This window comes from Achromobacter sp. 77 (assembly GCF_020541125.1).
GTDB classification, from domain to species: domain Bacteria; phylum Pseudomonadota; class Gammaproteobacteria; order Burkholderiales; family Burkholderiaceae_B; genus Achromobacter; species Achromobacter mucicolens.
On sequence record NZ_CP059848.1, the window covers coordinates 511,604 to 626,946 of the forward strand.

The 115,343-nt window shown below is 66.2% G+C and carries 94 protein-coding genes and 1 pseudogene (2 of these 95 running past the window's edge); 56 read left to right on the forward strand and 39 right to left on the reverse strand.

The annotated features are described in order from the left end of the window. Positions 1 to 797, forward strand: partial view of a helix-turn-helix transcriptional regulator gene (locus tag H4P35_RS02330; protein ID WP_062840236.1) — the 3' portion only. It extends 28 nt beyond the left edge of the window; the window shows 797 of its 825 coding nt (coding positions 29-825); its start codon lies beyond the left edge, outside the window; it ends in the stop codon at positions 795 to 797. A 294-nt stretch (positions 798 to 1,091) separates the two neighbouring features. Here the strand turns inward: H4P35_RS02330 and mutY are convergent, their stop codons facing one another. After that, positions 1,092 to 2,174 (reverse strand): A/G-specific adenine glycosylase, encoded by a 1,083-nt coding sequence (gene mutY, locus H4P35_RS02335; RefSeq protein WP_226847912.1) that lies wholly within the window; start codon positions 2,172 to 2,174, stop codon positions 1,092 to 1,094. Positions 2,175 to 2,400: 226 nt separating this feature from the next. Here mutY and H4P35_RS02340 point away from each other — a divergent pair, with 226 nt between their 5' ends. Continuing rightward, positions 2,401 to 6,015, forward strand: a complete 3,615-nt coding sequence (locus H4P35_RS02340) for an indolepyruvate ferredoxin oxidoreductase family protein (protein ID WP_226847913.1) — start codon at positions 2,401 to 2,403, stop codon at positions 6,013 to 6,015. Positions 6,016 to 6,129: 114 nt separating this feature from the next. Here the strand turns inward: H4P35_RS02340 and H4P35_RS02345 are convergent, their stop codons facing one another. The 7 genes from H4P35_RS02345 to H4P35_RS02375 all read right to left on the reverse strand — a co-directional run bounded on the left by H4P35_RS02345 (position 6,130) and on the right by H4P35_RS02375 (position 16,329). After that, the gene (locus tag H4P35_RS02345) at positions 6,130 to 6,900 is read right to left on the reverse strand and encodes a DUF6708 domain-containing protein (protein WP_226847915.1); all 771 of its coding nucleotides are present in this window, start codon (positions 6,898 to 6,900) and stop codon (positions 6,130 to 6,132) included. A 2-nt stretch (positions 6,901 to 6,902) separates the two neighbouring features. Further along, positions 6,903 to 7,391 (reverse strand): hypothetical protein, encoded by a 489-nt coding sequence (locus H4P35_RS02350; RefSeq protein WP_226847917.1) that lies wholly within the window; start codon positions 7,389 to 7,391, stop codon positions 6,903 to 6,905. A 2-nt stretch (positions 7,392 to 7,393) separates the two neighbouring features. Beyond that, a complete protein-coding gene (locus H4P35_RS02355) occupies positions 7,394 to 10,111 on the reverse strand; it encodes a T6SS effector BTH_I2691 family protein (RefSeq protein WP_226847919.1) in 2,718 nt (905 codons plus the stop codon). Beyond that, complete coding sequence (locus H4P35_RS02360) at positions 10,108 to 11,052, reverse strand: hypothetical protein (protein ID WP_226847921.1); 945 nt, start codon at positions 11,050 to 11,052, stop codon at positions 10,108 to 10,110. Before H4P35_RS02360 ends, H4P35_RS02355 begins: the two co-directional genes overlap by 4 nt. Further along, positions 11,049 to 13,121, reverse strand: a complete 2,073-nt coding sequence (locus H4P35_RS02365) for a type VI secretion system Vgr family protein (protein ID WP_226847923.1) — start codon at positions 13,119 to 13,121, stop codon at positions 11,049 to 11,051. The genes H4P35_RS02360 and H4P35_RS02365 overlap by 4 nt, the downstream gene beginning before the upstream one ends. A gap of 240 nt (positions 13,122 to 13,361) precedes the next feature. Then, positions 13,362 to 14,888 (reverse strand): glycerol kinase GlpK, encoded by a 1,527-nt coding sequence (gene glpK / locus H4P35_RS02370; protein WP_226847925.1) that lies wholly within the window; start codon positions 14,886 to 14,888, stop codon positions 13,362 to 13,364. Continuing rightward, a complete protein-coding gene (locus H4P35_RS02375; RefSeq protein WP_062840234.1) occupies positions 14,875 to 16,329 on the reverse strand; it encodes a DHA2 family efflux MFS transporter permease subunit in 1,455 nt (484 codons plus the stop codon). The genes glpK and H4P35_RS02375 overlap by 14 nt, the downstream gene beginning before the upstream one ends. 98 nt (positions 16,330 to 16,427) lie before the next feature. Between H4P35_RS02375 and H4P35_RS02380 the strand changes: the two genes are divergently transcribed. From H4P35_RS02380 to H4P35_RS27225, 4 genes are all read left to right on the forward strand, one after another. Beyond that, positions 16,428 to 16,616, forward strand: coding sequence for a DUF3460 family protein (locus tag H4P35_RS02380; protein WP_056327507.1), 189 nt, complete (start codon positions 16,428 to 16,430; stop codon positions 16,614 to 16,616). Between the two features lie 16 nt (positions 16,617 to 16,632). Beyond that, positions 16,633 to 17,523, forward strand: a complete 891-nt coding sequence (locus H4P35_RS02385; RefSeq protein WP_056327505.1) for a ScpA family protein — start codon at positions 16,633 to 16,635, stop codon at positions 17,521 to 17,523. A gap of 34 nt (positions 17,524 to 17,557) precedes the next feature. After that, the gene (gene panC, locus H4P35_RS02390; RefSeq protein WP_056327503.1) at positions 17,558 to 18,412 is read left to right on the forward strand and encodes a pantoate--beta-alanine ligase; all 855 of its coding nucleotides are present in this window, start codon (positions 17,558 to 17,560) and stop codon (positions 18,410 to 18,412) included. A 136-nt stretch (positions 18,413 to 18,548) separates the two neighbouring features. Continuing rightward, a complete protein-coding gene (locus H4P35_RS27225) occupies positions 18,549 to 18,911 on the forward strand; it encodes a response regulator transcription factor (RefSeq protein ID WP_276558163.1) in 363 nt (120 codons plus the stop codon). A gap of 245 nt (positions 18,912 to 19,156) precedes the next feature. On the opposite strand, the gene H4P35_RS02400 is transcribed toward H4P35_RS27225, so the two are convergent. Continuing rightward, entirely contained in the window at positions 19,157 to 19,939 is a 783-nt protein-coding gene (locus H4P35_RS02400) for a copper resistance protein NlpE N-terminal domain-containing protein (protein WP_180100397.1), read from the reverse strand. Positions 19,940 to 20,142: 203 nt separating this feature from the next. Here H4P35_RS02400 and H4P35_RS02405 point away from each other — a divergent pair, with 203 nt between their 5' ends. From H4P35_RS02405 to H4P35_RS02435, 7 genes and pseudogenes are all read left to right on the forward strand, one after another. After that, entirely contained in the window at positions 20,143 to 20,994 is an 852-nt protein-coding gene (locus tag H4P35_RS02405; RefSeq protein WP_226847927.1) for an A24 family peptidase, read from the forward strand. 10 nt (positions 20,995 to 21,004) lie between these two features. After that, positions 21,005 to 21,647 (forward strand): annotated as a pseudogene (gene coaE, locus H4P35_RS02410) (dephospho-CoA kinase); the annotation flags it as partial. A gap of 46 nt (positions 21,648 to 21,693) precedes the next feature. After that, on the forward strand, positions 21,694 to 22,446 hold the full coding sequence (zapD, locus tag H4P35_RS02415) for a cell division protein ZapD (protein ID WP_128829849.1): 753 nt from the start codon (positions 21,694 to 21,696) through the stop codon (positions 22,444 to 22,446). 133 nt (positions 22,447 to 22,579) lie between these two features. After that, positions 22,580 to 23,845 carry an MdtA/MuxA family multidrug efflux RND transporter periplasmic adaptor subunit gene (locus H4P35_RS02420; protein ID WP_180100394.1) on the forward strand — a complete coding sequence of 422 codons (1,266 nt, stop codon included), beginning with the start codon at positions 22,580 to 22,582 and terminating at the stop codon, positions 23,843 to 23,845. Between the two features lie 12 nt (positions 23,846 to 23,857). Further along, positions 23,858 to 26,956 carry an MdtB/MuxB family multidrug efflux RND transporter permease subunit gene (locus tag H4P35_RS02425; RefSeq protein WP_217619017.1) on the forward strand — a complete coding sequence of 1,033 codons (3,099 nt, stop codon included), beginning with the start codon at positions 23,858 to 23,860 and terminating at the stop codon, positions 26,954 to 26,956. Further along, positions 26,953 to 30,066, forward strand: coding sequence for a multidrug efflux RND transporter permease subunit (locus tag H4P35_RS02430; RefSeq protein ID WP_226847930.1), 3,114 nt, complete (start codon positions 26,953 to 26,955; stop codon positions 30,064 to 30,066). Before H4P35_RS02425 ends, H4P35_RS02430 begins: the two co-directional genes overlap by 4 nt. Next, entirely contained in the window at positions 30,063 to 31,637 is a 1,575-nt protein-coding gene (locus tag H4P35_RS02435; protein WP_226847932.1) for an efflux transporter outer membrane subunit, read from the forward strand. The genes H4P35_RS02430 and H4P35_RS02435 overlap by 4 nt, the downstream gene beginning before the upstream one ends. An 11-nt stretch (positions 31,638 to 31,648) precedes the next feature. On the opposite strand, the gene H4P35_RS02440 is transcribed toward H4P35_RS02435, so the two are convergent. The 7 genes from H4P35_RS02440 to H4P35_RS02470 all read right to left on the reverse strand — a co-directional run bounded on the left by H4P35_RS02440 (position 31,649) and on the right by H4P35_RS02470 (position 38,955). Beyond that, the gene (locus tag H4P35_RS02440; protein WP_226847934.1) at positions 31,649 to 33,067 is read right to left on the reverse strand and encodes an amidase; all 1,419 of its coding nucleotides are present in this window, start codon (positions 33,065 to 33,067) and stop codon (positions 31,649 to 31,651) included. A gap of 199 nt (positions 33,068 to 33,266) precedes the next feature. Then, positions 33,267 to 34,229, reverse strand: a complete 963-nt coding sequence (locus H4P35_RS02445; RefSeq protein WP_226847935.1) for a Nudix family hydrolase — start codon at positions 34,227 to 34,229, stop codon at positions 33,267 to 33,269. Further along, positions 34,222 to 35,088, reverse strand: a complete 867-nt coding sequence (locus H4P35_RS02450) for an ATP-binding protein (RefSeq protein WP_056327484.1) — start codon at positions 35,086 to 35,088, stop codon at positions 34,222 to 34,224. The genes H4P35_RS02445 and H4P35_RS02450 overlap by 8 nt, the downstream gene beginning before the upstream one ends. A gap of 6 nt (positions 35,089 to 35,094) precedes the next feature. After that, on the reverse strand, positions 35,095 to 36,321 hold the full coding sequence (gene argJ, locus H4P35_RS02455) for a bifunctional glutamate N-acetyltransferase/amino-acid acetyltransferase ArgJ (RefSeq protein ID WP_226847936.1): 1,227 nt from the start codon (positions 36,319 to 36,321) through the stop codon (positions 35,095 to 35,097). A 134-nt stretch (positions 36,322 to 36,455) separates the two neighbouring features. Continuing rightward, positions 36,456 to 37,496 (reverse strand): hypothetical protein, encoded by a 1,041-nt coding sequence (locus H4P35_RS02460; protein WP_226847938.1) that lies wholly within the window; start codon positions 37,494 to 37,496, stop codon positions 36,456 to 36,458. Between the two features lie 50 nt (positions 37,497 to 37,546). After that, the gene (locus tag H4P35_RS02465; protein WP_056327479.1) at positions 37,547 to 38,041 is read right to left on the reverse strand and encodes a MarR family winged helix-turn-helix transcriptional regulator; all 495 of its coding nucleotides are present in this window, start codon (positions 38,039 to 38,041) and stop codon (positions 37,547 to 37,549) included. Between the two features lie 11 nt (positions 38,042 to 38,052). Next, positions 38,053 to 38,955 (reverse strand): alpha/beta hydrolase, encoded by a 903-nt coding sequence (locus H4P35_RS02470; protein WP_226847940.1) that lies wholly within the window; start codon positions 38,953 to 38,955, stop codon positions 38,053 to 38,055. Between the two features lie 236 nt (positions 38,956 to 39,191). On the opposite strand from H4P35_RS02470, the gene H4P35_RS02475 reads away from it, so the two are divergent. The 17 genes from H4P35_RS02475 (at position 39,192) to H4P35_RS02555 (ending at position 59,942) form a co-directional block, all read left to right on the forward strand. Next, positions 39,192 to 40,358, forward strand: a complete 1,167-nt coding sequence (locus tag H4P35_RS02475; protein ID WP_217619012.1) for an ABC transporter substrate-binding protein — start codon at positions 39,192 to 39,194, stop codon at positions 40,356 to 40,358. A gap of 183 nt (positions 40,359 to 40,541) precedes the next feature. Then, a complete protein-coding gene (locus H4P35_RS02480) occupies positions 40,542 to 41,462 on the forward strand; it encodes a branched-chain amino acid ABC transporter permease (protein ID WP_056327617.1) in 921 nt (306 codons plus the stop codon). 2 nt (positions 41,463 to 41,464) lie between these two features. After that, entirely contained in the window at positions 41,465 to 42,427 is a 963-nt protein-coding gene (locus H4P35_RS02485) for a branched-chain amino acid ABC transporter permease (protein WP_056327473.1), read from the forward strand. Continuing rightward, a complete protein-coding gene (locus tag H4P35_RS02490; RefSeq protein WP_226847942.1) occupies positions 42,424 to 43,215 on the forward strand; it encodes an ABC transporter ATP-binding protein in 792 nt (263 codons plus the stop codon). Before H4P35_RS02485 ends, H4P35_RS02490 begins: the two co-directional genes overlap by 4 nt. Next, the gene (locus H4P35_RS02495) at positions 43,215 to 43,919 is read left to right on the forward strand and encodes an ABC transporter ATP-binding protein (protein WP_180100385.1); all 705 of its coding nucleotides are present in this window, start codon (positions 43,215 to 43,217) and stop codon (positions 43,917 to 43,919) included. Before H4P35_RS02490 ends, H4P35_RS02495 begins: the two co-directional genes overlap by 1 nt. Positions 43,920 to 44,241: 322 nt before the next feature. Then, complete coding sequence (gene siaA / locus H4P35_RS02500; RefSeq protein ID WP_217470114.1) at positions 44,242 to 46,227, forward strand: biofilm regulation protein phosphatase SiaA; 1,986 nt, start codon at positions 44,242 to 44,244, stop codon at positions 46,225 to 46,227. 22 nt (positions 46,228 to 46,249) lie between these two features. After that, positions 46,250 to 46,789, forward strand: coding sequence for a biofilm regulation protein kinase SiaB (gene siaB, locus H4P35_RS02505; RefSeq protein ID WP_056327466.1), 540 nt, complete (start codon positions 46,250 to 46,252; stop codon positions 46,787 to 46,789). 36 nt (positions 46,790 to 46,825) lie between these two features. Then, positions 46,826 to 47,203 (forward strand): biofilm regulation phosphoprotein SiaC, encoded by a 378-nt coding sequence (gene siaC, locus H4P35_RS02510; RefSeq protein WP_152383305.1) that lies wholly within the window; start codon positions 46,826 to 46,828, stop codon positions 47,201 to 47,203. Further along, entirely contained in the window at positions 47,200 to 47,997 is a 798-nt protein-coding gene (siaD, locus tag H4P35_RS02515) for a biofilm regulation diguanylate cyclase SiaD (RefSeq protein WP_142051408.1), read from the forward strand. The genes siaC and siaD overlap by 4 nt, the downstream gene beginning before the upstream one ends. A gap of 39 nt (positions 47,998 to 48,036) precedes the next feature. Beyond that, positions 48,037 to 50,613 (forward strand): EAL domain-containing protein, encoded by a 2,577-nt coding sequence (locus H4P35_RS02520; RefSeq protein ID WP_226847944.1) that lies wholly within the window; start codon positions 48,037 to 48,039, stop codon positions 50,611 to 50,613. Positions 50,614 to 52,115: 1,502 nt separating this feature from the next. Further along, the gene (locus H4P35_RS02525; RefSeq protein ID WP_226847950.1) at positions 52,116 to 54,467 is read left to right on the forward strand and encodes a bifunctional salicylyl-CoA 5-hydroxylase/oxidoreductase; all 2,352 of its coding nucleotides are present in this window, start codon (positions 52,116 to 52,118) and stop codon (positions 54,465 to 54,467) included. Then, positions 54,464 to 55,255, forward strand: a complete 792-nt coding sequence (locus H4P35_RS02530) for an SDR family NAD(P)-dependent oxidoreductase (RefSeq protein ID WP_062841619.1) — start codon at positions 54,464 to 54,466, stop codon at positions 55,253 to 55,255. Before H4P35_RS02525 ends, H4P35_RS02530 begins: the two co-directional genes overlap by 4 nt. A gap of 42 nt (positions 55,256 to 55,297) precedes the next feature. Further along, positions 55,298 to 56,155, forward strand: coding sequence for an enoyl-CoA hydratase family protein (locus H4P35_RS02535; protein ID WP_062841618.1), 858 nt, complete (start codon positions 55,298 to 55,300; stop codon positions 56,153 to 56,155). Positions 56,156 to 56,157: 2 nt separating this feature from the next. Further along, positions 56,158 to 57,327 carry an acyl-CoA dehydrogenase family protein gene (locus H4P35_RS02540; RefSeq protein ID WP_226847952.1) on the forward strand — a complete coding sequence of 390 codons (1,170 nt, stop codon included), beginning with the start codon at positions 56,158 to 56,160 and terminating at the stop codon, positions 57,325 to 57,327. A gap of 64 nt (positions 57,328 to 57,391) precedes the next feature. Further along, positions 57,392 to 59,032 (forward strand): AMP-binding protein, encoded by a 1,641-nt coding sequence (locus tag H4P35_RS02545; RefSeq protein ID WP_175157439.1) that lies wholly within the window; start codon positions 57,392 to 57,394, stop codon positions 59,030 to 59,032. A 27-nt stretch (positions 59,033 to 59,059) separates the two neighbouring features. Further along, positions 59,060 to 59,485: a thioesterase family protein gene (locus tag H4P35_RS02550; RefSeq protein ID WP_062841615.1), complete on the forward strand. Its 426-nt coding sequence runs from the start codon at positions 59,060 to 59,062 to the stop codon at positions 59,483 to 59,485. A gap of 49 nt (positions 59,486 to 59,534) precedes the next feature. Continuing rightward, positions 59,535 to 59,942 carry a RidA family protein gene (locus H4P35_RS02555; RefSeq protein ID WP_056327445.1) on the forward strand — a complete coding sequence of 136 codons (408 nt, stop codon included), beginning with the start codon at positions 59,535 to 59,537 and terminating at the stop codon, positions 59,940 to 59,942. A 541-nt stretch (positions 59,943 to 60,483) separates the two neighbouring features. On the opposite strand, the gene H4P35_RS02560 is transcribed toward H4P35_RS02555, so the two are convergent. After that, on the reverse strand, positions 60,484 to 61,470 hold the full coding sequence (locus H4P35_RS02560) for an AraC family transcriptional regulator (protein WP_226847954.1): 987 nt from the start codon (positions 61,468 to 61,470) through the stop codon (positions 60,484 to 60,486). 291 nt (positions 61,471 to 61,761) lie between these two features. Between H4P35_RS02560 and H4P35_RS02565 the strand changes: the two genes are divergently transcribed. From H4P35_RS02565 to H4P35_RS02590, 6 genes are read left to right on the forward strand one after another with little or no spacing between them, the layout of a single operon-like run. After that, positions 61,762 to 62,952 (forward strand): ABC transporter substrate-binding protein, encoded by a 1,191-nt coding sequence (locus H4P35_RS02565; RefSeq protein WP_152383311.1) that lies wholly within the window; start codon positions 61,762 to 61,764, stop codon positions 62,950 to 62,952. Between the two features lie 31 nt (positions 62,953 to 62,983). After that, entirely contained in the window at positions 62,984 to 64,228 is a 1,245-nt protein-coding gene (locus H4P35_RS02570) for a dienelactone hydrolase family protein (RefSeq protein ID WP_226847957.1), read from the forward strand. 9 nt (positions 64,229 to 64,237) lie between these two features. After that, positions 64,238 to 65,587, forward strand: coding sequence for an aromatic ring-hydroxylating dioxygenase subunit alpha (locus H4P35_RS02575; protein WP_128829870.1), 1,350 nt, complete (start codon positions 64,238 to 64,240; stop codon positions 65,585 to 65,587). Further along, positions 65,578 to 66,111, forward strand: coding sequence for an aromatic-ring-hydroxylating dioxygenase subunit beta (locus tag H4P35_RS02580; protein WP_062841610.1), 534 nt, complete (start codon positions 65,578 to 65,580; stop codon positions 66,109 to 66,111). Before H4P35_RS02575 ends, H4P35_RS02580 begins: the two co-directional genes overlap by 10 nt. Next, positions 66,111 to 66,719, forward strand: coding sequence for a cysteine hydrolase family protein (locus H4P35_RS02585; RefSeq protein ID WP_226847959.1), 609 nt, complete (start codon positions 66,111 to 66,113; stop codon positions 66,717 to 66,719). Before H4P35_RS02580 ends, H4P35_RS02585 begins: the two co-directional genes overlap by 1 nt. 12 nt (positions 66,720 to 66,731) lie before the next feature. After that, positions 66,732 to 67,550, forward strand: a complete 819-nt coding sequence (locus H4P35_RS02590) for an SDR family oxidoreductase (RefSeq protein WP_226847961.1) — start codon at positions 66,732 to 66,734, stop codon at positions 67,548 to 67,550. Here the strand turns inward: H4P35_RS02590 and H4P35_RS02595 are convergent. After that, positions 67,547 to 69,295, reverse strand: a complete 1,749-nt coding sequence (locus tag H4P35_RS02595; RefSeq protein WP_226847962.1) for a DUF342 domain-containing protein — start codon at positions 69,293 to 69,295, stop codon at positions 67,547 to 67,549. The two genes, H4P35_RS02590 and H4P35_RS02595, sit on opposite strands and share 4 nt — an antisense overlap. Positions 69,296 to 69,567: 272 nt before the next feature. Here H4P35_RS02595 and H4P35_RS02600 point away from each other — a divergent pair, with 272 nt between their 5' ends. Further along, a complete protein-coding gene (locus H4P35_RS02600) occupies positions 69,568 to 70,311 on the forward strand; it encodes a lytic transglycosylase domain-containing protein (protein ID WP_056327427.1) in 744 nt (247 codons plus the stop codon). 33 nt (positions 70,312 to 70,344) lie between these two features. On the opposite strand, the gene hemL is transcribed toward H4P35_RS02600, so the two are convergent. From hemL to H4P35_RS02615, 3 genes are read right to left on the reverse strand one after another with little or no spacing between them, the layout of a single operon-like run. After that, positions 70,345 to 71,622: a glutamate-1-semialdehyde 2,1-aminomutase gene (gene hemL / locus H4P35_RS02605; RefSeq protein WP_226847964.1), complete on the reverse strand. Its 1,278-nt coding sequence runs from the start codon at positions 71,620 to 71,622 to the stop codon at positions 70,345 to 70,347. Positions 71,623 to 71,627: 5 nt separating this feature from the next. Beyond that, a complete protein-coding gene (thiE, locus tag H4P35_RS02610; protein WP_226847966.1) occupies positions 71,628 to 72,293 on the reverse strand; it encodes a thiamine phosphate synthase in 666 nt (221 codons plus the stop codon). Beyond that, complete coding sequence (locus tag H4P35_RS02615; RefSeq protein ID WP_174245394.1) at positions 72,290 to 73,099, reverse strand: hydroxymethylpyrimidine/phosphomethylpyrimidine kinase; 810 nt, start codon at positions 73,097 to 73,099, stop codon at positions 72,290 to 72,292. Before H4P35_RS02615 ends, thiE begins: the two co-directional genes overlap by 4 nt. A 154-nt stretch (positions 73,100 to 73,253) precedes the next feature. On the opposite strand from H4P35_RS02615, the gene H4P35_RS02620 reads away from it, so the two are divergent. The 6 genes from H4P35_RS02620 to H4P35_RS02645 all read left to right on the forward strand — a co-directional run bounded on the left by H4P35_RS02620 (position 73,254) and on the right by H4P35_RS02645 (position 77,511). Beyond that, on the forward strand, positions 73,254 to 73,418 hold the full coding sequence (locus H4P35_RS02620) for a rubredoxin (RefSeq protein WP_003814980.1): 165 nt from the start codon (positions 73,254 to 73,256) through the stop codon (positions 73,416 to 73,418). A gap of 146 nt (positions 73,419 to 73,564) precedes the next feature. Next, entirely contained in the window at positions 73,565 to 74,152 is a 588-nt protein-coding gene (locus H4P35_RS02625) for a YqgE/AlgH family protein (RefSeq protein WP_056327419.1), read from the forward strand. Then, positions 74,145 to 74,546, forward strand: a complete 402-nt coding sequence (ruvX, locus tag H4P35_RS02630) for a Holliday junction resolvase RuvX (RefSeq protein WP_056327418.1) — start codon at positions 74,145 to 74,147, stop codon at positions 74,544 to 74,546. Before H4P35_RS02625 ends, ruvX begins: the two co-directional genes overlap by 8 nt. Before the next feature lie 21 nt (positions 74,547 to 74,567). Continuing rightward, on the forward strand, positions 74,568 to 75,488 hold the full coding sequence (locus H4P35_RS02635; RefSeq protein ID WP_226847968.1) for an aspartate carbamoyltransferase: 921 nt from the start codon (positions 74,568 to 74,570) through the stop codon (positions 75,486 to 75,488). Beyond that, entirely contained in the window at positions 75,485 to 76,774 is a 1,290-nt protein-coding gene (locus tag H4P35_RS02640) for a dihydroorotase (protein WP_226847970.1), read from the forward strand. Before H4P35_RS02635 ends, H4P35_RS02640 begins: the two co-directional genes overlap by 4 nt. After that, positions 76,771 to 77,511: a 1-acyl-sn-glycerol-3-phosphate acyltransferase gene (locus H4P35_RS02645; RefSeq protein ID WP_226847977.1), complete on the forward strand. Its 741-nt coding sequence runs from the start codon at positions 76,771 to 76,773 to the stop codon at positions 77,509 to 77,511. Before H4P35_RS02640 ends, H4P35_RS02645 begins: the two co-directional genes overlap by 4 nt. A gap of 1,287 nt (positions 77,512 to 78,798) precedes the next feature. Here the strand turns inward: H4P35_RS02645 and H4P35_RS02650 are convergent. The 13 genes from H4P35_RS02650 to mpl form a co-directional block, all read right to left on the reverse strand. Then, positions 78,799 to 79,632 (reverse strand): symmetrical bis(5'-nucleosyl)-tetraphosphatase, encoded by an 834-nt coding sequence (locus H4P35_RS02650; protein ID WP_062841565.1) that lies wholly within the window; start codon positions 79,630 to 79,632, stop codon positions 78,799 to 78,801. Further along, positions 79,629 to 80,807 carry an LPS export ABC transporter permease LptG gene (lptG, locus tag H4P35_RS02655; RefSeq protein ID WP_226847979.1) on the reverse strand — a complete coding sequence of 393 codons (1,179 nt, stop codon included), beginning with the start codon at positions 80,805 to 80,807 and terminating at the stop codon, positions 79,629 to 79,631. The genes H4P35_RS02650 and lptG overlap by 4 nt, the downstream gene beginning before the upstream one ends. 93 nt (positions 80,808 to 80,900) lie before the next feature. After that, complete coding sequence (mtgA, locus tag H4P35_RS02660) at positions 80,901 to 81,635, reverse strand: monofunctional biosynthetic peptidoglycan transglycosylase (RefSeq protein ID WP_175157468.1); 735 nt, start codon at positions 81,633 to 81,635, stop codon at positions 80,901 to 80,903. A 5-nt stretch (positions 81,636 to 81,640) separates the two neighbouring features. Next, on the reverse strand, positions 81,641 to 82,504 hold the full coding sequence (gene aroE, locus H4P35_RS02665) for a shikimate dehydrogenase (protein ID WP_226847981.1): 864 nt from the start codon (positions 82,502 to 82,504) through the stop codon (positions 81,641 to 81,643). Further along, the gene (locus H4P35_RS02670) at positions 82,501 to 83,373 is read right to left on the reverse strand and encodes a TonB family protein (protein WP_056327795.1); all 873 of its coding nucleotides are present in this window, start codon (positions 83,371 to 83,373) and stop codon (positions 82,501 to 82,503) included. Before H4P35_RS02670 ends, aroE begins: the two co-directional genes overlap by 4 nt. A gap of 108 nt (positions 83,374 to 83,481) precedes the next feature. Next, positions 83,482 to 84,570 carry an ABC transporter ATP-binding protein gene (locus tag H4P35_RS02675; RefSeq protein ID WP_175157470.1) on the reverse strand — a complete coding sequence of 363 codons (1,089 nt, stop codon included), beginning with the start codon at positions 84,568 to 84,570 and terminating at the stop codon, positions 83,482 to 83,484. Further along, positions 84,563 to 86,341, reverse strand: coding sequence for an iron ABC transporter permease (locus tag H4P35_RS02680; RefSeq protein ID WP_056327797.1), 1,779 nt, complete (start codon positions 86,339 to 86,341; stop codon positions 84,563 to 84,565). Before H4P35_RS02680 ends, H4P35_RS02675 begins: the two co-directional genes overlap by 8 nt. A 137-nt stretch (positions 86,342 to 86,478) precedes the next feature. Continuing rightward, positions 86,479 to 87,576, reverse strand: a complete 1,098-nt coding sequence (locus H4P35_RS02685) for an ABC transporter substrate-binding protein (RefSeq protein WP_056327798.1) — start codon at positions 87,574 to 87,576, stop codon at positions 86,479 to 86,481. Between the two features lie 149 nt (positions 87,577 to 87,725). Further along, complete coding sequence (locus H4P35_RS02690; RefSeq protein WP_180100368.1) at positions 87,726 to 90,263, reverse strand: extracellular solute-binding protein; 2,538 nt, start codon at positions 90,261 to 90,263, stop codon at positions 87,726 to 87,728. After that, positions 90,250 to 90,921 carry a response regulator transcription factor gene (locus tag H4P35_RS02695; protein ID WP_226847983.1) on the reverse strand — a complete coding sequence of 224 codons (672 nt, stop codon included), beginning with the start codon at positions 90,919 to 90,921 and terminating at the stop codon, positions 90,250 to 90,252. Before H4P35_RS02695 ends, H4P35_RS02690 begins: the two co-directional genes overlap by 14 nt. Before the next feature lie 1,150 nt (positions 90,922 to 92,071). Continuing rightward, on the reverse strand, positions 92,072 to 93,967 hold the full coding sequence (locus H4P35_RS02700; RefSeq protein ID WP_226847985.1) for a ribonuclease catalytic domain-containing protein: 1,896 nt from the start codon (positions 93,965 to 93,967) through the stop codon (positions 92,072 to 92,074). Positions 93,968 to 94,042: 75 nt separating this feature from the next. Further along, positions 94,043 to 94,642, reverse strand: a complete 600-nt coding sequence (locus H4P35_RS02705) for a YqiA/YcfP family alpha/beta fold hydrolase (protein WP_226847987.1) — start codon at positions 94,640 to 94,642, stop codon at positions 94,043 to 94,045. A 110-nt stretch (positions 94,643 to 94,752) separates the two neighbouring features. Next, positions 94,753 to 96,123: a UDP-N-acetylmuramate:L-alanyl-gamma-D-glutamyl-meso-diaminopimelate ligase gene (gene mpl / locus H4P35_RS02710; RefSeq protein WP_226847989.1), complete on the reverse strand. Its 1,371-nt coding sequence runs from the start codon at positions 96,121 to 96,123 to the stop codon at positions 94,753 to 94,755. 97 nt (positions 96,124 to 96,220) lie between these two features. Between mpl and H4P35_RS02715 the strand changes: the two genes are divergently transcribed. The 13 genes from H4P35_RS02715 (at position 96,221) to H4P35_RS02775 (ending at position 107,954) form a co-directional block, all read left to right on the forward strand. Continuing rightward, entirely contained in the window at positions 96,221 to 96,754 is a 534-nt protein-coding gene (locus H4P35_RS02715) for a TlpA disulfide reductase family protein (protein ID WP_180100365.1), read from the forward strand. An 89-nt stretch (positions 96,755 to 96,843) separates the two neighbouring features. Further along, positions 96,844 to 97,278: a type II 3-dehydroquinate dehydratase gene (aroQ, locus tag H4P35_RS02720; protein WP_056327805.1), complete on the forward strand. Its 435-nt coding sequence runs from the start codon at positions 96,844 to 96,846 to the stop codon at positions 97,276 to 97,278. An 88-nt stretch (positions 97,279 to 97,366) separates the two neighbouring features. Next, entirely contained in the window at positions 97,367 to 97,822 is a 456-nt protein-coding gene (gene accB / locus H4P35_RS02725; RefSeq protein WP_056327806.1) for an acetyl-CoA carboxylase biotin carboxyl carrier protein, read from the forward strand. Between the two features lie 9 nt (positions 97,823 to 97,831). After that, positions 97,832 to 99,178 carry an acetyl-CoA carboxylase biotin carboxylase subunit gene (gene accC / locus H4P35_RS02730; protein WP_056327807.1) on the forward strand — a complete coding sequence of 449 codons (1,347 nt, stop codon included), beginning with the start codon at positions 97,832 to 97,834 and terminating at the stop codon, positions 99,176 to 99,178. A gap of 111 nt (positions 99,179 to 99,289) precedes the next feature. Then, the gene (gene prmA / locus H4P35_RS02735) at positions 99,290 to 100,222 is read left to right on the forward strand and encodes a 50S ribosomal protein L11 methyltransferase (RefSeq protein WP_226847991.1); all 933 of its coding nucleotides are present in this window, start codon (positions 99,290 to 99,292) and stop codon (positions 100,220 to 100,222) included. Positions 100,223 to 100,246: 24 nt separating this feature from the next. Continuing rightward, complete coding sequence (locus H4P35_RS02740; RefSeq protein ID WP_226847993.1) at positions 100,247 to 101,710, forward strand: DUF3426 domain-containing protein; 1,464 nt, start codon at positions 100,247 to 100,249, stop codon at positions 101,708 to 101,710. Positions 101,711 to 101,722: 12 nt separating this feature from the next. After that, entirely contained in the window at positions 101,723 to 102,664 is a 942-nt protein-coding gene (locus tag H4P35_RS02745; protein ID WP_175157405.1) for a carbohydrate kinase family protein, read from the forward strand. Positions 102,665 to 102,869: 205 nt separating this feature from the next. Next, positions 102,870 to 103,373, forward strand: coding sequence for a glycine zipper 2TM domain-containing protein (locus H4P35_RS02750; RefSeq protein WP_226847995.1), 504 nt, complete (start codon positions 102,870 to 102,872; stop codon positions 103,371 to 103,373). A gap of 406 nt (positions 103,374 to 103,779) precedes the next feature. After that, positions 103,780 to 104,019 (forward strand): acyl carrier protein, encoded by a 240-nt coding sequence (locus tag H4P35_RS02755; RefSeq protein ID WP_008159625.1) that lies wholly within the window; start codon positions 103,780 to 103,782, stop codon positions 104,017 to 104,019. Then, positions 103,997 to 105,184 carry a D-alanyl-lipoteichoic acid biosynthesis protein DltD gene (locus H4P35_RS02760; RefSeq protein ID WP_056327812.1) on the forward strand — a complete coding sequence of 396 codons (1,188 nt, stop codon included), beginning with the start codon at positions 103,997 to 103,999 and terminating at the stop codon, positions 105,182 to 105,184. The genes H4P35_RS02755 and H4P35_RS02760 overlap by 23 nt, the downstream gene beginning before the upstream one ends. Beyond that, positions 105,181 to 105,354 (forward strand): hypothetical protein, encoded by a 174-nt coding sequence (locus H4P35_RS02765; protein WP_128829895.1) that lies wholly within the window; start codon positions 105,181 to 105,183, stop codon positions 105,352 to 105,354. Before H4P35_RS02760 ends, H4P35_RS02765 begins: the two co-directional genes overlap by 4 nt. Positions 105,355 to 105,361: 7 nt before the next feature. Next, on the forward strand, positions 105,362 to 106,489 hold the full coding sequence (locus tag H4P35_RS02770) for an MBOAT family O-acyltransferase (protein ID WP_226847997.1): 1,128 nt from the start codon (positions 105,362 to 105,364) through the stop codon (positions 106,487 to 106,489). Between the two features lie 16 nt (positions 106,490 to 106,505). Beyond that, positions 106,506 to 107,954, forward strand: coding sequence for a D-alanine--poly(phosphoribitol) ligase (locus H4P35_RS02775; RefSeq protein ID WP_062841583.1), 1,449 nt, complete (start codon positions 106,506 to 106,508; stop codon positions 107,952 to 107,954). Positions 107,955 to 107,958: 4 nt separating this feature from the next. On the opposite strand, the gene H4P35_RS02780 is transcribed toward H4P35_RS02775, so the two are convergent. From H4P35_RS02780 to H4P35_RS02800, 5 genes are all read right to left on the reverse strand, one after another. Next, the gene (locus H4P35_RS02780) at positions 107,959 to 108,519 is read right to left on the reverse strand and encodes a YggT family protein (RefSeq protein WP_056327927.1); all 561 of its coding nucleotides are present in this window, start codon (positions 108,517 to 108,519) and stop codon (positions 107,959 to 107,961) included. Positions 108,520 to 108,707: 188 nt separating this feature from the next. Further along, positions 108,708 to 109,421, reverse strand: a complete 714-nt coding sequence (locus tag H4P35_RS02785; RefSeq protein ID WP_063951937.1) for a histone H1-like DNA-binding protein — start codon at positions 109,419 to 109,421, stop codon at positions 108,708 to 108,710. A gap of 350 nt (positions 109,422 to 109,771) precedes the next feature. Continuing rightward, positions 109,772 to 110,971: a ribonucleotide-diphosphate reductase subunit beta gene (locus H4P35_RS02790; RefSeq protein ID WP_056327816.1), complete on the reverse strand. Its 1,200-nt coding sequence runs from the start codon at positions 110,969 to 110,971 to the stop codon at positions 109,772 to 109,774. 20 nt (positions 110,972 to 110,991) lie between these two features. After that, positions 110,992 to 113,922 carry a ribonucleoside-diphosphate reductase subunit alpha gene (locus H4P35_RS02795; RefSeq protein ID WP_062841585.1) on the reverse strand — a complete coding sequence of 977 codons (2,931 nt, stop codon included), beginning with the start codon at positions 113,920 to 113,922 and terminating at the stop codon, positions 110,992 to 110,994. A 304-nt stretch (positions 113,923 to 114,226) separates the two neighbouring features. Continuing rightward, positions 114,227 to 115,343 carry the end of an indolepyruvate ferredoxin oxidoreductase family protein gene (locus tag H4P35_RS02800; protein WP_226847999.1) on the reverse strand. The gene runs 2,390 nt beyond the window's last position, so the window shows 1,117 of its 3,507 coding nt (coding positions 2,391-3,507); its start codon lies off the right edge, out of view; its stop codon occupies positions 114,227 to 114,229.

Here is a 115,343-nt window from a genome sequence, read left to right on the forward strand (position 1 = left end):
CCGGCCACGAAGGCTCTCATCTGCGCCGCCACGCGCTGGGCGAGTTCGTGCGCAGCGCCCGGTCGCGCATCACGCCGCAGATGGCCGGCCTGCCCGAGGGATCGCGGCGGCGAACGCCGGGGCTGCGGCGCGAAGAGGTGGCGCAGCTTTGCGGCATCAGCGTCACCTGGTACACGTGGATCGAGCAGGGGCGCGAGGTGTCGGTGTCGCCGTCGGTGTGGTCACGCATCGCCGGCGTGCTGCAACTGGCGCGGGCGGAACGCGCCTACCTCTTCGACCTGGCCGATTGCGCCGACCCGCAGCACGCCCGCGACGACGCCGGCGGCGCGCCGGGCCCGCTGCAGGAATGCGTGAACGCGATCAATGCGCCGGCGTATGTGCTGGACCGCGCCTGGAACGTGCTGGCGTGCAATGCGCCGCTGGTCGACCTGTTCGACCACTGGCCCGAACGCGACCCCGCCCCGAACCTGCTGCGATACATCTTCCTGGACCCCGCCGCGCGCGAGCTGGTGGTGGACTGGGACCAGCGCGCCCGCCGCGTGGTGGCTGAGTTCCGCGCCGATGCGGGCGCACATCTGGACGAACCGGCCGTGCTGGCGCTGCTGGACAGCCTGAGCCGCCAGAGCGTGGTCTTCTCACACTGGTGGACCCGCCACGCGGTGGTCGAACGCGAAGGCGGGCTGCGCGAATTCCAGCACCCGCGCCGCGGCAAGCTGGCGTACCAGCAGATCACCTTCCGCCTGGCGACGCATCCGGATCTGAAGCTGGTGATGCTGCTGAGCGGGGCGGGGGTCTGACTCTGGAATGGGACGGCGCCGTAGATTGCCCGGCGTTTTCCGCCAAGGGGCAACGGTGCTGCTGTTTGACCGGTGTCTGACACCCGAGGGAGATGGCCGAGGGCCTGTTGCTGCGCCGCAGGGGTGTCAGACACCTGCGTTGGCGTGCGCGTGACCGATGTTTGACCAAGGCGCGACGGTGCTGCCGCTTGAACGGTGTCTGACACCCTGGAGCGCCGGTCGTGGGTATGGCGCAGTGTTGGCAGGGTGTCTGACACCGCTCAAGCCCACGCCGGCGGCCAACCTCCCCGATCGCTACGCCGCGTTTTCCTCGCCAAACAGGCTGTCTTGCATCCCGGCATCCACCAGCCCTTGCAGCAGCTTCTTTACTGGCGCGGGCAGCGCCATCGTCCCCAGCTTGTCCGCCGGCACCCAGCGCTCGGGTAGCGCCGGTTCGCGCAGGGCGATCGCGCGCACGGGCACGAGCCACGGGCGGATGTGCAGCCGGTAGTGCGTGAACGTGTGGGCGAAAGCGGCAAGTTCGAAGCGCTGCTCGGGCTCCAGCCCCAATGCGCGTGATGCGCTGTCGGGGTCGCCTGCCGCGTCGAATTCGGGCAGGCTCCACAGGCCGCCCCAGATGCCCGGTTCGGGGCGCTGTTGCAGCAGGAAAGCGCCCTGGTGCCGCAGCACCAACATACAGGTCTCGCGTTCGGGGATGGCCTTGCGCACTTTGGGCGTGGGCAACTCGGCCTGGCGGCCTTCGCGGCGCGCGACGCAAGTGTCCGCGACGGGGCATCTGTCGCAGGCGGGCTTGCCGCGTGTGCAGAGCGTGGCGCCCAAGTCCATCAGCCCCTGCGTGTACGCTGCCATGTCCAGTCCGGGCGCGGCGTCCACCTGCGCATGCGCCAGCGCCCAGAGACGCTGCTCGACCTCGCGCTTGGCCGGGTCGCCCGCTATGCCGAAGTGACGGGTGAACACGCGCTTGACGTTGCCGTCCATGATGGGCGAACGTTCGCCGTTCGAAAACGCGGCAATGGCCGCGGCCGTGGACCGGCCGATGCCGGGCAGGGTGGCGATGGCCTCGGCGGTGGGCGGAAAGCGGCCGTCCCAGTCGCGCACGATTTCCTGGGCGCAGCGGTGCAGGTTGCGGGCGCGGGCGTAATAGCCGAGGCCTGCCCAGTACGGCATCACGTCTTCCTGCGACGCGGCGGCCAGCGCCGCGACGTCCGGAAAGCGTTGCAGAAAGCGCTCGTAGTAGGGGATGACGGTGGCTACCTGTGTCTGCTGCAGCATGATTTCGGATAGCCAGATCCGGTAGGGATCCCGGGTGTTCTGCCAGGGGAGATCGTGGCGGCCGTGCTGGCGCTGCCAGGCGACGATGCGAGGGGCGAAGTCCATGGCGGCAATTATCGCATCGCCCTATTGCCCGCCCGTGGGCCAGGGGGTACAACCGAAAGGACTGGCGTCAGCTGGCCCTATTTTTTGGCCAGCCGGCGCGGCAAGCGCGATTCGGCCCGCAGAAGGCGTGAACGCATCAGGACTTCACTTTCACGGCCCTTGCTGGCCCGCGTGCGTTCTGTGGAGCTGCGCGCCGCTTGTTGGGGCATCCGATGTTGGAGTAGACATGAATGCCCCCCTCACGCCCGCCGTCCGCGCGGCGCTCGAATCCGTTCAGCTCGACGACAAATACACCCTGCAATCCGGCCGCGCCTGGATGAGCGGCATCCATGCGCTGGTGCGGCTGCCCATGATGCAGCGCGTGCGCGATGCGCAGGCGGGGTTGAACACGGCGGGATTCGTGTCGGGCTATCGCGGCTCGCCGCTGGGCGGCGTCGATCAGAACATGTGGAAGGCCGCCGCGCATCTGAAGGCGCACCACGTCGAGTTCCAGCCGGGCATCAATGAAGACCTGGCCGCGACGGCGGTGTGGGGCACGCAGCAGGTGAACCTCTTTCCCGGCGCCAAGTACGACGGCGTGTTTGGCATGTGGTACGGCAAGGGGCCGGGCGTGGACCGCTGCGGCGACGTCTTCAAGCATGCCAACGCGGCGGGCACGGCGCGCCACGGCGGCGTGCTGGTGGTGGCGGGCGATGACCATCCCGCCAAGTCGTCGACCCTGCCGCATCAGAGCGACCACATCCTGAAGGCCTGCATGATCCCGGTGCTGTTCCCGTCCAGCGTGCAGGAGGTGCTGGACTACGGCCTGCACGGCTGGGCGATGAGCCGGTACGCGGGGGTGTGGGTCGGCATGAAGTGCATCACCGACATCGTGGAGGTATCGGCGTCGGTGGACGTGGATCCGCACCGGGTGCGCATCGTGCTGCCCGAGGATTTCCAGCTGCCGCCGGACGGCCTGAACATCCGGCTGCCGGACACGCCGTTGCAGCAGGAAGCGCGGCTCTTGGACTACAAGCTGTACGCGGCGCTGGCCTATGCGCGCGCCAACGGATTGAACCGGGAGCTCTGGGAGGTGCCGCAGCAGGCGGCGCGCTTTGGCATCATGACCTCGGGCAAGGCCTATCTGGACACGCGCCAGGCGCTGTCGGACCTGGGGCTGTCCGAAGAGGTGTGCCGGCGCATCGGGGTGCGGCTGTTCAAGGTGGGCATGGTGTGGCCGCTGGAGTCCACGGGCACGCAGCGTTTCGCGGAAGGGCTGGACGAGATCCTGGTCGTGGAGGAAAAGCGCCAGGTGCTGGAGTACCAGCTGAAGGAGGAACTGTTCAGCTGGATCGGCAGCGGCAAGAAGATTCCTCGGGTGGTGGGCAAGTTCGACGACAAGGACGGCGGCGAGTGGTCGGTGCCGCAGGGCAACTGGCTGCTGCCGGCGCATTACGAGTTTTCGCCCGCGATGGTTGCCAAGGCGATCGGGGCGCGCCTGTTGCGTTTCGCGTTGCCGGACGACGTGCGCGCGGGCATCGAGGCGCGGATGGAATTCATCCGTGCGCGCGAAGCGGCGCTGGCGCGTCCGCGCGTGGTCGAGGAGCGCAAGCCCTGGTTCTGTTCGGGCTGTCCGCACAACACGTCGACGCGCCTGCCGGAGGGGTCTCGCGGCATGGCGGGCATCGGTTGCCACTACATGGTGCGTTGGATGGACCGCGGCACGGACGTTTTCACGCAGATGGGCGGCGAGGGCGTGCCGTGGCTGGGGCAGGCGCCCTTTACCGAGGAAAAGCACGTGTTTGCGAACCTGGGCGACGGCACCTACTTTCATTCGGGGTTGCTGGCGATTCGGGCAGCGGTGGCGGCCAAGGCGCCGATCACGTACAAGATCCTGTTCAATGACGCGGTTGCGATGACGGGCGGGCAGCCGGTGGACGGGCCGATCAGCGTGCCGATGATTACGCGCCAAGTGGCAGCCGAGGGCATCGAGAAGATCGTGGTGGTGACGGACGATCCGCGCAAGTACGTGGAGGTGTCGGACTTGGCGCCGGGGGTGCCGGTGCGTCATCGCGACGAGCTGGACGCGGTGATGCGCGAGCTGCGCGAGCATCCGGGCGTATCGGTGCTGATCTACGACCAGACCTGCGCCACGGAAAAGCGCCGCCGCCGCAAGCGCAATGCCTATCCGGATCCGGCGCGCCGCGTGGTCATCAATGAACGGGTGTGTGAGGGGTGCGGCGACTGCTCGGCGAAGTCGAACTGCCTGTCTGTGGAGCCGCTGGAGACCGAGTTCGGACGCAAGCGCAAGATCAACCAGTCAAGCTGCAACAAGGACTTTTCCTGTCTGAAGGGCTTTTGCCCAAGCCTGGTGACGGTGGAAGGCGGCAAGCTGAGAAAGCCGCAGGCGCTGGCGCAGTCGGGCGGCGTGCCGGACGAGGGTGTGCCCTTGCCGCGCCCGCACGGCCTGGATGTGCCTTACGGCGTGTTCATCGCGGGGGTGGGCGGCACGGGCGTGGTGACAATCGGCCAGTTGCTGGGCATGGCGGCGCACCTGGAGGGCAAGGGCTGTTCGGTGCTGGACATGGCGGGGTTGGCGCAGAAGGGCGGCGCGGTGTTTTCCCATGTGGTGCTGGCGGGGTCGCCGGAGCATCTGCTGAATACGCGGGTGGCGATGGGCGAGGCAGACCTGCTGCTGGCGGGCGATCTGGTGGTGGCGACGAGTCCGGAGGCGATGGCCCGGGTGACGCCAGGCCGCACGCATGTGTTGCTCAATAGCGATACGGCGCCGACGGCGGCGTTCGTGTCGAACCCATCGTGGACGCTGCCGGGCGCGAACCTGACGTCGGATCTGCAAAGCGCGTGCGGCAAGGACAACCTGGCCGCGGTGGACGCAGCCGCGATGGCGGTGGTGCTGCTGGGCGATGCGATCTACTCAAATCCGCTGATGATGGGCTACGCATTCCAGAAGGGCTGGATACCGCTGTCGCGCGAGGCGCTGTTGCGGGCGATCGAACTGAACGGCCAGCAGGTGGCGAACAATCTTGCGGCATTCGCATGGGGACGCCGCGCGGCGCACGAGCCGGCGGCGGTGGCGCGTCTGATGGCCAACGGCGGCGTGTCGCCCGCGCAGCCGGAGGACATCATCGAGATCACGCGGCCGCGGGCGCCGACTCCCGTGGCGGACCTGAAGCAGCCGGCGGGCGAACTGGCGCGGATGGTGGCGGTGCGCGAGGCGTTCCTGACGCAGTACCAGGACGCGGCGTATGCAAAGCAGTACACGGATCTGGTGGACAAGGTGGCGCGGGCGGAGCGGGAGGCGACGGGGACGAACCGATTGGCACTGGCGGTGGCGCGCTATTACTTCAAGCTGATGGCCTACAAGGACGAATACGAAGTCGCGCGGCTGTATTCGGACGGGGAGTTTGTGAAGCGGGTGGGTGAGCAGTTCGAGGGGGATTGGAAGCTGCGCTTTCACCTGGCGCCACCGGTGTTTGCGCGACGGGACAAGGACGGGCATCTGGTGAAGCGGGCTTACGGGCCGGGGATGCTGAAGGTGTTTGGCGTGCTGGCGCGGATGCGGTTCCTGCGGGGGTCGCGGTTCGATCCGTTCGGGTATACGAAGGAGCGGCGGGCGGAGCGGGCGTTGATCCAGGAGTATCGGGAGACGATGACGGCGATCTTGGGGAAGTTGAATCGCGGGAATCTGGATAAGGCCGTGGCGCTGGCTAGCGTGCCCGAGGAGATTCGCGGGTACGGGCATGTGAAGGAAGCGTCGATGGCGCGGGCCGATGCGACGCGAGAGGAGTTGTTGAAGGGGTTTACCGCAAGGGTGGTGGCGATTGGGGTTCGGGCGGCTTGATGATGCGCAGCGCCATCAGCCTCTTACCCGTTCTATGGCGTCTGCGCTTGGGTTCGAGTCGTGCCAATAAAGGAAACGTCGACTTTCCCTCATGTTGAATTGGATGGTCGCGTGTCACGGTGCGGTTCTGGACTCCAGGTCCATGTCAGCGGGCCATTTCACTTCGGGCGCGAGGCGCAGGCCGATGTTGTACCAAGGCACGTCGTTATGGTCGCGGGGTGGATCGGGAGGCGGAAGCGCCGAAGGACCCTGTTGCATATATGTGCAGATATACGCCCATGCAAATTCGTCAGCACCCATGGCGCTCAGGGGAAAGCGGTCAATGACCTTGTTGGTCCCGGGCTCGACGATAGAAAGCTCCACCCCCCATTGAAAGATGGGCACGCCTTGAGGGGTGAAGGCGCGCTTGTGCCAACGCTCAGCGCGCACTTGAGACCAATCATATGCCACAGGAACGACGCACCAGCGTTCGAAAGGGTTCCACCAACGGTCATTGAAGTTGTAGGCGTAAAGCCGCCGGCGGGCACGATTGAACCTTAGAGGTAGGTCACGAGGAACCGATATGTCCATGCGGATACACATCGCGGCTAGCCAGATGCAAATCGTCAAGCATAAAAGGCCCGAGAAAACAATGAAGGGATCCGAAAAAAGGTAGAAATGAGGGGGGGCAATCAAGATGTAAATCCCCGCTATCGCCATAATAATTCCCATCCAGAAGTAAATGCCTCGCGCGCGTGCTGAACCTCTCGATAACTCCAGATATATGTCATCCAAGTGGTTTGGAGCGTTCCCCTCCAAAGCCAAGAGCGCGGTTGGTGTGCAGGACGGTTCGGGCAGATCTGCTATCCAACCGCTGCATGGGGGGCGAAGTTTGGGTGCAGTCATGGCTAGTTATTCCACCCTCGGTTATCTGTTTTGTCTTCTTGAGAAAGCAGGCGGGCGAAACCCGATTTGTCATTTTTATCGGGCCAAAAGTGTGCCTCCAGCTTTACCGCGTGAACGCTGTGAATCGTGCGTAACGCGATGGCGCCCTTAATTATTAAAGTTTTTGTTTTTTCGTCTGAGGAGACGGTGGGTACTGTGGTATTCAAGAAATAATCGGAATTTTTTATGGAGGGGGGCGATGGTGTTTCGGTTGGTGGATTTCCGTTCTCGCCGGACGCAATCACTTGGCCTTGCGAGTCCCCGGGGCGATAGACCGTTAGCGCCCAATGATAGCGAGATGAGGTTTCCTCATACCCTGGAAGGGATATCTGATAGATAATATATTCTCCAGCCCATATCCGAACTCTTTTCCAGTCCGCCTGGTCGTCAGTGGGAAATGAGGCATCCCTCTTGCTAACCACCTGAGTTTTGACCTCCATCTCAGCTGTCATCCCTAGCACTGCGGCATTAAGAGCCCCCCGGCCGTTTCGAAATCTGATGCAGCGGTCCAACGCCTATTTTCGCTTGGTGACCCCCATCGGCTGGAGCGGGCCCATAGTTCGAGAGACGAGGATCGCTCTTTTTTCGCTTGAGTGGCCCAGATGTATGCAAGCACCCCTAAGGCAATAGCGACACCAATAGGTCCTAGTAAAGTAGCATTAGGGGCAAGGGCTCCGACAATTCCTGTGATTGACGAGCCAAGCGCAGCCATAGTTGCTAAACCGCTGTAAATTTGCGCTTCCGAATCTCCGTCAGCTCCTGCACGAACGGCGGCGAAAATATATTGGACTCCGTCCATCAGCCCCGAAACCGCTGCAATAGCGCCGCCGTATTGCGCGACGCGGGTCCCTAACATGATGGGTTTCGCGCCTCCGCTCGATCTCACGGTAATTGTCATATCCGGCCGCAATAACTGAATCCCCACGCCAACAACCTCCGCGCTCGCACCCATTACGCCGATGGAGGACGACCACACTGCTGCCAGCGCCTCGGCGCTGCCACTTTCAGATGTGTTGAGCAACGTGGCATAGTTCTTCCGCAGGCTGTCTTGCTGAAACCACAGGCTGCCAAGCCCCAGGAGCAGGTTCGCGCCTCCGGGCGCTGCTGAAACGACGGCGGTGCGCATCTTCTGCATCGCTCCCCTGGCGAGATCTCTCGCTTCCTCTGCGCCAATCGCAAGCGTGCCGACCATTTGAACCGCGCCGGTCTGAAGTGTCGCGGCGCCAACGCTCACGGCGCGAAGCGCCTTCGTGACGCCTTCGTTGGCGGTGCCACGCAGCTTCTTCAGACGTTCCTGCAGCGCCTCGGCACTCTCCAGCGACCAGATAATCAATTCGACGACCTTGCCGTGGTTGCCGGGAACCGCGATGGCAATGGCGCCGCTAACGACCATCGCCCGAATCTTGTCGGCGGCCGGCTTGCGGAAATTCTCGTCCATGTGGGCGATGAACTTATCAATGCCTTCCTGCAGGGTCTCGTTGAGCAGCGAAAGATACTCGCCGAGTTTCAATGACACGACGATCTGCGTCACATGCTGCCCCGCATAGCGCAGCAAGGCTGCGCTGTGCACGTGACCGACGAGCGTGTGCGTTTCGGAGGCCAGTCGCTTTCCCAGCGCGTTACTGGCATTGGCCGTGGCGGCAAGCAGCTGCCCAATGCCTTGCTGCACGGGGGCAACCATCAGCGTTTTGCCCTCTTCCGCACCGATCAAGCTCTTGATGTTGGCATAGACCTTGCCGAGATCATTGCCCGTCAGTGCAGTTTGCAACTGCGCGAGTAGTGCAGTGTCCTTTGCCAGCAGAGCCTGAAACAGAAAGCTTCTTGGGTCCTCCAGCTGCGCTTTCCATAGCTGTTGGGTCGCGCCCAGTTCCTCATCGTCTTTTCTTACTGTTTCGGTGGGGCCGCCGGCAAGGCAAAGGCCGAGCATGCGAATAAAGCCTTCCGTCGACCGCCAGGACGTGGCGCTGTAATCATTTTGTACGGCAAGTCGGAATGGCCTAGATTGGTATTCTTGGGCGTACAACTCCCCAACCCCATCAACAACCGTTTGCCAATCGGCCTGCGTGGCGAGATAAGTCTTCTCGAATTTGGCGCGGGCCGCCTCATCGTAGCGCTTCTCTAGGCGCTCTTTTGCCTTTGCCTGTTTGACCTTGGCTATGCGCTCGGCTTCTCCTGGTATATGCACCTGCGGGTAGCCCACCTTCATCCCCGCTAAGCTCTGGTTATGCCTGAGACGATGGGCTTCTGCTGCCTTCGCCTCTTCTTCTGCTTCGGCTGAAGCCCAGGCGTCATGCAGTTCCTTGATGCCAAGCAGCGCCCGGGAAGTGAAGAACTCGAACCGCCGCTGTGGCTCGGAGCGCCACTCCTGCATCTCTCTGAACAAGGCAACGCGCTGCGCATTGCATTCTTGCACCACGCCGATCGGATCGGGCAGAACCAGTGCGAGTACGCCGTTTTGAAGTTTTTCCCGCTGGACGATAGTGCGAATGTGGCCTTCCATCGCCGCAAGCCGATGATTACGCGAGTAGAACCCGTGAACGCTTTCGAAATCGCCGGCGTTGACCGCTGCGTACTCCAGCACAGAATCCAACCCAAGATTGTCTTCGGTCATTGCGATACCGACGCTGCCGGGGTTCTCGCGCGCACTTTTCAAGTCAAGCTTGTAGAAGCGGTCCTTCGGATCCGATCCGTCGGCGGCTTTGCCACACAAGTATTGATTGAGCACGCTCTCGGGCCAGGGGTCATTCGCGATTGCTATCCACGCGGTCGAGAACTTCTCGGTGTCGATATTGATGAACGAGGCGGGGACGTCGTGGTTCCGGCGCACGCATGATTGGCTCAGCGGACTTGGCTCATCACGTGGTACCTGGAAGGGGCGAAACTGGCGCAACGCCCCTTCAGGCGTGACCTCATAGGCCTGCCACTCCACCTCATCCAGCAATACGTAGAGGTACCCTTGCCGCAGGATGCGAGGCTGGTCCAACCGCATCCGCACCGTCGCTGGCGCGTTGCTGGCCGCAGGCTGTCGACGGTATGTTTGCCCGGGCGCCGGCGCGTACGCGGCGCGCAAAGGAAGAATGGGCAGGCCAGTGCGCTCGCAGGCTTTGCATGCGTCCGTCGGAATCGGCGCGGCATGGCTGATCGTTCTGCTTAACGTCGTGCTCAAGCTCATGAGTAGTTCTCCGTCCGGGGCAAGGAGGCGAATACTCGCTTCCAGGCGGTGTCGTCGTACGCTTGGAAGCGGTCGTGCAGCGCGTGTTTGCCATTGGCTGCATCAAGAATGTCCCGTTGGATGTCGGGATGCTTGGGCAGTAGGGGGTGAACGCAAACCCGATACAAGCTGAGCGCGAAGATGTCGCGCTCATGCCGCAGTCCTAAACGCTGGGCATCACGGACCAGACGAAAGGCATGTACACCCGCCTGTGGCGGTAGGGGACTGGGGCCAGTCCAGCGCCAGGGCGCGAACGAAAGGGTCTGACGTTGCGCGAGCCGCCAGATACCCAGGAATTCGCTTACCAATTGCGCCGCATGCTGCGTGCGGCGAACCAATGCCGTGTGATCCTCGCTTGCCGTCGCCGAGCTGCTCTGCAGTACGGAAAAGCTCCCCCAGCTTGTTGGGAACAACCAAGCATTGATCGGCGCGAACATAGCCCCCGCTCGGGCTCCAAGCGCGCCGGCCAGCAACTCCAGACGCACGGGTTCGAACCACGGGTTAGTCGCTTTTCGTACGTTGGACGAAGTAATGCAGCATTGCGCCGCAATGTGGCGTGCGGTTTCCTCCGGCGGCTCCGGGCTGGTCAGCCACCCGCAGATATATCGCTTGCCGTAGGCGAGATCTTCCGTTGCATGGAACGCACTGAGTTCCAGCAGCCGCTTCCGTGTCGCGTCTTCCGAAGTGCCAAGTTGCACGAGGGCCGGACAGGCTTCAGGCGTGTGGACCAGGTCCGGCCGTGGAACGCGGACCACAGCGTCCTTGCCCAGATCGTGGACCAGCGATTCGATGGCTAGCGGATGTGCCGGGCCGCATCCGGCCAGTGGGTCAACGAGCAGATAAAGGTGATCGCCAGGCGCTTTGATCTGCTCGGCGAACGCAATGATGGGCGCCGCTGTCATCGGTTGCGCTCCGCGCAATCCGCGTCCAGACCTTCAAGCGCCTCGCCGGACAGTGAGAGGCTGTTGTTACCGCCACCGCCCTTTTGGCTCATCGGCCCCTTGATCAGGATGGCATCCCCATCCAGCGTGATGCCCAACCCATCAATACGAATCGTCCCCCCTGGCCCTTTCAAGATAAGGCTCTCCGCCGCCTGAACCTCATAAACCTTCGTGCGCTGCCGGATCGCCTGCCCGGCCTGAAGCTCCGAGTGCCCCTCCACAGTCTGCTCCTGGTGCCCGCCAATACTCACCCAGTGATTCGCCACCGTCTTGTCGCGGCGGTTGTTGCCCACTTCCTTGGTGCGGTCCTTGCCTGTGTAGATCGTGTGATTACGCCCCACCGTCAGAAAGTCATCCCGCCCGATGTCGTGCCGCCGATCCTGGCCGATGTTCACCTGCTCGTCATTGCCCACCGTCTCCCTGCGGTCGTGGCCGATGGTGATGGTTTCGTCGTTCTCGACCTGCTCGCTGCGGTCGTGGCCCACGAATGTCGACTCGTCGTTGTTGACGTGGATGTTCTGGTCCTTCTGCGCGTGGACGTAGATTTCTTCCTGATCCTTCTCGTCCTCGAAACGCAGTTCGTTGTATCCCTCGCCCTTGTGGGTCTTCGTCTTGATGGTCATCCGCGTCTTGTGGCGCGGCAGTTCATAGGGCGGCAATTGCAGGCGGTTGTAGACGCGGCCGGTGATCACGGGCTGGTCGGGGTCGCCATCGAAGTACGAGACGATGACCTCCTGGCCGATGCGCGGAATGGCCATGTGGCCCCACGTGGCCCCGGCGATGTTCTGGGACACGCGTATCCAGCAGGAGCTGTGTTCGTCTTCCTTGCCGAGACGGTCCCAGGGGAACTGGACCTTCACGCGGCCGTATTCGTCGGTGTAGATCTCTTCATTGGGTGGGCCGACCACGACGGCGTTCTGCGGTCCGTCGATGCGAGGCCGGGGGAGTGGCTCTGCGCGCCACTCGGCATCGTCCGGCACCAATTCAGCCTCGTAGTGGTAGCGAGTCCCTGACGCGGCATCGGCGCTCTCTTCGGCCTGGCTTGTGTGTTGGATGCCGCGGTGGACGATGCGGATGGGGCGCCATCCGCGGTTCAGGTCCTCGCGTGGGTGCCCGGCCAGCGTGAAGGAGATGCCAGGCTGCAAGCGCGGGTCATCGCCTTCGACCAAGGCGATGCGCGCATCGCGTCGGTGGCCGCGCAGGCGATTCTCGGCGAACGGCTTGCCGGCCTCGTCGAACTTGGCGCGGGCGGGGTAGTCGTAGCGCTCGTAGCGGCTTCCCTGGTGATCAAGATCCCGCCCATCGCGACTGTGCTGATGGGTATAGCGCGGATGGTGAAAGGTGTAGTCGCGTTGGGTCTGGCGCGCGGTGCGTACGTTCTCGGTGTAGGCGAAGCGACGCAGCGCAGGCTGCGGCTGGTCGCCGCCGGGTGTCGGGTTGTACTGCACCGGCTCGTCGCCCACGCGGCCGTGAATGAAGAGGCGATCGCTGTGGACAAGTTGATGTCCTTCGGCGCCATGACGGAAGGAATAGAAGAAGCCTTCCTCACGCATGATGCGTTCGACGAAGTGGTAATCGGTGTCGCCAGCCTGGACGCAGTATTCGCGAGCCTGGTGCTCGGTGGTGCTGCGCTGCTCGTAGTCCTGGGTGAGGCCATGCGCCTTGAGCACGGCCTCGGCGATCTGCGGAACGGTCAGCGCCTGGAAGATCCGCCAGTCAGAACTGAGCGCGAGGCGCGCCAGACGGGGCTCCACGACAGCCGAATAGCGGGTGCGCCGAAAGCCTGTTTCGCCCTGGACGAATGAAGACACCGCGCCGTGCACGTACCGGACAGGCTTGTCGCCATGCCAGATCGTGAGCAGCGCGGCGCGGTCCAGCACCGCGCCGAAGTCGATGGCCGATTGGGCGCTGGCCAGGTCTACGTGGAGCAGAAAGGTTTCGGACAACCCTTCTTGCAACGTGAATTCGACGACCTCAAACGATTTGTCGCCGACGGTAAAGGTGAAGCGCAGATCGGATTGGGTGGGCATGGCGAGCTTCCGGTAGCGACAGACCGCGATGGTCGTCGTTGGTGCCAGTTGGCACTACCGTTTTTAAAAGCCGCCGATGTTCCTCGTAAATCAGAAGAGTTTTAATAATGAAGAAAACTGACCTGTTCTTGCGAGTTGCTCGGAACGATCGAATTGATCTGCGCGGGCAGGTGGAGGTGTCATCGTTGCCCCGCCGTTGCCATCCGGCGCGGTGCCCTTGCTCAATCCTGCTCGAGAGCCTTACTTCCCCGCCCCAGCCGACCAGCCTTTCGACAATTCCACGGCCTGCCGCCACCGCTTCATCCGCGCTTGCCGGACAGATTCCGGCCAGGTCGGGTTGAACGTGCGTTCAGCCTGCCACTTCGATGCGAATTCATCCTGGTTCGACCAGAAACCAACGGCCAAACCAGCCAGGCCTGCAGCGCCCAACGCAGTGGACTCTGGAACGCGCGGACGCACGACCGGAACGCCCAGAATGTCAGCCTGCATCTGCATCAGCAGGTCGTTGCGGGCGGCGCCGCCGTCGACGCGCAGTTCCGTCAGGGCGATGCCGCTGTCGGCGTTCATGCAGGTGAGTAGTTCCGCGCTTTGCAGGGCGATGGATTCCAGCGTGGCGCGGGCGATGTGGGCGCGGGTGGTGCCGCGGGTCAGGCCGACGAGGGTGCCGCGGGCGTAGGGGTCCCAGTGGGGGGCGCCCAGGCCGGCGAAGGCGGGGACCATGAAGACGTCGTCGGTGTCGGAGACGCTGGCGGCCAGGGATTCGATGTCTTCGGAGCGCTGGATGATGCCCAGGCCGTCGCGCAGCCATTGGACGGCTGCGCCGGCGACGAAGACGCCGCCTTCCAGCATGTAGGCGGGCTTCCATTTGTCGTGGCCGGGTTGGGGCAGGCCCCAGCCGACGGTGGACAAGAGGTTGTTGCGCGATTCGACGGGTTTGTCGCCGACGTTCATGAGCATGAAGCAGCCGGTGCCGTAGGTGTTCTTGGCCATGCCGGGCTTGAAGCAGGCCTGGCCGAAGGTGGCGGCCTGCTGGTCGCCCGCGACGCCGGCGATGGGCACGGAGCCGCCCAGCCATTCGGGCAAGGCGTCGCCGACGATGGCGCTGCTGGGCGCAATCTGGGGCAGCACGCTGCGCGGGATGTTGAGCAGCGCCAGGATGTCGTCGTTCCAGTCCTGCGTGTGCAGGTCGAAGAGCATGGTGCGCGAGGCGTTGCTGGGGTCTGTGCTGTGGACGGCGCCGCCGGTCAGTTGCCAGATGAGCCAGGTGTCGACGGTGCCGAAGGCCAGTTCGCCGCGTTCGGCCATGCTGCGCGCGCCGGGCACGTGGTCCAGCAGCCAGGCGAGCTTGGTGCCGGAGAAGTAGGCGTCGACGACCAGGCCGGTGCGCGCCTGCAGGAAGTCCCCATGGCCGTCCTGGCGGAGCTTGTCGCACAGGGGCGCGGTGCGGCGGTCTTGCCAGACGATGGCGCGGGCAAGCGGACGGCCGGTGGCGCGTTCCCAGATGAGGGTGGTTTCGCGCTGGTTGGTGATGCCGATGGCGGCGATGTCGGCGGCGGTCGCGCCGGCGTTGCGCAAGGCTTCGCGGGCGACGTCGAGCTGGCTGTGCCAGATCTCGTTGGCGTCGTGCTCGACCCAGCCCGGACGCGGATAGTGCTGGCGGAATTCGCGTTGGCCAACGCCGCGCACGACGCCTTCGCGGTCAAAGACGATGGCTCGGGAGCTGGTCGTGCCCTGGTCCAGGGCTAGGACAAATTCATTCGTCGTCACTGTTTTTCGCGCCGTTCAGGTGTGCCCCGGCCAGCGGGTCGAGGCGTCTAAAGGAGAAGGTCGATGCCATGCACAGCAGGCCGATGACGACGAAGCCGGCGACCACGTCGCTGATGGCCAGCGTTTCGGCGCCGCGCAGCGACATGCTGATGTTCAGCGTGACCGCGGCCACCCCGACGCCCAGCGTGATGCCCAGTTGCTGCGCCATGGCTGAGAAGCTGCTGGCGCGGCTCATCTTGGCGGGCGGGATGTCGGCATAGGTTAGCGTATTTACCCCGGTGAACTGCAACGACCGGAAGAAGCCGCCCACCAGCAGGATGGCGATCATCAGCCAGACGGGCGTGGCCGGGTTGAAGGCGCCGCAGACGATGATGAAGCCGCCGGTCAGGATGGCGTTCAGGGTCAGCACGCGGCGAAAGCCGAAGCGCTGCACGATGGGCGTGGCGACGAATTTCATCAGCAGCGCGCCGGCGGCGCTGGCGAAGGTGATGAGGCCGGCCGAGAACGGCGACAGCCCAAAGCCTACCTGCAGCAGCATGGCCAGGAGGAAGGGCGTGGCGCCGACGGCGAAGCGGCACAGGTTGCCGCCCAGCGTGGAGATGGCGAAGGTGGGAATCCGCATCAGGGACAGGTCGATGATGGGATGTTCGGTGCGCCGCGCGTGCACGCCGTACAGCAGCCCGCAGACGATGCCCACGCCGATGAGGCTGAGCAGGATGGGCAGCGGCATGACGTCGCGGCCGATGGCCTCGAAGCCGCTGACCAGGGTGGCCAGGCACACCGAACTGAGCAGGAAGCCGATCCAGTCCAGGCGGGGCGTGCCGGTTTCGCGGATTTCCGCGACAAAGCGCAGGACCAGGAAGATGCCCAGGATGCCGATCGGGATGTTGATCAGGAAGATCCAGTGCCACGACATGTACGTGACCATGAAGCCGCCCAGCGGCGGTCCGATCACCGGTCCCAGCAGCGCCGGAATGGACAGGAAGGACATGGCCTTGAGCAGATCCTGCTTGGGCACGGTGCGCAAGAGGATGATCCGCCCCACGGGCACCATCATGGCACCCGCCATGCCCTGCACGATCCGCGCCAGCACGAGCTGTTGCAGATCCTGCGACAGGGCGCAGGCGACGGAACTGAGCGTGAACAGGCCAATCGCGGTGATGAAGACGCGCCGGGCGCCGTAGCGGTCGGCCGCCCAGCCGCTGATGGGCACGAAGACGGCGACGGCCAGCAGGTAGGACGTGATGGCCACGTTGAGCCGCACGGGGGTGGACCCCAGGGCCCGGGCCATGGCGGGCAGGGCGGTCGCCACGACCGTGGCGTCCAGCATCTGCATGAAGAGCGCGCACCCCACGATGAAGGGGATCATGCGCGCCGCGCGCACCGCGTCCGGGGTTGAGGGCGGAGCGGGATTGGCTGCGGCTGCGGATTCTGCGGACATGTCGGAAGGCTGCAATGAGAGCCTGACGATTGTAACGCCGGGGATCCGGCCGCCGTGAAGTAAACTCGCGACATCTGCAACCTAATGAAATTGGTGCCATGGCGACCAACTACGAATCCGAGATCACCCAGTTCCTGAAGGACTACAAGAAATCCCACCCTGGCACGGAAGAGCGCCAGCGCGAGGGACGCGCCCGTCTCTGGGACAAGCAGCAGGACCAGGAACTGCTCGAAGGCTTCCGCGCGGCCCGCGTGGCGCAAAAGCCGTACGTGTATCAGGCCGACTGATACTTTTGCGGCACACATGGTCCAGAACCCCTCGGTGCCGGGCGACGCCCTGGCCAAGCTAGTGGAACCGTCCGTCGACAGCACGCCCGACACCATCGATAGCGTGGCGTTTGCGCGTCTGTACGGCGAGCCGCTGTTCCAGATGCCGACGGATCTGTACATTCCGCCGGATGCGCTGGAAGTCTTTCTCGAAGCCTTCGAAGGGCCGCTGGACCTGTTGCTTTACCTGATCCGCAAGCAGAACTTCAACGTTCTGGACATCCCCATGGCGGATGTCACGCGGCAGTACCTGTCGTACGTGGATCAGATCCGCATCACCAACCTCGAACTGGCCGCCGAATATCTCTTGATGGCGGCCATGCTCATCGAGATCAAGTCGCGCATGCTGCTGCCGGTCAAAAAGACCGACACCGGCGAAGAGCCCGAGGATCCGCGCGCCGAACTGGTGCGCCGCCTGCTCGAATACGAGCAGATGAAGCTAGCCGCCCAGAAGCTGGACAAGCTACCGCAGCTGGGCCGCGATTTCGTCAGCAGCCAGGCCGTGGCCGACCTGAGCGTCGAGCGCGCGCTGCCGGACGTCAGCGTGGACGACCTGCGCGCCGCGTGGGCCGACATCATGAAGCGGGCCAAGCTGAACCAGCACCACCACATCACCCGCGAGCAGTTGTCGGTGCGCGATCACATGACGCACATCCTGCGCCGCCTGAACGACGTGCGTTTCATGGAATTCGGCGACCTGTTCATGGAGCGCGTCCGCGAGGGCGCGCCCGCCGCGGTCGTTGTCGTGCATTTCATCGCCATGCTCGAACTGGCGCGCGAATCGCTGCTGGAGATCACGCAGGCGGAGCCTTATGCTCCCATCTACGTGCGCCTGGCGTATACCAGCGTGGCAGCGGTCGCGGCCTGATCCTGACCGGGCGCCACTCCCCCGGAGATTTCCCTTGAAAGTCGTACACACCATCCAGGAATTGCGCGATCACCTGCGCGGACAGAATCGCGTGTCGTTCGTGCCCACCATGGGCAACCTGCACGAAGGCCACCTCGCGCTCATGAAGCTGGCGCGCCAGCACGGTGATCCCGTCGTGGCCAGCATCTTCGTGAACCGCCTGCAATTCGGCCCGAACGAGGACTTCGATCAGTATCCGCGCACCCTGGCCGCCGACATCGAAAAGCTTGAAGCGGCGCGCGACGTCTACGTGCTGTTCGCGCCGAACGAGCGCGAGATGTACCCGGAACCGCAGAATTTCCGCATCCAGCCGCCCGACGACCTGGGCGACATCCTGGAGGGCGAGTTCCGTCCGGGGTTTTTCGCCGGGGTCAGCACGGTCGTGCTCAAGCTGTTCTCGTGCGTGCAGCCGCGCGTGGCCGTGTTCGGCAAGAAGGACTACCAGCAGCTGATGGTGGTGCGCAACATGTGCCGCCAGTTCCAGTTGCCCGTCGAGGTGCTGGCGCATGAAACCGTGCGCGCGGACGACGGGCTGGCGCTGTCCTCGCGCAACCGCTACCTGAGCGAGGCCGAACGTGCCGAAGCGCCGGCGCTGTACGCCGAACTGCAAGAGATCGGCCGCCGCCTGGCCCGGGGTGAGCGCGACGCCGCCGCGCTGGAGAACGACGCCGTCCAGCGTCTGACGCAGCGCGGCTGGAAGGTGGATTACGTGGCCCTGCGCCGCCAGCGCGATCTGAAGCGCCCCGAGGCCGCGGACCTGCAGGCCGGCGAACCCGTCGTGGTGCTGGCTGCCGCCAAGCTGGGCGCCACGCGGCTGATCGACAACCTGGAACTGGACTACACCGCCTGAGGCAGGCGGAAGGCGGGCTAGCCGCGGGCGCATGATGCGGGGTGTTTTGGTCACCCCCTATCAGAATTGTCAGCTTACGCCGGCTGTGACACCGGGGCAGACTGTTTGCAATCCTACATTGCAAGCGAGCTGCCCCATGTCTTTTCCTCACCCCGAACTCGACGCCGTCCTGTCCTCCCTGACCGCCCGCGAACGCCAGATCGTCGATTACGTGGCGGCCGGGCGGGCCAACAAGGTCATCGCCATCGACCTGGGCATCTCCCTGCGCACGGTCGAGGCCCATCGCGCCCGCATCTTCGCCAAACTCGGCGCCCGCAACGCCATGCAGCTTGCGTGCCGGTTGTGTGCGCACGGGCAGTCAGGCGCCTCGCCCGTCCCGGGCGCGCAGTGGCGCCCCAGCCCGATGCCGCCTCCGGGCGGTGCCAGCGCGCCGGCCCAGATGCTGCACGAACCCGCTGGTGCCTACGGCGCTTGCCCATCAAAACCCGTGCCTCCCTGACGTTGCCGCCAGGCCTGCCGCGCCTGTCTGGCCTGTCGCGTCCGTCGCGCCCGTTGCGTCCGTCGCGTCTGTCGCGCCCGTCGCGCCCGTCGCGCCTGTCGTGGTCGGCGTGCTTGCCGCGCCGCCCCAATGCCGTCGCCCAATGAATTCGGGCCTGACGAACAGGGTGTTCGTCAGGCCCGGGAAGGGGTGCGGCGGCCTAGTCTCCGGCGACGTTCAGTCGCCGCGGGCGGACAGCCTTGCGATCAGGGGCACTTGGGGGCGGCGGCGTTTGCCAGCTCGTCGATGGGGTCCAGATCCGGCTGGCGGGTCAGGTTGTAGTTCAGGTTGGGCGTCTGGCCGCCAATCGAGCGCACGCGCAGCACGTTGTTGGCCGCAACCAGGAATTCCACCCGGACGTTGCCCTGGCCGTCCATCAGGATGACGCGCGGCGGACGTTCGTCGGTGGCGTCCCAGCAGCCTTGCTCGGACACGGGCGGACCCTTTTTGGGATCGTTGTCCAGGTAGGCGGTGCGGCCGCGCCAGCGGCCATTGGGGGCCAGCGTCAGCGTCACGCGCTGGGCCGTGCATTGCATGGCGGGCGAGAAACACGGCAGCGTGCCCATGTAGGTCTGAGGCTGCGGCACCAGGCTGTGGGTGATGCCGCTGGGCGCAGCGGCAGGCGCCGCGGCGGGAGCAGGCGCCGATTTGCCCGATCCGCCCGAGCCGCCTTCGGCGCCTTCGGGCACGGGCTGGCCGTCTTCGGTGGTCTGGCCCGCGGCAACGGCCTGCTGGTTCTGGTTCTGCTGGCGGCGCGCGTCGGGCTTGAGCTCGATTTGCACTTGCGACGGCGCGCGGATGATGTTGCGGTAGCCGGCGCCCGAGCCCTGGTACTGCGCGTCGGTCACGGTGCTTTCCGCCGGCAGGTCGTAGTAGCCTTCGGCCTTCTGCTTGGCGCAGCCGGTAGCGCCTATCACGGCGCCCGCTAACAGCAGCCCCATGACGCCGAGTTTGGGGGAGCGGGAAACGATATCGACGCGCGCGGCCATGGCAGCTTATCCGTGAATTGAGTCTGTCTCCGATTTTACGCACTTATGCGAAGATTCGATACGTTCCCCTTAGCCGTTCCCGGGCATCTGCCGCACTTTATGCACAAATTACGACATGGCCGCGCGCGGCCCCTCATCCCTTGCGCCATCGCCGGCCTGTCGGATGGGCAGCCGTGTCCGGGCCACGCGGGGCGGTGACGGCGATGTGGCAAATCCTTGATCTGCCCCTGGGCGTCTTCATTGGCGCGGCGGCGCTGGCCGGCTTGTTCGTGGGCAACTGGCTGACGGTGCTGACCCATCGGCTGCCGCGCATGATGGAGCGCGAGTGGCAGGCGCAGTGCATGGACGCGGCCGGCAAGCCGCGGCCGCCCGGCCACTATGGCTTGCTGTCGCCGGCCTCGCATTGCCCCGCCTGCGAGGCGCCCCTGGACCGCATGGCGCGGATTCCCCTGCTCGGCTGGCTATTGCTGCGCGGCCGGTGCGCCGCCTGCCATGCGCCCATCGGCTGGCGCTATCCCGTCATCGAACTGCTGACCTGCGCGCTCTTTGCCGGCTGCGCGCTGCGCTTTGGCGCGACGCCGATCGCGCTTGCCGCCATGGGCCTGTCGGCCACGCTGGTGGCGCTGGCCTGGATCGATTTCGAAACGACGCTGCTGCCCGATGTGCTGACCCAGCCGCTGGTGTGGGCGGGTCTGCTGGTGAACCTCTTCGATGCGTTCGCCAGCGTGCAGATGGCGGTGGTCGGGGCCGTGGCGGGATACCTGTTCCTGTGGGTTATCTTTCATGTGTTCCGCCTGCTGACCGGGCGCGAAGGCATGGGGCAGGGCGACTTCAAGCTGCTGGCCGCGCTGGGCGCGTGGTTCGGCATCGAAGCCTTGCCGATGCTGCTTCTGAGCGCATCGCTGGTGGGCGTGCTGATTGGCGGCGCATTGACGCTGACCGGCCGCGCCCGGCGCGGCCAGCCCTTGCCCTTCGGACCCTATCTGGCGCTGGCCGGGCTGGTCATGCTGCTATTGGGCGGCGAGCATGGCGTATTGCAATTCATGAGTACATGAGGAAAGGCGCATGTTCAAGATTGGTCTGACGGGCGGCATTGGTTCGGGCAAGTCCCGCGTGGCGGACATGCTGGCCGAGTGGGGCGCGGCCCTGGTCGACACCGACGAGATCGCGCGCGCGCTGACCGCCGCGGGCGGCGCCGCCATGCCGGCGATCGAACGCGAATTCGGCCGCGAGGCCTTGACGCCCGACGGCGCGCTGGACCGCGCATGGATGCGCGCGCAGGCATTCGCCGATCCGCAGGTCCGCCTGCGGCTTGAGGCCGTGCTGCATCCGGTCATCGGCCGCGAAACGGAACGTCAGGCGGCGACCGCTAAAGGATCGTATCTGGTCTTTGTGGTGCCCCTATTGGTCGAGTCCCTGGACCGTTGGCGCGATCGCGTAGATCGTATCTGCGTGGTGGACTGCGACCCCGAGACGCAGGTGGCCCGCGTGCAGCAGCGCAGCGGGCTGACGGAGCAGGACATCCGGCGTATCATGGCGGCACAGGCTGCGCGGGCACGCCGGTTGGAGGTCGCGGACGACGTCATACTCAACGACGCAACGACCACGCCGGATCAATTGCGCGCGCGGGCGTTGACCCTGCATGACCGCTGGCTGGCGCTGGCGACCACCACGGGCCGGTAAGCCAGCGGCTGCCGGCACCCCTGAAAATTCTTGGCCCGCCGGCCAACCACTGATAGGGCCTGTAAAAAAGCGTGATCGTTTACGAATACCCCTTCAATGAGCGCATCCGTGCTTATCTGCGGCTGGAATACCTGTTCGACAGGCTCTTCTTCTTTGCTCGCGAGGGCGACTCACGCCAGCATCAGGTTGCCGTCACGTCATTGTTCGATCTGCTCGATGCTTGCGAACGCACCGACGTGAAGGGGGCGATCCTCCAGGACCTTGAACGCCAGCGCCTGGCGCTGGTCGGACTGCGCGACCATCCTGGCGTTGCGCAGGACGCGCTGGAAAGCATGCTGCGCGAAATGGAAAAGGTGGCCAGCGCGCTGGCGGCACCCGGCAAGACCGGCCAGTCGCTGCGCGAGAACGAATGGCTGACCAGCCTGCGCGGCCGGTTGTCGATGCCCGGCAGCGCCACGCAGGTCGACATGCCGTCCTACTATGCTTGGCAGAATAAGCCCGAAGCCGCCCGCTGCGCAGACCTGCAGGCCTGGGTGTCGCCCTTCATTCCCCTCTACGACGGTCTGACGCTGGCGCTGCGCCTGTTGCGCGAGTCCGGCCGCAAGACCGACATCGTGGCCGAGCAGGGCGCCTATCAGCAGATGCTGGGCGGCAAGCAGTTCCAGCTTCTGCGCGTCTGGGTGGATCCCGCCCAGGGCGTCTTTCCCGAGATCAGCGCCAATAAGTACATGATCTGGATACGTTTTTCCACGCAGGACGGGGAGTTCAAGCCTCAGCAGGTGGCCCGCGACGTGGCATTCCAGATGACCTTGTGCAGTTCCTAGGCGCAAGTTACGTACGGTTTCGTGGCCCGGATTCCTGTTGCGGGTAGTTTCAGGGTGACGGCGACCAGGGCCGAAACCGGGACGGTCTAGTAGACAATACGGCTTTCCTTCCGAGTGTGCCGGAACCGAGTCCATGTCCGATAGCCGTCCCGTATCCCCACCCTCCCGCTGGAGCCGCCGCCGCGTCGTCGGTCTGGTCTTGCTGCTGCTTGCCGTCGCGGCGATTGCCTGGGTGGTGCTGCGGCCGTCGGCCAAGCAGGCAGGCCCGGGGGGGCGGACAGGCGGCAGGCCGCCCGTGGCCGCCATGGCCAACATGCCTGTCCCGGTCCGTATCGCCACCGCCGCGCAGCAGGACATCGACATCTTCCTGCGGTCGCTGGGCACCGTTACCGCCTACAACACCGTTACCGTCCGAAGCCGCGTCAGTGGCGAACTCGTGGACGTCGCCTTCCAGGAAGGCCAGCAGGTCAAGGCCGGCGACCTGCTCGCCCAGGTGGACCCGCGCGCCTTCCAGGTGGCGCTTGACCAGGCGCGCGGTACGCAGATGCAGAACCTCGCGCAGCTGGAAAACGCCCGCCGCGACCTGCAACGCTACCAGGCCCTTTTCAAGCAGGACTCCATCGCCCGCCAGCAGGTCGACACGCAGGCCGCGCTGGTGCGCCAGTACGAAGGCACGGTCAAGAGCGACCAGGCCAATGTCGACAATGCCAAGCTGCAACTGGATTACGCCCGCATCACCGCGCCGATCAGCGGCCGCCTGGGCCTGCGTCAGGTCGACCGCGGCAATCTGGTGTCCAGCTCGGACACCAACGGGCTGGTCGTCATCACCCAGACCCAGCCCATCTCCGTCGTCTTCACCCTGCCCGAAACGCAGTTGCCCGAAGTGCGCGCCGAGTTGGCGGCCGGCAAGACGCTGACCGTCGACGCCTATGACCGCGCCGACACCCGCCGCATCGCCTCGGGCACGCTCGAGACGCTGGACAACCAGATCGACGTGGCGACCGGCACGCTCAAGCTCAAGGCCCGCTTCGACAACACCGACGATGCGCTTTTCCCCAACCAGTTCGTCAACGTGCGGCTGCACGTGCTGACCCGCAAGGACGTGACGGCCATTCCGACGGCCGCGGTCCAGCAGGGTTCGGCCGGCGCGTTCGTCTTCCTGGTGCAGGACGACAACACGATCGCGGTGCGCCCGGTGAAGCTGGGCGCCATCAATGCCGGCATGGTCGCCGTCAACGAAGGTCTCAAGCCCGGTGATCGGGTCGTCACCGAAGGCACGGACCGCCTGCGCGCCGGCGCCAAGGTGGAAATCGTGGGTGGCGCCGAAGTCATTCCCGCCGCCCGCGACAAGTCGCTCGGCGCGGGCGCGCCGGCCGGCACCACGCCCGCCGCCAAGTAAGCAGAGAAAGCCGTGAGCCCGTCGCGCCTATTCATCCTGCGCCCCGTGGCCACCACCCTGTCGATGGTGGCCATCCTGATCGCGGGCCTCATCGCCTACCGCTTCCTGCCCGTCTCGGCGCTGCCCGAGGTCGACTACCCCACGATCCAGGTCGTGACGCTGTACCCCGGGGCCAGCCCCGACGTCATGACCTCGCTGGTCACCTCGCCACTGGAGCGGCAATTCGGCCAGATGCCCGGCCTGAACCAGATGTCGTCCACCAGTTCGGGCGGCGCCTCGGTCATCACGCTGCAATTCAATCTGACGCTGCCGCTGGACGTGGCCGAGCAGCAGGTGCAGGCGGCCATCAATGCCGCCTCGAACCTGCTCCCTTCCGACCTGCCGGTGCCGCCCACCTACAACAAGGTCAATCCCGCGGACGCGGCCGTGCTGACGCTGGCGATCACGTCTCCCACCATGCCGCTGCCGCAGGTGCGCGACCTGGTCGATACGCGCGTGGCGCAGAAGCTGTCGCAGATTCCCGGCGTGGGCCTGGTCAGCGTGGCGGGCGGGCAGCGGCCCGCGGTGCGCGTCCAGGTGAACCCGCAGGCGCTGGCGGCCAACGGCCTGTCGCTGACCGACCTGCGCACCGCGATCGTCGGCGCCAACGTCAATCAGCCCAAGGGCAACCTGGACGGCCCGCAGCGCTCCACCACCATCAACGCCAACGACCAGCTCAAGTCGCCCACCGACTACAACAGCCTGATCATCGCGTACAAGAACGGCGCGCCGCTGCGGCTGGCCGACGTGGCGCGCGCGGTCGAGGGGGCCGAGGACACGCGCCAGGCCGCATGGGCCGGCGACAAGCCCGCCATCCTGCTGAACATCCAGCGCCAGCCCGGCGCCAACGTGATCGACGTGGTCGACCGCATCCAGGCGCTGATGCCGCAGCTGCGCGCCGCGCTGCCCGCCACGTTGGACGTGACGGTGGTGTCGGACCGCACGCAGACCATCCGCGACTCGGTCGCCGACGTGCAGTTTGAAATGCTGCTGGCCGTGGGGCTGGTGGTCATGGTCACGTTCGTGTTCCTGCGCAGCCTGACGGCCACGCTGATTCCCAGCGTCGTCGTGCCGCTGTCGCTGGTGGGCACGTTCGGCATCATGTATCTGTCCGGGTTCTCCATCAACAACCTGACGCTGATGGCGCTGACCATCGCCACGGGCTTCGTGGTGGACGACGCGATCGTGATGATCGAGAACATCGCCCGCCATATCGAGGAAGGCGAAAAGCCGATGCAGGCCGCGCTGAAAGGCGCGTCGCAGATCGGCTTCACGCTGATCTCGCTGACCCTGTCGCTGATCGCCGTGCTGATCCCGCTGCTCTTCATGACCGAAGTCGTGGGCCGGCTGTTCCGCGAATTCGCGATCACGCTGGCGGTGGCCATCCTGATTTCGCTGTTGGTGTCGCTGACGCTCACGCCCATGATGTGCGCGCGCCTCTTGCGTTCGGAATCCGAAACGAAGCATGGGCGCTTTCATCGGGCCACGGGCGCGTTCATCGACCGCGTCATCGCCGCATACGACCGCATGCTGCAGGTGGTGCTGCGCCACCAGACGCTGACGCTGGTGGTGGCGGTGGCCACTTTTGCGCTGACCGTGCTGCTGTACATGGTGGTGCCCAAGGGGTTCTTTCCGCAGCAGGACACCGGCCTCATCCAGGCCATCACGCAGGCGCCGCAGTCCATTTCGTTTGCCGCCATGTCCGAGCGCCAGCAGGCCGCCGCCCGCCTGGTGCTGCAGGATCCCGACGTGGCCGCCGTGTCGTCCTTCATCGGCGTGGACGGCAGCAATGCCACGCTCAGCGCCGGCCGCATGCAGATTTCGCTCAAGCCCCAGGCCGAGCGCACCGGCGATCTGCGCGCGGTGATGGCGCGCCTGCAGGAAAACCTGAACAAGCAGGACGGCCTGACCGTCTACATGCAGCCGGTGCAGGACCTGACCATCGAAGACCGCGTCAGCCGCACGCAGTATCAGATGACGCTGTCCAATCCCGACCTGAAGGTGCTGAGCGAGTGGACGCCCAAGCTGGTCGACCGCCTGCGCGCCGTGCCCGGCCTGATGGATGTGGCCGACGACCTGCAGGACGACGGCTTGCAGACCTGGGTGGAAATCGACCGCGACGCCGCCTCGCGCCTGGGCATCACCGCCGCCATCATCGACGAGGCGCTGTACAACGCCTTTGGCCAGCGGCTGATCTCCACGATCTTCACGCAGTCCAACCAGTACCGCGTGGTGCTCGAGGTGCTGCCTCAGTTCCAGATGTCGCCCAGCGCGCTCGGGCAGATTCACGTGCCCACGTCCTCGGGTGCGCAGGTGCCGCTGTCGTCGGTCGCGCACATCAGCGAAGGCAGAACGGTGCTGGCCGTGAACCGGCTCGACCAGTTCCCGATGGTGACGGTGTCGTTCAACCTGGCGCCGGGCGCCTCGCTGTCCGACGCGGTCGAGAACATCAAGGCGGCCGAAGCCGAGATCGGCATGCCGGCCGGTGTCGAGACCCGCTTCCAGGGCGCGGCGCTGGCGTTCCAGAATTCGCTGTCCAGCACGCTGTGGCTGATCCTGGCGGCCGTGGTCACGATGTACATCGTGCTTGGCGTCCTGTACGAAAGCTACATCCATCCCATCACCATCCTGTCCACGCTGCCGTCGGCGGGCGTGGGGGCGCTGCTGGCGCTGCTCATCAGCGGCACCGAGCTGGACATGATCGGCATCATCGGGATCATCCTGCTGATCGGCATCGTCAAGAAAAACGCGATCATGATGATCGACTTCGCGCTGGATGCCGAACGCAAGCGCGGACTGTCGCCGCGCGAGGCCATCCACGAGGCCGCGCTGCTGCGCTTTCGTCCCATCCTGATGACCACGCTGGCGGCGCTGTTCGGCGCCTTGCCGCTGATGCTGTCGACGGGCACGGGCGCTGAATTGCGCCAGCCGCTCGGTTTGGTCATGGTCGGCGGCCTGCTGCTGTCGCAGGTGCTGACGCTGTTCACCACGCCCGTCATCTATCTGATGTTCGATCGCATGTCGCGCCGCTGGCGCGGCGCGGGCGCGCAATCGGCCGGAGCCGCCCGATGATCCTGTCGGCGCCCTTCATCGTCCGGCCGGTGGCGACCACGCTGCTGAGCCTGGCGGTCGTGCTGGCCGGCATGCTTGCGTTCTTCCTCTTGCCGGTCGCGCCCTTGCCGCAGGTGGACATTCCGACCATTTCGGTGTCGGCCAGCCTGCCAGGCGCCAGTCCTGAGACCATGGCCTCCAGCGTCGCCACGCCGCTGGAGCGGTCGCTGGGCAGCATCGCGGGGGTCACCGAAATGACCTCGCGCAGCTCGCAGGGCTCTACCCGCATCACGTTGCAGTTCGACCTGTCGCGCGACATCAACGGCGCCGCGCGCGACGTGCAGGCCGCCATCAACGCGGCGCGGTCACTGCTGCCCACGGGGCTGCGCAGCAATCCCACGTATCACAAGTCCAATCCGTCGGACGCGCCCATCCTGACGCTGGCGCTGACTTCCGACACGCTCAGCCAGGGCCAGCTCTACGATCTGGCGTCCACCATCGTGGCGCAGAAACTGGCCCAGGTGGACGGGGTGGGCGAGGTCACGGTGGGCGGCAGCTCGCTGCCGGCCGTGCGCGTGACCGTGCTGCCCGGGGCGCTGGCTAATCAGGGCGTGTCGCTGGACGAATTGCGCGCCACGCTGGCCAACGCCAACGCCAACCGGCCCAAGGGCGTGCTGGAAAACGACCGCTACCACTGGCAGATCATGGTCAGCGACCAGCTCAGCCGCGCCGAGGAATACCGGCCGCTGATCGTGGCCTGGCGCGATGGCCGGCCGGTGCGCGTGTCCGACGTGGCCCGCGTCGAGGATTCGGTCGAAGACCTTTACCAGACCGGCTTCTACAACGATCGCAACGCCATCCTGATGATCGTGCGGCGGCAGGCCGACGCCAACATCATCGAAGCCGTGGACGCCGTGCGCGCCCAGCTTCCCGTGTTGCAGGCGCTGATGCCCGCCGACGTCAACATGCGGGTCGCGCAGGACCGCACGCCCAGCATCCGGGCGTCGCTGCACGAGGCCGAGCTGACGCTCATCATCGCCGTGGGCCTGGTGGTGCTGGTGGTGCTGCTGTTCCTGCGGCGCTGGCGGGCGGCGATCATTCCCAGCGTGGCGGTGCCGGTGTCGCTGATCGGCACGTTCTGCATCATGTACCTGTGCGGCTACACGCTGAACACCATTTCGCTGATGGCATTGATCGTCGCGACCGGCTTTGTCGTGGACGACGCGATCGTGGTGCTCGAGAACATCATGCGTCATGTCGAACGCGGCATGTCGCCAATGCGCGCCGCGCTGCGCGGCTCGCGCGAAGTCGGTTTCACGGTGCTGTCGATGAGCCTGTCGCTGGTGGCGGTGTTCATCCCCATCCTGCTGATGGGCGGCGTGGTCGGGCGCCTGTTCCGCGAATTCGCGGTCACCTTGTCGGCGTCGATCCTGGTGTCGCTGGTGGTGTCGCTGACGCTCACGCCCATGATGTGCGCGCGCCTGCTGCGGCCCGAACCCAAGGAACAGAAGCCGCCGGGCCGGCTGGCCCGCTGGTCCGAACGCGCCTTCGAATCGATGCAGAACGGCTATCGCGTGTCGCTCGGCTGGGCGCTGGCGCACGGCCGGCTGATGATGCTGACGCTGGCGATCGCCGTGGGCCTGAACGTCTATCTGTATACGGTCGTGCCCAAGGGGTTTTTTCCGCAGCAGGACACGGGCCAGCTGCTGGGCTTTTTCCGGGTGGACCAGGGCACGTCGTTCCAGGCCACGCTGCCCAAGCTGGAGGCGCTGCGCAAGGTGGTGCTGGCCGATCCGGCCGTGCAAAGCATGACCGGCTACGCCGGCGGGCGTGGCGGCAGCAACAGCAGCTTCATGCAGATCCAGTTAAAGCCGCTGGACGAGCGCAAGGTCTCTGCCGACGTGGTCATCAACCGCCTGCGCGCCAAGCTGCAGAACATGCCCGGAGCGCGCATGTTCCTGGTGTCGCAGCAGGATATCCGCATTGGCGGGCGCCAAAGCCAGGGTTCGTACGACTACACCCTGATGTCTGGCGACCTGCAGCTGCTGCGCACGTGGATGCCCAAGGTGCAGCAGGCGATGGCCAAGATTCCGGAGATCACCGATGTGGACGCCGACGTCGAGGACCGGGGCCGCGAGATCAACCTGGTCATTGACCGGGAAGCCGCGACGCGGCTGGGCATCAGCATGGCCACCATCTCCACGGTGCTGAACAATTCTTTCAGCCAGCGCCAGGTGTCGGTCATGTACGGGCCGCTCAACCAGTATCACGTGGTGCTGGGCGTGGACCCGAAGTTCGCGCAGGACATCGAGTCGCTGCGCCAGGTCGAAGTCATCACCGCGGATGGCGCGCGCGTGCCGCTGTCGGCGTTCACCAAGCTTGAAAACGCCAATGCACCGCTCAGCGTGAGTCACCAGGGGCTGTTCGTGGCGGACACCATCTCGTTCAGCCTTGCGCCTGGCGTGTCGCTGGGGCAGGCCACCACCGCGATCGACAACGCGGTGGCCCGCATCGGCCTGCCGTCCGACCAGATCCAGGCCGGCTTTCAGGGCACCGCCGCCGCGTTGCAGCAGACGCTGTCGCAACAGCCCTGGCTGATCCTGGCCGCGCTGGTCACCATGTACATCGTGCTGGGCATCCTGTACGAAAGCTTCGTCCACCCGCTCACCATCCTGTCCACGCTGCCGTCGGCGGGCCTGGGCGCGCTGCTTGCGCTGCTGCTGGTGCGCCATGACTTCACCTTGATCGCGTTGATCGGGGTGTTCCTGCTCATCGGCATCGTCAAGAAGAACGCCATCATGATGGTGGACTTTGCGCTGGACGCCGAGCGCCACCACGGCATGACGCCGCGCGACGCCATCTTCCAGGCCTGCCTGACGCGCTTCCGGCCCATCATGATGACCACGATGGCGGCCATCTTCGGCGCGCTGCCGTTGGTGCTGGCCACGGGCGCCGGCGTCGAGATGCGCCAGCCGCTGGGCATTACCATCGTGGGCGGCCTGGTGCTGAGCCAGATCCTCACGCTGTACACCACCCCGGTGGTCTATCTTTATCTGGATCGCTTCCGCCTGTGGGCCGCACGCCGGCGCGCGGGGCGGGCCGGCGCTTCCGCTTCCATCAAACACACATGATCCGTACCACGCCGTCTGCTTTCGCCTCATTTCCCCGCGCCGCGGTCACGCTTGCGCTGTGCGCGCTGCTGGGCGCGTGCGCGGTCGGGCCCGACTACCAGCGTCCGGCGCTCGACGTGGGCGCCGCCTACAAGGAAGGCCAGGTCGAGGTGCCCGGCTGGAAGCCCGCGCAACCGCGCGACGAGGCCGATCGCGGCGCGTGGTGGACGGTTTACGACGACACCACGCTGAACGGCCTGGTGGACCGGCTGAACACCTCGAACCAGACCATTGCGCAGGCCGAGGCCAACTATCGCCAGGCGCTTGGCCTGGTGCGCGGCGCGCGCTCGGGCTTTTTTCCGACCGTGGGCGCGGGGGCAGGCATGAGCCGCAGCGGCAACGGCGGGCAAAGCGGTTCGTCCACCGGTTCCGGCGGCAACGTATCCAACCAGTATTCGCTGACCGGCAGTGTCAGCTGGGAGCTTGACGTGTGGGGCCGCGTGCGCCGCAGCGTCGAGTCCTCGGAAGCCAGCGCCGCCGCCAGCCTGGCTGACCTGGGCGCGACCCGGCTGAGCGCGCAGGCCGCGCTGGTGCAGACCTATCTGCAATTGCGGGTGCTGGACGAGCAGAAGCGTCTGCTCGACGCCACCGTGGCCGCCTATGAGAAATCCCTGCAGCTTACGCAGAACCGCTATGAGGTCGGCGTGGCCGGCCAAGCCGACGTGGCGGTGGCGCGCACGCAGCTGGAAAGCACGCGCGCGCAGTCCATCGACCTGGACTGGCAGCGCGGCCAGTATGAGCACGCGATCGCCGTCCTGATGGGTCTGGCGCCGTCCCAGTTCAGTCTGCCGCCCGCCGTCTTCGCGCTGCGGCTGCCGCAGATTCCCGTGGGCCTGCCGTCCGAACTGCTCGAACGCCGGCCCGACGTGGCGGCCGCCGAACGCCGCGCCGCCGCCGCCAACGCGCAGATCGGCGTGGCGCAGGCCGCGTGGTTCCCCAGCCTGACCCTGTCGGCCGACGGCGGTTTCCGCAATGGCGAGTTTGCCGAGCTGCTGACGGCGCCCGCGCGCTTCTGGTCGCTGGGACCGGCGCTGGCCCTGACGATCTTCGACGGCGGCGCGCGCGAGGCCCAGGTCGAGCAGGCCCGTGCGTCGTACGACTCGCAGGCCGCGGCCTACCGGCAGGCGGCGTTGACCGGGCTGCGCGAGGTCGAGGATTACCTGATCCAGCTGCGGGTAATGGAGCAGGAGCAGATCGTGCAGCGGCGCGCGCTGGAATCCGCGCGGGAATCGCTGCGCCTGATCCAGAACCAGTACAAGGCGGGCCTGGTCGACTACCTGAGCGTGGCCGTGGTCGACGCCACCGCCCTCAACAGCGAGCGCAACGCCCTGAGCCTGCTTGGCAACCGGCTCGTGGCCAGCGTCAACCTGATCGTCGCGCTGGGCGGCGGCTGGGAAGGTCTGCCGCCCATGGAAACGGCGCGGGCGGACGCCGCGACCTCGCCTGCGGTGGCGCCTGCATCGGTGCCTGCGTCGCAAACCGCTGCGCCGCAAACGCCGGCGCAACAAACGCCGGCGGCGCCGTCGCGCTAGCCGCGGCTGCCCTACAAACCCACCGCCTTCAGATCCGGCCGCTGGCGGTGCCAGTCAGTGACCGCCTGAAATGCGATGCCAATCCGGCCCAGGACGGCCTCCGCGTTCGGCTTACCCAGCAACTGCACGCCCAGCGGCAGGCCGTCGCTGGTGAAGCCCGCGGGCAGCGCCAGTCCTGCGGCGTTGACGTAGTTGCCGGCGCGGGTAAACGACGCAAGCGGCGTCGCGGTTTCATCGACGTCGGCCAGCTGCCGCGCGCCGAACGGCACGCAAGGCGTCAGCACCGCGTCGAACTCCTGCATCCAGTCCAGCCAGTCGCGGCGCGCCTGCGCATGCGCCTGTAACGCGCCGATGTAGTCGGCCGCCGAGATTCCCTTGCCCGACAGCACGCGGGCGCGCACGTACTGGCCGATGGGCTGCGCCGTGTCCTCGATGTGGCCGCGGTGCAGCGCATACGCTTCCGCGGCGATGATCTGGCCGTTGCGTTGCATCATCTCGTGAAAATCGAAGGGCAGCGGCGTTTCCTGCACGTCGGCGCCCAGCGCGGCCAACACGCGGCGCGCGTCGTCCAGGGCTGACAGCGCATCGGCTTCCACGGCAATGGGGTGCTGTGCAACCGGCATCAGCGCGATCCGCTTGCCGCGCAGCGGTTGCGGCCCGGAGTAGGGCTCGTGGTAGTTGAAGGCGGGAATGCAAAACGTCAGGGGGTCATGGGTATCGGACCCGGCCATCAGCACGGTCAGCAGCATTGCGTCGCGCGTGTCGCGGGTCAGCGGGCCCAGGGTGTCCAGCGTGGGCGACAGCGCCACCGCGCCGTGCAGGCTGATTAGTCCGCGCGTGGTCTTCAGGCCGGTGATGCCATTGAGCGCCGCCGGAATCCGGACCGAGCCGCCCGTGTCCGACCCCAGCGCCGCGGGCGCCAGCCCGGCCGCGACGGCGACGCCGGACCCGCTGGACGAGCCGCCGGGCACCCGTGCGCGCTTCAGGTCCCACGGATTGCGGGGCGTGCCCATCACCGGATTGGTGCCCCAGCCGCCAAAGGCAAATTCGACCATGTGCGTCTTGCCCAGCACCACCATGCCCGCGTTCAGCAGCCGTGTCACCGCGGTGGCGGTGACGCCGCCGCGCCGTTCGCGCCAGGCCTCGGAGCCCGCCGTGGTGATCTGCCCCTGGATGTCGCACAAGTCCTTGATGGCCACGGGAATGCCGTCCAGGGCGCTGAGCATCCCATAGCCGGCTCGCCGGCGTGCGTCGGAGGCCTCGGCAAGCCGTAGCGCGCCTGCGCTGTCGACGCTGACGAATGCGCCCAACGCCGGGTTGGCCCGGTCGATCCGGTCCAGGAAGTGGCGCGTCACTTCCACGGCACTGTAGCGGCCCTTCGCCAGCCCGTCCGCCAGATCGCTCATCGTGGCAAATGCGATTTCAGACATGCGTTCCTTGATGTAATGCCGATTGCCTGCCGGGCCGCGCGTGGCGGCCAGGCCTCGGGATGTAGCGTGCAACGGCGCGCACGTTTGGTCTATGCGCGCTTTCCCGCCCGGGCGGAATGCAAAACGGCCCATGCGAATGGCATGGGCCGTTGGATTGCGCGCGCGGCGCGGCGGGGCGAGGCGCGAGCAACTCAAGCGGTCAGAGAATGCCGCGAATGCCGGCGATGCCATGCGCGCCGTGCCGCAAGGCTTGCGAGACCGTCTGGGTGGATTGTCCGCCCAGCGCAAACACCGGAATGCCCGCGTCGCGGTTGCCTTGCACGAAGCCATCCCAGCCCAGCGTCTGCGCGCCGGGATGGCTGGGCGTGTCCAGCACGGGACCCAGCACGGCAAAGTCCGCGCCCAGTTCGCGGGCGTGGACCACCTGCGCGTTGTCATGCGCGGACACGCCGACCAGCGCGTTGCGCGGCAATTCCGGACGAGCGGTCAGACGCAGCGCGTCGGCCGTGCGCAGGTGCACGCCGTCGGCTTCCTTCCACCAGGCGACGGGATGGATGCTGTTGACCAGCACGCGCGCGCCGGCTGCGCGGCAACGCTTGACCACCTGTTGCAGCACCTCGTGCAGCGAACTGGCGCCCACGCCGTCGGGCCATTGCGGTTCTCGGAACTGCACCAGCTTCACGCCGCGCGCCAGCGCCGCGTCCAGCCGGCCGAGGAACGGCGCGATGCCCGCGCGCGAGCCGATGCCGCTGATGCCATAGGTGGTGGGCAGCTGCAGCCAGCGCAGCGGCGGCAGGGTGGCGGGCAGCAGGTCGCCCACCGCGGCCGCGTTGGCCGGATCCACCCATTCCAGGCGCTGGTTTTCCAGGCTTTGCGGTTCGCCTTCCCAGCCGGTGACGTGGCAGAACGCCAGGCGCACCGTGGTGTGGGGATAGGCGTGCACATAGGTGACCCACGGGCGCGACTGCGTGACACGGATGCCGATTTCTTCTTGCAGTTCGCGCGCCAGCGCCTGCAGCACGGTCTCGCCGGGTTCGAGCTTGCCGCCGGGCAGTTCCCACCAGCCCGACCACGGCTTGCCCTCAGGGCGCTGGCCCAGAAGCAGCTTGCCGTCCGGACGCAGAATCAGGCCGGCGGCGACGTCGACGATCTTTTCAGACATGGCGGGCCGCCCAGTCGCGCGCGAACTGATAGGCCACGCGGCCCGAACGCGAGCCGCGCTCGATGGTCCATTGCAGGGCCTCGGTGCGCGACGGTTCGATGTGCTGTTCGGGGCAGCCCAGTTCGCGCAGCCAGTGGTACACGATGTCCAGGTAGTCGTCCTGCTTGAACGGGTAGAACGACAGCCACAGCCCGAAGCGCTCGGACAGCGAAATCTTTTCCTCGACGGTTTCGCCGGGGTGGATTTCGCCGTCGGGCTGGTGCTTGGCCTGCAGGTTCTCGCTCATGTATTCCGGCATCAGGTGGCGCCGGTTGGACGTGGCGTAGATCAGGACGTTGTCGCCCGAGGCCGACACCGAGCCGTCCAGCACCGATTTCAGCGCCTTGTAGCCGGCTTCGCCTTCCTCGAAGGACAGGTCGTCGCAGAACACGATGAAGCGTTCGGGCCGCGCCGCCACCAGTTCGACGATATCGGCCAGATCGCCGAGGTCGGACTTGTCGACTTCGATCAGCCGCAGGCCGCGGTCGCCGTAGGCGGCCAGCATGGCCTTGACCAGCGAGCTCTTGCCGGTGCCGCGCGCGCCGGTCATGAGCACGTTGTTGGCGGGCTTCTTTTCAAGGAACTGCAGCGTGTTTCGGTCGATGGTGGCCTTCTGGCGCTCGATGTGCTGCAGGTCCTGCATGTCGATGCGCGCCACGTGGCGCACGGCGTCCAGCCAGCCGCGCGCGCCGCGCTTGCGCCAGCGGAACGCGTGGGCCGACCAGTCGATCTCGGGCGGGGCCGGAGGCAGGAAGGCCTCCAGCTGCGCCAGCACGCGTTCGGCGCGCTGGATCAGGGTGGTGAACTCGTTTGCCGTCATGGTCGATCAGGAGCGGTAGTCGGCGTTGATCGACACGTACTCGTGCGAGAAGTCGCAGGTGTAGACGGTGTCGCTGACTTGGCCTCGGCCCAGCGCGATGCGCACCGAGATTTCGGCCTGCTTCATGACGCGCTGGCCGTCGGCTTCCTGGTAGTCGGGGTTGCGGCCGCCGTTCTTGGCAACCAGCACGTCGTCCAGCCACAGGCGGATGTTGGAGACATCCAGGTCGTCGATGCCGGCGTAGCCGACGGCGGCCAGGATGCGGCCCAGGTTGGGGTCCGACGCGAAGAACGCGGTCTTGACCAGCGGCGAATGCGCCACGGCGTAGGCGACCTTCAGGGCTTCCTCGGTGGTGCCGGCTTCTTCGACGCGGATCGTCATGAACTTGGTGGCGCCTTCGGCGTCGCGCACGATCTTGGTGGCCAGATCAAGGGCGGCGGCAGTCAGGGCCTCGCGCACGGCGGCGTAGGCGGCGTCGGACTCGCTGTTGACGTTGACACCCGACTTGCCGGTGGCGGCGATGATGAAGGAGTCATTGGTGGAGGTGTCGCCGTCGACCGTGATGCGGTTGAACGAGGCGTCGGCGATTTCCACGGCCAGCTTGCGCAGGAGCGGCTGGGCGATGCCGGCGTCGGTGGCCAGGAAGCTGAGCATGGTGGCCATGTTGGGACGGATCATGCCGGCGCCCTTGCTGATGCCGGTGAAGGTGACCGTCTTGCCGTCGATCTGCACCTTGGCGGACGAAATCTTGGGCAGGGTGTCCGTGGTCATGATGCCGTGGGCGGCGCTGGACCAGTGGTCGGCGGCCAGGTCGGCGATGGCGGCGGGCAGCCCGGCGACCAGGCGGTCCAGGGGCAGGGGTTCCAGGATGACGCCGGTGGAGAACGGCAGGATCTGCGAGGCGGGCACGCCCAGCAGCTTGCCCAGCGCGTCGCAGGTGTCCTTGGCTTTTTTCAGGCCTTCTTCGCCGGTGCCGGCGTTGGCGTTGCCCGTATTGATGACCAGGGCGCTGATCGGGCCGCCGCCGGCCAGGTGGGCCTGGCAGACCTGCACCGGGGCGGCGCAAAAGCGGTTGCGGGTGAAGACGCCCGCCACGCTGGTGCCTTCGGCCAGGCGGAACACCGTCAGGTCGCGCCGGTTGGCCTTGCGGATGCCAGCCTCGGTGACGCCGATTTCTACGCCGGCAACAGGGAAAATTTCGGACTCGGAGGGGATCTGCAGATTAACGGCCATGACTTCGTCTCTTGGAGTGAGCGGGACGGAACCGCCGCCAGGCACGGCGGCGTGCGGGAAAGCTTCGTATTATCCCACCGGATCCGGGGGCGGTGTCCGGCCCCCTCGGCAACCCGAGGGGCGGGGCGACCGCGTCAGGGACCGATGCGCATGGCGGCCACGTCCAGCACACCGGCTTCGCGGTTGCTCAGCACGCTGCGCACGGTGCCGTCGGGCGCCTGCAGCACCGACTTGCCCGCGGGGACGTCTTCGCCGCCGGCCCGGCGCGCCGAGCGCCCGCGCGAGGGCGAGAACAGCAGGTCGCCCGGCTGCGCGCCCTGCAGGCGCGGGTTGGCGGCCAGCACGCGCGTGCCCGGCGGGTAAGTCATCTCGCCCAGCACGGTGTCGCGCGCCGCCAGGCCTTCGAAGCCCAGCATCCGGCGCTGCGCGTCCAGTTGCAGGTCCACCTTCAGCAAGGGAATCCTGGCCACGGTCAGGGAATCGCTGCCCTCGGTGCGCAGCAGCCAGCGCGGGCCGGACCCGCTCTTGTCCAGCGGCGTGCCGCGCAGGGCGGGGTCGACCTTGAGCCAGGCGCCCGCAGGCACGGGCTGCTGGTCAAGCGTGTTGCCGATGGCCAGGTGGCAGCTGGAGAACTGCGGATGCCCGCCATGCACGACGAATTCGATGCGGTGGCCGTGGGCGCACAGCCAGCCCTCCAGCGCCTGGTCGCGCGCGATTTCGGCGGAGAGCGTTTCGGGTTGCTTGCTGGTCGCGGGGTAGCGGAACAGCTGGGTCGCCGCCACGCCCAGGATCTCGGCGGGATGGGCTTCGGGAAAGGTGGCGCGGTCAAACGAGGCCAGGTCGCCCGGCGTGGCCAGCCGCAGGGTGGTGCCGGCGGGCATCTGCACCCCGGCCAGTTGCGTGGGCTGGGCCAGCACGGTCTTGCGCGCGTCGTCGGCCTGCGCATCGCGCTGGGCCACGAACCACTGGCTGAACTGCTGGTACGGAAAGATGGCGCCGACGACCGCCAGCAAGGTCATGAGCACGGTGCCGGCGCGCCGGTGGACGGCCAGCCATTCGCGCGCGCCGCGCGAGGTGGCCAGGACGGCGAGCCAGGTCAGCAACGTGGACAGGCAGGCCAGCGAGGCCGCCATCAACACGTAGAAATTACCGCCAGGAAGAGATACCGGAATCATGGCGGCAATTATGCGCCAATCCGGCCCCCGGATCCGGCGCGCAAGAACGCTTAATCGCGGTTGGCCGCCGAGCGGGTGGCCACCACCTGCAGCTTCAGTTCACCCAGCGCCTGGAACAACGCGTTGCGGCTGGATTCGGGCAGGTCGGCGAACATGGATTTGACCCAGTTTTCGTGGGCCCGCGCCATGCGCGAGAAGCTCTTCTTGCCTTGCGGGGTCAGCTTGATGAGCGAGCTGCGGCGGTCCGATTCAACCTTGGTCCGCACCACCAGCCCTTCCTTTTCGAGCTGGTCGGTGATGCCCGTGATATTGCCGTTGGTCACCATCATGTGACGCGAGAGCTCGCCCATCTTCATGCCCTTGGGCGCGCGCTGCAATTGCGCCATCAGGTCGAAGCGGGGCAGGGTGGTGTCGAATTCGTTGCGCAGGCGGCTGCGGATCTCTCCTTCGATGAGATTGGCGCAGGTCAGCATGCGCAGCCACAGGCGCAGCGCGTGATGGTCGTCGGGCGCGGCGCGGGATTCCAGGTCGGGAGTGTCGGTCATGGCTCGGAAGATTACCGGGAATGCGGTGGTGAGGAGGGCGCCAGACCCATCTGTTCGAAGATGGCTTGGGTCAGCGGGCTGTTCGGATCGTTGAGCGTCAGGACGATATCAAAGTGATTGGTGCCCGGCATCGGGACATACCTGCCGGGAAACCCGCGTTCGCGCCAGGCGGCCAGGTAATCATTGCTCTGGCGCTTGAATTCGTCGGTTTCGGATTCGCCGTAGCTGACCACCAGCGGGCAGCCCGCCTGCGGCAGCTGCAGCGCGGGGCTGTTGCGGATGGCGTCAGCCTCGCTCATGCGCATCCATTCGTTGATGTGCGTGTGCACCAGCGGGCGCAGGTCGAACAGGCCCGACAGGGGTGCGGCGCCCCGGACCACGCTGGGCGGCACGTCGTAACTGGCGTGCCAGCCGCTGGCCAGCAGCGCGCCGACCAGGTGGCCGCCGGCCGAGCTGCCGCAGATGTGAATGCGCGCCGGGTCGCCGCCGTACTGGGCGATATGGCGATGGATCCAGGCCAGCGCGCGCCGGTTCTGGTCGACGATGCGGTCCAGCGTCACGGCCGGGGCCAGCGAATAGTTCACCGCCACGACCACCGCGCCCGCCCGGGTGAACGCGGGCGCCATGTTGCTGGACTCGTTCTTGGACAACAGGCGCCAGTAGCCGCCGTGGATGAACACGAAGACGGGCGCGCCGGGTTTGCCGGGCGCGGCGCCGGCGGCTGGAAATATGTCCAGCAATTCGTCGGGATGATCGCCAAAAGGCACGTCCAGCGCGCAGTCCAGCGTGCGCCGGGCAGTGGCGCTGTCCTCGGCGTATTTCTTGAGTATCGGCTGGATGTCGGGTACTGTCGCGCGAGCGTTGTACTGGACGTCCAGCTGAGCGCGATCGTAGTTGCGGTAGAGGGTGTCCATGGCGGCAGGTGGTAAAAACCCTAGACTTGTTTTGCCGAATACTTTAAACCTAAACTATGAACCACGCCAGTTTTCCCTGTGCTGCTTGAGGGGATTGCGGCGTGGCAGGCATACCGCCTGTCGGCACGGCCTGACGGCGGCGACCATCGCGCCGGCGGGCCGGGCACAGAAGTCTTTCGCATCGCACCTTCAAAAAGAACACCCTCTGCGCGGGCTCGCGCACGGAGCACACCACCATGCGTTTGATCACTTCCTTCCTGGCTGCCGCCGCCCTGGTCCCCGCCATGGCCTACGCCGACACCGTCAAGGTCGGCATCGCCAACGACATCTCGGGCCCGTTCTCGGCGCTGGGCGCCGAGGCCCGCGACGGCTTCAATCTGGCCATCAAGCAACTGGGCGGCAAGTTGGGCGGACAGCCCGCGGAATTCCTGCAAACCGACATGGGCGGCAATCCGGACCAGGCCCGCCAGCTCGTCACGCGCTACATCCAGCGCGAAAAGGTCGACTTCTTCACGGGTCCCATCGGCTCGAACGTGGCGCTGGCCGTCGGCCCCGCGCTGTTCGCCGCCAAGATCCCCTACCTGTCCAACAACCCCGGCCCCAGCCAGTTCGCCGGCGCGCAGTGCAACAACTACTGGTTCGGCACGTCGTACCAGAACGACGCGTTCCACGAGGCGGCCGGCAAGGTCGCGGCGGACCGCGGCTTCAAGAAGATGTTCATCATGGCCCCGGACTACCCGGCCGGCAAGGATGCGCTGACCGGCTTCAAGCGCGGCTACAAGACCGCTCCGGGCGACGAGGTCTACACCAAGCTCGGCCAGATCGACTACGCCGCCGAGATCGCGCAGATCCGCGCCGCCAAGCCGGACGCCGTCTACATCTTCCTGCCGGGCGGCATGGGCATCAACTTCGTCAAGCAGTTCGTCTCGGCCGGCCTGTCCCAGAACGTCAAGCTGATCGGCCCGGGCTTTTCGGCCGACGAGGACGTGATCCAGGCGGTGGGCGACCCCATGCTGGGCATGTACAACACGGCGCAATGGGCGCATGACCTGGACGTGCCGCAGAACAAGGCCTTCGTCGACGCCTTCCGCAAGGAATACAACGGCCGCTACCCCTCGGTCTACGCGGCCCAGGCGTATGACGTCATCATGGCCATGGACGCCGCCGTCAAGCAGGCCGGCGGCAAGGCCACCGACCGGGAAGCCATCGTGAAGGCGCTGGAAAAGGCCGACTACCCCTCGGTGCGCGGCAGCTTCACCTACGGCAAGAACCACTACCCGATCCAGGCGTACTACCTGCGCGTCGTCGACAAGGACGGCAGCGGCCGCATCACCAACAAGCTGGTGGGCAAGGTGTTCGACAAGTACCAGGACGTCTACGTCGGCGACTGCAAAAAGATGTGACCCCCCCCGAAGCGCTGCGCGCTTCCCCCCAGGGGGCGTCGCAGCGGACCGGCAAAGCCGGATCCGCGCGACCCCGCTTGGGGGCGGCGGCGTGCGCGGGGGTGATGCGCGGCTGATGCAGATTGAGATGGATTTGGTGATCGGCGCTTGCCTTCGGCGGCGCGCGGCAAGGGGGAAGTTTTCATGACGTTTACGCTGATCGTCGAGCAATTGCTGAACGGTCTGCAGTTTGGGTTGATGTTGTTTCTGATTGCGGCCGGGCTGACCCTGGTGTTCGGGATCATGGACATCATGAATCTGGCTCACGGCTCGCTCTACATGGCTGGCGCCTATGTCGCCGCCGAAACCATGCAACGCACCGGCTCGTTCACCGCCGCGGTCCTCGTGGCGGCGGTCGCCACCGGCATCGTCGGCATCGTGCTGGAACTGTCGCTCATCCGCCGCCTGGCGCTGCGCGACCACCTTGCGCAGGTGCTGGGCACCTACGCCGTCATCCTCATCGCCAATGACCTGGTCAAGATGATCTGGGGCCCGGCGCCGGTCATGCTGAACATGCCCGCGATGCTGTCCGGTCCCGTGCGCCTCTTGCCTGACCTGCTGTATCCCGCCTACCGCCTGATGATCATCGTCTTCGGCGTCGCTGCGGCTGCCGGGCTGTACTGGTTCGTGACGCGGACCCGCGCCGGCGTGCTGGTCCGGGCCGGCGCCTCCAACCGCCAGATGGCCACCCTGATGGGCGTGCGCGTGCCGCTGCTGTTCCTGGGCGTGTTCGTGCTGGGCGCCATGCTGGCCGCGGTGGCCGGCGCGCTGCTGGGCCCGATCACCTCGGTGCAGGTGGGCATGGGCGAAGAGATCCTGATCCTGGTGCTGGTGTGCATCGTCATCGGCGGCATCGGCTCGATCCGGGGCGCTTTCGTGGGCGCGCTGCTGGTCGGCATGGTCGACACCGCCGGCCGGGCGTTTCTGCCGATGCTGTTGCGCCAGGTGTTTTCTCCGGCCGTGGCCTCCAGCGTCGGTCCGACGCTCGCGGCCATCGCCATTTATGTATTGATGGCGGCAGTGCTGGTGTTCCGGCCCTCTGGCCTCTTTCCGGCGCGGGGCTGACCATGAAAACCAAGATCTGGACCGTGGTCCTTCTGGCTGCGCTGGCGGTGTTTCCGCTGGTGGCGCCCATGCTGGGCCTGGACTTCTACATTTCGTTCGTGCGGCGCGTGCTGATCTACGCGTTGGCGGCAACCAGCCTGAACCTCATCCTGGGGTACGGCGGCATGGTGGCGCTGGGCCACGCCGCATTCTTTGGCGCGGGCGCCTACGCGGTGGGCATCCTGGCCATGTCGGGCGTCACGTCCGCGCTGGTGTCCTGGCCGGTGGCGATGCTGCTGGCGGGCGTGCTGGCCTGCATCACGGGCGCGATCTCGCTGCGCACGCGCGGCGTGTACTTCATCATGATCACGCTCGCGTTCGCGCAGATGCTGTTCTATATCTTCATCTCGCTGCGCCAATACGGCGGTGAAGACGGGTTGAACCTGCCGGGCTATTCCACCCTGCCGGGCATCGACCTCGCTCACGACGTCAGCTTCTACTACCTGGTGCTGGTGCTGTTCGCGCTGCTGATGTGGGCCTTCGGCCGCGTGGTCGCCTCGCGCTTCGGCATGGCGCTTCAGGGCATCCGCGAGAACGAATCGCGCATGGAATCCATGGGTTACCCCGTCTACCGCATCAAGCTCGTGGCCTTCACGCTGAGCGGCGCGGCCGCCGGGCTGGCGGGCGCGCTGCTCGCCAACCACAACCTGTTCATTTCGCCCAGCCTCATGCACTGGACCCAGTCTGCCAACCTGCTGATCATGGTCCTGGTGGGCGGCATCGGCCTGCGCTACGGCGGTGTGGCCGGCGCGGTCGTGATGCTGACGCTGGAAGAAGTGCTGCGTCTGTGGACCGAATACTGGCACCTGCCCCTGGGCGTGCTGCTGCTCTGCGTGGTGTTTGGCGCGCCGCGCGGCCTGGTCGGCCTGTTCGGGCCGCTGTTCAGCGGGCGCGCTGCCCCGCAATCCGGCAAGGTGGGCTCATGAGCACTCCGATGAATCCCACGACCCGCGCGGCCGGCACGCACGCCTTGCAGGCGCGCGGACTGGTCCGCCGCTTTGGCGCCCTGGTGGCCACCGACAACGTGTCGCTGTCGCTGGAGCCGGGCGAGATCCACGCCCTGATCGGCCCCAACGGCGCCGGCAAGTCCACGCTGATCCACCTGCTGTCGGGCACGCTGTCCGCCGATGCCGGCACCCTGGAGGTGGACGGCCGCGACGTCACCGCGATGAACGCGCACCAGCGCGTGGCGGCGGGGCTGTCGCGGTCCTACCAGATCACCAACATCTTCAAGCAGTCCAGCGTGCTGGATAACCTGGTGCTGGCCGTGCAGGCCCACGCCGGCAGCAGCTTCCGCTTCTGGAAGCCGCGCGCCGCGGAGTCGGCGCTGTATGAACAGGCGCGGGAACTGGCGCGCGAGTGCGCCATCGACGCCAGCCTGCTTGGCCGCGCGGCGGGCACCCTGCCGCACGGCGAACAGCGCAAGGTGGAGTTTGCGCTGGCGCTGTCCGCCCGGCCCAAGGTGCTGCTGCTGGACGAGCCCATGGCGGGCATGGGGCCGGACGAGACCGTCCGGCTGACAGAACTGATCGAATCCATGCGGGGACGCGCCGCGATGCTGCTGGTTGAACATGACATGCAGGCGGTCTTCCGTCTTGCCGACCGCCTGTCCGTGCTGGTGTACGGCCGGGTCATCGCCTCGGGCACGCCGGACGAGATCCGCGCCAACCCGGAAGTGCGCCAGGCCTACCTGGGCGACGAGGAGACCGTGTGATGCTGGCCATCGAATCGGTAAAGAGCGGATACGGCGCCAGCCAGGTGCTGTTCGGCGTGGACCTGGAAATCGGCGCGGGTCAGGTCGTGACCTTGCTGGGCCGCAATGGCATGGGCAAGACCACGCTGCTGCGCACCCTGTTCGGGCAGTTGCCGCTGCGCGGCGGCAAGGTCCATTTCGCGGGGCAGGACATCAGCGGCTGGAGCCCGGATCGCATCGCGCGGGCCGGGGTGGCAATTGTCCCGGAAGGCCGCCAGTGCTTTCCCAACCTGACCGTGCGCGAGCACCTGACGGCATTCGTCGCAGGGCGCAACCCGGACATCGGCGAGCCCTGGACGCCCGATCGCGTGTTCGAACTGTTTCCCCGGCTGGCCGAGCGCGCCCGCAACATGGGCAACCAGTTGTCGGGCGGCGAGCAGCAGATGCTGGCCATTGGCCGTGCGCTGGTCACCAATCCGCGGCTCCTGATCCTGGACGAAGCCACCGAGGGGCTGGCGCCAAAGATCCGGGAAGAAATCTGGAACTGCCTGGCGCGCCTGCGGCAAGCCGGGCAGACCATTCTGGTGATCGACAAGTATGTCGAAAGGTTACTTAGCCTTGCCGACCGGCATGTCATCCTGGAACGCGGCAAAGTGGTCTGGACGGGCGATTCCCAAGCCCTGGATTCGGACCGAGGCCTATGGGAACGCTATCTCGGCGTGTAGCCGGCCTGTCGCAATAAAGCTGCAAATCGGGATGGCGAGTGGTAACAGTCGCTGATATAAAACGCAATAAATCAAGATATATATTGCTCGCGTGAAACTTAGGGTGTCTCGAACGCATCCAGACGTTTGCACCTGTATCAATAAACCCCACCGCCATCTACACTAGCCGCGCCGGTTCGCCCGCATGGGGCGCCGGCGTTCAGGCTCATGGCTCAAAAGGCGGGGCATCAGCATGGCAGGGCGCCTCGTACGGCCTAAGCACCCGACCTGCATCCCCCGTTTTCGCGCGTGACATCGCATCAGGCTGTCAGGAAGACTTCGCATGGCGAAATGGGGATTGCGCAGGAAATCACTAATGGCGCTGCTGTTGGCGTGTCTGGTCGCCTTGGCGCCGGCGGCGCTGATCGGCTGGCAGGTGCTGGACGGCGTGCGCGAACACTTCGGCCGCGCCTTTGCCGACAACTTCACGCAGTTGAACCGCCAGCGGATTCTGGCCCCGGTGTCGCGCGAACTTGCGCTGTCGCAGCGCCTGGCCGACAGCGAGGTCACGCGCCGCTGGCTTCGCAATGAAAACGATCCCGCCGCGCGCGAGCTGTTCTTCCGCGAGGCCGACGGCTACCGCCGCGATCTGCTGGGCGGCGCCTATTTCATCGCCAGCGCCGCCTCGGGCAATTACTACTTCAACGACGACAAGCCGCTGTCCGAGACGCCGCGCTACACGCTCAGCCCCAGCGCGGCCGACGACGGCTGGTTCTACGCCACGATCAAGTCTTCCGCCCGCTACAACATCAACGTCAATCCGGACCTGAAGCTGCAGACGACCAAGGTCTGGATCAACGTGCAGATCCGCGACGGCGAGAAGGTCATGGGCCTGACGGGCGCCGGGCTGGATGTGGGCGGGTTCCTGAAGGAATTCGTGAACAGCGGCCAGCCGGGCGTCACGCCCATCATCGTGGACGAGGAAGGCGCGATCCAGGCGCACATGAACCCCGCGCTGATCGCCTACAACTCGGGCGCGGGCGGGGCCAGCGGCGAAGGCATGGTCTTCAGCCTGCTGGACGAGGGCGCGGGCCGCGCCGAGCTGCTGTCCGCCATGCACGCGGCCCAGGCGGACCCGCAGTCGGTGCAATCGGCCTGGGTCAAGATGGACGGCGTGCGCCAGCTGGTGTCGGTGGCGTACATGCCGGAGCTGCACTGGCACGTGCTGACCGTGGTCGACCTGGGCGCCGCCCGGGTGCTGGACACGGGCTGGCTGTGGCCGGCCGCGATCGGCCTGGTGGTGCTGTTTGCGGCGATGCTGCTGTGCTTTGGCTATGCCATCGAACGCCTGATGCTGCGCCCCTTGCGCCGCCTGCAGCAGTCCGCCCGGGCAATCGCCGACGGCAGCTACGACGTGCGCCTGCCGCCGGGCGGCCAGGACGAGATCGGCGACCTGAGCCGGGCCTTCGGCGTGATGGCCGACAAGGTGCGCAAGCACACGGCCGAACTGGAAACCAAGGTGCGTGAACGCACCTCGGAACTGGAAGACGCCAACCGCGCCATGGCCGCGGCGCACAAGAAGATCGGCGACTCGATCGATTACGCCAGCCTGATCCAGCGCGCGATCCTGCCGGACCGCCAGCTGACCCAGTCGCTCGGCGCGCACCATTTCGTGCTGTGGAAGCCGCGCGACGTGGTCGGCGGCGATTTCTACGTGTTCCGCTCGGACGGCGCCAACTGCCTGCTGGGCATCATGGACTGCGCGGGCCACGGCGTGCCCGGCGCGCTGATGACGATGCTGGCGCGCGCCGCCATCGATCTGGCGATCACCGAAGTCGGCCCGGGCGATCCCGCCGGCATTCTGACGCGCACCGACAACGCCATCCGGGCGATGCTGGCCGACGCGCAATTGCCGCGGGCCCTGGCCACCAACACCGATGCGGGGCTGGTATATATTGACCGGCAATCCGGCAGGTTGCTGTACGCAGGCGCCAAGATCAGCCTGTACGCAAGCGATGGTGAAACCCTGCGCGAAGTGCCCGGCGCCCGGCGCGCACTGGGTGACAAGCGTATGGGGGTTTACGAGAACATCGTGCTGCAGATGGAGCCGGGCTGGACGTACTACCTGGCTACCGACGGGTTCCTGGACCAGGCGGGCGGCGAGCATGGTTTCGGCTTTGGCAACACGCGGTTCGCAGAAATGCTCAAGACGCACGCCCGCAGGCCGTTAACCGAACAGGCGGCGGCTTTCAGCCAGGCGCTTGCCGAATACCAAGGTGGCCGGCCCCAGCGCGACGACATTACCTTGCTGTCTTTCCGTTTCGAATAATCGTTATCAAGGCGGTACCCTCATGAATGCCTCCGATCTATACGCGTTGGGCGCGCGCTTCGACCAGAACCGCACGCTGCTGTGCTTTAACGGGCCGATCTCGCGCAGCCTGATCGAGGAAATCGGCAATGCGCTGAAGAACTACCTGAACGCCGAGCACGTCCGCCCCGCCGAAGCGATGGATGTGTTCTCGGTCTACATCGAAATGATCCAGAACATCCGCCAGTACGCCGCGCAGAACGGCGACGCGGACGCCTCGGCCACGGTGGTCATCGGCCGCCGCGACGAAAGCCGCTACGTGGTGTCGGCGGGCAATCTGGTCAACGCAGAGGACGGCCACAGCCTGGTCGCCCGCATCCAGGAACTGGCCGCGCTGGACAAGGCGGCCCTGAAGGCCGAATACAAGGCACAACTGCACAAGCCGCGCACGCAGGGCGTGGCGTCGGGCGCAGGCCTGGGCCTCATCGACATCGCGCGCCGCGCCGGCGCTCCGCTGGAAGCCAGTCTGACCCCCGCCGCACAGCCGGGCAAGGCCTTCTTCAGCCTGAGCGTGGTGGTCTGAGAACGCGCGTTCAAAGGATTATTTTCGGAGTATTTGATGAAAGACCTGAACATTCCCGGGACCCAGTCCACGCCCGCCATCGCCGCCGACGCTGCCGCCGGCGTGCTGGCGATGCGCGGCGACTCCTATCCCGAGAATTCCTTCGAACTGTTCGGCCCGGTCATTGAGTGGGTCGAGACGTACCTGCAGGACCGCGACACGCCGCTCAAGCTTGAGCTGGAACTGCTGTACCTGAACACCAGCAGCATCAAGTCCGTGATGGACATCTTCGATGTGCTCGAGGCCGCGCACCGCAAGGGCCGCGAGGTCGGCGTGACCTGGTTCTACGACATGCGCAACGAGCGCGTGGGCGAACTGGCCGAAGAGTTCAAGGAAGACTGCACGTTCCCGTTCTCGGTGGTCGGCCGCCAATGAAGCCGGGCGCCGCCGAACTGGACAAGCGCATCGCCGCTCTGCTGGCGGATCCGGCCCATGCCGGCCATCCGCTGCGCGACGCGCTGGAAGCGCTTTGGCGGCACACCGAGGAACAGATGACGCGCATCCAGCGCGTGACCCAGCTTTCGGACGCCTACCAAAGCATGGCGCACGAACGTGAACTGGGCCTGTGCGACCAGTTCGATCGGCAGTTGCGCCGGTTGACCCGCATTGCGCGGATCTCGGATCACTACCAGAACATGATGCGCGACCTGAACCGCGCGCTCGAGGAAACGTCCAGCCGCGATCCCCTGACCGGCCTCTTGAACCGCCGCGCGCTGATGGAGACGATCAAGCAGGAAGTCCAGCGCGCCGCGCGCACGGGCGACAGCTTCGTCGTGGCGATGCTGGACGTGGATCACTTCAAGGCCGTGAACGACCGTTTCGGCCACGAAACGGGCGACCGCGCCCTGGTGGAACTGGCCGCCGTGCTGGGCGAAAGCCTGCGCGAATACGATCTCTGCGGCCGCTGGGGCGGGGAAGAATTCCTCGTGCTCCTGCCGCAGACGCAGCCGGAAGCCGCGCAGGTGGTCATGGACCGCCTGGTGGGCGACGTGCGGGCGATGGCAATGCCGGCCGGGGATGAAGTCCTGCGGCTGACGGTCAGTATCGGCATGGCGCATCACCAGTTGGGCGAAACGTTCTCAGAGACGCTCAGCCGGGCGGATCAGGCGTTGTATCTGGCCAAGCAGGACGGACGCGATCGCGTCGCCCTTGGTTTTCCGAGGCGCTGAATGAAACCGGAACAGCTGTTATCCGGGTTGGAGCCCCTTATGCTTGATTCTCATCTTGGCGGTTCGGAGACGAACCCCCAAGGCGCCGCTTGGCATGTGGGCACTTATCTGACGTCGATGGACCGCGCTTTGCTGCTGTTCGATTTCGACGCCAGCGGCTCCTTGTTGAACGGCAATCCCAATTTCCTGGCCGCGGTGGGTTACAGCCGCGAAGAGGCCCTGACGTTGCGCCACGACGTGCTGTGCGACAGCATGGACGAAGGCAAGGGCACCGGCAGCGGCGAGCAGGTGTGGGCCCGGCTGCGCCGCGGCCAGCACTTTTCGGGCACCTGCCGCTATCGCACCAAGGCAGGCGCGTCGCTGTGGATCGAAGCGACCTACCTGCCGCAGCTGAACGAAGCGGGGGAGGTCGGCCGCGTGTCGGTCATTTCGCGCAAGTCGATCGCGGACGCCGAACGCCAGGAGGAAATCCGCCTCCTGATGCTGGGCATCAACGAGACCGGCAATGCGGTGGCGGTGTCGGGCTGTGATGGGCGCATCGTCTATGTGAACGACGGCTTTCAGCGCATGCTGGGCTTCTCGCGCGGCGACGCGGTCAACCAGGACCTGGGCGAACTGCTGTCCGGCGGCCGCGCCGACGGCGGCACGCGCGAGGAACTGCATCGCCGCATCGCCTGCCGCGAGGGCTATCACAAGGACGTGCTGGTCTACGACCGGGGCGGCAAGCCGTTGTGGGTGTCGGTGATGGCCAATTCGGTGTTCGACGAGCGCGGGACGCTGGTCAACATCGTGGACGTGCTGACGGACATCACGCCGACGAAGGTGCACGAGGTGCTGCAGCGCAGGGTGCTGCAGGCGATGGTGAACGAGGCCTCGGTGGTCGAGGTCATGAACATGGTCTGCCGCGAGGTCGAGCGGCTGGCGCCGGAAGTGGCGGCCTCGGTGGTGCGGGTGGACGATGCTGGCCTGCTGCGCCCGCTGGCCGCGCCGAGCCTGCCGCAGGGCTATTCGGACGCGCTGGAAGGCGTGCCGATCGGTCCGCAGGTAGGCGCCTGCGGCACGGCGGCGTTTCTGGGCCGGCCGGTCATCGTGCCGGACATCGCAACGGACCCGCTGTGGGACGATTACCGCCATCTGCCGCTGCCCGAGGAATACAAGGCGTGCTGGTCGTCGCCGATCAAGTCGAGCGACGGCCGGGTGATCGGCACGTTCGGCTTCTATTTCCGTGAACGCCGCCTGCCGGACGATTTCCATCATCGTCTGGTGGACGTGTGCGTGTACCTGTGCGCGCTGGCGCTGGAACGCGAGGAAGCGCGCGCGCGCATCCGCCAACTGGCGTTCTACGACGAGCTGACGGGCCTGCCGAACCGCAATCTGCTGCTGGCCCAGGCCGAACAGGCGATCGCGCGCGCCGAACCGGAACGCAAACGGGTGGCGGTGCTGTTCCTGGACCTGGACCGCTTCAAGCAGGTGAACGATACGCTGGGCCATCCGATCGGCGATGCGCTGCTGCGCGACGTGGCGCAGCGCCTGCGCCGCCTGGCGCGCGCGACGGACATCGTGGGCCGGCTGTCGGGCGACGAGTTCGTGATGCTGATGCCGGAGTTCGAACACGGCCGCCTGACCGCCGCCGCGGAACACATCCTGGTGGCGCTGGCGCAGCCGTTCTCGGTGGGCGGCATCACGCTGAACCCGTCGGTGAGCATCGGCATCAGCGTGTTCCCGGAAAACGGCCGCGACATGGATACGCTGCTGCGCCATGCGGACATGGCGATGTACCAGGCCAAGACGGCGGGCCGCAATCGCATTTCATTCTTCAGCGCGGAAATGAACCGCCAAGCGCAGGAAAGGCTGGCGCTGGAGGCGGCGTTGCGAGACGCGCTGGAAGCCAAGGCATTGCGCTTGCATTACCAGCCGCAGGTGGGCTTGAAGAACGGCAGCCTGTACGGGGTGGAGGCGCTGGCCCGCTGGCGTCACCCGACGCTGGGCGACATCTCTCCGGCACGCTTTGTGCCGCTGGCCGAGGAGTGCGGGCTGATCGGCGACCTGGGCGACTGGGCACTCCGAGAAGCCTGCTCGCAACTGTCGATCTGGCGCCACAACGGCCTGCGCGTGCCGTCGGTGTCGGTGAACCTGTCGGCAACCAATTTCCACAACCTGAACCTGCCACGCATGATCGCGGCGACGCTGGCCGAATTCGGGCTGGCGCCGGCGGATCTGATGCTGGAAATCACCGAGGGCGTGGTGCTGGATGCGACGGCAGGCACGCTGCGCACGATCGCCGAACTGCATCGCCTGGGCGTGCGGCTTTCGATGGACGACTTCGGGACGGGGTATTCCAGCTTGGGCCACTTGCGCCGGCTGATCGTCGACGAACTGAAGCTGGACCGCAGTTTCGTTCAGGGTCTGGAGAGCGACGATGCAGCGCGGGCGCTGACCAGCGCGGTGATCCGGATCGGGGAGAGCCTGAGCCTGCCGGTGGTGGCTGAGGGTGTCGAGAACGAAGAGCAGCGGCGCTTCCTGATCGAGCAGGGGTGTGCGGCGGGGCAGGGGTTTCTGTTTTCACCGCCGCTGCCTGCAGGGGATCTTGAGGAGTGGTTGCGGGCTCGGGGGTGATGGAGGCGCCTGGGGTTGGTTCTTAAGGCGTCCGGCACGGCGGCGGCCCGGGGCGCGCGGGGCCACGATTGCGGTCCGGAGCCTTCGCTCCGGACTTGCCTAGGCGGCCCCCCCCTTCGTCATCTTCGTCCGCCTTCGGCTCCCTTCAGATTCCCTCGGGCTTATCGACGCCCCGCGCACCCCGGGCCGCCACCGCACCGGACTCGAGCAATAGAAATCTGACGGCCGGCGGGGGGGGCGGCGTGCTTGGCATTCTGTTGCCGTCTTTGCCGGGCCAGAAGCATCTTGCGTTGCCCGTCTCCGTTCGGCCGCGCGGGCGGCCTCCGGAGACTTACACAGTGTCGTGCGTTTGGATGATGACGCTTCGCGCGTAGGTGTGCGCGTCTCACCAGGTGTCTGACACCCTCATAGACGGGCTACAGGCTTGAACGGTGCTTCTCGGGTGTCAGACACCGTCAGGGACGTCGACGGCGTCTTGCGGCGTGATGATGACGCTTCGCGAGTGGGTGGCGCTCTGGTGTCTGACACCCACATAGATGGGCTACAAGCTTGAAGGATGCTTCTTGGGTGTCAGACACCCATCCTGGCGAAGGCGCTCGTTCTGGGCAGGCGGCAGACACCCGCGAATTTGTAAGACAGACTCGGCTGACTCGGCTGTCAGACACCACCAAGCGGTTCGCCACTAATCATCAATTGAACTCAAGTCTCCGATGGGCGGCGCGCGTCCCGGCCGTCAAGCTGTAGCAGCCCGTCGCCGCGCGCCGCCCATCACCGCCTCCCCCCAAGTGATGCTGGAGCCTTAGCACCCCAATCCCCGCCAGCGCGCAAGCGACCACCGCCTCGACGCCCCACACCGCGTATGCCGATCGTGGCCGCCCGCGCGGCCGCGATTCGGCGGGCCCCGCAAGACTCTTCCCTGACCACGGCTCTAGCAGCGTTCCGACCCGGCACATCGTAGCTCCTCGGTGCGGGCGGCAGGGGCGCGAGCGCCGTCGATGCGCCCGAGGGAATCTGAAGGGAGCCGAAGGCGGACGAAGATGACGACGGGGCAGTCCGGAGCGAAGGCTCCGGACCGCAATCGTGGGCGATCGTGCCCCTGCCGTCCGCGCCGAGGGGCGGAAGAAAAACGCGGAAGCCGCCAAACCAGAGCCACCGCCAAACCAGAGCCACCGCCAAACCAGAGCCACCGCCAAACCAGAGCCACCGCCAAACCAGAGCCACCGCCAAACCAGAGCCACCGCCAAACCCGAGCCACCGGTCAAAACTGCCTCAAGGTTAGACCCCCAGCCCACACCCCAACGCACCTCGCCACCCACACTCCAACACCGCCCTAGAATCGTCCCCATTAACAGATCCGATCCCAAACCTCTAAATACTTTCCCTCATTTGCACACCCACAACTTCAGGTATATATTTCAAGCCTAAACTATCCAGACCTAAATATCTGCGGCTTCCGCTCCGGCACCAAGAGCGACTGTCGCGTACTTGGAGCGTATACGGCAATGAAGATAGTCTGCATCGGCGGCGGTCCCGCCGGCCTGTATTTCGGTCTGCTCATGAAACTGCAGAATCCCGCCAACGAAGTCACCGTCATCGAACGCAACCGTCCGTATGACACTTTTGGCTGGGGCGTGGTGTTCTCCGACGCCACCATGCAGAACCTGCGTGAGGCCGATCCGGTCTCGGCGCAAACCATTGGCGATGCGTTCAACCATTGGGATGACATCGACATCCATTTCAAGGGACGCAGCATCCGCACCAGCGGTCACGGCTTCATCGGCATTGGCCGCAAGAAGCTTCTGAACATCCTGCAGGCGCGTTGCGAGGATGTTGGCGTCAAGCTTGTGTTCGAGAACTTCGTTCAGGATGATCAGGCCATCGCCCGCGAGTACGATGCCGACCTCGTCATTGCCTCGGACGGCATCAACAGTCAGATCCGCACCCGCTACGCGGACACGTTCCATCCCGATATCGATCAGCGCCGCTGCCGCTTCGTGTGGCTGGGCACGAAAAAGGTGTTCGACGCGTTCACCTTTGCCTTCGTGCAGACCGAGCACGGCTGGTTCCAGGCGCACGCTTACCGCTACGAAGATGGCATGTCCACGTTCATCGTGGAAACGCCCGAGGAAACCTGGCAAGCCGCCGGCATCGAGCAGATGAGCCAGGAAGAGGGCATTGCGTATTGCGAAAAGTTGTTCGCGCCCTGGCTGGATGGCAACAAGCTGATCAGCAACGCCTCGCACCTGCGCGGCTCGGCGATCTGGATCCGCTTCCCGCGGGTCATCTGCAATACGTGGGTCCATTGGAACGATCTGGAAACCGCGCGCGGCACGCGCCGGGTGCCGGTTGTGCTGATGGGCGATGCGGCGCACACCGCGCACTTTTCCATCGGCTCCGGCACCAAGCTGGCGCTGGAAGACGCGATTGAGCTGGCGCGCTGCCTGAGCGGCGCGGAAGGCAGCGTGGACGCGGGCCTGCATCACTACGAGGAAGTGCGCAGCGTCGAGGTGTTGAAGATCCAGAACGCGGCGCGCAATTCCACTGAATGGTTTGAAAACGTCGAGCGTTACGCCGAACTGGAACCGGAGCAATTCGCCTATTCGCTGCTGACCCGTTCGCAGCGCATCTCGCACGAGAACCTGCGTCTGCGCGACCCGGCCTGGCTGGAAGGATTTGAACGCTGGATCGCCGAACGCGCCGGCGCCGCCACGCCCGAGGGCCGGCGTCCGGCCATTCCGATGTTGACGCCGTATCAGGTGCGCGGCGTGCGGCTGAAGAACCGGATCCTGGTGTCGCCGATGGCCATGTACTCGTGCACGGACGGGGTGCCGGGCGATTTCCACCTGGTTCACCTGGGCGCGCGCGCCATGGGCGGGGCGGGGCTGGTGATGGTGGAGATGACCTGCGTGTCGCCGGACGGCCGCATCACCCCGGGGTGCCCGGGTCTGTGGAACGACGAGCAGCAGCAGGCGTTTGCCCGCATCGTGAATTTCGTGCACGGCAACAGCGATGCGCGTATCGGCATGCAGCTGGGTCACGCGGGCCGCAAGGGGTCGACGCAGCTGGGCTGGCAGAAGATCGATCATCCGCTGGCCGAGGGCAACTGGCCGCTGGTCTCGGCGTCGGCGCTGCCGTACATCGAAGGCGTGTCGCAGACGCCGCGCGCCATGACGCGCGAGGACATGGATCAGGTGCGCGACAACTTCGTGGCGGCCGCGCGCCGCGCGGCGGCGGCCGGGTTCGACTGGCTGGAGCTGCACTGCGCGCACGGTTACCTGTTGTCCAGCTTCATTTCGCCGCTGACGAACCAGCGCGAAGACGAATACGGCGGCAGCCTGGAAAACCGCCTGCGCTTCCCGCTGGAGGTATTCCATGCGGTGCGCGCGGTGTGGCCCGAAGACAAGCCGATGTCGGTGCGGATCTCGGCCAGCGACTGGGTGGAAGGCGGCATTACCGCGGACGACGCGGTCGAGATCGCGCGTCACTTCAAGGCGGCGGGCGCCGACATGATCGATTGCTCGTCCGGTCAGGTCAGCAAGGAAGAAAAGCCGGTGTACGGCCGCATGTTCCAGACGCCGTTTGCCGACCGCGTGCGCAACGAAGCGGGCATCCCCACGATTGCCGTGGGCGCCATCTTCGAGGCCGACCACGCCAACGGCATCATTGCCTCGGGCCGCGCGGACCTGTGCGCGCTGGCACGTCCCCATTTGGCTGACGCCTCCTGGACGCTGCGCGAAGCGGCGCGGGTGGGCTATGTTGATGTGTCGTGGCCGAGCCAGTATTTCGCGGGCAAGCGCCAGCTGGAAACCAACTTCGAACGCGCCGCCGCCATGGCGCAACTGGACATCAAATGAACGCACAACCGTTACCGCTTGCCGGGCGTCACGCCCTGGTGACGGGCGGCGCGCGCGGTATTGGCCTGGCCAGCGCACGGTCGCTGCTGCAGCGTGGCGCGCGCGTCACGCTGCTGGGCCGCGACGGCGGCGCGCTGGATGCCGCGACCGACGAACTGGCCCGGCTGGGTCAGGTGCAGGCGGTCAGCGCCGACATCGCCGACGAGGCGTCGGTGCGCGCGGCCTTCGCGCAGGCCGAGACCGAGTTCGGGCCGGTGCTGGTGCTGGTGAACAACGCGGGCCAGGCGGTCAGCCAGCGGTTTGACCGCACGGACGCGGCGCTGTGGAACCAGATGCTGGCTGTCAACCTGACCGGCACGTTCCACTGCATCCAGGCCGCGCTGCCGGGCATGCTGCAGGAAAAGTGGGGCCGCGTCATCAACGTGGCCAGCACGGCGGGCCTGATCGGCTATGGGTATGTAAGTGCCTACTGCGCCGCCAAGCACGGTGTGATCGGGCTGACCCGGTCGCTGGCGCTGGAGACGGCGCAGAAGGGCGTGACGGTCAATGCCGTCTGCCCCGGCTACACCGAGACCGACATCGTGCGCGGTGCGGTCGCCAACATCGTTGAAAAGACCGGCATGACGCCGGACGCCGCTCGCCTGAAGCTGGCCGAGCGCAACCCGCAGGGCCGCCTGGTGCAGCCCGAGGAAGTGGCCGAGACGGTCGCGTGGCTGGCCCTGCCGGCCTCCGCCTCCATCAACGGCCAGGCGATCGCCGTCGACGGCGGCGAAGTGATGACCGGCTGAGTCCGGCGCCCCAACCATCCAGCATTCACGAACGGAGACACCATGAGCACCCAGCCCGAAGAACACACCATGAAGCATCACAAGCGTCCCATCGCCGGTTACCAGGCGAAGACGTTTCTGTGGCAGGTGTCGGACGACGGCAAGGTCGGCACCATCACGCTGAACCGTCCCGAGCGCAAGAACCCGCTGACATTCGATTCGTACGCGGAACTGCGCGATTTCTTCCGGTCGCTGGTGTATGCCACCGACGTCAAGGTGGTGGTGGTGACGGGCGCGGGCGGCAATTTCTGCTCGGGCGGCGACGTGCACGAGATCATCGGCCCGCTCACGAAGATGAGCATGCCGGAACTCCTGGACTTCACGCGCATGACGGGTGATCTGGTCAAGGCGATGCGGGCGTGCCCGCAGCCCATCGTGGCAGCGGTGGACGGCGTGTGCGCCGGCGCGGGCGCGATGGTGGCGCTGGCCTCGGACATGCGGTTGGGCACGCCGGCGGCGCGCACCGCGTTCCTCTTCACCCGTGTGGGTCTGGCGGGCGCCGACATGGGCGCGTGCACGCTGCTGCCGCGCATGATCGGCCAGGGCCGCGCTTCCGAGCTGCTGTACACCGGCCGCGCGATGACGGCGGACGAGGGCGCAAGCTGGGGCTTTTTCAATGCGCTGCACGAGTCCGGCAAGCTGCTGGAAGCGGCGCAGACGCTGGCCGCGCAGCTGGCCGCGGGTCCGACCTTCGCGCACGGCGTGACAAAGAAGCTGCTGCATCAGGAATGGAACATGGGCGTGGACGAAGCCATCGAGGCCGAAGCCGAGGCGCAGGCCATCTGCATGCAGACGCGCGATTTCCATCGCGCCTACGAGGCCTTCGTGGCCAAGCAAAAGCCTGTCTTCGAGGGGAATTGACGATGCGCGACGCAAGCTGGCTGGACTGGCCCTTTTTCGACGACGCGCATCGCAAGCTGGCGCATGAGGTCGACGCCTGGTGCGAGCAATCGCTGGGCGACGTGGACCATCACGATGCGGACGCGGCGTGCCGGAAGCTGGTCAAGGCCATGGGCCAGGCCGGGTGGCTGCGGTATGCAGTGGCGGGCGGCCCGGGCGGGGCCTGGGGCGGCGCGCTGCCCGAGGTCGATTCGCGCGCGGTGTGCATCCTGCGCGAGACGTTTGCCCGCCACGAAGGGCTGGCGGACTTTGCGTTTGCGATGCAGGGGCTGGGCAGCGGCGCGATTTCGCTGATGGGCTCGGATGCGCTGCGTCAGCATTACTTGCCGCGCGTGGCGCGCGGCGAGGCGATTGCGGCCTTCGCGCTGTCCGAACCCGACGCGGGCTCGGACGTGGCGGCGCTGGCGTGCGAGGCCAGGCTGGACGGCGACCATTACGTGCTGAACGGCGCCAAGACGTGGATCTCAAACGGCGGCATCGCGGATTTCTACTGCGTTTTTGCGCGCACGGGCGAAGCGCCGGGGGCGCGCGGCATCAGCGCGTTCGTGGTGGATGCGGATACGCCGGGGTTCGAGGTGTCGGAGCGCATCGACCTGATTGCACCGCACCCGCTGGCAACGATCACGTTCGACAACTGCCGCGTGCCGGCCACGCACCGGCTGGGCGACGCGGGGCAGGGATTCAAGCTGGCCATGATGACGCTGGACATTTTCCGCGCGTCGGTGGCGGCGGCGGCGCTGGGGTTTGCGCGCCGGGCGCTGGATGAAGGATTGGCGCGCGCCAAGTCGCGCCGCATGTTCGGCCAGACGCTGGCCGACCTGCAATTGACGCAAGCCGCGCTGGGCGACATGGCGACCGCCATCGATGCCTCGGCGCTGCTGACGTACCGCGCCGCGTGGATGCGCGACGTGCAGAAGCTGCGCACCACGCGCGAAGCCGCGATGGCCAAGATGACGGCCACCGAGTCGGCGCAGACCGTGATCGACCGGGCCTTGCAGATGTTCGGCGGCGCGGGCGTGGTGTCGGGGACGCCGGTGGAGAAGCTTTACAGGGAAATCAGAGCGCTGCGTATCTACGAAGGCGCCACGGAAGTTCAAAAGTTGATCATCGCCCGTGAACTGCTGAAGGCGTAAAGGGGCCATCGAGCGCCTGCCTTTTGCAACGTAAACCGCATCGCACTAGCCAAGGGGAATTTTCATGGAAGTATCCGCCCACATCGACACTTTCGCCCGGGACAACCTGCCCCCGGGCGAACAATGGCCTGAGTTCCTGCTGGACGGCCCCGACGTGGCCTATCCGAAGCGTTTCAATTGCGCGGTGGAACTGGTGGACGCCATGGTCGGGCGCGGTCACGGCGACCGCGTGGCCTTGCGCTGGCGCCAGGACGGCAAGCCGGCGTCGATGACCTATCGCGAACTGGCGGCGCTGACCAACCGCATCGCGCATGTGCTGACCGAGGACATGAAGCTGGTGCCGGGCAATCGCCTGCTGTTGCGCGGGCCGAACAATCCGATGATGGCGGCGTCGTGGCTGGCCGCGATCAAGGCGGGCCTGGTGACGGTGCCGACGATGCCGCTGCTGCGTTCCAAGGAACTGAAGCAGATCATCGAGAAGGCGCAGATCCAGGCAGTGCTGTGCGACGTGCGCCTGAAGGACGAGGCGCAGTTCTGTGCGCAGCCGGACCACGAGAACCATTGCCCGGGCCTGGCGCAGGTCATGTATTTCAATGACACGGCAGCCGATGCGCTGGATTCGCTGGCCGCCGGCAAACCGGATACGTTCGAGGCCTGCGATACGGCGGCGGACGATGTGTGCCTGATTGCGTTCACCAGTGGCACGACGGGCGCGCCCAAGGGCTGCATGCATTTTCATCGCGACGTGCTGGCGATGTGCGATCTGTTCCCCAAGCATGTGATCAAGCCGGGGCCGGACGACATTTTCTGCGGCACGCCGCCGCTGGCGTTCACGTTCGGCCTGGGCGGGCTGCTGTGCTTTCCGCTGCGGGTGGGCGCCAGCACGGTGCTGGCCGAAAAGCTGTCGCCGGAGAGCCTTCTGGAACTGATCCAGGAATTCCGCGCGACGATCGTGTTCACGGCGCCGACCTTCTACCGGCAGATGGCGGCGCTGGTGGGAAAGTTCGATCTGTCATCGCTGAAGAAGAGCGTGTCGGCGGGCGAGGCGCTGCCGGATGCGACGCGCCAGCTCTGGAAGGATGCGACGGGGATCGAGATGATCGACGGCATCGGGGGCACGGAGATGATCCACGTGTTCGTGTCGAGCCCGCCGGAGTCGGTGCGCCGCGGCGCAATCGGCCGCGTGGTGCCGGGCTATGTGGCGCAGATCGTGGACGACGAGATGAAGCCGGTGCCCAATGGCACGGTGGGCCGCCTGGCGATCAAGGGGCCGACCGGCTGCCGTTATCTGGCGGATGACCGCCAGCGCCGCTTTGTGCAGAACGGCTGGAATCTGCCGGGCGATACGTTCGTGCAGGACGACGACGGCTATCTGTTCTATCAGGCGCGCAACGACGACATGATCGTGTCGGCGGGCTACAACATCGCGGGCCCGGAAGTCGAGGACGCGCTGCTGCGCCATGAGGCGGTGGCGGAATGCGGGGTGGTGGGCGCGATGGATGACGAGCGCGGGCAGGTGGTGAAGGCGTTCGTGGTGCTCAAGCCGGGATTTGCGCCGAGCGCGGAACTGGTGACGGCGATGCAGACGTTCGTGAAGGCGAACATTGCGCCCTACAAGTATCCGCGGGCGATCGAGTTCGTGGACGCGTTGCCGCGCACGGAAACCGGCAAGCTGCAGCGCTTTGCGCTGCGCAAGATGGCATAAGCAGGCAATCGGCAACAAGGAAACATCATGGCAGCACCCTTCGTGAGTCAGGTAGAAGTCCGCTTCCGGCATTGCGACCCGGCGGGCATCGTGTTCTATCCGCGCTATTTCGAGATGATCAATGATTTCGTCGAGGAGTGGTTCGACAAGGGAATGGGGCTGCCATTTCATGCGCTGCACGTGGAGCGGCACATCGGCACGCCGATGGCGTCAGTGACGTGCGATTTCAGCGCGCCAAGCCGCTGGCACGAAAAGCTGCGCCAGACGCTTTCGGTGCAACGTATCGGCGGGGCGTCGTTCAAGGCGCTGGTGCGTTTTGAAGGGCCTGACGGGCAGTTGCGGTTGTCGGCAACGCTGACGATCGTGACGGTGGATTTGCGGACGATGAAGTCGATGCCGCTGCCCGCGGATCTGCGGGAACGCATGCAGGATTATCTGGCAACCGCGGCATAAGCGGGCGCCACCCTGTGGTTTGTTTATTTGATCAATAGGATGAGACGTTATGAAGATTCTGCAACCGCCGGATTGGATGGCGCCCCGGGGCTATTCGAATGGTGTGCTGACCGAGATGCAGGTGGGCAGCAAGCTGGTGTTCGTAGGCGGACAGGTGGGCTGGAACGGGCAGCAGCAGTTCGAGTCCGATGACTTCGCGGACCAGGTGCGTCAGGCGCTGCTGAACATCGTGCAGATTCTGGCCGAGGGCGGGGCGAAGCCGGAACATATCGTGCGGATGACGTGGTATGTGACGGACAAGAATGAATACGTGGCGGCTTATCCGGGCATCGGCAAGCACTACCGGGAGCTGATCGGCCGGCATTTCCCGGCGATGACGGCGGTGGAGGTTGCCGATCTGGTGGAGGATCGCGCGAAGGTCGAGATTGAAGTGACTGCGGTGGTGCCTGCGCAGTAACGCGTTATTCGCTTTGACGGTGTACCGAAGGTTCGCCGCTTTTGCTTCCCGGCCGGCACCGGGGGGCTGGAGCGGCGGGCCTTTGGTGCTTTTGGCTGCGGTTTTATTTGGCTTTTTGGCGGGTTTTTCTGAAGTGGTTGTCTGACACCTTCATGATGCCTCGGTGCCGTTCTTAAGACGCCCGGCGCGTCGTCGGCCTGGGGCGCGCGGGGCTACGATTGCGGTCCGGAGCCTTCGCTCCGGACTTCCCCTTCGTCATCTTCGTCAGCGCCTTCGGCGCTTCCTTCAGATTCCCTCGGGCGCATCTACACGCCCCGCGCACCCCAGGCCGCCGCCACGCCGGGCTCTGGCGGTTTCAGCTTGTCGCGCGTTGGGGCGAATTGAGTTCTTGAGGTTCGTGCCTGCGGTTGCTCGGGTTCAAAGCATCTTGCGTTGCCCGCCCCACTGCGGCCGCGCGGGCGGCCTGGTGGGGCTTACGCGGCGTCTTGCGGCTGACAGGTGCGCTGCGCGCTCGCGGCTTGCGTTGCTTAAGCTCTTCACATCATCCCGCTGCGCGCCGCGTTTCTCTCGGGAGTTCTCCAAATCGCTCCCGGTAATACTCCGAAAACCTGCCCAAATGCCCGAACCCCACGCTCAGCGCCACTTCCGTGACGCTCGCGTCCGGCTGGGTCTTCAGCCGTGTTCTCGCCGCATCCAGCCGGAAGGCGCGCAGCGCATTCATCGGCGTCGTGTTGCGGTGTTCCTGAAACAGGCGCGTGAGCGCGGTGGCGCTGGCGCCGGCGTGGCGGGCGATGTCGTTCAGGGTCAGGGGGGCGCCCAGGCGTTCGCGCATGTAGGTCTCGGCGATGCTGAGGCGGCGCGGGACGGTGTTGGGTTGGCCGGCTTGGGTTTGCCAGGTGTTGGGCTGGTTGTAGAGCAGGTGCAGGACCAGGGTGTCTTCCAGGTGCTCCAGCCACGCGGCGGGTGGGCGGCGGGCGCCGTCGTCCAGGGTGGGAAGCAGGTGGATGAGGCTGGTCATCATGCTGCGCCAGGCGGCGCCGATGGGGGTGTCCAGGCGCAGGGCGGGGGTGAAGTCCAGGGGGCCTGCGGCGGCGTCGCCGAAGGCGCGTTGGCCCATGGCTTCCAGCTTGCCTCTTGGGATCTTGAGCAGCAGTTGTTCGCAGCCGGCCTCCCAGTGCAGGCGCAGGCGGCGGTTGGGGGCGATGACGGCGGCGCAGTCGGGGTCGGCGTTGACGCCTTCGTCGCCGCATTCGATGCGGGCGCGGCCGCGCAGCGGCACCTGGACCAGCATGAAGTCCTGCAGGCGGTCGGGTTCGATGTGGACTTCGGCGCCGTAGCGCAACGTACAGACGGTCAGCGAGCCGAATCGGCCCCGGTTCAGCTCCGCGTCGACGCGTCCGCCTTTCCAGGTGAGGCGGTGGTCCTTCAGGGCTTCGGACACGCGCGCGCGGGTCTCATCCTGTTGCGTGGAGCTGAAGACGCGCCGTTGCAACAAGGGCGCCAGCTCGATTCGGGACCAGCCGTGCATGGAAGCCTCCGGGACGGGACCGATCCCGTATCTGGAGGCAGCGTAATGTAATCGGGCCGCATTGGGAATTAAGTGAATCCCGGATAAGGGTGGCGGTATTCGGATAGAGCTGGGGTGGACGCGGCCCTAATCTTGCCGGGAGGCGCCGTGCAGGGTGGTTGGCGCCTGTTGGAATGCAGACGCCGCGGCGCGTAAGCTGGGCGACTTGGATCGGCGGCATGCGTGTACCGACGGCAGACGGGTTCTGTCAGCTTTCCGCCAGCGCGGCTGGCGGCGAATACGGGGTGGCACATGAATCGAAATCGATGGAGCCGGCGCGCGCTGGCGGCGCTGGTTTGCGTGGGGGCGGTGGCGGGCGCGGCGGGTGCGGCGTCGGCAGCAGACAAGGTGAAGGTGGGGCTGCTGACCACGCTGTCGGGGCCGGGCGCGGCGTTGGGCAACGAGATCCGGGACGGCTTCAATCTGGCGCTGCAGCATACGGGCGGCAAGCTGGGCGGGCTGACGGCGGAAGTGGTGGTGGCCGATGACCAGCAGAAGGCGGATACGGGGCGTCAGGCGGTGGAACGGCTGCTCAAGCGCGACCGGGTGAACGTGATGACGGGCATCGTGTTCTCGAATGTGCTGCTGCCGGTGATGCCGGCGATCCTGCAGTCGGACACGATCTATCTGAGCACGAACACGGGGCCCGAGAATTACGCGGGCGCGGGCTGTAATCCGAATTTCTTCGCGGTGGCCTGGCAGAACGAGGACATCCCGGCGGCGATGGGCAAGTACGCGGCCGACCAGGGCTACAAGCGCGTGGCGCTGATCGCGCCGGACTATCCGGGCGGACGCGAGTCGCTGAACGGGTTCAAGCGGCTGTACAAGGGCGGCGTGGCAGAGGAAATCTATACGCAGCTCGGTCAGCTGGACTATGGCGTGGAGATCACGCAGCTGCGCGCCAGCAAGCCCGATGCGGTGTTCTTCTTTTTGCCGGGCGGCATGGGCGTGAATTTCATCAAGCAGTTCAATGGGGCGGGCCTGTCCAAGGACATCGCGCTGCTGGCGCCGGGTTTTTCGGGTGACGAGGACACGATCGCGGCGGTGGGCGCGCCGATCAAGGGCCTGCGCAACACGGCGCAATGGGCGGCCGAGCTGGACAATCCCGCCAACCGCAAGTTCGTCGAGGACTTCAAGAAGACATACAACCGCAGCCCGTCGCTGTATGCATCGCAGGGCTACGACGCGGCGATGCTGCTGGACAGCGCGGTGCGCCAGACGGGCGGCAAGCTGGATGCCGAGTCGCTGCGTCCGGCGCTGCGCCGCGCGGACTTCAAGTCGGTGCGGGGCGATTTCAAGTTCAACCGCAACCAGTATCCGGTGCAGAACTATTACCTGCGCGTGGTCGAGGCGGACGCCAGCGGCAAGCTGTCGAACAAGCTGTCGGGCACGGTGCTGACCCAATACCAGGATCCCTTTGCCGCCGCGTGCCAGATGAAGTAGGCCGCCGGGCATCGCAACACAGGAGATACGCATGACAGAACGCATTTCGACGCGCGAGGTGACGATCGCCTCGCACGATGGCAAGTCCTTTGGCGCCTATCTGGCGGTGCCGGCTTCGGGCCGCGGACCTGGCCTGGTGCTGTGCCAGGAGATTTTCGGGGTCAACGATTTCATGCGGCGCAGCGCGCAGCTGCTGGCCGAGGAAGGGTATGTGGTGCTGGTGCCGGATCTGTTCTGGCGCCAGCAGCCCGGCATCCAGTTGACGGACGGCCCGGCCGACATGCCGCGCGCCTTCGAGCTGTACAAGGGCTTTGACGTGGATGAGGGCATCAAGGACATCGCGTCGACGCTCGCGGCGCTGCGCGATTTGCCCGAGCAGGAGGGCGGGGCGGGCGTGCTGGGCTATTGCCTGGGCGGCAAGCTGGCCTATCTTGCCGCCTGCCGCACGGACGCGGATGTGGCGGTGGGTTACTACGGCGTGGGCATCGAAGACAGCCTGCAAGAGGCCGCCAATCTGCGTGGCCGTCTGGTGCTGCACATTGCCGAACAGGACGGCTTCTGTCCGCCCGAGGCGCGCGCGCGCATCCTGGAAGCGCTGGGCGGCAAGCCGGGCGTGGAACTGTACGTGTACCCGGGCGTGGACCATGCGTTTGCGCGCACGGGCGGCGACCACTACGACAAGCCGTCGGCGTTGATGGCGCACCAGCGCAGCATGGCGGCGCTGCAGCGCACGATCGGGCCGGAATTTGATTATTCGTATCTGTGGGACAAGCATTGCGAATATGAATTCGGCACGCGCGACGTGGCCGCAACGATGGCGACGATGGTGGCCGAACCTTACGTGAACCACATTCCGACGATGACAGGCGGCGTGGGCCACAAGGAGCTGTCGCGCTTCTACCAGCATCATTTCGTGAACAGCAACCCGCCGGACACGCGGCTGGTGCCGCTGTCGCGCACGGTGGGCGCCACGCAGATCGTGGATGAACTGCTGTTCTGCTTTACCCACACGACCGAGATCGACTGGATGCTGCCGGGCGTCGCACCCACGGGTAAGTACGTGGAGATCCCGCTGGTGGCCATCGTGAAGTTCCGCGGCGACAAGCTCTATCACGAGCACATCTATTGGGATCAGGCCAGCGTGCTGGTTCAGGTGGGCCTTCTGGACCCCAAGGGCCTGCCGACGGCCGGGCGCGAGACGGCGGCCAAGCTGCTGGACGAGACGCTGCCTTCCAACACGCTGATGGCGCGCTGGAAAGGCAGCGAGAACAAGTAGGGAGACGACATGCCTTATACCGACGAACAACTTGCGGCCCTGGTGCGCGGCGACAGCGTGCATCGGGACCTGTATACGGATCCGGCCATCTTCGATCTGGAGATGCAGCGCATCTACGGCCGTGCCTGGATTTACGTGGGCCACGAAAGTCAGGTGCCCAAGACAGGCGACTATCACACCACGCGGCTGGGCGATCAGGACGTGCTGATGGTGCGCGCCGCCGACGGCCGCGTGCATGTGCTGTACAACCGCTGCCCGCACAAGGGCGCGAAGGTGGTGGCCGACGGCGAAGGCTGTGCCGGCAAGTTCTTCCGCTGTCCGTATCACGCCTGGACGTTCAAGCTGGACGGCAGCCATCTGGGCGTGCCGCTCAAGCAGGGCCTGGAAGGCACCTCGTACGACCCGGCGGATCCGTCGTTCTCGATGCGGCGCCTGCCACGGGTGGAGAGCTACCGCGGCTTCGTGTTCGCCAGCCAGGCGGCCGAGGGGCAGGCGCTGGTGGACTTCCTGGGGGGCGTGCGCTCGTCGATCGACAACCTGTGCGACCGTTCGCCCGTGGGCGAAGTGGAAGTGGCAGGCGGCGTCTTCCGCGTGATGCAGCGGTCGAACTGGAAGGTCTTCTACGAGAACCTGCACGACACGATGCACGCGCGGGTCACGCATGAATCGTCGTATGCGGCGGCGCGCGACGAGGCCAAGGAAATCGGCGAGATGCCGCTGGAACTGCACATCATGGACGGCAACGGCGAGCCCTACGAGTTCTGGGAAAAGCTGGAGCTGCGCGCCTACGACAACGGCCACGGCTACATGGAGGGCATCTTCAATCCGGGCGCGGCCGAGCGCGATCCCGTGTCGCGCGCGCACTTCGAGTCGCTGACCGCCGCCTATGGCGAACAGCGCGCCCGCGAGATCCTGGGCATGAACCGCCACAACACGGTGATCTACGGCAGCGGCTCGCCTCACACGGTGTTCCAGCAGTTCCGCGTGATCCGGCCGGTGGCCGTGGACCGCACGCTGATCGAGATCCAGACGTTCCGCTGCAAGGGCGCGCCGGAGGGCGTGTTCAAGCGCGCGATGCTGTATGCCAACGTGATCAATTCGCCGTCGTCCAACGTCATGCCGGACGACATCGAGCTTTACAACCGCTGCCAGGAAGGCAACGCGACGCGGGGCGGCGACTGGGTCAGCATGCACCGCTATCACGGCACCGACCGCGTCGACGCCGACGGCATGGTGTCCGTGAACGGCACCAGCGAATTGCCCATGCGCAACCAGTTCCGCGCGTGGAAAGCCTACATGGAGGCCGGCGCAGGCAATGGCGCGGCTGCCGCGGCCAAGGGAGACGGCGCATGCTGCTAGATCTGGATTTCGATGTCGGCACCGCGAACCTTGCGCCCGCCGACGTGCCCGCCGATGCCTATCACCGCATCGCCCAGTTCCTGTACCGCGAGGCGCGGCTGCTGGACGAGCGGCGCTATGACGACTGGCAGGCGCTGTGGACCGAAGACGGCATGTACTGGATGCCGCGCAAGCCGGGCCAGGAAAGCCCGTACGACTACATCTCGCTGTTCTGGGAAGACCGCATGCTGCGCGATGTGCGCATCCGGCGCCTGGAACATCCGCGCAACTGGTCCCAGCAGCCGCCCACGCGCAGCGTGCGGCTGGTGGGCGGCGTGCAGGTCGAGGGGGTGGATGCCGGCGGCAACCTGGTCGTGCATTCGGTCTTTCAGATGACCGAATGGCGCAAGCGCCAGCCGCGGCAGCTGGCAGGCCGCTACACCCACAAGCTGGCCGCCGAGGGCGACGGCTGGCGCATCCGCATGAAACGCGTGGACCTCGTCAATTGCGACGATGCGCATGATGCGTTCGAGGTGTTCGTGTGATGAGCGTGGACGTGGCGGTGCTGGCGCTGCACTATCAGAACGATGTGCTGCATGCGGATGGCAAGATCCGCGTCGGGCTGGATGCCGACAGCGGGGCGCGCCAGCGCCTGCTGGACAACGCCGCCGCCTTGCTGGAAGGCGCGCGCTCGCATGCGCTGCCGATCGTGCACGTGCGCATCGCGTTCCGGCCCGACTACGCGGACCTGCTGCCAAACTGCGATATCTTCCGCAACGTGGCCAGGATCGGGGCGGTGCCGGAAGGGCAGTGGGGCAGCGCGTTCTATGACGGGCTGCAGCCGCTGGCGGGCAGCACGCGCGAATTCGTCGTCAAGCACACGCGCATCAGCGCGTTCTATGGCACGCCGCTGGAGGAAACCCTGCGGCTGCTGGGCGCGCGCCGGCTGGTGGTGGCCGGCGTGGCGACGCATTCGGTGGTGGAAGGCACGGTGCGTCATGCCGCCGATATCGGCTTTTCGGTCATGGTGGCCGAAGATGCCTGCGCGTCGGCCGACCCGGCGGTGCACGCGGCGTCGCTGGCCAGCATGCGGCTGATCGCGCAGACGGCGCCGGTGGCGGACGCGGTGCGCTGGGCCGCCGCGCCCAACTGACAAGGAACACACATGGACTTTTCAGGTTTCCCGGGCCTGGCGGGCAAGACCGCCATCGTCACCGGCAGCACTCAGGGGCTGGGCGCGGACATCGCGCGCGGCTTTGCCGCGGCGGGCGCCAACGTCGTGCTGGTCGGCCGCAATGCCGACGCGGGCCAGGCGCTGGCGCATGCGCTGGGCGAACGCGCGCTGTTCTGCGAAACCGACATCGGACAGGACGCGCAGATCAAGGCGTGCATCGATGCCGCGCTGGCGCGCTTTGGCCGGCTGGATTTCCTGGTCAACAATGCCTGCCAGTATGCGGACCGCGGGCTGGCGTCGACCCGCGAGGAGTGGCATCGCACGCTGGACACGAATCTGGTGTCGGCAGCCATCTTCACGCAGATGGCGGCGGCGCATCTGCCGCGCGGCGGCGTGGTGGTGAACCTGGGCAGCACGGGCGGAAAATTCGGTGCGGCCGGGCGGGCGCTGTATCCGGCGTCCAAGGCCGCGCTGCTGCAGATCACCAAGAATTTCGCGGTGGAACTGGCGCCGTCGGGCGTGCGCGTGCTGGCGGTGTCGCCGGCCTGGACGTGGTCGCCGTCGGTCGAACAATTGTCGGGCGGATCCCGCCAGGCTGCCGATGCGGTGGGCGCGCATTTTCACCCGCTGGGCCGCGTGGGCTCCGGCGAAGAGATCGCCGCGGCGGTGTGCTTTGCGTGTTCGGACGCGGCATCGTGGATGACCGGCGTCGACATTCCGGTGGACGGCGGCTTCTCGGTCCTGGGCCCCGACCGCGGCATCTCGCCGCGCGTGTGGTTCAAGGAACTGATGCCGGACGACGGCGCCTAGCGAATAACGATCTCGCCTTCTTCCAGGCCGGCCTTGCCGCCCACCTGGTCTTCCAGGAACTCCTGCATCTTGTTGCCCAGCTGGATCTTCGTGCCGCTACAGAAGCGGCGCGTGGCCGCGATGGTGGCGTTCTGTTGGGGCAGCAGGTCGCGCGCCAGCTGGGCTTCTTCGGTCTCCAGGCCGGCCAGATCGCCGATGAGCTTGGTGTGCGTGTTGCGCGCGCGCTCGACCACGTCGCCCGAGGCCCGTTGCGGATTGGCCTGCAGGAACATCAGCAGCTGCTCCAGCTTGGCCTTTTCCTCGTTCATCTTCAGGCGCTTGCGCGTGAGCGCCGAACGCTTGATGTCGGCGTGCGGATCCAGGCCGGCCTGCACCAGCGTCGGAATGCCTGCCGGCGAGCCGATGGTGCCGGCGCGCACCGCCAGCAGGGCGCGGGTCTCGCCGCCCGTGATGGCGCTTTGCTGCGTGTTGGGCGGGCCGACGTTCACGCTGCCGCCGGCGGCAATGCTGCATTGACGGATCTCGCGCTCGACGTCGATGTCCTGGCCCGCGCTGATGACGGCGTTCTCGATGAATTTGGCGCGCAGCGTGCCGCCGCAGACGATGTGCGCGGTGCGCGCCGCGGCCGTGGCGTCGTGCACGGTTTCGGCCATGCCGATGATGCCGCCCTTGACGGTGACGCTGCCGCCGGCCTCGACCAGCGCGGCCTCGATGGTGCCGTTGACGACCACGTCGCCGGTGACGCGCACTTCCATCGTGGCGGCAATGTCGCCGCGCACTTGCAGGGAGCCTTCGAAGTTGATGTTGCCGGTGGACAGGTTGACGGCGTCCACCTCCACCATCGGATTGACCTGCACGCCATGGGTGATGATTGTCGGCGTGCCGGCGATGGCCGCGCGCAGCAACAGGGGATTCTCGGGATCGACTTCGACGCCGGACAACTCCTTGGAGAACGGCGTGTCGGGCAGCTCTTCGGGCATCACCGGCTCGCCGAGCACGTTGGTGCCGTCAACACCGGGCAGCGGCGGAATGCGGCGCATGAGCGGCGTGCCCGGCGACACGAGCAAGAGGCTGCCCAGGTCCCGGTAATCCACCTGGGCCAGTTCGTCGATGTCTTCGGCGCGCGGCTTCAGGCGGTCGAGCAGGCTCTCGAAGCGGGTGGGGGTGCCGCGCGTGGGCGGCGTGCCTTGCGCGGCCAGGATGGTCTCGGCGCGCCCCAGTGCCACGGCTTCGGCCAGCGCGCTGTCCAGCACGCCGTGCACGATGCCCTGGTCGGCCAGCGTCTGGCGGACCGCTTCCAGCGTGACGGGCTTGCCGCCCTTGGGCGGATGCAGCGTCAGGGTTGCCGCCATGCGGGTTGCGTTCAGTTCGATGTCGAAGCTGCCGTCAACCACCTGGCCGACGGGGCTCTGCACGGGTTCGGCGGCCGTGCGGCACAGGTCGATGAAGGCGAGGATGGCGTGGTTGTCGAGCGCCTCGGCGCCCCATCCCTGCGCGGCAGCGGCGGCGACCAGGGCGTCCCAGGTCGGCAGGTCCGTGTTGATGAGCGGGGCGTCGGCTGCATCGGCGAGGGCGACGCTGGTGTCCTGGTCGTCGGGCTGTTCGCCGCCTTCTTGAGGGGCGGGCGCCGCGGCGGGCGCGAGTGCGGCCTCGGTGGGTTCCGGACGGGGTGGCGGCGTGTAGACCGCCGTCAGGACGTTGGTGTCGGCATCCAGCACCAGCTGGAGCATGTTTTCTGCGCCCATTTCACCCTCTCTCCGGTTCCGGCACGAACGGCCGGTTCAATCATTTGGTAATTGAACGAAATATTACGTCATATTCATTGCAAGGACGATCTTTACCGGCCTGTAACACGCAAAATTTATCGTCCGCACGGCCTAGTCTTGTCCCCGATTTTCCCTGGGAAACCAGCGGCTTGCCGCGATGTAGATCATCGGCAGGAAAGACAGGACCGGGATGGTGCAAGCAGCATTAGGGCTCGCCAACGCGTCTCAGGACGCCGCCGGAGCCCCGTCCCATGTCCCAACCGCCCACTTCCATTCTTTCGGCCACGCGCGCCATCCTGGCGCGCGCCGGCGGGATGGCGGCGCTGGCGACGGGTGCTCTGGCGCTGGCGGCCGCAGCGCCGGTCCAGGCCGCCGACACCTACCGCTACAAGGACCCGTTCGGGGTGTGGCGCACGATGAAAGTGCCCACCGGCACCGGTAAATACTACAAGCGGGCGCAGGCACGGACGGCGGGACGCGGCAGCGTCGAAGCCCTGTGCCTGACCTGTGAGCCCGAGGCCGGGGACGGCGCGCGCCGGGTGACCCGGGCCGCGGCCGAACCGCCCTTGCGCTGGAGCACGGTCAAGCCCACGACCAAGCACGACAACCTGATCGCCCGCGCCGCGCTGGATTCCGGCGTCGACCAGGCGTTGCTGACTGCGGTCATTGCTATCGAATCAGGGTTTCGCAGCGATGCCCGCTCGCCCAAGGGCGCACTGGGACTGATGCAGTTGATGCCGGCGACGGCCGCGCCGTTGCTGTCGGTGGACGACGTGGAACGCGCGCTGGTGGATCCGGCGACCAACGTGCAGGCCGGATCGCGCCATTTGCGCCGGCTGATCGACCGGTATCCGGGCCGCCTGGATCTGGCGCTGGCCGCGTACAACGCGGGCGAGGGCGCCGTGCGCAAGTACGACGCCGTGCCGCCCTACGCGGAAACCCAGGCTTATGTGAAGAATGTGACGGCCCTGTACGAGCAGTACAAGGCGCCTTGAAGGGAGCGGGCGGCAGACCCGCTCCGCAGACGCTTACAGCCCCGCGTAAACCTTTTCCGCGATATCCAGCGTGGCCTGGATCACGGCGTCGTCGTGGGTGGCCGACACGAAGCCCGCTTCGAAGGCGGACGGCGCAAAATGCACGCCGTGGTCCAGCATGGCATGGAAGAAGCGGTTGAATGCCGCCGTGTCGCATGCGGAGACCTGCGCGAACGAGGCCGGGATGCTGTCGCTGAAATAGATGCCGAACATGCCGCCCACCGAATCCGCCGAGAACGGCAGGCCGGCCTTGCGCGCGCGTTCTTGCAGGCCCTGCGCCAGCTTGGCGGTCTGGGCCGACAGGTTTTCGTAGAAGCCCGGGGCGCCGATCAGGCGCAGCGTGGCCAGACCCGCGGCCACGGCCACCGGGTTGCCCGACAGCGTGCCGGCCTGGTAGACGCCGCCCAGCGGCGCGATGTGCTTCATGACTTCAGCGCTGCCGCCGAAGGCGCCCACCGGCATGCCGCCGCCGATCACCTTGGCCAGCGTGGTGATGTCGGGCTTGACGCCGGTCAGGCCCTGCACGCCTTGCGGACCCACGCGAAAGCCCGTCATGACTTCGTCGAAGATCAACAGCGCGCCGTGTTGCGTGCAGACCTCGCGCAGACCTTCCAGGAAGCCGGGCGCCGGCTTGATGAGGTTCATGTTGCCGGCGACCGGCTCCACGATGATGCAGGCGATGTCGGCGCCGTGCTGCGCGAAGGCTTCGCGCACGGCGTCCAGGTTGTTGTATTCCAGGGTCAGCGTGTGCGAGACGAACTCAGGCGGCACGCCTGCCGAGCTGGGATTGCCGAAGGTCAGCAGCCCCGAACCTGCCTTGACCAGCAGGCTGTCCGAATGGCCGTGATAGCAGCCTTCGAACTTGACGATCTTGGCGCGGCCGGTGGCGCCGCGCGCCAGGCGGATGGCCGTCATGGTGGCTTCGGTGCCCGAGCTGACCAGGCGCACCTGTTCCAGCGACGGCAGGCGCGAGATCAGCACCTCGGCCAGTTCGATTTCCGCTTCGGTCGGCGCGCCGAACGACAGGCCGTTGACGGCGGCTTCCTGCACCGCGCGCACCACTTCCGGGTGCGAGTGGCCCAGGATGGCCGGGCCCCAGGAGCCCACGTAATCGATGTACTGCTTGTCTTCCGCGTCCCACACGTACGGACCCTGCGCACGCTTGATGAAGCGCGGCGTGCCGCCCACGGAGCGGAAGGCGCGCACCGGCGAGTTGACGCCGCCGGGGATGCTGCGGCAGGCGCGGTCGAAAAGCTGAGCGTTACTGGACATGGGTATCAAGACTTGCGGTTGAAGTTGGCGGAATAGGGCGCCGAGCAGGCCACGGCCGCGGCCCGGATGCTGGGCGCCTCGAACAGGCTTGTGATGACGGCGATGGCGTCGGCCCCGGCCTGCGCCACGAGCGGGGCGTTGGCGGGGGTGATGCCGCCGATGGCCACCACTGCGGGACGGGGCGCATCGCGTTCATCGGCCAGGCGGCGGGCCTCGGTCAGGACGGACAGCGGCGCGCGCACCGTGTCGGGTTTGACCGTGGAGGCGAACATGGCGCCGAAGGCGATGTAGTCGGCGCCGGCGTCGAGCAATTCACGTGCCCGCGTCAGGTCATCGTAGCTGGAGCCGCCAAGGATCAGGTCGGGGCCGGCCTCGCGGCGGATGTGTGCCAGGCATTCGTCGTCGCGGCCCACGTGGGCGCCGTCGGCGCCGACATCCAGCGCAAGCCGCCAGTCGTCATTGATGAGGAACACCACGCCCAGTTCACGGCACAGCGGCGCCAGGGCGCGGGCCTGCGCCGCGCGCACTGCGTCCGGCACGTTCTTGCGGCGCAACTGCAGCGAGCGCATGCCGCCCGCGGCCGCATCGCGCACGGCCTGCAGGAGGCGCTCGGTGTCGTCCCATTCAGGCGTCACGCCATACAGGCCGGTGGGGAAGCGCAAGGATTTCATTGGGGCAGGATCCGGTTGGGAATGCGCCGGCCCATGCCCGGCAGGAAGCTGGCGGCCACGGCCGCGTCCGCGTGGACCAGGCCCTGGCGCACGGCCTCGGGCATTTCCAGGCCCTGCGCCAGCATGGCGGTGATGGCGGTGGCAGCCACGCCGCCGGCGTCGCCGTTGCGGTCGGGCGGCGCCTGCCAGGGCCAGGTGTGCGTCTGACCGCCGGGGCCGAGCAGCACGTTGGCGAAGTGACCGGGACGCTGGGGGCTGCCCAGCACCAGGACCCACGCCGCGCCGGCCGCCACCAGGGCGTGCATGGGCGTGGGTGCGTCCCCGATATCGATATCGCCGTCGGCGTGCCACTGCGCAAGGCGCAGGTGTTCAATGACCAGCAGGTCCGTCTGAGGCAGCACCAGTTCCAGCGTCGCGGCCAGGAGGTCGTCGGCTTCGTCCTCGTCGGCGGCGCTTGCGGGCACCTGCGCGCGCTGGCCCAGGTGCAGAACGAGCGGCACCTGGCTATAGTCGGCGGCAACCTGCGCCGCCACGCTGGCCGTTTCCGCGGTGTATAGTCCGCCCACCTTGATGGCCTGCACCGGCATGTCTTCGAGCAGGCAACGCGCCTGATCGTCCAGCAGGTCGGGCGAAACGGGGTGGATTTCTTCGATGCCGGCGGTGTCCTGCACGGTCAGCGCGGTCACGGCCGCCAGGCCATGACAGCCCAGGCGGGCGCAGGTGACGGCGTCCGCGGGCAACCCGTCCGAGCCGGAGGGATCGAACGGGCCGAAGACCAAAACGAGAGGGGGAGTTACGGAGGCCACGTGACAACGCTTGATTGAGGGCGCCCCGGCTCATTTGGCATGAATCAGGGGAACCCCTATTGGGTTTCGGTAAGATTGTCCCCATTCTAATGGAAGCCCCTCACCTTTGCCCCACTGCGGGGATACCGGTGGGGAATTGATGTAAGAGAGAACTATGCGTACTTGGATGTGTTTGATTTGCGGCTGGGTCTATGACGAAGAGGCCGGCCTGCCCGACGAAGGCATCGCTCCCGGCACCCGCTGGGAAGACGTGCCGCCCAACTGGGTCTGTCCCGAATGCGGCGCCCGCAAAGAAGACTTCGAACTGATGGAAATCTGAAGCCGTCACGCCCACATATTCCGCCAAGGCTCGTAAGATGGGGCATACCCCATCCCTAGTAACCGCCGCAGGGCCGCCAGGCATGATGTTTGCGTCTGCGCAGTCACTCCGAACGGTTTTCACAGACTACCCATGAAGGGGTTGCCATGACGGAAAAACATACCGAAAGCGCTGCGGCGCAGGCGGCCAACTTCGCCAACCAGTTCCTGATCGCCATGCCGGGCATGGTCGAGGGCAGCTTGGCGGGTTCCGTCATCTACGTGTGCGAACACACGGACCGCGGCGCGCTGGGGCTGGTCATCAACCGCCCCACCGACCTGACGCTGGGCACGCTGTTCGAGCGCATCGACCTGACGCTCGAGATCGGACCGGTCAAGGACACGTTCGTCTTTTTTGGCGGGCCGGTCCAGACCGATCGCGGCTTCGTGCTGCACGCGCCGGCTGGCGATTACAGTTCCAGCATCAAGCTGGGCGACATGGCGCTGACCACGTCGCGCGACGTGCTGCAGGCCGTGGCCGACGGCAACGGCCCCGCGCGCATGCTTGTGACGCTGGGCTACGCGGGTTGGGGCGCGGGCCAGCTGGAAAGCGAGATGGGCCAGAATGCCTGGTTGAGCGTGGGCGCAGACGCGCACATCATCTTCGACGTGCCGCCCGAGGAACGCTATCCCGCCGCGCTCAAGCTGCTGGGCATCGATCCCGTGATGCTGGCCGGCGACGCTGGACATGCCTGAAGAAACCCTGCTTGCCTTCGATTTCGGCGAAAAGAAGATCGGCATTGCCATCGGCAATACGTTGACGCGCCAGGCGCGTCCGCTTGAAATCATCTTCAGCGAAGTCCGCGACGCGCGCTTTGGCCGCATCGCGGCGCTCTTGCAGGAATGGCAGCCGCACCGCGTTGTCGTCGGACTGGCGCTGGACGCCGAGGGCGGCGAACAACCTGCCACGGCGCGCTGCCGGCGCTTTGCCAACCAGTTGCACGGCCGTTTCGGCATCGCCGTCGAACTGGTCGACGAACGCGGCTCCAGCATGGAGGCCCAGCGCCTGCTCGGCACGCATGCCGCGGACGACGCAATGGCCGCGGCTGTTATCCTGCAACGCTACCTTGACGCCTTGCCCGCGGCCTGACGGCCGCGGCTTGTCTTGCCCATGCTCAATCCGCAACTCGATCGCCGCGGCGAACTCGCGCATCTGCTGACCACGGAAGGGTTGCCCCGACGTCACGTCGAGCGGCTGCTCGAGATGGCGCGCGGACACGCGGCCGCCGGCGATGCACCGCCATCCGCCGCGCCGGAAATGCCGGTGTTTCTTTGCCTGTCCGACACGGATGCCGCCGACCGCGAAGCCTACGCCGTGGCCGCGGCCAGCCTGTCCATGCTGCCGGTGCCGCTGGACGCGCGAGCCGGGCAGGCGCTGGCCGAAACCGTGGCGGGCCTTGCGCCGGGCGTGCTGGTTCTGCGTCATCCCCAAAGCGGCGCGGCGCATTGCGCTGCCGCCCATGCCGCGCCGGGCCTGCGCGTCCTGAACGCGGGCGACGGCCGGCATGCCGATCCCGTGCCGGCGCTGGCGCTGATGCAGGCCATCGGCGATGCCAAGCCCGATCTCACAAGCCTTGTCGTCACGCTGGTCGGCGACATCCGCCATTCGCGCGTGGCGCGTTCGATCATCCATCTACTGACGACGCTGGGCGTGCCCGAGGTACGTGCCGCCGCGCCGCGCACGCTGCTGCCCGACGGTCTTGCGCAACTGGGCGTGCGCGCCTGCGCGACCCTTTTCGAAGGCCTGAGCGACGCCGACGTGGTGATCGTGTTTCCCTTGAATGTCGAAGACCTCAGCGGCGCGCAGCTTCCGTCGGCGCGCGAGTACGCCCATACGCATGGCCTGACGGCCGCGGCGCTGGCGGCCGCCAAGCCGGACGTGCTGCTGTTGCCTGCCGGCGGGCTGGTGCCTGGCGTGGAGGTTGACGGCGACATCGCCGCCGGCCTTGAACCCACCGAGGCGGGTGTCGCGGCGCTTGAACAACCGCTGCGCACGGCAGTGTTGCGCGTGCTGGCAGGAGCGGCGCCATGAGACTGCACATTGCCAATGGCCGGTTGATCGATCCCGCAAATGGCGTGGACGGTCAGCACGATCTCTACATCGCATCGGGCCGCATCATTGCGGTCGGCGCGGCGCCGGACGGATTTCAGGCGGACCGCCGCATCGATGCCAATGGTCTGGCGGTGCTGCCGGGGCTGATCGACCTGTCCGCGCGCGTCGCGCAGGCGGGCCACACCGGATTCGCGCCCGCCGAGTTGCGCGCGGCGCTGGCCGGTGGCGTGACACGCCTGGTGCTGCCGCCGGACGCGGAAAGCCCGCTGGATGAGCCCACGAAGGTCGAGGCGCTGATGCGTCACGCGCAGGCCGGGCAGTGCGCCGTCCACCCGCTGGGCGCGATGACCGTGGGTCTGGCGGGTGAAACATTGACGGAAATGGCGCTGCTGGCGCGCGCGGGCTGCATGGCCTTTTCGCAAGGCGAGTCCATCATGGCCGACACGCGTGTGCTTTGGGGGGCGATGCGATACGCAAGCGGACTGGGCCAGACCTTGTGGTTGCGAGCGCAGGATCCGTGGCTGGCGCGCGGCACATCGGTGGCAAGCGGTCCGTATGCGGAGCGTCTGGGCCTGGAAGGGATGCCCGCCCAGGCGGAAACCGTGGCGCTGCATACGATCTTCGAATTGCAGCGCGCAACGGGCGCGCGGATTCACCTGGCGCGCCTGTCGAGCGCCGCCGGTATCGACCTGTTGCGCAAGGCCCGCCGCGAAGGCTTGCCGGTCACGGCAGACGTGTCGGTGAACAGTCTGCTGCTGACCGACGTGGACATCGGCTTCTTCGACACGAATCACCATCTGACGCCGCCGCTGCGGGGCCAGCGCGACCGCGACGCGATCCAGTCGGCGCTGGCTGACGGCGTGATCGACGCGCTGTGCTCGGATCACACGCCGGTTGACGCCCGGGGCAAGGCAGAACCGTTCGCGGCGTCCACGCCGGGCGCGACGGGGCTCGAACTGCTCTTGTCGCTGGCATTGAAATGGGCGCGCGACAGCCGCCGTCCCATCGGCGACGCCCTGGCGCGCGTGACGTCCGGCCCGGCCGCGGTGCTTGCTGCCGTCGCCCCGCAGCTCGGCCCGTGCGGCCATCTGGGCGTGGATGCGCCGGCGGACCTGTGTCTGGCGGACCTGGACGCGGAATGGATGGTGATGCCCGCGGCGCTGCAAAGCCGCGGCGTCCATACACCTTTCGCAGGTATGATGCTGCCCGGTCGAGTACGAGCCACCATGGTTGGTGGCCAACCGGCCTGGGAGACTCCAGTTTGAAGCTGCTGCGCTTTGTCCTACGGCTGAGCCTTGTCCTGCCCCTGATCATTTTCGGCCTGCTTTGCGTGGGCCTGGCCTTCCCCCTGATGCGCCCCGCCGCCCGCGCGCGGCTGAACCGCCGCTGGTCGCGCTGGCTGATGGCAGCCTGTGGCCTGCAGGTGATCCTTAAAGGCGAGCCGCGCCTGGAAGGCCCGGTGCTGCTGGTGGCGAACCACGTGTCCTGGATCGACATCTTCGTACTGAACTCGGCGCGAGCGACGTCATTCGTGGCCAAGAGCGAGATCCGCTCCTGGCCGGTGATCGGCTGGCTGGTCGCCGGCGCCGGCACGCTCTTCATCGAACGCGGCCAACGCCACGCGGTCCACGCGATGGGCGAGTCGATGCAGGACCGCTTCAAACAGGGCGACGCGGTCGGCCTGTTTCCCGAAGGCACCACGAGCGAAGGCTTTGAACTGCTCCATTTCCACGCCAGCCTGTTCGAACCGGCTCGCGCAGCCGCGGTGGAAATCCAACCCGTGGCGCTGCGCTTCATGCAGCACGGCAAACGCAGCGGCTACGCGGCCTTCGTGGGCGAGGAGTCGCTGGTGGCGAACCTCTGGCGCGTGCTGGGCGTTACAGGATTGGCAGTCGAGGTGGTTTTCCTGCCCCCGCTGGCGGCGCGGCATCCGGATGGGTCGCTGCCGACGCGATTGGAACTGTCGCATCAGGCTAGAGAGGCGATTTTGCGGGTGCTTTGAGGTTGCCGGTGAGAGCGGGCTTGGGTTGGGGCGCCAGCGGTTAGGACGTCAGAGGCTTTAGGCAATCGCTCGAGTCGGAGGGGCGTCTTTTGAAGGGCCTCGAGTGATTTGGGGCTGGAGGTTGGTCTCTTTGGTTGTCGGGTTGAGTTCTTGAGGCGTCCGGCACGGCGGCGGCCCGGGGCGCGCGGGGCCACGATTGCGGTCCGGAGCCTTCGCTCCGGACTTGCCTAGGCGGCCCCCCCCTTCGTCATCTTCGTCCGCCTTCGGCTCCCTTCAGATTCCCTCGGGCTTATCGACGCCCCGCGCACCCCGGGCCGCCACCGCACCGGACTCTGGCAATAGAAATCTGATGGGCGGCGGGGCGGTCGGTGTGCTTGGCATTTTTGCGCAGAGACTTTCTGGCTAGAAGCATCTTGCGTTGCCCGTCTCCGTTCGGCCGCGCGGGCGGCCTCCGGAGACTTACGCGGCGTCTTGCGGCGTGTTGATGACGCTTCGCGAGTAGGTGCGTGCGTCTCACCAGGTGTCGGACACCCGTATAGACAGCCTTCAATCTTGAAGGAGCGTTTCAGGGGTGTCAGACACCTTTGCGAGAGTGGTCAGCACCCGCGCGAGACACCTTTGCGACAGAGATCAGCGCCGCGCGATAACGGCACCAGTCGCCGCTAATCGTCACTTGAACTCAAGTGCCCGATGGGCGGCGCGAACAGATCGGCAAGCTGTGGCGACCCGTCGCCGCGCCGCCCATCACCGCCCACTCCCCATCGTGACGGCGGCCATTAGCAAACCAGCCACCGCCAGCGCGAAGCGCACACCGCCACGACGTCCAACCGGCCCGATGCCGATTGCCGCCGCCCGGGCGGCAGCAATTCGGCGGCCCCGCAGATCCCCTTCCCTGACCACAGGTCTTACAGCGCCACATGCCAAAGACCCTGGCAGCACGGCGTCGCGGGCACCGTGGGTGCGAGCGCCGTCGATGCGCCCGAGGGAATCTGAAGGGAGCCGAAGGCGGACGAAGATGACGACGGGGCAGTCCGGAGCGAAGGCTCCGGACCGCAATCGTGGGCGATCGTGCCCACGGTGACCGCGGCGTCGGGCGACCTACGAAGACGGTACGCGACCGACGAAGATCCGCCGTGTCGGGCGACCTACGAAGACGGTACGCGACCGACGAAGATCCGCCGTGTCGTGTGACCGACGAAGACGGTACGCGACCTACGAAGAACCACCCGAGAACGGCCTAAGAAGAACAGAAGAACGAAAGAACCCCGCCAAAACACCCGCCAGCCCTCACTCCGCCATCGGATCCTGAAACTGAGAACACTTAACCTGCACGACCTTCCGATCCTGCAACCGCAAAGCCGTCAACGACCCGCCCCACACGCATCCGGTGTCCAGGCAGATCACATCCGGCCGCTGCAACAACCCCAGCGTCGACCAATGCCCGAACACCGTTGTCACGTTACGTGTGGCCCGGTTAGGCACATCGAACCAAGGCACCAGCCCAGGCGGCCAAGCCCCCGGCGTCACCTTCGTCGCGAACTCCATGTGTCCGTTGGGCGTGCACAGGCGGATCCGCGTCAGCGCGTTAATGATCACCCGCATCCGTTTGCCGCCCTTGTGGTCTTCCTTCCAGGTGGCCGGCTCGTTGCCGTACATCTTTTGAAGCGCCTTCTGCCAGTTGGGGCCGCGCAGCGCGTCCTGGACTTCGCCGGCCAGGGCCAGCGTCTTGGCGACGTCCCACTTGGCCAGCGTGCCTGCGTGGACCAGCAGGTGGTTCTGTTCGAAGTGCGCCAACGGGCGGGAGCGCAGCCAGTTGAGCAGGTCCGTGGCGTCCGGCGCGCGCAGGATGGATTCCAGCGTGTCGGACTTGGACGGCTTGCGTACGCCCGCGGCCGCGGCCAGGAGGTGCAGGTCGTGGTTGCCCAGGACCACCGTGGCGCGGTCGCCCAGGTCGATGATGCGGCGCAAGGTTTCGAGCGACTGCGGGCCACGGTTGACCAGGTCGCCAGCGAACCAGAAGCGCGACTTGGGGTCGCCGACGAGTTCGGGGTGGGACAGCAAGCGATCCAGCGGCGAGCAGCACCCCTGCACGTCGCCGATCATCCAGATACTGCCGTTCATGCGGGACTCTTGCTCCAAGGCCAACGTTGCTGGATGAGACGGGTAATGGTGTGGCGGTATTCCATGTAGCTCATGGCGCCCAGCGCCAGCGCCATGGCGCCCAGATTCGGGCCCAGGGCGGTAAGCCAGGGCGGCCACTTGCCCAGCATACCCACGTTCAGCGCAAGCTGGTTCAGCATGAAGAAGGCCACGCCCAGCAGGATGCCCACAAACACCTTGGCGCCCACGCCGCCGCGGCGGGTCTGCATGAGGCCGATGGGGGCGGCGATGGTGATCATCACGATCAGGGTGAAGGGATAGGCCAGTTTGCGCCACAGGGCGACGACCTGGCGGCCATATTGAAGCTGGTTGTCCCGCAGGTATTCCACGTAGTCGAGCAGCGTGACGATCGACATGCGTTCGGGGGTCAGCACGCGGGCCAGCAGGCGTTCGGCGCTGAGGGTGGTGTCGATGGAGCGTTCGGGCAGCTTGACGACGGTGGCGGGCGGATTCTTGGGCGGCCGGGCGTTGGCCAGCGCCTCGGCGGCCTCGGCGTCCAGGCGCGTCTCGGAGACGTCCTTGAGCACCAGGTCGCCCCGCGCGAACGTGCCCGTGGGGGCGGTGGACAGCGCCGTCATCGTCAGGTCTTTCTTGAATTCGTAGAGCGTGACGCCCGCCACCTGGCCGTCGCCCTTCAGTTCGGCGATGTTGATGATGCGGGTGCCGCCGTTGGCGGTGGGTTCCTTGAACCAGTAGCCGCTCTTCAAGCGATCGCCGCCGGCCTTGCCGCGGAACATCAGGTTGGCCTCGCCGGTCTTGACCTCGGCCCAGGGCGTCACGTATTCGGACAGTAGGCCCGCGCCGATCATCAGCGGGATGGTGACGATCCAGAGCATCCGCAGAAGCCGCATGCCGCTGACGCCGGAAACCCGCAGGATGACGAGTTCGTTGCGCTGGGCCAGGCCCGCCAGCGCCAGGATGGCGCCGATCAGGAGCCCGATGGGCAGAAGATCATAGAGACGGGTGGGGATCGCCAGCGCCTGCATGTACAGCAGGGCCATCATGGAGAACTTGTCGCCCACGTTGTCCAGGTCGTCCACCAAAGCGAAGAACGTGAAGAGGCCCAGCAGGGCCAGAAGGACCACTGCGCAAGAGCGATAGACCTCGCGGGCCAGGTAGCGACGTGCAGTACGCATGGAGGAAAAAGGAATGGAGCGCGTAAACGTGAAAGCTTAACAAATCCCGCAGCCCGAAGACGGCCGGGAGGATCGAATCGTCCCATTCCCCTTTCAGGGGATGTCGACCAGCTGCATCCGGCGCGTCAGGATGCCGACGCGGGAGTTCAGGTAATTGGACTTGCGATGGCTGTCGTAGAAGCGCGGATTGGGCAGCATGGCCGCCAGCCGGGCGGACTGGGCGTTGCCCAGGTTGGCGGCGGTGGTATTGAAATAATGCTTGGCGGCGGCCTGGGCGCCGAATACGCCCACGCCCCACTCGGCGACGTTCAGATAGAGCTCAAGGATCCGTTCCTTGCTCATGACGTGTTCGATCATGTAGGCCAGGACCAGTTCCTGGCCCTTGCGCAGGTAACTTCGCGAGCCGGACAGGAACAGATTCTTGGCCAGCTGCTGGGTGATGGTGGAGCCGCCGCGCCGCTTGGTGCGCCCGGCCTCTTCCTGTTTCTGGTTGTATTGCCAGGCCTTGCGGATGGCGTCCCATTCGATCCCGTCGTGGTCCGTGAAATTCGCGTCCTCGGACGCGATCACCGCGCGCTTGAGTGAACGGTTGATCTTGTCGTAGGGCACCCATTCGTGCTTGAGCTCGATCCCCGGGTCTTCCTTGCGCAGGCGCGACAGCTCTTCGCGCATCATCGCGCTGCTGCCCGGGTCGCGGTAGTTGTACCAGACCACCTGGGCGAACAGCCAGAATTGGTACAACAGGACGGCGCACACCAGCGCCATCAGCAAGCCGGTGGTGATACGGAACCAGTTTCGACCGCCGCTGCGGCCAGTTCGGGTCGCCATGCCGTTCAGCTACCGGCGGCCAGCGCCTCGCGCAGCGCCCTCAGGACGGGCGCCGCATCCGGGCGCACGCCGTGCCAGATGAAAAAGCTTTCGGCCGCCTGGCCGACCAGCATGCCCAGCCCGTCGGCGGTCAGCGCGGCGCCGTCGGCCTTGGCCTGCTGCATGAAGGCGGTGGGCTGCGCGCCGTACATCATGTCGTAGGCGGCGCCGCCGTCGGCGTACAGCCCCGGCGGCAGGTCGGGGGCGGCATTCTGCAGCCCGCTGGCGGTGGCGTTGATGACAAGATTCCAGCCGCCGGGCAGGGCGGCGCTCGCCAGGGCGCCGGCGGTGACTTGGGTCTGCGGCGACACGCCGCTGGCGCGCCAGGCCGCGGCCAGTTCCTCGGCGCGGGCGGCCGTGCGGTTCACGATGTGGATGCGGGCGCAGCCGGCCTCGGCCAGCGGCTGCAGGACGCCGCGCGCCGCGCCGCCGGCGCCGACCAGCAGCACGTTGGCGCCCGCCAGGCGCACGCCCAGGCGCAGCAGGTCGTTGACCAGGCCCACGCCGTCGGTGTTGCAGCCGTGCCAGACGCCATCGCGCCACGACAGGGTGTTGACGGCGCCGGCCAGCCGCGCGCGGGCCGACAGGTGGTCCGCCGCGAGGGCATAGGCCTCAAGCTTGAACGGCACGGTGACATTCAGGCCAAGCCCGCCATCGGCCACGAATCCGGCGACGGCGCCGGCAAAGCCATCCACCGGGGCAAGCAGGCGCTCGTAGCGCAACGGCTTGCCGGTCTGCTGCGAAAACATGGCGTGGATCTGAGGCGAGCGGCTATGCGCGATGGGATTGCCGATGACGGCGTAGCGGGCTTGAGGAATCGCCTCGGTCATGGGGCCTGTGTTTCCAGAGTGTCGTTGACGAAATGCCAGGTGCGGGTGATGACCAGCACGTCCGTATCGCGGGCGATATCGGGGGGGAAGGGGGGGAAGGGCGCGGCCAGCTGGACGATGCGGCGCGCCGCCTGGTTCAGGACCGCATGCGGCGAAGGCTGGTCGATCTCGACCTCGGCGATGCTGCCGTCGGCGCGAACCGACACCGTGATGCGCAGCGATCCGTAGATGCGGCCGCGGGCCTCGTCGGGGTAATGCTGGGTACCGACCGTCTCGATGCGGGTGCGCCAGGCATCCAGATACGCGGCGTAGCGGGACGCGTCGGCGGAGGGCGCGATGAACTGTTTGCGCGGTTCGGCGCTGTATTGCTGGACCCGCGCCGCCAGCGCCGCCACCTGGGCGTTCTGGATGACGCTGGCCTGGTCCTGGGCGTCCTGGCCGACATCGGCGCCATCGGGCCACGGATTGACCGCCTGGCGCTCGGGGCCGGCGTTGTGCGGCGACTGCAACTGGGTCATCAGCCGGGCCTGTTCAGCTTCGAGCTGGACCTGGCGCTGGCGCATGGCTTCGAGCACGATGGTCTCGGCCGAGCTGCCGGTCTGGGGGAGCGGGGTGGTGGACACGCCGCGGTCGGCGTTGCCGCCGCCGGTCATCTGGTTCTGCGCCACGGTGCGCGGCGTTTCAGGCGGCGTCTCGCTGCGGGCGTTCAGCAGCACGACTTCCAGGCTGGTCACGGGCGGCCGCGTCTGCGCGGGCGCGCTGAACCGCCACGCCAGCGCGCCGGCGTGCACCAACAGCGATATCGCGATGCCGATACGCAGGTAGTGCTGGGCGGGTTGGCCCAGCCACCACAGGTAACGGCTCAGCATCGAGGGGGAATCTGCGTGTTGCACCTGCGCATTGTAAGGCGAGTCCAGCGGCGCGGTGCGCTCCGTCCGACGGCTGTAACAGCCCTCGGACGGACGGTCTAGACCGGATCAGGCGGTCGGCCGGGGAAAGATCCAGACCTTGCTGGCGGGCAGCGCAAGCCGGCAGGGGCCGGGCTCGCGGCCTTCCGGGCCGTAGGCGCGCAGGGCGAGGCTGCGGGCCGGATCGGCGTCCGGCGTGCGGAACAGGTATTCCCAGCGGTCGCCCAGATACATGCTGGTCAGCAGCGGCATGTCGACGTGATTGCCCTCCGGGTCGTCGGCCAGGCGCACCTGCTCGACCCGGATGACCGCGGTGGCATCCTGGCCCGCCGCGACGTCCGCGCCGGCCTTGCCCCACAGCGACCAGCCGGGGCCCTCGATGCGGGCCTGCCCGTCGCGCAGCTCGGTGACCTTGCCATCCAGCCGGTTGTTGCTGCCCATGAATTCGGCCGTGAACAGGGTGGACGGTGCGCCGTACATTTCCTGCGGCGTGCCCTGCTGCTCGATCTTGCCGTTGTTCAGCAGCAGGATGCGGTCGGAGATCGCCATGGCCTCGCTCTGGTCATGCGTCACCATCAGTGCGGACAGGCCCAGGCGGATGATGAGTTCGCGCAGGAAGGCGCGCGCTTCCTCGCGCAGCTTGGCGTCCAGGTTGGACAGGGGTTCGTCCAGCAGGATGACGGGCGGGCTGTACACCAGCGCCCGGCCGATGGCCACGCGCTGCTGCTGGCCGCCGGATAGCGCGTGCGGGTGGCGCTGGCCAAGCTTGCCCAGGCCCAGCTGGTCCAGCACGGCCTGCACGCGCTCGCGCACCTCGGCGCCCGGCGTCTTGCGCAGCTTGAGCGGATAGGCAACGTTCTCGAACACGGTCTTGTGCGGCCACAGCGCATACGACTGGAACACCAGTCCCAGGTTGCGCTCTTCGGCCGGGATTTCCTGGCGGGCGGCGCCGTCGTACACGACGCGGTTGCCGATGGTGATGCGGCCGCGCTTGGGGCCTTCCAGGCCGGCCACAGCGCGTAGCAACGTGGTCTTGCCGCTGCCCGAGGGGCCCAGGAGGGACACCACTTCGCCCTGGCGCAGCTGCATCGACACGCCCTTGAGCACCGGGTTGTCGCCGTAGTCCAGGTGCAGGTCTTCTACAGAAAGCTCAATCATGAAGTTTGACTCCGAATCGCAGGGCGATGCCCAGGCCGATCACGACCAGAACGATATTGATGAAGGAAAGCGCGGCCACGATGTCGATGGCGCCCGAGGCCCACAGCGACACCAGCATGGAGCCGATGGTCTCGGTGCCGGGCGACAGCAGGTAGACGCCGGTGGAGTATTCGCGCTCGAAGATCAGGAACATCAGCAGCCACGAGCCGATCAGGCCGTACTTGGCCAGCGGCACGGTGACGTGGCGGGTGACCTGGCCGCGGCGCGCGCCGGCGCTGCGGGCGGCCTCTTCCAACTCGGGCCCCACCTGCAGCAGGGTCGAGGAGATGAGCCGCAAGCCATAGGCCATCCACACGACGGTGTACGCAAGCCACACGCTGAAGATGGTGCTGCGCAGGGCGCGCAGCCATTCGACGAAGTTCTCGCGCAGCCATTCGGCGAAGGGCAAGGCCGACAGCCAGCCGCCTTCGTCCACGTCCAGCGCGTTGTCCAGCCACATCGGCACGAACAGGAACACCCACAAGAACGCCAGGCCGGCCAGCAGGCCCGGCACGGCGCGCGGCACCAGCACGCTGTAGTCCATGAAGCGCGTGACGTTGTCCGGCTTGCGGTGCATGGCCAGGCCCACGAACATGTAGCACATGACCGCAAGCGCGCCGCCGAAGACGCCGATGGCGACCGAGTTGACGATGGCGCGCATCAGATTGGGCTGCGAGAACACGGTACGGAAGGCGTCCAGCGACAGCACGTCAAAGAGCGACACGCCCAGGCCCCAGTTGGACACGAACGCGCGCAGCAGCACGCCCGTCAGCGGCACGATGATGGTGACGAACAGCCAGAACGCCACGACCCCGCCCGCGACCCAGCGCCACTTGCCCAGCGGCAGCGGCCGCGCGCGCGAGGCCTTGCCCTTGACGGTGACGAAGCGGTTGGCGGTGCGCATCAGGCGGCGTTGCAGCATCACCAGCGGGATCGTCATGCAGATCAGCACCACGGCCACCGCGGCCATCAGGTGATAGGACGGGATGCCCAGCTTGTTGGTGAGCTTGTACAGGTAGGTGGCCAGCACCAGGTTGCCTTCCGGGTCGCCCAGCACCAGCACCAGGCCGAACACTTCCAGGCCCAGGAAAAAGAGCAGCACGGTGGCGTACAGCATGGCCGGCCGCACCATGGGCAGGCTGACGGACACCATCACCCGCAGCGGCGAGGCGCCGGTCACCCGCGCGGCCTCTTCCACGTCGGACCCCATGCTGCGCAGCGCCGACGAGATGTACAGGTAGGCGTGCGGCACGTGCGTCAGGCCGGCGATGATGACGATGCTGGTCAGCGAATAGACGTTCCAGGGCACGAAGCCCAAAATGTTCTGCGTCCAGGTCGAGAAAAAGCCCACGGGGCCGGCGGCGACCACGTAGCCGAAGCCCAGCACCATGGGCGACACGAACACCGGCACCAGGATCAGGGGCTCGATCCAGCGGCGGCCCGGCAGGTCGGTGCGGATCATCAGGAACGCCAGCATGCCGCCCAGCGGAATGGCGATGGCGGCCAGCCCGAACGCGAGGATGAAGCCGCTGCGTAGCGCCTTGTAGAAATCGGGATCCGCGAAGATGAAGCGGAAGGCGTCCAGACTCCAGGTCTTGGACGGAGCAAAGAAGGGCGCCGAGAGAAAACTCTGGATGATGATGAACGACAGCGGCACGTAGATGGCGAGCGCCGTGATCAGCACCACCACGCCGCGTGGCAGGGACTGCCATTTTCTGCGCAATGACTGCATGGGAAATCCTGTGGTCTTGAAGGACGCGGTGGCCGCGCCACCGGGGACGAGGGCCCCGGGGCAGGGTCAGGCGGACGGCGCGCCGTCCGCAGCGTTTGCGGCGGCTCCGGGCAGCAAGGCCGACCGGAGCCCGGGCATCACTTGCCCGCCGCGGCCCGCCATTGCTTGATGAATTCCAGGCGCTTGTTCTGCTCCAGGTAGTCCAGCAGCGTTTCGTCGACCGGAATCGGCTTGAGCGAGGCGCCCAGCTTCTTGGTCATGCCGTCCACGTCGTTGTCGCCTTCGATGTCGTCGCGCACGGACGCCAGGTCGGCCTGGTTGGCCATGATTTCCTGGCCCTTCTGCGACAGCAGGTAGTCCATCCACAGCTTGGCGGCGTTGCGGTTCTTCGCCTTCTTGCTGATGAACGCCACGCGCGACAGCACCAGCGCGTAGTCGGTGGGGTAGGCCACGCCCAGCGACGGATCGTTCTTGGCGCGCGTCTCCGCGTACGAGCCCAGGATGTTGTAGCCGATCAGGTTTTCGCCCGAGGACACGCGTTCCATCATGGTGCCGGTGGACGACTGCACGACCAGGCCGCCCTTGGCGATGTCCTTGAGGGTCTCGAAGTACTTGGGATCGTTGGCCTTGTCCTGCACCGCCAGCATGAAGCCGACCGCGGACTTCTCGATGTCGTAGGTGGTGACCTTGTTCTTGAACTTGTCGGGCTGGCTGGCGATCAGCTTGGCCAGCGCGCCGTGCGTGGTGGGCACTTCATTGGCGGGAATGAGCCGCTTGTTGTAGATGAAGACGGCCGGCTCGTAGGTGGTACCGTAGGCGGAATCCTTCCAGACGGCCCACGACGGCAGCTTGCCGGCCTCGGGCGATTTGTACTTCAGCGCGTAGTCGGTGGCCAGCTTCAGGGCCGAGTCCATCGACGAGCTCCAGACGATGTCGCCGCTGCCCCCGCCCGCCGCCTGTTCGCTGATGTAGCGGTTGTAGAGCTCGGTGCTGTTCATGTCGTTGTATTCGACCTTGACGCCCGGATACATCGCTTCGAAGCCCTTGATGATGGGGCCGGCGGCCTTGGTGTCGGTGGTCGAATAGATGACGACCTTGCCTTCCTTCTTGGCGCCGTCCAGGACCTTCTGGTAGTCGGCCGGATAGCCCGCCGGCACAGCCTGCGCGAAGGCGCTGCCCGAGGCGATGGCGAATGCGGCGGCGCAGGCGGCCGCCAGTTTGGACTTGGCAAGCATGGGTGTTGTCTCCGATTGGATTTGGCTTGATGCGGGCTCTGGGGCCCGCGTGCAGCCATCTTAGGAGTGCGCGTCTGTCGTCGTCCTGTCATGGCGGCAGGCGGCGGCTAGGGGAAATCCCTGGGCCACGCCTGCGCCTGCGCGGCGGGTTACGGACGCTGAGGCGTGTCGGTGACGAGCCGGATCCAGTTCTGCACGAACCGGGAATGGCGGCGCTGGTCCAGACCGACGAGCAGGGCGGGGCTCAGCACCACGGGCTGCACGATGCCCTGCGACCGCGCGAGCACGGCTTCCGACGTCCACCGTCCCGGCGTGTCTTCCATGATGGACCCCAGTGCGGCATGACTGGAAGCCACCTGCTGGCCGGCGGGCGACAGCAGCCAGTCGACCAGGGCGCGGCCGAGGTCGGGGTTGGGGGCGGTGCGCGCGATGAGGACCGAGCGCGCCAGCACCAGCACGTAGTCCTGCGGAAACACCACGCCGATGGGCCGGCCCGCCGCCTGGCGCGACAGCGCGTAAGAGCCAAGGATGTTGTAGCCGATGTCGAGTTCGTCGCGCTCGATGGCGTCCAGGATCTCGGCGCTGGTGGCCGCCAGCCGCACGCCGGCCTGGCCCATGGCGTTGGCCAGCCCCCAGAAGTTGGAAGAGACGAGCTCATCCTGTTCGGCCAGCAGATAGCCCAGGCTGCTGGCAGCAATGTCGTAGGTGCCGATGCGTCCGCGCAGGCGCAACGGATCCTGCTCCAGCAGGCGCAGCAGGTCCTGGCGCGAGCGCGGCACGTCAGCCTCCGCGAAACGCTTGGGGTTGTAGACGAAGACGGCGGGCTCGAAGGTGAAGCCGTAGACCTCGTGCCGCCAAATGGCCCACGACGGGAGCCGCGCGGCGTAGGGCGAGGCATAGCTCAGCGCATAGCCATCGTTGGCAAGCCGGATCTGCAGGTCCGACGCGGAACTCATGAGGACGTCCACATCCTTCAATCTCCCTTCGATGGCGGCTTCGTAGAGCTCGCGGCTGCCCATTTCGCGGTACACGACGCTGACGTCGGGGCGATGCGACTGAAACCCCTGGATCAGCGGGGCGACGACGGGCGTGTCCGTGGGGCCGGCGATGGTGAGGACGCGGGAGGACGGCTGCGGGGCAGGATAGCGGGTGATGATCTCGGGGATGCCGGCAACGTGCGGTGCGGCGGGCGGAGCAGCCGCGCCGGTCACCTCGACGCCCGCGGCCCGCACGTCGGCGGACGGCGCGGCCAGCAGCAGGCAGGCGGCGCAGACCGCGGCGGCGGCTGCCATCAGCGTGCGGTTGGCCCCGGCACGCGCCAGCGGCAGGACGACGCGGGCCGTCAGGCCGCCGCCGGGCCGGTCCAGCAGCCACAGCGACCCGCCGTGGGCGACAGCGACGGATCGCACGATCGCCAGTCCCAGTCCGGATCCGGGCAGCGTTTCCCCGGCGCGGCCGCGCGAGAAACGTTGCTGCACCGATTCCTTCTCGTCGTCGGCCACGCCGGGGCCGCGGTCCGAGACAGTGAGCGCGACGCGATAGCCGGCAACGGGCGTGGCCTGGATCTCAACCGGCCCGTCCGGCGCGTAGCGCAGGGCATTGTCGACCAGGTTGCGCAGCATTTCGCGCAGCGCGATCCGATCGCCGGCGATGCGCGCGCGGCGCACTTCGGGCGCAATGGCGATGCGCAGCCGCTGCGCCTCCAACGGACCAATGCGGCGGCGCGTCTCGTTGACGGTTTCCGCCACGCCGACCATCGCGCGGGCGCCCTTGCCGAGCCGGTGGGTGATGGTGGCGTCCATGAGCAGCTGGTTGATGAGCTGGCTGGCGTGGGTGGCGTTCAGATGAATGCGTTCGAGCCGGGCGTGCAAGCGCTGCGGATCGGTCTCGTCCAGCGCTACCTCGGCTTGCGCGCGCAACGAGGCAAGGGGCGTGCGGACCTGGTGCGCGGCATCGGCGACCAGGGTGTTAAGCGTGTCCATGGCGCCAGACAACCGCTGCATGAAGCCGTTGAGCGCTTCGATCAACCGCCGCACTTCGCGCGGGACGGGTTTGACGAGCGGCTCCAGGTCATCCGGCGCGCGCCGCCGCAGTTCGCGTTCGACGACGGCAAGCGGCGCGAAGGCGCGCTGCACGCCAAACCACAACAGGCCGAGCGCGACCAGGGACACGACGACAAGCGGCAGCACGCTGCGGCCAAGAATCTCGCCGGCCAGTGCCTCGCGCGAGCCCAGCGTCTCGGCGACACGCAAGGTGACCCAGCCGGCATGCTGGCTGGCCGAGACCAGGCGGCCAACGGTCGCGACGCGGATGGGTTCGTCGTGATAGCTGAGATAGGTGAAAACGGGCGTGGCCGACTGCGCGAGGGGCAGGCCGGGCGCAAGGTCGCCGTACCCGGTGATGAGCCTGCCGTTTGAAGTGCGCGCTTCATAGAACACACGCTCGCCGCCGGACAGCATGGCCAGCGAGGACACGGGCGGCTCGACGGTGACTTCGTTGTCTTCGATCTGGACGGACCCGGCAATGGTCAGCGCTGAGGCCGCGAGCAGCCGGTCAAACGCCTGCTCGGCGGCGCGTTGGGCATAACCGCGCAAAAAGAACACGAGCCCGATGAGCGCGCAGGCGAGCAGCACGGCGCCCAACGTGAAGACGCGCTGCCGGATGGAAAAGCTTTCAGGGATGTTCATGGCTGCGGGCCTGATACCCGACGCCCCGCACGGTGACGATATCCACGGACGCACCCGCAAGCTTTTTGCGAAGCCGCGAGATAAGCAGCTCAAGCGCATTGAGCGAGCCGTCGTCCAGGTCGAAGATTTGGTTCATGAGGCGTTCCTTGGCAACCGTCTGGCCCAGCTTGCCGACCAGGATCTCAAGCAACCGGAATTCCCGCCGCCCCAGCTCCAGGGGCGTGCCGGCCAGTTCGACATGCCGATTCGCCAGATCCAGACTGAGATTGCCGTAATGCGCCACACTGGTGGTCTGCCCCGCAGGCCGCCGCAACAAGGCGCGCAGCCGGGCTTCCAGTTCGCGCAGATCGAACGGCTTGACCAGGTAGTCATCAGCGCCCAGATCCAGCATGTCGATCTTGTCTTCGATCTCGGCGCGTGCCGTCATGACGAGCACAGGCGCCTCAAGACCTGCCGCCCGCAACTCTCGGATAAGCGTAAATCCATCCTTGCCGGGCAAATTGATATCCAGCACGAGTGCGTCCCAGGTCTCATCCAACCCCCAACGCAACGCCTGCACGCCATCACGCACCCACTGCACACTATGACCCGCCGAACGCAGCTTGCTCTCAGCGGCATCGCCAAGATCGAGATTGTCCTCGACCAGCAGAATGCGCATGTTTGCTCCTCCTTTGTTGTGCTTTTTTCTGGGGAGTTTAACGGGGGGCGTTGATGCGCGGGGGTGTTGATGTGCTCTTCAGGTTACTGGCTGATTGGGAGGGGCGTTTGCTTGGGTGGGTCTTTGGCGTTCTTGAGGCGTCCGGCACGGCGGCGACCCGGGGCGCGCGGGGCCACGATTGCGGTCCGGAGCCTTCGCTCCGGACTGCCCCGTCGTCATCTTCGTCCGCCTTCGGCTCCCTTCAGATTCCCTCGGGCTTATCGACGCCCCGCGCACCCCGGGTCGCCACCGCACCGGACTCTGGCAATAGAAATCTGATGGTCGCTGGGGCGGTCGGTGTGCTTGGCATTCTGTTGCCCTCTTTTCCGGGCCAGAAGCATCTTGCGTTGCCCGTCTCCGTTCGGCCGCGCGGGCGGCCTCCGGAGACTTACGCGGCGTCTTGCGGCGTGTTGATGACGCTTCGCGCGTAGGTGCGTGCGTCTCACCAGGTGTCTGACACCCGTATAGATGGTCTTCAAGCTTGAAGGAGCATTTCAGGGGTGTCAGAAACCTTTGCGAGACACCTTTGCGACAGAGATCAGCGCCGCGCGATAACGGCACCAGTCGCCGCTAATCGTCACTTGAACTCAAGTGCCCGATGGGCGGCGCGAACAGATCGGCAGGCTGTGGCGACCCGTCGCCGCGCCGCCCATCACCGCCCACCCCCAACGTGAGGCGGACCATTAGCAAACCAATCACCGCCAGCGCGAAGCGCACCCCCTTGCGACGTCCCACCGCCCCGATGCCGATTGCCGCCGCCCGGGCGGCAGCAATTCGGCGGCCCCGCAGATCTCCTGCCCTGTCCACAGGTCTTGAAGCGCGCAAACCAAAGACCCTGGCAGCACGACGCCGCGGTCACCGTGGGTGCGAGCGCCGTCGATGCGCCCGAGGGAATCTGAAGGGAGCCGAAGGCGGACGAAGATGACGAGGGGGAAGTCCGGAGCGAAGGCTCCGGACCGCAATCGTGGGCGATCGTGCCCACGGTGACCGCGGCGTCGGGCGACCTACGAAGACGGTACGCGACCGACGAAGATCCACCGTATCGTGTGACCTACGAAGACGGTATGCGACCTACGAATACGTTACGCGACCGACGAAGACCAACCGCGACCTACGCAGATTCCCCCTTAACTTCCCCCACAAACCGACAATCCAACTCCAGAGACAACTCATCCATCCCCAGAATATCCACTTCAACAGCCGTCCCCCGCTCAAACTCAGGCATCCCACCCACCCGAGTCACCAGCGGCGCATTCGCAAACCGCACGAGATCCTCGCGCAGCACATGCGCCACCGTCCGCGTCACGCCGTTCTGTTTCAGCCAGCGCAGGCACCAGTAGCGTTCCATTGCGCTCTGGAACTCGGCCCAGGCGGCGTATTGCGCGTCGAAGGCGCCGATGATGGCGAACAGGTCCGCGTCGCGCGGCTTGAAGGGGGCGATCAGGCGGGCGGATACGCCGTGTTCCACCGCGGCGATCAGCTGCCACTGGTTGACCAGGTCGACATAGCGGCGCAGCGGCGACGTGCTCCACGCGTATTGCGGGACGCCGATGGCTTCGTGCGGCAGCGCTTGCGTGCTCATGCGCACGCGGCCCGCTTGTTGCGAGCGGTAGATGCCGGGCACGCCGTGCTGGTTCAGCAGGCCGCCCCACAGGTTGTTGGCCAGGATCATGTACTCGGCGACCATGCGGTCCAGCGGCGCGTTGCGCTGGCGCGGGACCAGGCGCACGGGCGTGTCGGGATCGTCGGGGTTGCCGTCCAGATAAAAGCTGTATTCGACCCGGGAGTTGTTTTCCGGCTTGCCGCGCACATTTTCACGTTGCGCCGACAAGGCCTGGGCCAGCTTCCAGAGCGGACGCAGCCAGTGCCCGTAGGGCAGATCGGCCGTCGGGTCCGCGAGGCTTGCCTCGGTGACCTGGGTGTCCAGCATGTTGTGGCGCAGGTTCTCGCGCACGACGATGCGTTCCAGGCGGGTTTCCGATTCGATGACTTCGCCGGTTTCGGAATTGGCGATGACGTACAGCGACAACGCGGGCACTTCGCGGCCGGCGTCCAGGGAGAACGCCTGGATGACGCTGTCCGGCTGCATCGGGATCTTGTCGCCGGGCATGTAGACGGTGGACAGGCGGGCGCGGGCCAGCTTGTCCAGTTCGCTGTCGCGGGTGACGGACAGGCCCGGCGCGGCGACGTGGATGCCGACGCGCACGCGGCCGTCCGGCAGGGTCGAGACCGACAGCGCATCGTCGATTTCCGTGGTGGTGACGTCGTCCACGGAGTAGATCTCGGCATCGGCCAGCGGCAGTTCGCGGTCGATGGGGGGCAGTTCCACGTCGGGGAAGGCCAGTCCGCGCGGGAAGTTGACGGCCAGGAAGCGGCGCTTGTGCAGCGCGAGCGCGTGCGGCCAGGCGCCCAGTTCGAGCAGCAGGCGGTCCGGGGTCTTGCCCAGCTTGGCGCATGCGGCGTCCAGCGCCTTCCATTGCTGCGAGTTCTTGTCCGGGCGGATCAGCAGCGATTCGGCGGCCTGCGCGATCGGCTCGGGCAGACGGCCGGCGGCCATTTCGTCGACCCATTCCTGCTGCTGCTCGGCCTGACGCTGCTTCTTTTCCAGCGCGGCCAGCGCGGCGGCCAGGATGTCGGGCGGGGCAGGGCGGTAGCGGCCCTTGCCGCGGCGATGGAAGTAAGCCGGCGCGCCGTGCAGGCGCATCAGCAGCGCGGCCTGTTCGACGGGCGTGGGGGCGTGGCCGAAGTAATCGGCTGCCAGGGCGGGCGAGTCGAATTCTTCCTGCGGCGCGCATTCCCACAGGAATTGCAGGTCCAGCGTCTCGGCCGTGGCGGCCGCCTGGCTCATCAGGGTCGCCGGGTCCGGCGAGGCGAAGTTGAACAGGGTGTTGGCGCGCTTGATTTTGCTGCGCTTGCCCGATTCCGACTCCACCTGCAGGCTGGCGTCGGTCTCGGACAGGATATGGCCGGCCTTGAAGCTGCCGTCGTCTTCGTAAAACACATACATGGTGGGGATCGTCCTGGGCGGCGGCCTTGCGCCGCCTTGCGCAGCTTTAGGGGTGTTGAAAGTCGATATTGATTATCAAGGGCGTACCGGCTTGCCGCCTAGGGCGAATTCAAGCACTTCCGGCATCCAGTCCGCGAAATCGGACAGGCCGTGGTCGCTGCCTTGCACGATACGCTGGCGGCAGCCCGCGTACCGGTCGCGCATTTCGCGCCAGTCCAGCACTTCGTCGCCCGTTGCGGCGACCAGAAAATACCGGTCGGGCTGCGTGATGTGCGGCGCATGGATGGCGGCCAGCTCAGCCACATACTCGGGCAAGAAAACGAACGGCGCGCCGGAATGATACATGTGGTGCTCGCCGACCTGGGTGGCAAGGTCGCGCGCGGCGTTGACGGCGGGGTTCAGCAGCACGGCCTTGCAGCCCAGCTGCTCGGCGATCCAGGTGGCGTAGAAACCGCCCAGCGACGAGCCGATGACGGTCAGTTCGCGCGGCGAGGCGGCGTTCGCCAGCCGGTCGCGCGCCATGCCCATGGCCAGGTCGATCGCCGCGCGCGGGCTGGCGGGCAGTTGCGGGCACGCCCAGGCCTCGTTCAGGCCACGCTCGGCCATCGCGTTCGCCATCATGCGCGCTTTGAAGGAATCAGGCGACGACCGGAAACCGTGTAGATAGAGAATCATTGCTTGCTGTTTCCGTCTGCGTTGCGGGAGGCCGGCTGGAGCTGGCCTTGAGGCCGGTCGGGCGGGCCTGCCGGTTCCGGCTGGGCCCGCGCGATCGGCCGGCGGCGGATTCAGCCGCGCGCCTGCAGCGCGTCCAGCAGCTTGCCATGAATGCCGCCAAAGCCGCCATTGCTCATGACCAGCACCTGGTCGCCCGGGCGGGCGGCGCCGGCGACCGCGGCCACGAGCGCGCCGATGTCATCGTAACTGGAAGCCCGGCCGCCCAGGGGCGCGAGCACCTCGTCCGGGTTCCAGCCCAGCGCATGCTTGCCCTCGTTGGCGCCAAAGCAGAACACCAGGTCGGCGTCTGCCAGTGCCTCGGGCAGACGGGCGGCCATGGTGCCCAGCTTCATGGTGTTGGAACGCGGCTCCAGCACGGCCAGGATGCGCGCGGCGCCAATCTGGCGGCGCAAACCTTCAAGGGTGGTGGCGATGGCGGTGGGGTGGTGCGCAAAGTCGTCATAGACCTTGATGCCGTTGACCGTCCCGCGCAGTTCCATGCGGCGCTTGACCCCGCCGAAGCGGGTGAGGGCGTCGATGCCCTGTTCGGCCGGCACGCCGACGTGCTCGGCGGCGGCCAGGGCGGCCAGCGCGTTCATGCGGTTATGTTCGCCCGTCAGCGTCCAGCGCACCGTACCGGCACGCTCGCCGGCGCGGGTGACTTCAAAGGCGCCGTCCGCGTCGGGCGGCGAGGCCTGCCAAGGGCCGTCGGGCCCGAACGTGACGGTATCGGACCAGCATCCTCGCGCAATCACGCGGTCCAGGGCGTCCGAGTGCGTCGGCCGGACGATGCGGCCCGACCCGGGGATCGTGCGCACCAGGTGGTGGAACTGGGTTTCGATGGCAGCCAGATCGGGGAAGATGTCGGCGTGATCGTATTCCAGGTTGTTCAGGATGGCGGTTCGGGGTCGGTAGTGGACGAACTTGGACCGCTTGTCGAAGAATGCCGTGTCGTATTCGTCGGCTTCGATCACGAAGGGGCGGCGCGCCGGATCGTAGCGGGCGGAAACGTGCAGGTCCTGCGCCACGCCGCCGATCAGGAAGTTGGGTGCCAGGCCCGCGGCTTCCAGCACCCAGGCCAGCATCGAGCTGGTGGTGGTCTTGCCATGTGTGCCGGCGACGGCCAGCACATGCGCGCCCGGCAGGATGTTGTCGCCCAGCCATTGCGGACCGGACACGTAGCGCGCCCCGGATTCCAGAATGGCTTCCATCAGCGGATTGCCGCGGCTGACCACGTTGCCGATGACGTACAAGTCCGGCTTGAGCGCCAATTGTTCCGCGCCGAAGCCTTCGATCAGTTCGATCCCCTGTTCGGAAAGCTGGGTGCTCATCGGCGGGTACACGCCCGCGTCGCAACCCGTGACTTTGTGGCCGGCGGCGCGCGCGATCAGCGCCAGCCCGCCCATGAAGGTGCCGCAGATGCCAAGAATGTGCAGGTGCATTGATAAATCTCCTGCCCTGCATTGTATATATAGCGCCGCGACAAGCCGGCGCCGCGCTGGTGCGGCGTAAAACGGCCGCAACGGTTATCATCGCGCCATGAATCGACGCCTACTTCTTTCCGCGGCCGTGGCCGTGGCCGCGACTGTCGCGGGCGGCTACACGCTGATGGGACGCAAGTCCCAGGACGCCGCGGCGCCAGCCGACGCCGGCGATCCGGTGGCCGCCTTGAAGCAGATGAAGCTGCCCGATCTGGCCGGCGCTTCGCATTCGCTGGACGGCTGGAAGGGGCAGCCCATCGTGGTCAATTTCTGGGCCACGTGGTGCGCGCCGTGCGTAAAGGAAATGCCGGCACTAGATGCCTTGCAGAAAAAATACCCGAATGTGCGCTTTGTTGGCTTCGGTGTCGATACTGCAGCCAACATGCAAAAATTTGTCGAGAAAGTACAGGTTTCGTACCCGCTATGGGTGATCGGCGCTGGCGCCATCGATACCCTGCGTAAATTGGGAAATCCCAGCGGGGGCTTGCCTTTTACTATCGTTTTCAACGCAGATGGCAGCATTAACCGGAAGATATTGGGTGAAGTCCAGCCCGATGACCTGGATCGCACCCTGGCGGCGCTGAAGGCGTAAGTCTGTTGGACAAATAGTAGGAATTGGCGTAAAAAGCTGGTTTATCGGCTGTTTTGCCAACAATTGGCAATCCACAATTTGGCACGCGCATGGCGCAAAACATACTGGTATTGCATGGCCCGAACCTGAACCTGCTTGGCACCCGGGAACCTCATATCTACGGCAGTCTTACCCTTGCCCAGATCAATGAGCGTCTCGAGTTGCTCGCGGGTGAATTGGGCGCCACGCTGACTGCGTGGCAAAGCAATCACGAAGGTGCGCTGGTTGACCGCATTCAGGCGGCACGGCAGGACGGCACGGACTTCATCATCATCAACGCAGCGGCCTACACGCACACCAGCGTCGCAATTCGCGATGCGCTGGCCGGGGTCGCGATCCCATTTATTGAAGTACATTTGTCCAATCTGTATAAGCGAGAGCCGTTCAGGCATCACTCTTATCTGTCCGACTTGGCGCAGGGCCTGATCAGCGGCCTGGGCGCGGACGGCTACGAGGCCGCGCTGCGATACGCAGTGCGGCACTGATCTCGCACCAAATTCAACGCTTTTACATCTTATACGGCGCGAACCCGACGCTGGGGCGACGCCGACACTATCTCGGGAAGCAGCTTCTATGGATCTTCGAAAACTCAAAACCCTGATCGACCTGGTGGCTGAATCGGGCATCGCCGAGCTGGAAATCACCGAAGGCGAAGGCAAGGTCAGAATCGTCAAGTTCTCGCAGACTCTGCAGCCGGTGGCCTACCACCAGCCCGAAGCCGGCGTGCCCGCCGCGCCCGTGGCTGCTGCCGCGCCCGCCGCCGCACCGGCCGCGCCCGCTGCCCCGGTCATTCAAGGCCACGTCGTGAAGGCCCCGATGGTCGGCACGTTCTACCGCTCGCCGAACCCGGGCGCCGCCCCGTTCGTCGACGTCGGCGCCACCGTCAAGGAAGGCGACCCGCTGTGCATCATTGAAGCCATGAAGCTGCTCAATGAAATCGAAGCCGACAAGTCCGGCGTCATCAAAGAAATCCTGGTCGAAAACGGTGAGCCCGTCGAGTACGGTCAACCCCTCTTCGTCATTGGCTGATAGCTGAACATGTTCGAAAAAATCCTGATCGCCAATCGGGGCGAAATCGCCCTGCGCATTCAGCGCGCCTGCCGCGAGCTGGGCATCAAGACCGTGGTCGTCCACTCCGAGGCCGACCGCGAAGCCAAGTACGTGCGCCTTGCCGATGAATCCGTGTGCATCGGGCCCGCGCCGTCGCGTGAAAGCTACCTGAACATGCCGGCCATCATCTCGGCCGCCGAAGTCACGGATTCCGAGGCAATCCACCCGGGTTACGGGTTCTTGTCCGAAAATGCCGACTTCGCCGATCGCGTCGAGAAGAGCGGCTTCGTGTTCATCGGCCCGCGTCCGGACACGATCCGCCTGATGGGCGACAAGGTCAGCGCCAAGCGCGCCATGATCGAAGCCGGCGTGCCGGTGGTGCCGGGTTCGGAAGGCGCGTTGCCCGAAGATCCGCAGGAAATCCTGCGCACTGCGCGCGAAGTCGGCTATCCGGTCATCATCAAGGCAGCAGGCGGCGGCGGTGGCCGCGGCATGCGCGTGGTGTACACCGAGGCCGCGCTGCTCAACGCCGTCACGATGACGCGTTCCGAGGCAGGCGCCGCGTTCAACAACCCGGAAGTCTATATGGAGAAGTTCCTCGAGAACCCGCGCCATATCGAAATCCAGGTGCTGGCCGACGGCGGCCGCAATGCGGTCTGGCTGGGCGAGCGCGACTGCTCCATGCAGCGCCGCCACCAGAAAGTGATCGAAGAAGCGCCGGCGCCCGGCATTGCCCGCCGCCTGATCGAGCGCATTGGCGATCGCTGTGCCGACGCCTGCCGCAAGATGGGCTATCGCGGCGCGGGCACGTTCGAATTCCTGTATGAAAACGGCGAGTTCTATTTCATTGAAATGAACACCCGCATCCAGGTCGAACACCCGGTCACCGAACTGATCACGGGCATCGACCTGGTGCAGCAGCAGATCCTGATCGCCGCCGGCGAAAAGTTCACGCTGCGCCAGCGCGACATCGCGTTCAAGGGCCATGCGATCGAATGCCGCATCAACGCGGAAGATCCGTTCCGTTTCGTGCCCAGCCCCGGCCGCATCACGAACTGGCACACGCCGGGCGGTCCTGGCGTTCGCATCGATTCGCACGCGTTCAACGGCTACTTCGTGCCGCCGAACTACGATTCGATGATTGCCAAGGTCATTACTTACGGCGACACGCGTGACCAGGCGCTGGCCCGCATGCGCATCGCGCTGTCGGAAATGGTGGTGGAAGGCATTTCCACCAACATCCCGCTGCATCGCGAAATGCTGCAGGACGCCCGCTTCATCGAAGGCGGCACCAGCATCCATTATCTGGAACACAAGTTGGCGCAGCGTCCCTGACCGACTTTGGGGCCTCACGGCCCCTTTTGCGTTTTGCCTTGTAGATGTTTTAAGGTTGATCGGGCCGCGGCGCATGCCGCGGCCCGTTGACCAGATGGAAGAGAAATTATCATGCGTGAACTCGTGCTCCATTGCTCGGAGGCGCAGGCCGAAGCTTTGTCGGATGCGTTGCTCGAAGCCGGCGTGCTGTCGGTCTCCGTCGAAGACGCCGACTTCGGCACCGACGTCGAGCGTCCCCTGTTCGGCGAGCCCGGCACCGAGCCCGACGTCCAGGCCTGGGACCGCAACCGTGTCGTCGCCTTGCTGCCGGACGGAGCCGATCCCGCGCAGATCATGGAAGAAGCCGCGCAATCCGGAGAGCTCGAAGCGTCGGTCTTTGACGGCTGGAGCCTGCGCGACGTGCCGGACGCCGACTGGGTGCGCCTGACGCAATCGCAGTTCGGCCCGATCCACATTGCCGAGCGGCTCTGGATCGTCCCCAGCTGGCATCGCGACAATCCCGACGTGCCGGGCATGGACGCCGCGGCCGCGCCGGACCAGGACGGCGCCATCCATATCGAACTGGACCCGGGTCTGGCCTTTGGCACCGGCAGCCATCCGACCACGCACCTGTGCCTGGCCTGGCTGGAAGCCGAATTGCCTGCCGGCGCGACCGTGCTGGACTATGGCTGCGGATCGGGCATTCTGGCCATCGCCGCGCGCAAGCTGGGCGCTGGCCCCACGCAGGCGGTCGACATCGACGCGCAGGCGGTGCAAAGCACGGTCTTCAACGCCGAGGTCAACAAGGTCGAACTGCAGGCCATTCTGCCCGATGCGCTGGCCGACGGAACGTTCGAAGTGGTTGTCGCCAACATCCTGTCCAATCCGTTGAAGGTGCTGGCGCCCATGTTGGCCGGCCGCGTCGCCGCGGGCGGCCATCTGGTGCTGTCGGGCGTGCTCGAACGTCAGGCCGAGGAAGTCGCCGCCGCCTACGCGCCGTGGCTTGCCATGTCGGTCTGGCGCGCGCGCGACGGCTGGGTGTGCCTGCACGGCCGCAAGCCTTAAGCTGCGGCAGCAGGAGCACGCCTCATGGCTCTGACCACCCGCTGCCCGCAGTGCGGCACGTCTTTCAAGGTGGTGCCCGACCAGCTTCGGGTCCGCAATGGGTTGGTGCGTTGCGGCGCCTGCTCCACCGTGTTCGACGGCCGTGCGTGTCTGGTGTCCGCGCCGGGCGCACCTGTTGTAGCGACAGCGCCGGCCAGTGCGCCGCTGCCGTCTTCCGCCGCGGCCGTGGCCGCGCCGGTCCTGGCCGCGCCCGAGCCGCACCCGCCCGCCGCCCCGATTCCTGAACCCGCCTACGCGCCGCCCGCCATCCCGGCGCGAGCGCCAGCAGTCGCGCCGCCCAAGCCGCCCGCGCCTGCAGCCGCGCCGCCCGCGCCGCCCAAGCCGCTCGAGCCCCAAGAGCCACGTATCGTCCTGCCTTGGGAAGACGAACCCGAGGCGCCGCCCGCGCCCATGGTCCGGTCCGCGCCCACGATGCCGTCCGCGCCGGCGGTTCCGCCCGCAGTGCTGCGTGGCCGCGATGACATTCGCAAGCGCACCGAGCCGCAGGCCGCCGCCGACGACGACATCGAAGACGACGATTACGCCGACGATGACGGCGAGCCGTTCCTGCGCGCGCCCGAGCCACCTCGCGCCGCGCCCGCGCACCCGCTCCCGGCGTATCGCCAGGAACCCATCGTTGCCCGCCGATCGGACGAGCCGACGCTGGATTGGCGCGCCGGCCGCGCGTCAACCGGCGAGCGCAACAACCTGTACAACGATCCGCGCGAAGGTCTGCGCGACGACTCGCACGACGACCGGCACGACGACACTTACGACGACGCGTACGACGACGTGCGGGACCTCGAGCGCGACGACGAATACGATCAAGACGACGACCGGGATGCCGGCGCGCACGAGCCGGTGCTGGGCGACACCCGCACGCGTTACTCCAGCGCCACGGACGTGGGCCGGGCGCCGCCCGAATTCCTGGACCAGGACCGCATCGAGCGCAGCGGCCTGGTGCGCAAGCTGTGGGGCTACGCCTGCCTCGTGGGTCTGATCGCACTGGCGCTGCAACTGCTGTACGCGTATCGCACCGACATCGCCAACTCCGTGCCGGCGCTGCGCCCGGTCCTGGAAGCTGTCTGCAAGCCGCTGGACTGCACCGTTGGCTACGCGCGCCGGCGCGATCTCATCAGCATTTCCTCGTCGTCGCTGCAGCCGCCAACGGGCGCCGCCGCCATCGACGATGGCCGTACCCGCCTGGTGCTGACCGTGATGCTGCACAACCGCTACGACAAGCCGCAGTATTGGCCGGCGCTGGTGCTGGAACTGAATGACCTGTCGGACACGGTGGTCGTGCGCAAGGTGCTGATGCCCGAAGACTACCTCACGCCGCAGCAGCTGGCCGGCCCGTTCGGCCCGCAAGGCGCCCTGAAGATTTCCGTCCCCATTGAAGTGACCGGCGTTCAGGTCAATGGCTACCAACTCGACAAGTTTTTTCCGTAAAGGATGACAAGCATGGCAACCCCTGTTCTGGTCTGCGGTTCGATGGCGTTCGACACCATCGCGGTGTTCGAAGGACGCTTCAAGGAACACATTCTTGCCGACCGCATTCAGTCGCTGAGCGTGTCGTTCCTGGTGCCCAGCATGCGCAAGGAGTTCGGCGGCTGCTCGGGAAACATCGCCTACAACATGAACTTGCTGGGCGGCAAACCCGTGCCGGTCGCCACCGTTGGCGAAGACGCTGGCGAGTACATGCAGCGCCTGTCGGACCTGGGCGTCGACGTCAGCCGCGTCAAGGTCATCCCCGACACCTTCACCGCGCAGTGCTTCATCACGACGGACCTGGACGACAACCAGATCACCGCGTTCCACCCGGGCGCCATGTCCTTTGCCGCGCAGAACGACCTGAGCGACGCCGACGCCGCCTGGGCCATCGTCGCGCCGGATGCGAAGGAAGGCATGTTTGCCCATGCCGAGCGCCTGAACAAGCGCGGCATCCCCTTCATTTTCGACCTGGGCCAGGCCATGCCGCTCTTTGACGGCGCGGACCTGGAGCGCATGCTCAAGCTGACCCAGGCGCTCACGGTCAACGACTATGAGGCCGGCGTGGTCGAGCAGCGCACCGGCCGCAGCGTCGCGGACATCGCCCGTTCCCTGCAGGCCGTCGTCGTGACTCGCGGCGCCGAGGGCGCCACCCTGCACACCGAAGGCAAGACCATCCAGATCGAACCGGTGCGCGCCTCGCAGGTGGTCGATCCCACGGGCTGCGGCGACGCACAGCGCGGCGGCCTGCTGTATGGCCTGACCAGCGGCTGGAACTGGGAAGACAGCTGCCGTCTGGGCAACGTGATGGGCGCCATCAAGATCGCCTCGCGCGGCCCGCAAAACCACGCGCCCACGCGTACCGAGATCGACGCCGTGCTGCACGCCACGTACGGCATCCATCTGCCCGCCTGACCGTAAAAGGACTCCCGGGAACCGCGGCACGCAGCACGAGTCGAAGGCCAATCCATGCGCAATGGCAACGGGCTGTAGCCCGTTGTTTCCCGGCCCGTTTTGCAGCTTCTGGCGGAGGGTTTCAGTCTGTTGCTGGCGCACTTGCCGGGCGTTGCGCTCGGAGTATCATCAGTTACCGTCGGCCGTGCCCGAATGAGGAGTCCAAATGAATCATATAAAGTCTATTTCCCTGGTGACGCCGCGCACTGGCCGCTGGTTGGCTGTCGCGGCCGTGGTGACGTCGATGGCCGTGCTTGGCGGTTGCGCCAATCGCAGCGCCTCCAGCGGTGTCTATAGCTACGATCAAGCGCAGCGCGAACAGATCGTCCGCACCGGTACGGTCACTGGCGTGCGTCCGATCGTCATTCAGAACGACAAGTCCAGCGGCGTCGGCATGGTGGCCGGCGGCGCGCTGGGCGGTGTGGCCGGTAACGCAATCGGTGGCGGCACGGGCCGCACGATCGCCACGGTGGGCGGCGTCATCCTCGGCGCCCTGGCCGGCAACGCCGTTGAAAACCGCGCGCAGACGAACTCCGGCCTGGAGATCACGGTGCGCCTGGACAACGGCGAAACGCGTGTCGTCGCTCAGGAAGCCGACGTGCCCGTCAGCGTGGGCCAGCGCGTCCAGGTCATCAGCGGCGCCGGTCCGACCCGCGTCACGCCGATATAATCCGCCGACCGTTTGGAAAGGTCGCTGTACGAAAAAGCCCGCGCAAGCGGGCTTTTTTTCATGGCGGCGGCGGCCGCCTTGAATCAGGGTCAAATGCAGTCGGAGGCCGACACGTAAAAATATGTCGCTCGGCCACAACGCGGCCCCCCGGATTTACCCGCGAACGTTACCTTTCCCAGCCTTTTCTCGCCATTTCCACCATAAGTTTCATGGCGATTCGACGGCCGAAGTGCAATGATTGCGACGGCGCGGCAGTCCGGATTTAATGTAACCACGTGCATCCGGCGACCGTTCTGGCTGGCTGGAATTTTTCAGTTTGGTTTCAGCTGTTTTCTGTATCCTCAGCGCCTGAAATCCCGGGGCGGGGGATGGTTTGCCGAACAGGCAACGTTACGCTGCAAGATCTATGCACACCGAGCAAGAACTCCACACCAAGATCGGCGAGATCGTCGAGTCGATCGTCATGAAGAAAGTCACCCCCGATACGCAACTGATTGCCACCGGCCTGGTCGATTCGCTCGCCGCCGTGGACATCACGCTCGCGGTCGAGTCCGAGTACGGCTGCAGCATTCCGGCTCCCGAAATCGCAGAGCACCTTCAGTCGGTCCGCGTGCTTGCCGGCTATGTCGCTGCCCATACTTCGTAATACCCGGTTCCTGTCGCACGTCGCGGCGGCAGCGACGGCGGTGGCGTTGGCGGTAGGCACGTATTGCGGCGCGGATGACCTGCTCAGCCGCGTCGTCAACCCGGCGTCCTCCCCCTCGGCGCTGGCGGCCAACAAAAGCAATTACCTGCCCAACCTGGGCCCCGACTGGGGCACCCAGCACGTCAACCTGAATCGTCTGGGCAATGCCCTGAGCGACGGCACGCTGGTGGTGCTGGGATCCTCGGAGCTCTCCAGCCACGACCTGCGTTTCGTCCCCTACCGCTTTTTCCCGGAAGAGCTGAAGGTGCCGACGCTCGCTTACGGCCATGCGATGTTCCAGTCGTATGGCATCGTCAGCGTGCTGGAATCGGTGTCCGATTCGCTTACGCCCAACACGCGGCTGGTCATCATGCTGTCGCCGGCGTGGTTCGCCTCCGGCGGTCAATTGCCGCGCAGCGCATTTGCCGAGCACGTCACCGGCCCGGTCTGGGACCGGCTGTGGGACCAGCCCAGCACGCGCGAGCAGATGCAGAACTGGATCAGCGACAACGCGAACTGGGGCCTGCTGTGGCTCATCGCCAACGGCCAGGTCTCCGAGCTGAAGGACAAGCTGGCGTTGTGGTGGCAAGCCCGCAAGGAACCGGCGCCCGACAAGCCGCGCAGCAAGTTGTCGGTGCCCGCGCACCGGTACGTGTCGTGGCCGATGTCCGCCCGCCTGAATGCCGGGCAGTGGTCCCGGATCACGCACGAAGCGCGCGAAGTCGAACACACCCTGGGCGGCAACAACCCCTACGATGTGCGCGACGACTACTACCAGCAATATCTGGCGCCGCTGTACTCGCCGGCGCGCAACGAGTTCGCGGATGTCGATCCGATCACGCGCACCGAGCTGGGCGACCTGTCGCGTGTGATGGCCTTGCTGCAAAAGCGCAAGGTCAAGGCGTACTTCGTCATCCAGCCGTTCAACCCCAAGCTCATCCTGGACGTCGAACGGTTCGACCCCGTGGTGGCCGCCATCACCGGCATGTGCACCCGCTATCAGATGGGGTGCCTGGATCTCTACAGCATTCCCTTCGAGCCGGGGATGCTGCGCGACGACATGCACCTGGCCGAACTCGGCTGGGCCATGGCCGATCAAGGCATTGCGGAGTATTTTTCCCGATGAAATTCTTTCGTAAAGACGAAGCCCGCAATGCGGGCGCGCCCTGGGCGCGCCGCTTCTTCTGGCATCTGTGCCTGTACGTGGGCGTGATCCTCGTGTTCGTGCTGCAGGCGCAGCCCACGACGGGCAGCGGCGGACCGATCAAGGTCGAATTCCAATACCAGCAGTTCTGAGCGCACGATGGAACTCTTTGCTAGCTTGAGCTTCTTTGGCGGCGCGCTGTTTGGCGGCCTTGGCCTCGTCGCATACCGCTCGTCCGGCATGCCGCTGCGCATCGGGTACCGCCACATCATCGGCGTCATCTGCCTGGGCGTCTGGATGGCGGTGTTCTGGGCGCGGCCCTATCAACCCATTGCGCTCTTGGCCATTTCCGGCGGCGCGCTGTGGGCAATGCGCCGCAACTACATCCCCACCTGGCTCGCCGTCATCATCACGATGACGCCGTTGCTGCTGGTCAAGACCGGGGTCTCGCACCTGGGCGCGATGCTCGGGCTGTCCTTTGCCACGTTCCGCGCCATCGACGTGCTGCTGTTCGCGCCGCGCAACGAACGCGTCTCGCCGCTCGACTATTTCATCTACCTGTTCTTCCCGCTGACGCTGCTGGCGGGGCCCATGTACCGCTGGCGCGCCTTCCAGGCCGATCTGAAGCGCGGCTACGAAGGGGTCAACCTGAACACGTGGCTGATCGGGCTGGAACTCATCATGGTGGGCGTCATTCAGAAATTCGGCCTGGCCGAGCTGATCTGGCGCTACGGACTGGCCACGCTCAACGCGCACGATTATTCGTTCACGGGCGTGGCGCTCAATGCCTCGCTCTACAGCGCGTACCTGTTCTTCGACTTTGCCGGCTATTCGACGATGGCGATCGGGATCGGGATGCTGTTCGGCTTCACGCTGCCGATCAACTTCCGCAATCCGCTGGCCACGCTCAACCCGCAGGATTTCTGGCGCCGCTGGCACATCAGCCTGTCCGAATGGCTGCGCGATGTCGTGTTCATGCCGATCTACAAGGCGCTGAGCAAGACCCGCTTCTTTGGCCGTCACCGCCTGGCGGCGCAGAATATCGGCATTTTCGCGACCCTGCTGGCGATGGGGGTGTGGAACGGACTGTCGCTGCATTACATCGTCAGCGGCCTGATGTTCGGCCTGTATTCGGTGGGGCACAACCTGCTGATCAATGCGGCGCGCACCCGGCCTGCCCTGCAGGCCGCGCTGGCCAAGCCCGTCATGCGCTTTCTGGGGCGCGTCCTCACCCTGATTCTGGCCGCGCTGGCACTGTATGTGTTCAGCGGCCGCAGCCCTATCTGACGCCGGGAGTCACGGCATGCGTTTCGATCTGAAGTCCTTCCAGTTCGCCGACGAAGGGCGCGCGCCCGACGCGCTGGCGGTCGCCGCCGCCGACCGCAGCCTGACGTGGGCCCAGTTGCGCACCGAGGCGCACGCCTGGGCCGACGCCGCGCGCAAGCATGGCGTGGCCCCCGATGTGCCGGTGGCGATCTACGGCCACAAGGAGGCCGCCTTTTTTGTCGCCATGGTCGGCGCGCTTCTGATCGGCGCGCCCTTCGTGCCGGTGGACACCATCTATCCGCCTGAGCGCCTGCGCCGCATCGTGGAGATCGTGCAAGCGGCCGCCGTGTTCGACGCCGCGGCCGGCAGCTTCACGGCGGGCGAGGGCGCCATGCTGGAAGAACGCGGCCTGGCCTACGTGATGTTCACCTCGGGCAGCACGGGCGACCCCAAGGGCGTGCAGATCGGCCGCGAAAGCGTCGGCCTGCTTGGCGACTGGATGCTCGGCAGCTTTGGCCTGGGCGAGGCGCCCGTGTTCATGAACCAGGCGCCCTTCAGTTTCGACCTGTCGATGTACGAGGTCTTTGCCACCCTGGCGTCGGGCGGAAGCTGCGTGCTCAACGCGCGCGACCAGATTGCCGCGCCCGGTCCGTGGATGGCCCGGCTGGCCGCCCACGGCATCACGGTGTGGGTGTCCACGCCGTCGTTCGCGCATCAGCAGCTGGCCAACCGAGACTTCTCTCCGGCGACGCTGCCCACGCTGCGCACGTTCCTATTCTGCGGCGAGCCACTGCCGGCGGCGCTGGCGAAAAAGCTGCGCCAGCGCTTTCCGGATGCGTCCATCCTGAACACCTACGGTCCGACCGAAGCCACGGTGGCCACCACCTGGATCGAAGTCACCGACGCCGTGCTGGCGGCGCACGACCCGCTGCCGGTTGGCCATGCCAAGCCGGACAGCGTGCTGCTGGTGGACGAGGGCGAGATCTGCATCGTGGGCGACCACGTGATGCGCGGCTACCTTAACCGCGCCGACCTGAACGCGGCCAAGCTCTACACCTACGACGACGGCCGCCGCGCGTTCCGCACCGGCGACCTGGGGCTGATGGAAGAGGGCGGGCTGCTGTTCTGCCGCGGCCGCATGGACGACCAGATCAAGCTCAACGGCTACCGCATCGAGCTGGCGGAAATCGACGAAGCCCTGCATGGGCTACCGGGCGTGGAGGCTAGCGCTTGCGCCGTGCTGCGCCGTCCCGATGGCACGGCGGTGCGGCTGATTGGTTTCGTGACGGGCTCGGAAGCAGCGGGCGAGCAAGCTGCGCTGCTGGCGCCGCAGGCCCTGTCCGGCTGGAAGGAGCGGCTGGCCGAGCGCCTGCCGCCCTACATGGTGCCGTCCGAACTGGTCGCGTGTCCGGCGCTGCCCATGTCGAACAACCACAAGATCGACCGCAAGAAGCTGATCGAGATCTACAGCGCGATTCCCGTGTAGGCGATCACACGCCCATCATGCCGTAGCTCAGGCGAGCCAGGACCATCAGCAGGATCTGGGCCGCGATCAAGAGGATCAGCGGCGAGAAGTCGATCGAGGTGCGCGGCAGGATGCGGCGGATGGGATCGAGCAACGGCGCAGTCAGCGATTGCAGCAGCGGCATCATCGGCGCCATCGGGTTGACCCACGACAGCACGGCCTGGATCAGCGTCAGCCAGACCACCAGGTTCAGCGCCCACTTTGCCGTCATGATGAGGGCCGAGCCCATCGCGGCGGGCAGCAGCGCGGCGGGGATCAGCGCGCCGATGGCCACCAGCCACAACAGGACCAGATAGACCAGCGCCGACAACCACGCGCACACCAGGCTGGTCCAATCGATCTTGTTGCCTGCGGGAATGATCTTGCGCAGCGGCAGCACCAGCCAGTTGGTGGCTCCGTAGATCGCGCGCGCCAACGGGTTGAAGGGGTGCAGTCGTATCGCGTGCATCCAGGCGCGGGCAATCAGCGCCGCGCCAAACAGCGTGAACACGATTTCGAGAAGGAAGCGGAAGATTTCACCGAGCATGGACGCGATCACCCCAAAAAAGAGGAATCAATTGTCGCACGGCCAGACGTAAAAATTGCGTACGGTCCTAGTGCATCGGGCCCGGTGCAGGGGTCAGCCATTTGGATGGCATGACGCTCAGACATTAAAAAAGCCGCCCGGTGCAAACCAGGCGGCTCTGATGAAGCTAACGCTTCGGCGCGTCCGGATTAAGGACGGCCACCCGTCGGGAAGGGCCACGACGCGGCGGGGTTCAGCGCGGTCTTCGCGCCCGGGGCAGCAGCCGTGGTGGGCGGCGTGGCGGGCTTCTTCGGAGCGGCTTTCTTCGCAGCGGGCTTCTTCGCGGCGGCAGGCTTCTTGGCGGCAACAGCCGGCTTGGAAGCGGGAGCCTTCTTGGCGGCGGGCGCCTTCTTGGCAGCCGGGGCCTTCTTGGCTACGGCCTTCTTGGCAACAGCCTTTTTGGCGGCCGGGGCCTTCTTGGCGGCAGCCTTCTTGGCAACAGCCTTCTTGGCGGCGGGCGCCTTCTTGGCGACTGCCTTCTTGGCAACAGCCTTCTTGGCAACGGCCTTCTTCGCGACGGCCTTCTTGGCTACGGCTTTCTTGGCGACGGCCTTCTTGGCGACGGCCTTCTTGGCGACGGCCTTCTTGGCAACGGCCTTCTTGGCGACAGCCTTCTTGGCGGCCGGAGCCTTCTTGGCAACGGCCTTCTTGGCTACGGCCTTCTTGGCAACCGCTTTCTTGGCGGCGGGAGCCTTCTTGGCGGCAACCTTCTTCACGGCCGGCTTCTTGGCGGCTGCGACTTTCTTCACTGCAACTTTCTTGACGGCAGCTTTCTTGGCCGGAGCGGCCTTCTTTGCTGCTGCCTTCTTGGCGGCGGGTTTTTTCACCGCTGCTTTCTTGACGGCTTTCTTGGCTGTTGCCATGGTCATGCTCCTTAGGTTCAGGGGTCCCAGAACTTAAACCCGTGCCCCGACCCGCCAATCGGCGGACCGTGCCCGGGCTATTCATCGGCGCATGCCGCTGTTCTGTGCGAGCAACAGCTACTACGGTTTGCGCTAATGAATTCGGCACAGCCATTTGATATGGCCCCCGCCCCTGTGGCGCGAGCCATTTCAAATGGCGCCGGCAGGCGGCCTGTTCACAGGCCGCCGACCGCTTGTTCTACGTGTTCGAAGACACCCTGACCAAGGAGCTTGCCATCAAGCCTGTCGCGAACGCGACGCCCATCGAAAAGAGAAGGGCGTGCCCGCGCCGGGCTCGATGGCGTACTGCGTTACTCCCAGCTCAGCGTGCCACCGGTTTGGTATTCGATCACGCGAGTTTCAAAAAAGTTGCGTTCCTTCTTAAGGTCGATCATTTCCGCCATCCACGGGAAGGGGTTTTCTTCCTGAGGGTACAGAGGTTCGATACCGATCTGCTGGCAACGACGGTTGGCGATGAAGCGCAGGTAGGATTTGAACATGGGTGCGTTCAAGCCCAACACGCCGCGCGGCATCGTGTCTTCGGCGTAAGCGTATTCGAGTTCGACCGCTTTGCGGAAGAGTTCTCGAATTTCTTCGCGGAATTCCGGCGTCCAGAGATGCGGATTTTCCAGTTTGACGGTGTTGATCAGATCGATGCCGAAGTTGCAGTGCATGGATTCATCGCGAAGGATGTACATGTACTGCTCGGCAGCGCCGGTCATCTTGTTCTGGCGGCCAAGCGCCAGGATCTGCGTGAAGCCAACGTAGAAGAACAGGCCTTCCATGAGGCAAGCGAAGACGATCAGGGACTTGAGCAGCGTCTGGTCGGCTTCGGGCGTGCCCGTCTTGAAGTTGGGATCAGCGATCGCGTCGATGAACGGGATCAGGAACTCGTCTTTGGCCCGGATGGACGGCACTTCGTTATAAGCGTTGAAGATCTCGGCTTCGTCCAGGTCCAGGCTTTCGACGATGTATTGATAGGCGTGCGTGTGAATGGCTTCCTCGAATGCCTGGCGCAGCAGGAACTGGCGGCATTCGGGGGCCGTGATGTGGCGGTAGGTGCCCAGCACGATGTTGTTGGCGGCCAGCGAATCGGCGGTCACGAAGAAGCCGAGGTTGCGCTTGACGATGCGGCGCTCGTCCTCGGTGAGCCCGTTCGGGTTCTTCCAGAGGGCGATGTCGCGCGACATGTTGATCTCTTGCGGCATCCAATGGTTGGCGCAAGTGGCCAGGTACTTTTCCCACGCCCACTTGTACTTGAAAGGCACAAGCTGGTTGACGTCGGTCTGGCCGTTGATGATGCGCTTGTCGGCAACCTTGACGCGCTGCGAGGTTGCCGCGCCGCTGGCTGCCAGGCCGGCTGCGTGCTGAGGCGCGGCCGGCGTGGGCATGGCGGTGTCGCCGAACACACCCGTCGCCGCCCGGACTTCCGGGGCAGCCTGACCGCCCGCCGCGGGCGCGGCAGGTTGTGCAGGTTGCGTGGCGGTGGTGTCGTCGTCCCAATTAATCATGATTCATTCTCCGGAGGCGGTTATTGGCAGGCTTCGCACTCTTCGAAGCCGGGGTCGCCCGGCCGCATGGTGCAAACCGCCCCGAGAACTTCGGGTTCCGGCAAAACAGGTGCTGCGGCAACGGCGTTGGCGGTGGACGGATTGCCCGCGCTGACGGCGTTCAGTTCGCCGCCGCGTCCCGTGGACTTCTCGGCGCTGGTGGCGCCAAGGGTGCGCAGGTAGTACGTGGTCTTCAGGCCACGCGTCCATGCCAGCTTGTAGGTGTCGTCCAGTTTCTTGCCCGATGCGCCAGCCATGTAGATGTTCAACGACTGGGCTTGATCGATCCACTTCTGGCGGCGCGACGCGCATTCAACCAGCCAGCGCGGTTCGACTTCGAACGCGGTGGCGTAGAGTTCGCGGAGTTCGGAAGGTACGCGATCGATGCGGGACAGGCTGCCGTCGAAGTACTTGAGGTCGGCGACCATGACTTCGTCCCAGAGACCGAGTTTCTTCAGGTCACGCACGAGGTAATCGTTAACGACCGTGAACTCGCCGGAGAGATTCGATTTGACGTACAAGTTCTGGAAAGTGGGTTCGATGCACGCAGATACGCCAATGATATTGGAAATAGTGGCGGTTGGGGCGATTGCGATGCAATTGGAGTTGCGCATGCCGTGTTCTTTGATGCGCGTACGCAACGTATCCCAATCGAGCGTGCTCGATTCATCAACGTCAACGTGACCACCACGTTCATCACGCAGCATCTTCAACGTGTCTTGCGGCAAGATGCCACGCGACCACAGCGAGCCTTCATACGATTGATAGCGGCCACGTTCTTCGGCGAGCAGGCTCGACGCGAAGTAGGCGTGATAGCACACCGCTTCCATCGAGCGGTCCGCGAATTCAACAGCGGCTTGCGATGCGTACGGCACGCGCATCATCTGCAGGCAGTCCTGGAAGCCCATGATGCCCATGCCCACCGGACGATGGCGCGCGTTGGAATTGCGGGCCTTGTCGACGGCGTAGTAGTTGATGTCGATCACGTTGTCGAGCATGCGCATGGCGATGCTGACCGTGCGCTTGATCTTGTCGTGGTCCAGTTCGAAACCGCCGCCGGCAGCCGGCTTCATGTGTGCGACCAGGTTCACGGAACCCAGATTGCAAACTGCGATTTCGGATTCGTTGGTGTTCAGCGTGATCTCGGTGCACAGGTTCGAGCTGTGGACGACGCCCACGTGCTGCTGCGGCGAACGGATGTTGCACGGATCCTTGAACGTGATCCACGGGTGGCCGGTTTCGAACAGCATCGACAGCATCTTGCGCCACAGCGTCAGCGCCGGCATCTTCTTGAAGAGCTTCAGTTCGCCGCTGGCGACGCGCGCTTCGTAGCCCACGTAGGCTTCTTCGAATGCGCGGCCATACTTGTCGTGCAGGTCGGGGCAGTCGGACGGCGAGAACAGCGTCCATTCACCGCCTTCCATGACGCGCTTCATGAACAGGTCGGGAATCCAGTTCGCCGTGTTCATGTCGTGCGTGCGGCGGCGCTCGTCGCCGGTGTTCTTGCGCAGTTCCAGGAATTCTTCGATGTCCAGGTGCCACGTTTCGAGGTACGTGCAGACCGCACCCTTGCGCTTGCCGCCCTGGTTCACGGCGACGGCCGTGTCGTTAACAACCTTCAGGAACGGAACGACGCCCTGGCTTTCGCCGTTGGTGCCCTTGATGTGGCTGCGCAGCGCGCGGACCGGGGTCCAGTCGTTGCCCAGGCCGCCGGCGTACTTGGCCAGCAGCGCGTTTTCCTTGATGGCGTCGTAGATGCCTTCCAGGTCGTCCGAGACGGTGGTCAGGTAGCACGACGACAGCTGCGAGTGCAGCGTGCCCGAGTTGAACAGCGTGGGCGTGGAGCTCATGAAGTCGAACGAGGACAGGATCTCGTAGAACTCGATGGCGCGCGCTTCGCGGTCGCTCTCGCGCAGCGCCAGGCCCATGGCCACGCGCATGAAGAAGACCTGCGGCAGTTCGATGCGGGTGCCGCGGATGTGCAGGAAGTAGCGGTCGTATAGGGTCTGCAGGCCGAGGTAGCCGAATTGCAGATCGCGCTTGGCGTTCAGTGCCTTGCCCAGCTTGGTCAGGTCATAGCTGGCCAGTTCGGGCGACAGCAGGCCGCCTTCGATGCCGCGGGCGATGAACGTGGGGAAGTATTCGGCGTAGCGCGTGGCCATGCCGTCTTGCGAGACTTCCTCGCCCAGCACTTCCTTGCGGATCGTGTGCAGCAGCAGACGGGCGGTGACCTGGCTGTAGGCCGGATCCTTTTCGACCAGCGCGCGCGCGGACAGGATGGCCGACTTGAACACTTCGTCGACGGGGATGCCGTCGTACAGGTTCTTGACCGTTTCCTTCAGGATGGCTTCGGCGTCGATGAACTCGGACAGGCCTTCGCCGGCGGCGACGATGGTGGCGCGCAGTTCGGCCACGTCCAGCGGGCGGCGCACGCCGGCGTCGGTGACGTTCAGCACATGTTCCTGCGGCGCGGCGTCAGCCTTCTGCTGGCCTTCGGCGGCAGCGGCGGCGGCGCGTTCCTGCGTGCGCTTTTCGCGGTACAGCACATAGGCGCGCGCGACGTCATGCTCGCCCGAGCGCATCAGCGCCAGTTCGACCTGGTCCTGGATGTCTTCAATATGGAAGGTGCCGCCGTTGGGGCGGTTGCGAACCAGGGCGTTGACGGCCTGGCCGGTCAGCGTTTCGACCAGTTCGCGCACACGCGCGGACGCGGCGCCTTGTCCGCCATTGACGGCCAGGAAGGCCTTGGTCATGGCGATGGCGATCTTGCTGGGCTCAAAGCCAACCACCGAGCCATTGCGGCGGATGATGTTGTAGCTGGCCCATTTGCCGCTGTTGGCGTCGGCGGGGGAATCGGTTTGGGAGGGCGGCACGGCCGAAGGCCGGGTCACAGAGGCGATCGTAGTCTGCATGGAAGCTCCTGTGCGAAAAAGCGCGTAGATGAAGACATGACGACGTCATGTCTGGTCAAAATTGGATCTTGTAATGGGGGTCGCAACGTCCGGACAGGCTAGTCCGTAAGGCGTGGCCGGCGGGAATCAGCGCTTAGGCGACCACAAGATGTAGTGTAGCACCCCTCGTTGGCCACTAATTCTAGTGATCGAGGTTTACAGGGACAAGAAGAAGATAAGACGAATCCCACAAAAGATTGTAACCAAATGCACTAGGCGCGCCCCGCAAGGCGCGCCCAGGTCAGTGACCACTCAGACCGGCTGTTTATGCGGTTTTCCGCAAGGCGCTGGCGTGCGGGGCCGGTGCTGTATAGCTCTGCAAGAGCCGGGCCAGATCGGTCCGGTACTTCTCGACATTGGCGGCCTTCACGTGGCCAAAGCCGCGAATGTTTTCAGCCAGGGCGGCGATTGTAGCCGCTTGCGCGAGGTTGTCCGCAGTCAGCCCCGCAAGCAGTTGATCGATGGTCTGGCGGTACTCCGTGACCAGCGCCCGTTCCATCTTGCGCTCGGCGGTATGGCCGAAGGGATCGAACCAGGTGCCGCGCAGGCCCTTGAGCCGCGTCAGCAATTTCAGTGCCGACATCGTGCGCGGACCCAGCGTCATCTTGCGCGGCACGCCGGTGCGCGGATCCTTGCGGGCGAAAATGGGCGGGGCCATGTGAAAGCGCAGGCTGTAGTCGCCCTCGAACTGGCCTTCCAGCTGCGCCTTGAACGTCTCGCCGGTATAGAGGCGCGCCACTTCGTATTCGTCCTTGTACGCCATGAGCTTGTACAGGCCGCGCGCCACGGCCATCGCCAGGCGGGGCGTCTTGGCATCGGGCGCCAGGGCCCGCTCGCGGGCCGCGACGGCGTCAACCACGTTCCGATACGCCTGCGCGTATGCCGCATCCTGATAGGCCGTCAGGTCTTCGACACGGCGCGCCACGGCGCGCTCGAAGGTTTCGGGGATGTGCAGCTGTACGACCTGGGCCCGCGGGCGCAGCGCGCCTTCCAGCGCGTCGGGGCGATGCGCGGCAAGCCGGCCGCTGTCGAAGGCGGCGCGGTTGGCCGCCACCGCCACGCCGTTCAGTTCGATCGCGCGATAGATGGCGGCCTGCGAAAGCGGTACGCCGCCGCGCTGCCAGGCGTAGCCCAGCATGAACATGTTCGACAGGATGCTGTCGCCAAACAGCGCCAGCGCCGCTTCATGCGCGTCGATCGCGGCCGTGTGCGCGTCGCCCGCCGCATGACGGATCTTGGCCAGCAGCGCCTCGGGGCGCATCGCGGCGTCGGGATTGCGCGTGAAGTCGGACACAGGCGCCACGTAGGTGTTCACCGTGACCTGAGTGTGGCCGTGGCGCAAGGCGCCCAGCGAATCCGGCGCGACCGCGGCAACCGGATCG

Coding starts and splice junctions, on each gene's coding strand:
- mutY (WP_226847912.1), bottom strand. CDS start 2,174: ATGGACTTCGCCCCTCGCATCGTCGCCTGGCAGCGCCAGCACGGCCGC.
- H4P35_RS02340 (WP_226847913.1), top strand. CDS start 2,401: ATGAATGCCCCCCTCACGCCCGCCGTCCGCGCGGCGCTCGAATCCGTT.
- H4P35_RS02345 (WP_226847915.1), bottom strand. CDS start 6,900: ATGACTGCACCCAAACTTCGCCCCCCATGCAGCGGTTGGATAGCAGAT.
- H4P35_RS02350 (WP_226847917.1), bottom strand. CDS start 7,391: ATGACAGCTGAGATGGAGGTCAAAACTCAGGTGGTTAGCAAGAGGGAT.
- H4P35_RS02355 (WP_226847919.1), bottom strand. CDS start 10,111: ATGAGCTTGAGCACGACGTTAAGCAGAACGATCAGCCATGCCGCGCCG.
- H4P35_RS02360 (WP_226847921.1), bottom strand. CDS start 11,052: ATGACAGCGGCGCCCATCATTGCGTTCGCCGAGCAGATCAAAGCGCCT.
- H4P35_RS02365 (WP_226847923.1), bottom strand. CDS start 13,121: ATGCCCACCCAATCCGATCTGCGCTTCACCTTTACCGTCGGCGACAAA.
- H4P35_RS02375 (WP_062840234.1), bottom strand. CDS start 16,329: ATGTCCGCAGAATCCGCAGCCGCAGCCAATCCCGCTCCGCCCTCAACC.
- H4P35_RS02380 (WP_056327507.1), top strand. CDS start 16,428: ATGGCGACCAACTACGAATCCGAGATCACCCAGTTCCTGAAGGACTAC.
- H4P35_RS02385 (WP_056327505.1), top strand. CDS start 16,633: ATGGTCCAGAACCCCTCGGTGCCGGGCGACGCCCTGGCCAAGCTAGTG.
- H4P35_RS27225 (WP_276558163.1), top strand. CDS start 18,549: ATGTCTTTTCCTCACCCCGAACTCGACGCCGTCCTGTCCTCCCTGACC.
- H4P35_RS02400 (WP_180100397.1), bottom strand. CDS start 19,939: ATGGCCGCGCGCGTCGATATCGTTTCCCGCTCCCCCAAACTCGGCGTC.
- H4P35_RS02405 (WP_226847927.1), top strand. CDS start 20,143: ATGTGGCAAATCCTTGATCTGCCCCTGGGCGTCTTCATTGGCGCGGCG.
- H4P35_RS02420 (WP_180100394.1), top strand. CDS start 22,580: ATGTCCGATAGCCGTCCCGTATCCCCACCCTCCCGCTGGAGCCGCCGC.
- H4P35_RS02430 (WP_226847930.1), top strand. CDS start 26,953: ATGATCCTGTCGGCGCCCTTCATCGTCCGGCCGGTGGCGACCACGCTG.
- H4P35_RS02435 (WP_226847932.1), top strand. CDS start 30,063: ATGATCCGTACCACGCCGTCTGCTTTCGCCTCATTTCCCCGCGCCGCG.
- H4P35_RS02440 (WP_226847934.1), bottom strand. CDS start 33,067: ATGTCTGAAATCGCATTTGCCACGATGAGCGATCTGGCGGACGGGCTG.
- H4P35_RS02445 (WP_226847935.1), bottom strand. CDS start 34,229: ATGTCTGAAAAGATCGTCGACGTCGCCGCCGGCCTGATTCTGCGTCCG.
- H4P35_RS02450 (WP_056327484.1), bottom strand. CDS start 35,088: ATGACGGCAAACGAGTTCACCACCCTGATCCAGCGCGCCGAACGCGTG.
- argJ (WP_226847936.1), bottom strand. CDS start 36,321: ATGGCCGTTAATCTGCAGATCCCCTCCGAGTCCGAAATTTTCCCTGTT.
- H4P35_RS02460 (WP_226847938.1), bottom strand. CDS start 37,496: ATGATTCCGGTATCTCTTCCTGGCGGTAATTTCTACGTGTTGATGGCG.
- H4P35_RS02465 (WP_056327479.1), bottom strand. CDS start 38,041: ATGACCGACACTCCCGACCTGGAATCCCGCGCCGCGCCCGACGACCAT.
- H4P35_RS02470 (WP_226847940.1), bottom strand. CDS start 38,955: ATGGACACCCTCTACCGCAACTACGATCGCGCTCAGCTGGACGTCCAG.
- H4P35_RS02475 (WP_217619012.1), top strand. CDS start 39,192: ATGCGTTTGATCACTTCCTTCCTGGCTGCCGCCGCCCTGGTCCCCGCC.
- H4P35_RS02480 (WP_056327617.1), top strand. CDS start 40,542: ATGACGTTTACGCTGATCGTCGAGCAATTGCTGAACGGTCTGCAGTTT.
- H4P35_RS02485 (WP_056327473.1), top strand. CDS start 41,465: ATGAAAACCAAGATCTGGACCGTGGTCCTTCTGGCTGCGCTGGCGGTG.
- H4P35_RS02490 (WP_226847942.1), top strand. CDS start 42,424: ATGAGCACTCCGATGAATCCCACGACCCGCGCGGCCGGCACGCACGCC.
- H4P35_RS02495 (WP_180100385.1), top strand. CDS start 43,215: ATGCTGGCCATCGAATCGGTAAAGAGCGGATACGGCGCCAGCCAGGTG.
- siaA (WP_217470114.1), top strand. CDS start 44,242: ATGGCGAAATGGGGATTGCGCAGGAAATCACTAATGGCGCTGCTGTTG.
- siaB (WP_056327466.1), top strand. CDS start 46,250: ATGAATGCCTCCGATCTATACGCGTTGGGCGCGCGCTTCGACCAGAAC.
- siaC (WP_152383305.1), top strand. CDS start 46,826: ATGAAAGACCTGAACATTCCCGGGACCCAGTCCACGCCCGCCATCGCC.
- siaD (WP_142051408.1), top strand. CDS start 47,200: ATGAAGCCGGGCGCCGCCGAACTGGACAAGCGCATCGCCGCTCTGCTG.
- H4P35_RS02520 (WP_226847944.1), top strand. CDS start 48,037: ATGCTTGATTCTCATCTTGGCGGTTCGGAGACGAACCCCCAAGGCGCC.
- H4P35_RS02525 (WP_226847950.1), top strand. CDS start 52,116: ATGAAGATAGTCTGCATCGGCGGCGGTCCCGCCGGCCTGTATTTCGGT.
- H4P35_RS02530 (WP_062841619.1), top strand. CDS start 54,464: ATGAACGCACAACCGTTACCGCTTGCCGGGCGTCACGCCCTGGTGACG.
- H4P35_RS02535 (WP_062841618.1), top strand. CDS start 55,298: ATGAGCACCCAGCCCGAAGAACACACCATGAAGCATCACAAGCGTCCC.
- H4P35_RS02540 (WP_226847952.1), top strand. CDS start 56,158: ATGCGCGACGCAAGCTGGCTGGACTGGCCCTTTTTCGACGACGCGCAT.
- H4P35_RS02545 (WP_175157439.1), top strand. CDS start 57,392: ATGGAAGTATCCGCCCACATCGACACTTTCGCCCGGGACAACCTGCCC.
- H4P35_RS02550 (WP_062841615.1), top strand. CDS start 59,060: ATGGCAGCACCCTTCGTGAGTCAGGTAGAAGTCCGCTTCCGGCATTGC.
- H4P35_RS02555 (WP_056327445.1), top strand. CDS start 59,535: ATGAAGATTCTGCAACCGCCGGATTGGATGGCGCCCCGGGGCTATTCG.
- H4P35_RS02560 (WP_226847954.1), bottom strand. CDS start 61,470: ATGCACGGCTGGTCCCGAATCGAGCTGGCGCCCTTGTTGCAACGGCGC.
- H4P35_RS02565 (WP_152383311.1), top strand. CDS start 61,762: ATGAATCGAAATCGATGGAGCCGGCGCGCGCTGGCGGCGCTGGTTTGC.
- H4P35_RS02570 (WP_226847957.1), top strand. CDS start 62,984: ATGACAGAACGCATTTCGACGCGCGAGGTGACGATCGCCTCGCACGAT.
- H4P35_RS02575 (WP_128829870.1), top strand. CDS start 64,238: ATGCCTTATACCGACGAACAACTTGCGGCCCTGGTGCGCGGCGACAGC.
- H4P35_RS02580 (WP_062841610.1), top strand. CDS start 65,578: ATGCTGCTAGATCTGGATTTCGATGTCGGCACCGCGAACCTTGCGCCC.
- H4P35_RS02585 (WP_226847959.1), top strand. CDS start 66,111: ATGAGCGTGGACGTGGCGGTGCTGGCGCTGCACTATCAGAACGATGTG.
- H4P35_RS02590 (WP_226847961.1), top strand. CDS start 66,732: ATGGACTTTTCAGGTTTCCCGGGCCTGGCGGGCAAGACCGCCATCGTC.
- H4P35_RS02595 (WP_226847962.1), bottom strand. CDS start 69,295: ATGGGCGCAGAAAACATGCTCCAGCTGGTGCTGGATGCCGACACCAAC.
- H4P35_RS02600 (WP_056327427.1), top strand. CDS start 69,568: ATGTCCCAACCGCCCACTTCCATTCTTTCGGCCACGCGCGCCATCCTG.
- hemL (WP_226847964.1), bottom strand. CDS start 71,622: ATGTCCAGTAACGCTCAGCTTTTCGACCGCGCCTGCCGCAGCATCCCC.
- thiE (WP_226847966.1), bottom strand. CDS start 72,293: ATGAAATCCTTGCGCTTCCCCACCGGCCTGTATGGCGTGACGCCTGAA.
- H4P35_RS02620 (WP_003814980.1), top strand. CDS start 73,254: ATGCGTACTTGGATGTGTTTGATTTGCGGCTGGGTCTATGACGAAGAG.
- H4P35_RS02625 (WP_056327419.1), top strand. CDS start 73,565: ATGACGGAAAAACATACCGAAAGCGCTGCGGCGCAGGCGGCCAACTTC.
- ruvX (WP_056327418.1), top strand. CDS start 74,145: ATGCCTGAAGAAACCCTGCTTGCCTTCGATTTCGGCGAAAAGAAGATC.
- H4P35_RS02635 (WP_226847968.1), top strand. CDS start 74,568: ATGCTCAATCCGCAACTCGATCGCCGCGGCGAACTCGCGCATCTGCTG.
- H4P35_RS02640 (WP_226847970.1), top strand. CDS start 75,485: ATGAGACTGCACATTGCCAATGGCCGGTTGATCGATCCCGCAAATGGC.
- H4P35_RS02650 (WP_062841565.1), bottom strand. CDS start 79,632: ATGAACGGCAGTATCTGGATGATCGGCGACGTGCAGGGGTGCTGCTCG.
- lptG (WP_226847979.1), bottom strand. CDS start 80,807: ATGCGTACTGCACGTCGCTACCTGGCCCGCGAGGTCTATCGCTCTTGC.
- mtgA (WP_175157468.1), bottom strand. CDS start 81,635: ATGGCGACCCGAACTGGCCGCAGCGGCGGTCGAAACTGGTTCCGTATC.
- aroE (WP_226847981.1), bottom strand. CDS start 82,504: ATGACCGAGGCGATTCCTCAAGCCCGCTACGCCGTCATCGGCAATCCC.
- H4P35_RS02670 (WP_056327795.1), bottom strand. CDS start 83,373: ATGCTGAGCCGTTACCTGTGGTGGCTGGGCCAACCCGCCCAGCACTAC.
- H4P35_RS02675 (WP_175157470.1), bottom strand. CDS start 84,570: ATGATTGAGCTTTCTGTAGAAGACCTGCACCTGGACTACGGCGACAAC.
- H4P35_RS02680 (WP_056327797.1), bottom strand. CDS start 86,341: ATGCAGTCATTGCGCAGAAAATGGCAGTCCCTGCCACGCGGCGTGGTG.
- H4P35_RS02685 (WP_056327798.1), bottom strand. CDS start 87,576: ATGCTTGCCAAGTCCAAACTGGCGGCCGCCTGCGCCGCCGCATTCGCC.
- H4P35_RS02690 (WP_180100368.1), bottom strand. CDS start 90,263: ATGAACATCCCTGAAAGCTTTTCCATCCGGCAGCGCGTCTTCACGTTG.
- H4P35_RS02695 (WP_226847983.1), bottom strand. CDS start 90,921: ATGCGCATTCTGCTGGTCGAGGACAATCTCGATCTTGGCGATGCCGCT.
- H4P35_RS02700 (WP_226847985.1), bottom strand. CDS start 93,967: ATGTATGTGTTTTACGAAGACGACGGCAGCTTCAAGGCCGGCCATATC.
- H4P35_RS02705 (WP_226847987.1), bottom strand. CDS start 94,642: ATGATTCTCTATCTACACGGTTTCCGGTCGTCGCCTGATTCCTTCAAA.
- mpl (WP_226847989.1), bottom strand. CDS start 96,123: ATGCACCTGCACATTCTTGGCATCTGCGGCACCTTCATGGGCGGGCTG.
- H4P35_RS02715 (WP_180100365.1), top strand. CDS start 96,221: ATGAATCGACGCCTACTTCTTTCCGCGGCCGTGGCCGTGGCCGCGACT.
- aroQ (WP_056327805.1), top strand. CDS start 96,844: ATGGCGCAAAACATACTGGTATTGCATGGCCCGAACCTGAACCTGCTT.
- accB (WP_056327806.1), top strand. CDS start 97,367: ATGGATCTTCGAAAACTCAAAACCCTGATCGACCTGGTGGCTGAATCG.
- accC (WP_056327807.1), top strand. CDS start 97,832: ATGTTCGAAAAAATCCTGATCGCCAATCGGGGCGAAATCGCCCTGCGC.
- prmA (WP_226847991.1), top strand. CDS start 99,290: ATGCGTGAACTCGTGCTCCATTGCTCGGAGGCGCAGGCCGAAGCTTTG.
- H4P35_RS02740 (WP_226847993.1), top strand. CDS start 100,247: ATGGCTCTGACCACCCGCTGCCCGCAGTGCGGCACGTCTTTCAAGGTG.
- H4P35_RS02745 (WP_175157405.1), top strand. CDS start 101,723: ATGGCAACCCCTGTTCTGGTCTGCGGTTCGATGGCGTTCGACACCATC.
- H4P35_RS02750 (WP_226847995.1), top strand. CDS start 102,870: ATGAATCATATAAAGTCTATTTCCCTGGTGACGCCGCGCACTGGCCGC.
- H4P35_RS02755 (WP_008159625.1), top strand. CDS start 103,780: ATGCACACCGAGCAAGAACTCCACACCAAGATCGGCGAGATCGTCGAG.
- H4P35_RS02760 (WP_056327812.1), top strand. CDS start 103,997: ATGTCGCTGCCCATACTTCGTAATACCCGGTTCCTGTCGCACGTCGCG.
- H4P35_RS02765 (WP_128829895.1), top strand. CDS start 105,181: ATGAAATTCTTTCGTAAAGACGAAGCCCGCAATGCGGGCGCGCCCTGG.
- H4P35_RS02770 (WP_226847997.1), top strand. CDS start 105,362: ATGGAACTCTTTGCTAGCTTGAGCTTCTTTGGCGGCGCGCTGTTTGGC.
- H4P35_RS02775 (WP_062841583.1), top strand. CDS start 106,506: ATGCGTTTCGATCTGAAGTCCTTCCAGTTCGCCGACGAAGGGCGCGCG.
- H4P35_RS02780 (WP_056327927.1), bottom strand. CDS start 108,519: ATGCTCGGTGAAATCTTCCGCTTCCTTCTCGAAATCGTGTTCACGCTG.
- H4P35_RS02785 (WP_063951937.1), bottom strand. CDS start 109,421: ATGGCAACAGCCAAGAAAGCCGTCAAGAAAGCAGCGGTGAAAAAACCC.
- H4P35_RS02790 (WP_056327816.1), bottom strand. CDS start 110,971: ATGATTAATTGGGACGACGACACCACCGCCACGCAACCTGCACAACCT.
- H4P35_RS02795 (WP_062841585.1), bottom strand. CDS start 113,922: ATGCAGACTACGATCGCCTCTGTGACCCGGCCTTCGGCCGTGCCGCCC.